This window comes from Streptomyces naganishii JCM 4654 (genome assembly GCF_014650575.1).
In the GTDB taxonomy this organism is placed as follows: domain Bacteria; phylum Actinomycetota; class Actinomycetes; order Streptomycetales; family Streptomycetaceae; genus Streptomyces; species Streptomyces naganishii.
This window is the reverse complement of the sequence record NZ_BMVF01000027.1, coordinates 1-82,154: the sequence shown is the minus strand read 5'-3', so window position 1 is coordinate 82,154 and position 82,154 is coordinate 1. Positions and strand designations below refer to the sequence as shown.

The following is an 82,154-nucleotide window of genomic DNA, read 5'->3' as shown; positions in this document are numbered from 1 at the left end:
AGTCATGCCGGACCCGGAGGCCAGCGGCCCTCTTGCAGGACCGCGAAGAAGATAACGGGGCGGGCCGCCGACGTGGGCGCCGGGGCACGCGCGAACGAGGCCCCGGTCGTTCACCTCCGCCGACCGGGACCTCTCGCGTGCTCGGACCAGGCCGGCGGCGACACTCCCCCGAGCTGCGCGCCGTACGCGCGTACCGACGAGCCGGATCCGATGAAATGATCACATCAGGTCGCGCCAACGGATCGCTAACATGTGCGGATCGGGCGGTCGTGACCGCGAGGAAGGGCAGTGGACGGCGTGAAGCGGTACGGGCTGCGGTTCGGACTGCTGGGGCCGCCCGTCCTGTACGAGCCGGCCGTACGGCCCATCGGCAGCCCCAAGTTGCGCGCGCTGCTCGCCGCGCTGCTGCTGGAGGCCGGGCACGTCGTCTCCGTCGAGGCGCTGAAGGACGCGCTGTGGGACGGCGCTCCGCCGGCCTCCGCGCACGCCTCGCTGCACAACCACGTGACCCGGCTGCGCCGGCTCCTCGACGACCCCGAGCGGCTGCGGGCCGTACCGCCCGGATATCTGCTGCGGGTCGAGCGGGGGGAGCTGGATCTGCACCTGTTCGAGGCCCGGCTGGCCGAGGCGCGCGCCGCGCACGCCGGCGCGGACTGGGCGCGGGTGGTGCGGGCGTGCGCGGAGGCGCTCGCGCTGTGGCGGGGCGCACCGCTCGGGGGCCTGCCCTCGGGAACGGGCCGGTACGCCGTCGTGCAGCGCCTGGAGGAGGGGCGGCTGCTGCTCCTGGAATGGCGCTACGACGCCGAGCTCGCCCTCGGGGGCGACCGGGCCGCCGGACTGGTACCGGAGCTCACCGCGCTGGCCGCCGAGCATCCGCTGCGCGAGGCGTACCACCGTCAGCTGATGCTCGCCCTGCACCGCACCGGCCGCCGCGCCGAGGCACTGGCCGTCCACCGCGACCTGCGCGCCCGCCTGGCCGACGAACTCGGCGTCGAACCGGGCCCGGCCGTCCGCGCGGCCCACTTGGAGGTGCTGCGGCTCGACGGCGGGCCGGACCCCGCGGGCGACTCCGTGAGCCCCGCGAGCGCGCCGGGCGGTTCCTGGCCGCCGGAGACCTCCGAGGCCTGCGGTTCTTCCGAGGCCTGCGGCTCCTCCGAAGTCTCTGACGCGCCTGAACCGGCCGAACGGCCCGATCCGGCCGATCCGCCCGGCGACTCCGGCCCGCAGCCACCCCGTCCCGCCCAACTCCCGCCGCCGCCCGCCCACTTCACCGGACGGAACGACGTACTGCCCGCCGTACGGCGCGCCTTGCTCACCTCGCCCGAGCCCGGGCCCGAGCCCGGGCCCGCGCCCGCGCCCGCGTTCCCACCCGCACCTACGCCCGAGCGCGGCCCGCGCCCCGCAGGCGACGGTGCCGAGCGCAGCCCCGTCGTCGTCCTCAGCGGCATGGCGGGCGTCGGCAAGAGCGCTCTCGCGCTGCAGGCGGCGCACGGGATGATGGAACGTTTTCCCGATGGCCAGCTCTACGTGAACCTGCACGGCGCCACCCCCGGCATGCCCCCGCTCACGCCCGCCCAGGCGCTGCGCGCACTGCTCCGCGACCTGGGCGCCGACCCGCGCCACATCCCGGAGCACCCGGACGCTGCCTCCGCGCTGCTGCGCTCCCTGTTCGCGCCCACGCGCACGCTCCTGGTGCTGGACGACGCCAAGAGCGCCGCCCAGGTGCGCCCGCTGCTTCCGGCCGGCGCGGGCTGCGCGGTGATCGTCACGAGCCGTTCGCCGCTGACCGCGCTGGACGGCGTCCACCGCTTCCCGCTCGCGCCGCTGTCCGGTGAGGACAGCGCGGCCCTGCTGCGGGCGGCCTCCGGGCGCACGGGCTTTGGGCCGGACGGTGGGGACGGCTCGGAGGGCCCGGATGGTCTGGACGCCGGTCACCCGCTCGTCGGACTCACCGGCGGGCTGCCGCTCGCCCTGCGCGTGGTGGCGGCCCGGCTGGCCGCGCGGCGGGCGCTCACGCCGGACGCGCTGGCCGGTCAACTGGCGGCCAAGGGAGGCAGGTTGCGCAACCTGGAGTACGACGACCTGAGCGTACGGCGGTCCCTGGCCGTCGCCCATGACGCGCTCGCCGCCTCCGAGCGCGAGGCCGACCGGGACGCGGCCCTCGCCCTGCGCCGCATCGGCGCGCTCGACCTGCCCGCCTACAGCGCCCCGCTGCTCGCCCGCCTCACCGGCACGGACGAGCACCGGGCCGAGGCCGCCCTCGACCGGCTGGTCGACGTGGCCCTCCTCGAGGAAACGGCGTACGGCCGCTACACCCCGCACGACCTCGTCCGCGACTACGCCCGTGAACTCGCGGACACCGAGAACGCCGAGAACAGCGACAACAGCGAGGACACCGAGAACGGCGAGGACAGTGAGACTCGTCCCGACGCAGCCGCCGACCCCGTCGAAACCGCGCTGCGGTGGTACGCCGCCGTCGCCGAGCGGCTGTTGACCGCGGTCATCGAGCCCGGACACGAGCGGGACGACCGGCGCCGGCCGACTCCCTCCCAGCCGGCCGGCCACAGCGCCGACCTGCTCGCCGTACCGCCCTTCGAGTCGTCCGAGGACGCCTTCGCCTGGGGGAACAGGGAGTTGGAGAACATCGTCGCCCTGACGGAGCGGTACGCGGACGCACCGGCCACCGGGTCCGGTCGCCGCAGGGCCGCGTACCTCTGCCTGCTCCTGCGCCTGTGCTTCCCCCACGCCCAGCGCGGCGGGCGGGTCGCCGAGATGGAGGTGCTCGGGCGGACCGGGCTCGAGCTGGCGCGGCGGCTCGGCGACGAGGCGGCCGAGGCGTACGCGCTGGGCGACCTCGCCGGGCTGCACTTCCTGACCGGACGGCACCGCGAGGCGCTCACCCTCAACGACCGCTCGCTGGCGATCTGGCAGCGCCTCGACGTGCCCTCGCGGATCCGGCGTGGGCTCAACAACCGCGGGCTGCTCCTCGAATGGCTCGGCCGGTACGAGGAGTCCGGCGAGGCGCTGCGCCAGAGCCTCGACTGCTCACGGCAGCTCAACGACCCCTACGGCGAGGCCGTCACCCACAGCCACCTCGGCAACCTCTACGAGCACACCGACCCGCGGGCCGCCATCGAGCAGCACCGGCTCTCGCTCGCCATCGGCGACGAGATCGGAGCCGTCATCGTGCAGCACACCGCGCACTGCAACATCGGCTACGCCCACCTCACCCTCGGCGAACCCGACGCGGCCGCGCGGCACTTCGAGGAGAGCCTGCGCATCCTCGGCGGCCACGGCGACTGGCACGGCGAGTCCCAGACCCGGCTCGGCCTGGTCCGCGCACTGCGCCTGCTGGGCCGTACCGAAGCCGCCCTCGGCGAGTGCGCCGAGCTGCTGCGCCGCGCCGACGCCCGCGCCGACCGCTACACCGGCGGCCTCGCCCGCCACCAGCACGGCCTCCTGCTGCGCGAGCGGGGCCGCACCGAGGAGGCGTACGCGCAGTGGCGTGCCGCGCTCGCGGCGCTGGAGGGGACGGACGAGCAGGCGGTGGCGGCCGAGCTGCGCGAACTGCTCGGACAGCGGCCCGTGCCCCCTCACTTGGCGTCCGCATAGCACTCCACCACCGCCGTCGTGAACGGGAACCGCACCGGCGTCTCTCCGAAGGTCAGCCGCCCCGCCGTCGCGGACGCCTCCCGGATCGCCTCGACGACCGCGTCGGCCTCCTCCTTCGGGCAGTGCACGATCACCTCGTCGTGCTGGAAGAAGACCGGCTCGGCGGCCATGTCCCGGCAACCGCGGCGCAGCGCGGCGAGCAGCAGCAGCGCCCAGTCGGCGGCGCTGCCCTGGACCACGAAGTTGCGCGCGAAGCGGCCGCGGGCGCGCGCGTTGCCGGACGCGTACCCAGGCAGCCAGCCGTGCTCGCCGCGGCCTTCCTCCCCCTCCTGGCCGTCCGGCGCCCTCGGGTCGTCCTGGGGGAGTCCCGCCTCCTGCGTGGCGTCCTCCGACGTCCCTGCCGCCGGCGGGCAGGTGCGGCCCAGCCAGGTCCGCACGAGCCGCCCCTCCTCGCCGGCCCGCGCCGCCTCGTCGACGTAGGCGACGGCCTTCGGGAAGCGGCGCCTGAGGGCGGCGAGGTTCTTCAGGCCGTCGCCGGAGGTCTGGCCGTAGACCGCGCCGAGCACGGCGAGCTTGGCCTGGGCGCGGTCACCGGAGAAGGCGCGGTCGGAGACGGACTGGTACAGGTCGCTGTCCTGGCCGGCCACTTCCATCAGGGCGGGGTCGCGGGAGATGGCCGCCAGCACCCGCGGCTCCATCTGGTCGGCGTCGGCGACGACCAGCCGCCAGCCCGGGTCGGCCACCACGGCCCGGCGGATCACCTTGGGGATCTGCAGCGCGCCCCCGCCGTTGGTCACCCAGCGGCCGGTGACCGTCCCGCCCGCGAGGAACTCCGGCCGGAACCTGCCCTCGCGCACCCAGTCCTGGAGCCAGGACCAACCGTGCGCGACCCAGACGCGGTACAGCTTCTTGTACTCCAGCAGGGGGGCCACGGCCGGGTGGTCGACGGACTCCAGCTCCCAGCGGCGGGTGGACCTCACCTTGATCCCGGCGCGCGCGAAAGCCTTGACGACCTCCGCGGGCAGGTCGGGCCGCACCCGGTGCCCGAAGGCCGCGGACACCTCGTCGGCCAGCTCGGCCAGGCGGCGGGGCTCGCCGCCGCCCGCGTACCGCTCGCCGAGGAGTTCGCCGAGCACCTCGCGGTGCACGTCCGCGCGCCAGGGCAGGCCCGCGCGGTTCATCTCGGTGGCCACCAGCATGCCCGCCGACTCGGCGGCCGTCAGCAGGCGCATGCGGTCCGGGTGGGCGGTCGCGGCGTGCCGTCGCTGCTGCTCGGCGTAGACCGCGAGCAGGTCGGTGAGGGGCAGGTGGACGCCCTGCGGTTCGAAGAGCGGGGACTGCGCGCCCGGTGCGGCGGAGCGCGGCGGCGGATCGGGCGGCACGGGTCCGCCGCGCAGCCGGGCGAGGGCGGCGGCGGCGGAGCGCGGTTCGCCGGAGCGCCCCTCGTGGCCGAGGAGGAGGGTCTCGGCGTCCTCGATGTCGTAGCACCGCTCCACTCGCACCCCCGCGGCGAGCAGGCGCGGGTAGACCTCGCGGGTGGAGCGCCACACCCATCGCGTGACGTCCGGTCTGCCGCGGACGGCCCCGGCGAGGTCGGCCTCCCGGAGCACCGGGCCGGCGGGCAGCCCGTCCGGGCCGAGGGGGGCGACCTCGGCGCCGCCGTCCTCGGCCGGCGCGAGAACCCACCGGTCGGTCATGTCCGCGAGTGTCGCAGCCGGGTCTGACAACGCGCTGTGACCTGCGGGTTCACTCCTCCTCCTGCTCCTCCTGGGCGTCGTTGCGCGCGCGGTCGTCGAGCAGCGTGGCCAGCGTGGCGGTGACGTACTCCTCCGTGCGGGCCTTGGTCAGACCGAGGCCGCTGAGCAGACCCTCGCCGTTCTCCAGCTCCAGCAGGGCGAGCAGGAGGTGCTCGGTGCCGATGTAGTTGTGGCCGAGGCGCAGGGCCTCGCGGAAGGTGAGTTCCAGGGCCTTCTTGGCTGCCGGTCCGTAGGGGACCAGATCGGGGGCGTCCGCCGACGCCGGCGGCAGGGCGGCGGTGGCGGCCTCGCGGACGGTGTCCAGGGTGACGCCCTGTTCCTCGATGGCCTTCGCGGCCATGGCCCCCGGCTCGGTGAGCAGGCCGAGGACGAGGTGCGCGGGCAGTCCCTCCGGGCTCCGGGCGGACTTGGCGGCCTCGTGGGCGGCCATGACGACCTTGCGGGCGCGCGGGGTGTAGCGGCTGAAGCCCTGGCTGGGGTCGAGGTCGGCGGACTCCTTGGGCACGAACCGCTTCTGCGCGGCCTGCCGGGTGACGCCCATGCTCCTGCCGATGTCGGTCCAGGAGGCGCCGGAGCGTCGTGCCTGGTCCACGAAGTGCCCGATGAGATGATCCGCCACCTCGCCGAGGTGCTCACCGGCGAGTACGGCGTCCTGGAGCTGTTCCAGCGGTTCCTGGTGGACCTTCTTGATGGCCGAGATGAGGTCGTCCAGACGGACGGTCGACCTGATGCTGGGATTCGTCATGTGTCAACCGTAGGTTGACACCCTCACGCCGTCAACCCGAAGTTGACAATTCGCGCGAGGTGACTGTCCACAGGGTGTGGACGGGGACGGAGTCCGCGCCGGGACTGTCGGACCCCCGTGGCACGATCGACGTGTGACCGCTCCCGCCACCGTTGACCGCGCCTTCCGCGCCGCCCTCTACGCCACGGCCGGCGACGCCCTGGACACCGGTGCCTCCCTGCTGGCCGCCGATCCCGCCGCCGACGCCGAACTCGCCCGGCGCGGCCGGGAGTTCGTCGCGTCGGCGTGGCAGCGCGGCTGGCAGCCGGCCGACGTCGTACGGATCGTGCGGCGGGAGCTGACCGGCGTGCACGTACGGCTGGTGGCGGAACTGGTGCGCGCGCAGGCCGGCCAGGACCGGGCGCGCGGCCCGCGCTGGGCCGCCCAGCTCGAGGAACTGCCCACCGGTCAGCCGCCCCGCGCGGACCGCTTCTCGCACGCCACGGCCGTACTGGAGCTGTACCGCCTGCTGCTGCGGCTGCCCACGGTCGAACCCCTCGACGAACCCCGAACCTCACCCGCGGGCGCGCAGGCCGACCGCGCCGGGTCCCGCATGCTCACCCGCATCCGCGCCCTGCTCGCCAAGGCGGAGGCGACCGGGTTCCCGGAGGAGGCGGAGGCGCTGAGCGCCAAGGCGCAGGAGCTGATGGCCCGGCACAGCGTCGACGAGGCGCTGCTCGCCGCCCGCGCCCCGGCGCCCGACGCGCCCGGCGCCTGCCGCATAGGCGTGGAGCCGCCGTACGAGCAGGCCAAGGCGGTGCTGCTGGACGCGGTCGCCACCGCCAACCACTGCCGTGCCGTGTGGAACGAACCGCTCGGCTTCTCCACCGTCGTCGGCTTCGAGGCCGACCTGCAGGCGGTCGAGCTGCTGCACACCTCGCTGCTCGTCCAGGCCACCACCGCGATGACCAAGGCGGAGGCGGCCCAGCGGGCGGGCGGGCGCAGGAGGACGAAGACCTTCCGGCAGTCCTTCCTCGCCGCCTACGCCCACCGCGTCGGCGCCCGTCTCGCGGCCGCCGCCGGGACGCAGGTCACCGAGGACCTGCTGCCGGTCCTGGCGAGCCGGGACGTGGCGGTGGCCGACCGGCTGGACCGGATGTTCCCGGAGACGACCACCACCCGCCTGCGGGGAGTGAGCGACGAGGCGGGCTGGACGGAGGGCGCGCGGGCGGCGGACCGCGCCGAGGTGAGATCGCGCCCGCGACTGGGCTGACCGGGCCGCAGAGCGTCCCGGCCGCCGAACGTTCCGGCCGGTGAGCGTCGCCGAGTGTCCCGGCCGCCGAGTGTCACGGCTGGCTCCGGTCGGGTGAAGGTCAGTCCCCGGCCTGCTGGAAGGCGGTCACCGAGGCGTTCGGGTCGGTGGCGTCCTTCTTGCCCTGGACGGGGCCGTACGACCACTTGAAGGTCTGGCCCTCGGCCGCGCCGGGCAGGCCGATCTTCAGCGACGTGGCCGCGAGGCTCTTCGGGTCGCCCTCCTTGCCCCGCACGTAGGTGAGGGTGAAGGAGGCGGTGTCGCCCTGGGCGAGGGTCAGCTTCTGCGGGGCGCCGGCCTGGTCGCGAGGCACGGTCGCCGAGGCGCTCTGCGCGGTCAGGGAGAGGGTGGGGAAGCCCTCCAGGGTGCACTTGGCGCCCTTGTTGGTGAGCGTGACCGGGACGTTGCCGGTGTCCCCGGCGGCGGGGGCGGCGTTGGCGGGCCCGACCTGGAGCCCGACCTCGCCGATACGGCAGGTGGTGCTGTCGGTGTTCTTGCTTCCGCTGCTCTTGCTCCCGCTGTTCTTGTTGCCGGTGTCGCTGCCGCCCGTGCCGCCGCCGCTGTCGCAGGCGGTGAGGAGGAGGGCGGCGGCCAGGACGGTGACGGTGATCGGAATCGCGCGCATGAGGTGGTTCCTTGGGTCGTGACGATGCTCAAGGATCATCACGTACGAGCGTGCGGCGCGGTTGCCCGCCCCGCCACCGGTCCCGGCTGACGTCAGGAGCCGAGGCTCGCCGTGGGCAGCCCCGAGGGTAGCGCCGGGCCGTCGGACCGGGTGTACGTCTCCTGGCCGAGACCACCCTCCCAGGTAACGCGCAGGGTGGTCTTGTTGACGGAGTCCACGGTGCCGGTCGTACGGGACTTGCAGTTGCGCAGGTGGACGACCTGCTTGCCGGCCTCCTCGCCCGCCGTCCCGGAGCACGTCGTGCCGTCGGTCGAGAAGAGCGCGGCCTGCTTGCCGGTGACCATCAGGACCACCGCCCGGCCGCCGCTGGTGGTGAGCCAGCTGCCCTCCGCCTTGCCGGCGTTGCCCGCGGTGCCGCCGGTGCCGCCCGCGTCGGCGGTGCCGCTGCTCGCGGTCGCGGCGGCGCTGCTCGTGGCCGGGGTGTGGTCCTTGGCGTCGGAGCCGCCGCTGTCGCACGCGGTCAGCGTGAGCACGGCGAGCAGGCCCGCCGCCGCCATCCGTGCCGCCGTCGCCCTCGCCCTCGTCGTCCTGGTCACTGCAAGCCCCCAAGCTGGAACCGGTCGGCCGCGCCGACGGCCGGTACGACCGCAGCAAGCTACCAGGCGCGGCCATGCAATGCGTAGGTGATTCCCTACTCTTGACGCGTAGGGAATCGCCTACGTATGGTCGGCGCATGAACATCACCCACGCGTCCTTCGTCACCCTCCCCGTCGCCGACCAGGACCGCGCGCTGCGCTTCTACCGGGACGTGCTCGGCTTCCGGGTCACCGCCGACCGCGAGATGCCCCAGGGCCGGTGGCTCCAGGTCGCGCCCGAGGGCGCGCAGACCGTCTTCACGCTCTCCGGGCCGGGCATGGGCGGTTTCGTGGCCGGTTCGGCGCGGGGGATCATGCTGGTGACGACCGACGTCGACGCCGACTCCGCGCGGCTCGCGGAGGCCGGCGTCTCCGTGCGGGGGCCGGACGACCTGCCCTGGGGACGGATGGCGGCCTTCGAGGACCCCGACGGCAACGGTCTGATGCTCCTGACCGAGAAGGAAGGCTTCTGACCGACCCCATGAACCCCACCGGCCCCGGCTCCGGCCCCGACCTCGCCCCCGCCGCCGCGCGGGCCCCCGCGCAATCGCCCGGCCCTGCGCCCGGCGCCCCGCCCGCCGCCGTGCCCGCGCCCGGCACGCGCGCCACCACCGGCACCGCGCCCGACGCCCGCGTGCCCCCCGCCCCCGCCGCCCCCCGCGCCGCCACCACCGGCGTTGCCCCCGTCCCCGGCGCCCCCCAAGCCCCCGCCGACGTCGGTGACCGTGTCTTCGCCGCGCTCGCCAACGTCACCCGTCGTGAAGTCCTGCGGCTGCTGCGGGAGGAGGGGCCGCAGCCGGTGCAGGCCCTCGCCGATCACTTCGCCATGCGCCGGCCCAGCCTCTCCGAGCACCTCAAGGTGCTCCGGGAGGCCGGCCTCGTCTCCGAGCGGCGCTCCGGCCGGCAGCGCATCTACCGCCTCGAGGCGGCCCCGCTCGCCGAGGTGCAGGACTGGCTCCACCCGTACGAGCGGTTCTGGCGCGGCCGGATGAAGGACCTCGGCGCCCTGCTCGACCGCATGCCCGACGATGGCCCGGCATGAGCGCCGCACCCCCGCCGCCCGGCGGCACCGGACCCGGTGACGAGGACCTCACCGCCATCCGCGTCGACCAGTTCTTCCCGCACCCGCCCGCCAAGGTCTGGCGTGCCCTCACCGAGCCGGGCCTGCTCGCCCGGTGGCAGATGCCCGGCGCCGAGGGCTTCCGCCTGGAGGTCGGCCACCGGTACCGGATGACCTCCGTCCCCCGGCCCAACGCTAACTTCTCGGGCGTGGTCGAGGTGGAGGTGCTCGGCTACGACGTCGAGCGGACGCTGTCCGTCCGCTGGACCGACGCCGATCCGGCCAGTGCCGTCCACTGGACCCTCACATGGACGCTGGAACAAGAAGGCCGCGGTACGCGTCTGTTCCTTTTGCACGAGGGATTCGATCCGGACGATCCGGCGCAGATGACGGCGCGGAGGATCATGGACGGGGGCTGGCGGGCGCATGTCCTGCGGGTGCTGGGGCAGACGCTCGAACGGGCTCGGTAAAGCGGACGTCAAGGCTGTAACCGCCGCACCACTCCCCGTGCACGTGCATCTGCTCATGCATCTGCACATGAACACAGCTATGATCCGGGTCAGTTGACCGATGCATCAATGGCCACACCGGCCAGTGCACCACCGGGGAGCGACCTGTGGACCACGACGTTGAGGGCGTGTACGGGCAGTACGACGTGCACAACGGCATGGCGGCCACGCAGCTGAGCGGGGTGGCCTGGCAGAAGAGCCGGCACAGCAACTCGCAGGGCTCCTGTGTGGAGTTCGCGCGGCTGCCCGGCGGGGAGGTGGCCGTGCGCAACTCGCGCTTCCCCGACGGTCCGGCGCTGGTCTACACGCGTGCGGAGATCGAGGCGATGCTGCTCGGCATCAAGGACGGCGAGTTCGACCACCTGATCGCGGGCTGAGCGGCATGGCCGGCCCGAGGAAGAGCCGACCGGCCCTCAACCGGTGACCACCGCACGCCAACGCGCGTAGAACCGCGGCGTCGTGAAACGCCGCGGTTCGTCAGCCGGCGGTCGGCAGCCGGAACAGCGCCCAGACCACCTTGCCGCCCACGCTGCCGGCCATCGGGTGCCAGCCCCAGCTGTCGCTGAAGGAGTCGACCAGGAACAGTCCGCGGCCCGACTCCGCCGAGAAGTCGTCGGTGTCCCGGGCGACGGGGCTGTCCTGGCTGGGATCGCGCACCGCGCACACCAGCCGCTCGGTCCACCGCATCAGGTGCAGCCGCACGGGCGGCACCTGCTCGTGGACCTGCGCGGCCGCGGGACAGGGCAGCGCGTGCCGCAGGGCGTTCGTGACCAGCTCGGAGACCACCAGGCAGACGTCGTCGAAGCGCTCGCCCAGCTCCCACTGGTCCAGTGTCCTGCGGGTGAAGCGCCTGGCCTCGCGCACGGCCTCGTAGCGGGCGGGCAGGGCGCAGGAGGCGGCGTTGCACACGGCCGCGGGGTCCAGCGGCGGAAGGCCCTGCCGTAACGGCTCGAGCATGGTCGATCCATTCGTCCCCATGCGAGGCACTCCCGGGAATTCGCGGTCGTTGCGATGCAGCGGTGGCGCGGGACCATGGTTTCGGATGCGCACAGCAGATGCAAGGGCAGATGCACGTGCACGCGACCGAATTGGACCCTCCCGTACCGCTTACTGGCCATTTTTTCCGCCATCTTCTCGACTGCCGCTTGCCTCCTTCTTGCTTCCTGCTGCGCGCTTTCTTCGCACTCTTTCCGTTTCCGTAATCGCGCGAGTACTGCTCGGAGTGATTTAGTGGCAGACTGCGGCGGTCTGAAGACGGCTGGGGAGGCTGGCGAACGTGAGCGCGGGAGAGCCCGGATCGGTGGTGCGGCGCATGCTGCTCGGCTCGCAACTCAGGCGGCTGCGGGAGACGCGCGGGATCACGCGTGAGGCGGCCGGGTACTCGATCCGGGCCTCGGAGTCGAAGATCAGCCGGATGGAGCTGGGCCGGGTGAGCTTCAAGACCCGAGATGTGGAAGACCTCTTGACCCTGTACGGCATCACGGACGAGGCGGAGCGCACCTCCTTGCTCTCCCTCGCCAAGGAGGCCAACGTCGCGGGCTGGTGGCACAGTTACTCCGACGTCCTGCCCAGCTGGTTCCCCACCTACGTGGGCCTGGAGGGCGCGGCGTCGCTGATCCGTGTCTACGAGGTGCAGTTCGTGCACGGGCTGCTGCAGACGGAGGCGTACGCCCGCGCGGTGGTCCGGCGCGGCATGCGGGGCGCGAGCGAGGCCGACGTGGAGCGGCGGGTGGCGCTGCGCCTGGAGCGGCAGAAGTACCTCGTCGCGGAGAACGCCCCGGAGCTGCACATCGTCCTGGACGAGGCGGCCCTGCGCCGGCCCTACGGCGACCGCGAGGTGATGCGCGGCCAGCTGCAGCACCTGATCGAGATCTCCGAGCGGCCCAACGTGCGGCTCCAGGTCATGCCGTTCAGCTTCGGCGGCCACGCCGGCGAGTCCGGCGCCTTCACGATCCTCAGCTTCCCCGAGTCCGACCTCTCGGACGTGGTCTACCTGGAGCAGCTGACCAGCGCGCTGTACCTCGACAAGCGCGAGGACGTCGCCCAGTACGAGAAGGCGCTCAAGGAACTCCAGAACGACAGCCCCGGCCCGGACGAGAGCCGTGACCTGCTGCGCGGGCTGCTCCAGCTGTCGTAGGGAAATCCCCAGAACGCCCCGGTGATCAGCCAACTGGCCTGCCGCACAAGTACGATGACGTGCGATCAGACCTGAACGATCAGAACGATCAGACCTTAACGATCGGACCGTGAAGAAGTGATCGCGAGTTGATCGGGCTCCGACTGCTTCGAACCGCCTCGGCAGCAGGGGATTTGAGGGATCACATGTCGTCCTACTTCACCGACCTGGCCCAGCAGTACATCGACGGCGAGTGGCGTCCGGGCACCGGCTCCTGGGACATCATCGACTTCAACCCGTACGACGACGAGAAGCTCGCCTCGATCACGATAGCCACGGCCGACGAGGTGGATCAGGCCTACCGCGCGGCCGCCCGCGCCCAGAAGGAATGGGCCGCCACCAATCCCTACACCCGCCGCGCGGTGTTCGAGAAGGCGCTGCGCCTGGTCGAGGAGCGCGAGCAGGAGATCACCGAGGTGATCATCGCCGAGCTCGGGGGCACCCGGCTGAAGGCGGCCTTCGAACTGCATCTGGCCAAGGAGTTCCTGCGCGAGGCGGTCCACCTCGCGCTGCGGCCCGAGGGCAGGATCATCCCGTCCCCGGTCGACGGCAAGGAGAACCGCGTCTACCGGGTCCCGGTGGGCGTGGTCGGCGTGATCAGCCCGTTCAACTTCCCCTTCCTGCTGTCCATCAAGTCGGTCGCCCCCGCCCTCGCCCTCGGCAACGGCGTGGTGCTCAAGCCGCACCAGAACACCCCGGTCACCGGCGGCTCCCTGGTGGCGAAGATCTTCGAGGACGCGGGGCTGCCGGGCGGTCTGCTCAACGTCGTGATCACGGACATCGCCGAGATCGGCGACGCCTTCCTCGAGCACCCGGTGCCCAAGGTCATCTCCTTCACCGGCTCCGACAAGGTCGGCCGGCACGTCGCCACCGTCTGCGCCTCCCACTTCAAGCGCGCGGTCCTCGAACTCGGCGGCAACAGCGCGCTCGTGGTCCTCGACGACGCCGACCTCGACTACGCGGTCGACGCGGCCGTCTTCAGCCGGTACGTCCACCAGGGCCAGGTCTGCATGGCCGCCAACCGCGTCCTGGTCGACCGCTCGGTCGCCGACGAGTTCACGGAGAAGTTCGTCGCCAAGGTGAAGTCGCTCAAGGTCGGCGACCCGCGCGACCCGGAGACGGTCATCGGCCCGGTGATCAACTCCACGCAGGCGAACGCCATTTCGAACGCGGTGGAGCAGGCGATCGCCGAGGGCGCCACCGCCCTGGTGCGCGGCGCCGCCCGCGACAACCTGGTCGCGCCGTCCGTCCTCACGGACCTCCCCGCCGACTCCGCCCTGCTGCGGCAGGAGGTCTTCGGCCCGGTCGCCTTCCTCGTCCCCTTCGACGGCGAGGAGGAGGCGGTCCGCATCGTCAACGACACCCCCTACGGCCTGTCCGGCGCCGTCCACACCGCGGACGTCGAGCGCGGTGTCGCCTTCGCCAAGCGCGTCGACACCGGGATGTTCCACGTCAACGACGGGACGGTGCACGACGAGCCGATCGTCCCCTTCGGCGGCGAGAAGCACTCCGGGCTCGGCCGGCTCAACGGCGACACGATGCTCGACGCCTTCACGACGGTGAAGTGGATCTCGGTGCAGCACGGCCGCAGCGGCTTCCCGTTCTAGTCCTCCCCCGGTTGCCGCCACTGTCTTCCACGGCTGTTTCCCGCCCCCCGGGCCCATGCGGACAGCATCTGACCGCATGGGCCCGTAGCGTCTTTCATGCCGGACAACAAGCCGGTGGGAGCACCGAGACGAAAGGCGGCCGGTCATGGTCACTCACGTGCGGGCGGAGGCCCAGGGCGACGAGCGCGGGGCGCTGCTGTCCTTCCTGGAGGAGCAGCGCGGCGGCATCCGCAGGTCGCTGCTGGGGCTGACGGAAGAGCAGGCCCGCCTGCGCCCGAGCGCGAGCGAGCTGTCCCTCGGCGGGCTGCTCAAGCACGTCGCCGAGGTCGAGCAGACCTGGATCGCCCGGGCGAAGCAGCAGCCGCCCGCGGTCAAGCGCACGCAGGCCAACTGGCACGAGTGCTTCCAGCTGCTCGACGGCGAGAGCGTCGCCCAGCAGCTGGCGTACTGGGAGAAGGTCGCCGCCGAGACGGAGGACCACGTCCGCTCCGTGCCCAGCCTCGACGACACCTTCCCCCTCCCGAACGACCCCTGGTTCCCGCCCGACGAGCGGGTCTCGATGCGCTGGCTGTGCCTGCACCTGATCCGCGAGACGGCCCGGCACGCCGGCCACGCCGACATCGTCCGCGAGTCGCTGGACGGGAAGACGGCCTTCGAACTGGTCGCCCTCGAGCAGCAGGCGGAACGGCCTTAGGGCCTCTCTTCCGGATCTTGCCACCGGTCGCGGTGGCTGGCACGCACATACGCGGCGTTGTCGCCGGTCGCCGATGCTCCGCGTCGACTCCCTCCTCCGCCTTGCAGCTGCACGCACCAGCCACCGCTCGGGCCTGCCGGAAGGCGAGGTGGCTCGGAGCCGGCCTGATCCGGAAGAAAGGCCCTAGTGGTGAAAGCCCGTCGCCGCGGCCTTGTCGCGGGTCAGCGGGTGCGGCTGGCGGCGCAGTTCCGGCAGGAGCCGGGCGAGGTCCTCCACGAACAGCTCCGCGAGGTCCGCCGAGAAGCCGTTGCGGCAGACCACGCGGAGCACGGACAGGTCCTCGCGGTTCGGCGGGAAGGTGTACGCGGGCACCAGCCAGCCGTGCTCGCGCAGCCGCCGTGAGACGTCGAAGACGTCGTACGAGGTGACCTCCGGCGCGGTGGTGAAGGCGAAGACGGGCAGCTCGTCGCCGCGGGTGAGCAGCTTGAAGTCGCCGAGCGCCTCGACGCGTCCGGCGAGGCCGGTGGCCACGTCCCGGGTGGACTGCTGGACCATCCGGTAGCCCTCGCGGCCCAGCCGCAGGAACGAGTAGTACTGCGCGACGACCTGGGCGCCGGGCCGGGAGAAGTTGAGCGCGAAGGTCGGCATGTCGCCGCCGAGGTAGTTGACGCGGAAGACCAGTTCCTCGGGTAGGGACTCCTTGTCCCGCCACAGCGCCCAGCCGACGCCCGGGTAGACCAGCCCGTACTTGTGCCCCGAGGTGTTGATCGAGGCCACGCGCGGGAGCCGGAAGTCCCACACCAGGTCCTCGTCCAGGAAGGGCGCGACCATGCCGCCGGACGCCCCGTCGACGTGCACCGGGACGTCCAGGCCGGTGCGCTCCTGGAGGGCGTCCAGGGCGGCGCACAGGTCGGCGATGGGCTCGTAGGAGCCGTCGAAGGTGGAGCCGAGGATGCCGACGACCCCGATGGTGTTCTCGTCGCACAGCTCGGCGGCGGCCTGCGGATCGAGGTGGAAGCGGTCTTTGTCCATGGGGACCTGGCGGGCCTCCACCTCCCAGAAGTTGCAGAACTTCTCCCAGCACACCTGGACGTTCACGCCCATGACGAGGTTCGGCCGGGCGTCCCGCGAGGGGTAGCGGTCGGCGTTGCGCTGGGCCCAGCGCCGCTTGAGCGCCATCCCGGCCAGCATGCACGCCTCGCTCGACCCGGTCGTGGAACAGCCCACGGCGGCCGAGGGGTCGGGCGCGTTCCACAGGTCGGCGAGCATGGCCACGCAGCGCCGCTCCAGCTCGGCGGTGCGCGGGTACTCGTCCTTGTCGATCATGTTCTTGTCGCGGCACTCGCCCATCAGGACCCCGGCCTGGGGCTCCATCCAGGTGGTGACGAACGTGGCCAGGTTCAGCCGCGAGTTGCCGTCCAGCATCAGCTCGTCGTGGACCAGCTGGTACGCGGTGGTGGGTGTCAGGGGCGAGTCCGCCAGGCGGTGCTTGGGCGGCGCCTCGGTCATCTCGGCGGCCGGATTGGCCTCGCCGTAGAAGGGGTTGACGGACAGGGGGCGCTCGTCGGGCTTCTCGTGACCTCGGTGGAGCGGCATACGGCGTTCTCCTCGGATCTCGGTGGGCGGTTCGGTAAGCGATTCGGTACGGACACGGGCACAGGGGGAAGCGGGCCGGTCACCGCAGCGCCGTCCCGTCCTCCTTCAGCTGCATCTGCGGCCGCCCGGTGACCAGCAGCCAGGCCGGCAGCGAGGCGACGCACAGCAGGGCCAGGATCGTCGGCGAGGCCACGAGTACCGCGGCAGTGAACAGGCTCACCCAGCCCTGCCGGGTGATGGCCAGGAGCATGCCCAGGACGCCCGCCGCCACGCCCACCGCCTCCGGCACCGAGGGCACCAGGGCGTGGGCGCCGAGCCCGAACGCGGCGCCGATGAAGACCGAGGGGAAGATCCGCCCGCCGCGGAAGCCGCAGGACGCGGCGACGAGCAGCGCGGCCAGCTTCACCACGGCCATCGTCATGAACTGGCCCGCCGTCCAGCCGTCAGGGTTGCCGGCCAGCTCCCCGACCTCCGACAGCCCCTTGAAGAGCGTCAGACGGCCGCCCAGGGCGCCCAGCAGCCCCAGTACGAGCCCGCCGAGCGGCAGCGCCGCCATCGGGTGCCCGAGCCGGGAGAAGGCGCGGTGGACGTAGGGGAAGGCTTCGACGGCGGCGAGGCCGAGCAGCGCGGCCAGGGAGGCGATGACCAGGGCGGCCAGCGTGTCGGACCAGCGGGGGCCGCCCATGGGCGGCAGGTGCAGGTCGAAGACGGGGTGGGTCAGCAGGTTCGTCGTCATCGCCCCGGCGGTTCCGGCGGCCAGCGGCGCGAAGACGTTGTCCCACAGTGCTCCCTTGGCCGGCCGCCCGGCCAGGGCCTCGGAGATGACCAGCGCCGCGGCCACCGGCGTGCCGAACAGGGCGCCGATCGTCGCCGCCTCCGCCAGCACCGGCCACAGGGGGCCGGGCAACCGGGGCAGCAGCCTGCGGCCCAGCCAGAAGGCGAGCGCCACGTTCACCATGATCACCGGGTTCTCGGGGCCCAGGCTCGGCCCGCCCGCGAGCATCAGCATGGCCGCCACCAGCAGCCCCGGGACCACCACCGGCGCGATCGGCGCCGCCGTCAGACCGAGCGTCGCCGGGTCGGGACCGGCGTGGCCCGGCGCCTTCCAGACCACGAGCCCCACCATCACGCCCGTGGCGGTGAGCATGATGAGCATCCAGGCCACGGAGTACGGCCCGATGCCCAGCGCGTCCGGCAGGTCGCCCCACAGCACCTCCTGGAGCCGCTCGGCCAGGCCCGTCACCAGCAGCAGGAGCAGGCTCGCGCCGATGCCGACGACGAGGGCGGGCAGGATCAGCGGCAGCAGGGCGCGGGCCGGGACCGCCGGGGTGGTGGGCGCCTGGTGCGCGGTGTCCTGGACCACGGGCACACCATAAACGGGCATCCCCGCCAAAACGGGCGCAACATCCGGGCGCGGGACGGGCTTGCACCTCACGCCACGTGAGGCGGCAGCGTGGAGGGCGCACGAAGGAAGGGAGCGGAAGTGGGCTACAGCGTGGGACAGGTCGCCGGTTTCGCCGGAGTGACGGTGCGCACCCTGCACCACTACGACGACATCGGCCTGCTCGTACCGGGCGGGCGCAGCCACGCGGGACACCGGCGCTACGGCGACGCCGACCTCGACCGGTTGCAGCAGATCCTGTTCTACCGCGAGCTCGGCTTCCCGCTCGAGGAGGTCGCGGCCCTGCTCGACGACCCGGACGCGGACCCGCGGGAGCACCTGCGCCGCCAGCACGAACTGCTGACCGCCCGGATCGAGAAGCTGCGCAGGATGGCCGAGGCCGTGGAGCACGCCATGGAGGCACGCAAGATGGGGATCGATCTCACGCCCGAGGAGAGGTTCGAGGTGTTCGGGGACTCCGACCCCGAGCAGTACGCCGACGAGGTCAGGGAGCGCTGGGGGAACACCGAGGCCTACCGCCAGTCCCAGCGCCGCACCGCCTCGTACACCAAGGAGGACTGGCAGCGGGTCAACGCCCGGCAGGACGACATCCACCGGCGCATGGCCGCACTCCTCGACTCCGGCGCCCCGGCCGGTTCCGAGGCGGCCATGGACGTGGCCGAGGAGCACCGCCGCTTCATCGCTGACAGCTACTACGACTGCGGGCACGAGATGCACACCTGCCTCGGCGAGATGTACGTCGCCGACGAGCGCTTCACGGCGACGTACGACGGCATCCGGCCGGGCCTCGCGGCCTACATGCGCGACGCGATCGTGGCGAACGCCGCGCGCCACACCTCCTGAGAGGCGCGCCCACCGGTCCCGGCGGAAGCCGGGGATCCGGTGGGCTACGGGGGAACCCGGGCCGTACATCCGACGTTGATACTTTGTGCGGCAGCACGGCCGTACGGCCGCCGCACCTCCCCACCCCTCAGGAGCCCGGAACCGTGATGACGCTCGCACTCGGCCCGAGCTGGCTGGATCCGAACAACCTCCTCGACAACTTCGGGATCTGGGGCCTGCTCCTCATCGTCTTCGCCGAGTCCGGCCTGCTCATCGGTTTCTTCCTGCCGGGCGACTCGCTGCTGTTCACCTGCGGTCTGCTGATCACGACCAAGCAGATGGACTTCCCGCTGTGGGGCGCGATCGCCCTCATCTGCCTCGCCGCCGTCCTGGGCGACCAGGCGGGCTACATGTTCGGCAGGAAGGTCGGACCCTCGCTGTTCAACCGCCCCGACTCCCGCCTGTTCAAGCAGGAGAACGTCACCAAGGCGCACGAGTTCTTCGAGAAGTACGGCCCCAAGTCCCTGGTCCTGGCCCGCTTCGTGCCCGTGGTGCGGACGTTCACGCCGATCATCGCGGGCGTCAGCGGCATGCGGTACCGCTCGTTCGCCGTCTTCAACGTCATCGGCGGCGTGCTGTGGGGCGCCGGTGTGACCCTGCTCGGCTCCTGGCTGGGCAAGCACGACTTCGTCAAGAACAACATCGAGGCGATCCTCATCCTGATCGTCCTCGTCTCCGTGGTCCCGATCGCCATCGAGTACCTGCGCGCCCGCTCCAAGTCGAAGAAGGGCGCCCAGGAGCCGCCCGTGGAGCAGGAGCCGCACTACGCGCACCAGTACGGGCAGCAGCAGGCCCAGCAGCCGTACGGGCAGGACCCGCGGCGGCCCGCGATGGACGACGCGACGACCCGCCTGCGCCGCATCGAGCCGTCCTACCCCTACGCCGGCGAGCAGCACGGCGAGCACGACCACGCGCAGGGCGGCGGCCAGTACGGCCACGACCAGTACTACGGCGGCGGCCAGTACCCCGAGCAGCAGTACGCGCCCGGGCAGCAGTACCCCGACCAGCAGCAGTACGCCCCCGGGCAGCAGTACCCGCAGCAGCAGTACCCGGCCGGGCAGCAGCACCCGCAGCAGCCCTACGGGAACCAGCAGGGCGAGTACGGCGGCCACGGGGAGTACGGCGACTACGACCGCGGCCAGGGCCGGCCCTAGAACCCGCGCGTCCGCTTGGCCGCGCGGCGTCCCGCCGCCGTGCCGCCGGGCAGCCTGAGGAACAGCCGGGAGATCTCCGAGCCCAGGTTCACGCCGATCGCGATGGCCATGGCGAGCGACACCGCCTTGGCCAGCGACACCAGCCCCTTGTCGATGTTGTTCTGCGCGATCGCGAGCAGCCCGAAGTACGTCGCCGAGCCCGGCAGCAGCGGCCCGATCGCCGCCGTGGTGTAGGGCAGCGCGGAGGCGAACCGGTAGCGCGACAGCAACTGTCCGAACAGCCCCACCAGGCCCGCCGCCACCGCCGTGGACGCCACCGGCGAGATGTGGCCGACGTAGTGCATCGCGCCGTAGACCACCCACGCCACCCCGCCGTTGAGCGTCACCAGCAGCACGGTGGAGCGCTCCTGCTGGAGCAGCACCGCGAAGGTCAGCGACAGCAGCATGGAGGCGACGATCTGCACCACCGGCCGCTCGTTGACGCCGAGGGCCGCGTCCGGGTTGAGCTGGGCGCCCAGCTTCACGCCGAAGTAGAGGACCAGCAGCACGCCGGTGACGATGCCGACGAAGAAGTACATGACCTCCAGCAGGCGCGCGGAGGCGGTGATGTAGAAGCCGGTCAGGCCGTCCTGCACACCCGCCACCAGCGCCCGCCCGGGCAGCAGCGCGAACAGCCCACCGGTGATGACCGCGGACGCGTTCACGTCCGCGTGCGCCACCGTGAGCGCGACGCCGAGCGCGGCCGGCGGCGTCGCGGCCACCGTGAACTGGTAGAACTCCGGCAGCCCGCGCCCCGCGCACAGCCACGCCAGCCGGTCGCCGAGCATCGCGCCGAGCGCGGCCGCCACGAACACCAGCAGATCGCCGCCGACGAGGATGGAGGCCGCGCCCGCGAGCAGCCCGGCGGCCCCGGTCAGCGCCCAGCCGGGGTAGGGGTGCCGGTTGCGGCGGATCTCCGCCAGGCGCCGGTAGGCCTCCTCCAGGGAGACGTGGGTCTCCGGGTCGCTCAGGTCGTCGACGAGCCGGAACACGGCCGCCAGACGCGTGTAGTCGGTGCCCCGGCGGCGCACCGTGCGGGAGGCCGTCACCGGGTCGTCCACCAGGGACGGCTGGTAGGAGACCGACAGCAGCGTGAAGGTGACGGTCGGCTCGCAGCGGTCCAGGCCGTAGGAGCGGCAGACGGCGAACATCGCCGCCTCCACGTCCTCGGCACCCTCACCGCCCGCGAGCAGCAGCTCGCCGATGCGCAGGCTCAGGTCGAGCACGCGCGGGACGGCGGGTCCGCCCTCCTCGGCCTTCTGCACCGGCTCGGGCGCGGGCCGCTCGGTCACCGGCATGCGCAGCATGGTGCGCATGCGGTCCTGCCAGGGGACGTCCTTGGTGAGGCTGACGGTGGGAATGCCGGTGGGCGGGGTGAACGCGGGCGGGGCCTGCCGTGCGCTGTAGGTGCTGGGCGGGCTGAACGCGGAGCCCTCGGGCTCGGCGGCCGGCGCCTCGGGGGCCGCGAGGCCGTCGGGAAGGGCGAACTCGGACGTGGTCTCCGACTCGCTGCCCGTCCTCGGCACGGCCAGCCCCTCGGGTACGGCGAACTCGGACGTCGTCGACGACTCCCCGTCCGCGGCCGGCGAGGGCGCCGGTGCGGGCGGCACCGGGATCACCTGGGTGACCTGTGTCACCGAGGCCCGCGAGGTCCCCTTGGGAGGCGTGAACGCGCTCCTCGCCTCGTCCGACTGCGGCTTGCGGTCCTCCGCATCCGTCACTGAGCAACGCTCCCTGAACGACACCTTCCGTAAGCCTCAGTATGCGCAGACGGACCGGTCCGCATGCGAACGGGCCGCGCCGCCCCCGTGGGGGAGCGGCGCGGCCCGTCGCGGCGGGCGCGGGGGTCAGTGACCGCCGTGCTCCTGGAAGCGCTTGACCGAACGCTCGATCTCCGCCTCGGCGTCGGCGCGGCCGACCCAGTTGGCGCCCTCGACCGACTTGCCGGGCTCCAGGTCCTTGTAGACCTCGAAGAAGTGCTGGATCTCCAGACGGTCGAACTCCGAGACGTGGTGGATGTCCCGCAGGTGCTCCACGCGCGGGTCGGACGCTGGCACGCACAGCAGCTTGTCGTCGCCGCCGGCCTCGTCCGTCATCCGGAACATGCCGATCGTGCGGCACTTGATGAGGCAGCCGGGGAAGGTCGGCTCGTCCAGGATGACCAGCGCGTCCAGCGGGTCGCCGTCCTCGCCGAGGGTGTTCTCGACGAAGCCGTAGTCGGCCGGGTAGCTGGTCGAAGTGAAGAGTCGACGGTCCAGGCGGATACGACCGGTCTCGTGGTCCACCTCGTACTTGTTCCGCGAACCCTTCGGGATCTCGATCGTGACGTCGAACTCCACCGGTGGCTCCTCCATGATCAGCACATAGTTCTGGTGGTTAAGTGTCCCTCACGCACGTGTGTGATCGCGAAAGGGGCTGGTGGTCGTGCCGGAGCTGAGGGCCTGGCGGGCCGCGAGACCGCGTCTGGCGCGCCTCGCGCGCACCGCGCGACCGCGCCTCCAGCGGGCCGTCGGGGCCGTGGAAGAGCGGGTCACGCAGGTCGTGCGGGCCGCCGCCGGCCGCGTTCCGCGGTCCGCGGGGTCGCGGAACACGCGGTTCACCGCCGTCGCCGCCACCGCCGGGCTGGCGCTGGCCGCCGGTGTGGTGACCGCCACCGGACCCTGGGACTCCTCCGGTCAGCGTACGGCCGAGCGGGACCGCGCGGCCGCCCTGGAGCACGCGGGTGGCACAGATCACGGCCGCCGGTCCGGTACGTCCCGTACATCCGGCACATCCGATACGTCCGCAGGTGGGCCGCGGCCCGCGCCCAGCGCCGTGCCGGTCCTCGTGGGGCTCGGCGAGGGCGGGAACCAGGTGAAGTCGGCGTCCGACGGGCACGCCCTGGCCGGCGTGCTCGGCCCGCTGCTCGCGGACCCCGCGCTCGGCGCCCGCCAGTCCGCCGCCGTCGTCGACGTCACCACCGGCGAACGCCTCTACGGCCGGGACGCCGACGACGCGCTCACCCCGGCCTCCACCACCAAGATCGCCACCGCCGTCGCCGCCCTGTCCGCCCTCGGCGCCGACCACCGCCTCACCACCCGCGCCGCCCTGGAGCCCGGCACCGGCGAAGTGATCCTGGTAGGCGGCGGCGACCCCACCCTCACCGCGCGCGAGGACGCCCACGGCTGGGCGAGCCTGCGCACCCTCGCCGACGCCACGGCCGCCGCCCTCGCCAAGCGGGGCCTGCACAAGGTGACGCTGTCCTACGACACCACCCTGTTCGACGGTCCCGCCCTGCACCCCATCGGCGTCAACGACAACCTCGCCCCGGTCAGCGCCCTCATGGCCGACGAGGCCCGCACCGACGGCTCGTCCGGCGGCCCGGCGCCCCGCGTGGGCGAACCGGCGGCCGACGCGGCCCGCGCCTTCGGCCGGCTGCTCTCCGCCCACGGCATCGGCGTCAGCGCCCCCGGCCCCTCCAAGGCGACCGGCCGCGCGGAGACCCTGGCGAGCGTCAGCTCGCCCCCGCTGTCCGACCTGGTGGAGCGCATGCTCACCAACAGCGACAACGACATCGCCGAGGCCCTTGCCCGGCAGACGGCCGCCGCGACCGGCGGCCGCGCCGACTTCGCCGGCGGCGCCGACGCGGTCGCCGCCCAGCTCAGGAAGCTCGGCCTGCCGCTGACCGGCGCGGCCTTCCACGACGGCAGCGGGCTGGACCGCGACGACCGGCTCACCGCCGGCCTGCTCACCGCCCTGCTCCTCAAGGCCGCCGACCCGGCCCACCCCGAACTCCGCCCGGTCCTCAGCGGCCTGCCCGTCGCGGGCTTCACCGGCACCCTCGCCGGCCGCTACACCTCCGACGGCGCGGCCGGCGTCGTACGGGCCAAGACGGGCACCCTGACCGGCGTCAACGCCCTGGCCGGCACGGCCGTCGACCGGGACGGCCACCTCCTGGCCTTCGCCTTCCTGGCCGAGGGCACCACGTCCCCGGACACGGCCCAGTCGGCCCTCGACCGGACGGCGACGGCCCTGGCTTCCTGCGGCTGCGGGTAGCGGACGGGACGCGCGCCCGGCGCCCGGCGCCCGCCGGCTCCGGGCGCGGGACGGGACGAGGGTCGCCACCGGGGCATCTCCACGGCCTGCCCCAAGCGGCGGCGCTCACGTACCGTTGACGCATGACGAGCATCGGTGGTGCTGCTTCTTCCGGGATGGTCGACTGGAACCTCGCGGTCGCGACCGCGACCCGGCTCGTACGGCCGGGCCCCGAGGTGAGCCGGGACGAGGCCCGGGCCGTCGTCGCGGAACTGCGCCGGCACGCCAAATCCTCCGAGGAACACGTCCGCGGTTTCACCCGTCTGGGTACCGAGGAGACCCACGACACCCCCGTCCTCGTCGTCGACCGGCCGGGCTGGGTGCGGGCGAACGTCGCCGGGTTCCGGGAGATCCTCAAGCCCCTGCTCGACAAGATGCACGAGCGGCGCAGCGGCACCACGGGCGGCGCGGTCCTCGGCGCCGTCGGCGGCAAGGTCACCGGCGTGGAACTCGGCATGCTGCTGTCCTTCCTCGCCTCCCGGGTCCTCGGCCAGTACGAGACCTTCGCCCCGCCCACCCTCGAGCTCCCGGCGGGCGCGAACGGCGCCGGCCGGCTGCTGCTCGTCGCCCCGAACATCGTCCACGTCGAGCGTGAACTCGACGTGCAGCCGCACGACTTCCGCCTGTGGGTGTGCCTGCACGAGGAGACCCACCGCACGCAGTTCACCGCCGTGCCCTGGCTGCGCGACCACCTCGAGGGCGAAATCCAGTCGTTCTTGGCGGAGACCGACGTCGACCCGATGGCCTTCCTGGAGCGCATCCGCGAGGCCGCCCAGTCGCTGGCCGGCGGGCGTCCGGAGGGCGAGGAGGACGACGGCGGCCACTCCCTGGTCGAACTGGTGCAGTCCCCGGCCCAGCGGGAGATCCTCGGCAGGCTCACCGCGGTGATGTCCCTCCTGGAGGGCCACGCCGACTTCGTCATGGACGGGGTGGGTCCCGACGTCGTGCCGACCGTGGCCGAGATCCGAGAGAAGTTCCAGCAGCGCCGCGCGAAGGGAGCCTCCCGCCTGGACATGGCCCTGCGCAAACTGCTCGGCCTGGACGCCAAGCTGCGCCAGTACCGCGACGGGGAGCGGTTCGTCCGCGCGGTCGTCGACCAGGTCGGCATGGACGGCTTCAACCGCGTGTGGACCTCGCCCAACACCCTGCCCACCAAGGCGGAGATCGCCAAACCGGCGGACTGGGTCGCACGGGTGCACCGCAAGGCCGATTCGTGAACGGCGTGACGACGTCGTGAACCGAATCCGGCCGACGGCAGGCGAACGCCCCTTCAATCACCCGTCCGAGGGACCGTGGGCAATGGGTAGGCGTGCAATGCTCGGGGAACGGCCCGTTTCTGTCACCATCGACACACTCTGAGTGACCGAACCTCGGGCTCACCCCCCGAACACTTCCGTGAAGGGAACCGGACATGGGTCCCCATCCTGCGGTCGCGGCGATACGCCTGGCGGTACGCCGCGTCCTCCACGACATCCTCGACGAGCACACCCGGCCGGCTGCCGTGCGCACGCCCCTGGGCGCCGCCGCCCGCGCGGGCGGCCCCGCACGCGCCGCCCAGCCCTCCCCGGCGCAGCGCATCACCCAGCTCCCGGGCCAGCCGCCGTACAGCCCCCAGCCGCCGTACAACCCCCAGCCGCCGAGCGGCACGTCGCCGCACCTTCCGCAGACGCCGCCCACGACGGGCCCCGCCGCGGCCGGCAGCCCCGCCGCCGGTGCCCCTGCCCCTGAGCCGGCCCCCCTGGACCGGGGTGCCCTCGGCCGGGACGCCCTCGACGCCCTGGAGGCCCTGGAGGCGCTCCGGGAGCCCACACGGGAGGCGCGGGGGCCGCAGGCGCGCCCCGCGGACCCGGAGGGCGCCACGGCCGCCGGCACCGACCCGCACGAGCGTCCGCCGACGCCGCTCGTGCTCGTGGCCTGCTCCGGCGGCGCCGACTCCATGGCGCTCGCCTCCGCGCTCGCCTTCGAGGCGCCCAAGCTGGGCATCCGCGCGGGCGCCGTCACCGTCGACCACGGCCTCCAGTCCGGCTCCGACCTGCGCGCCGACGAGGTCGCCCAGCGCCTGCGCGAACTGGGCCTCGACCCGGTCGAGGCCGTCGCCGTCACCGTGGGCCGCGACGGCGGTCCCGAAGCCGCCGCCCGCGACGCCCGCTACGCCGCCCTGGACGCCGCCGCCGAACGCCACGGCGCCGCCGCGATCCTCCTCGGCCACACCCGCGACGACCAGGCCGAGACCGTGCTGCTCGGCCTGGCCCGCGGCTCCGGCATCCGCTCCCTGTCGGGAATGGCCGCGGTCTCGGGGGCCGGCGGCCGCTACCGCCGCCCCTTCCTGCACCTCGACCGCCAGACCGCCCGCAAGGCCTGCATGGTCCAGTCCCTGCCGGTCTGGGACGACCCGCACAACGCCGACCCCGCCTACACCCGCTCCCGGCTGCGCCACGAGGGCCTGCCCGCCCTGGAGAAGGCCCTCGGCAAGGGCGTCGTGGAGGCCCTGGCCCGCACCGCCCAGCTCTCCCGTGACGACGCCGACGCGCTGGACGCCTGGGCCGGCCAGGCCGCCGCCTCCGTACGCGACGCCGCCGGAGGCCTGGAGTGCGCCAAGCTGAGCGGACTGCCGCCCGCCGTGCGCCGCCGCGTGCTGCGCCGCGCCGCCATCGACGCCGGCGCCCCGGCCGGCTCGCTCTTCGCCCGCCACATCGAGGAAGTGGACCGGCTGGTCACCGGCTGGCACGGCCAGGGAGCCATCAACCTCCCGGGCAGAGTCGTCGCACAGCGGCAGGGTGGCAGACTGGTGATTCGGCAAGGCTGAATCCGGACCCTCCCACCGGCCCGCTGGAGCGGGCCGCGGAGCGCGCCGGACCGGCCGGTGGGACGACCGAAAGTGATGCGGTGGACGCGAAAGACATGGGTGCCGACCTCAAGCAGGTGCTCATCACCAAGGAAGAGATCGACGCCAAGCTCGCGGAGCTGGCCGCGAAGATCGACGCGGAGTACGCGGGCAAGGACCTGCTCATCGTCGGCGTCCTCAAGGGCGCGGTGATGGTCATGGCCGACCTCGCCCGGGCGCTGTCCACCCCGCTGACCATGGACTGGATGGCCGTGTCCTCCTACGGCGCGGGCACCCAGTCCTCCGGCGTGGTGCGGATCCTCAAGGACCTCGACACCGACATCAAGGGCCGGCACGTCCTCATCGTCGAGGACATCATCGACTCCGGCCTGACCCTGTCCTGGCTGATCTCCAACCTCGGCTCCCGCGAGCCCGCCTCCCTGAAGGTGTGCACGCTGCTGCGCAAGCCGGAGGCCGCGAAGGTCGCCATCGACGTCGAGTGGGTCGGCTTCGACATCCCCAACGAGTTCGTCGTCGGCTACGGCCTTGACTACGCCGAGAAGTACCGCAACCTGCCGTTCGTCGGTACGCTCGCGCCCCACGTCTACGGCGGCTGAACCCCGCGGGGGCCCGGCCCGTACGTGATCGGGAACCCCCGGGGCCCCGGAGCCGTTGGAGCATGCAGACGGGGACGCCGGCTCTTCCGTGCGGCTTCGAGCCACAATGCTGGGGTACCGTCAGAAGAACTGTCTTATCAAACTCACTATGGCAGGAGGGACGGGGCGGCACCGCTCCGTATGGATGGACGTGAAGCGATACTTCCGTGGGCCGGTCATGTGGATCGTGCTGGCCGTCCTTGCCGTGGTCGTGTTGATGCAGGTCGTCGGCTCGTCCGGCGGCTACAAGACGGTGGACACAGGCCAGGTCGTCGCAGCGATCAATGACAACAGGGTCCAGTCGGCCAAGCTGACCACGGGCGACGAGCAGACCATCAAGGTCGAGCTCAAGGACGGCCAGAAGGTCGACGGCAGCTCCAAGATCCAGGCGAGCTACATCGGCGACCAGGGCGTGACCATCGCCGGCACGCTGCAGACCAAGTACCAGGACAAGCAGATCCCGGACGGCTACACGGTCTCGCCGTCCAAGCAGAACCCCTTCGTCGGCGTGCTGCTCTCCCTGCTCCCCTTCGTCCTCATCGTGGTCGTCTTCCTGTTCCTGATGAACCAGATGCAGGGCGGCGGCTCCCGGGTCATGAACTTCGGCAAGTCCAAGGCCAAGCTCATCACCAAGGACACCCCGAAGACGACCTTCTCCGACGTCGCCGGCGCCGACGAGGCCGTCGAGGAGCTCCAGGAGATCAAGGAGTTCCTCCAGGAGCCGGCCAAGTTCCAGGCCGTCGGCGCCAAGATCCCCAAGGGCGTGCTGCTCTACGGCCCGCCCGGCACCGGCAAGACCCTGCTCGCCCGCGCGGTGGCGGGCGAGGCCGGCGTGCCGTTCTACTCGATCTCCGGTTCCGACTTCGTCGAGATGTTCGTCGGCGTCGGCGCCTCCCGGGTCCGCGACCTGTTCGAGCAGGCCAAGGCGAACGCCCCGGCGATCGTCTTCGTCGACGAGATCGACGCGGTCGGCCGCCACCGCGGCGCCGGCCTCGGCGGCGGTCACGACGAGCGCGAGCAGACGCTGAACCAGCTGCTCGTCGAGATGGACGGCTTCGACGTCAAGGGCGGCGTGATCCTCATCGCCGCCACCAACCGGCCCGACATCCTCGACCCGGCCCTCCTGCGCCCGGGCCGCTTCGACCGCCAGATCGCGGTCGACCGCCCCGACATGCAGGGCCGTCTGGAGATCCTCAAGGTCCACCAGAAGGGCAAGCCGGTCGCGCCCGACGTCGACCTGTCCGCCGTCGCCCGCCGCACCCCCGGCTTCACCGGCGCCGATCTGTCCAACGTCCTGAACGAGGCCGCGCTGCTCACGGCCCGCAGCGACAAGAAGCTGATCGACAACAAGATGCTGGACGAGGCGATCGACCGCGTGGTCGCGGGCCCGCAGAAGCGGACCCGGATCATGTCGGACAAGGAGAAGAAGATCACCGCGTACCACGAGGGCGGCCACGCCCTGGTCGCGGCGGCCTCGCCGAACTCCGACCCGGTCCACAAGATCACGATCCTGTCCAGAGGCCGGGCCCTCGGCTACACCATGGTCCTGCCGGACGAGGACAAGTACTCCACCACGCGCAACGAGATGCTGGACCAGCTCGCTTACATGCTGGGCGGCCGCGCGGCCGAGGAGCTCGTCTTCCACGACCCGACCACGGGCGCGGCGAACGACATCGAGAAGGCCACCTCCACGGCCCGCGCGATGGTCACGCAGTACGGCATGACCGAGCGGCTCGGCGCCATCAAGTTCGGCGGCGACAACACCGAGCCGTTCCTCGGACGTGAGATGGCTCACCAGCGCGACTACTCCGAGGAGGTCGCCGCGCTGGTGGACGAGGAAGTCAAGAAGCTCATCGAGAACGCGCACAACGAGGCCTGGGAGATCCTGGTCGAGAACCGCGACGTGCTCGACAACCTCGTCCTCGCGCTGCTGGAGAAGGAGACCCTCGGCAAGGAGGAGATCGCCGAGATCTTCGCCCCGATCGTCAAGCGCCCGCCCCGGCCCGCCTGGACCGGCTCCTCCCGCCGCACCCCGTCCACCCGGCCGCCGGTGCTCTCCCCGAAGGAGCTGGCCCTGACCAACGGGGCCAACGGCGCCACGGCCGCGATCAGCACCGTCAAGTCCACGGCCACCGAGCCCGCCCCGGCGACGGAGCAGGCCCCGGAGGACCGCCCGGACAACTGACACCGGCCCCACCGGACCCCCGCGGGCCCCGGAATGGATGCCGCGCCCCCCTGGTTCTAGCCTGGGGTGCGCGGCATTTCGCATGTCCGCCGCTGATACACACAGGAACGAGGCTTCACATGACCGACCCCGTGACGCTGGACGGCGAGGGCACCATCGGTGAGTTCGACGAGAAGCGCGCCGAGAACGCCGTACGCGAACTGCTGATCGCGGTCGGCGAGGACCCGGACCGCGAGGGCCTGCGCGACACCCCGTCGCGGGTGGCGCGGGCGTACAAGGAGCTTCTGGCGGGGCTTCGGCAGGAGCCCGAGGACGTCCTGACCACGACGTTCGACCTGGGGCACGACGAGATGGTCCTGGTGAAGGACATCGAGATCGTTTCCCTCTGTGAGCATCACCTCCTGCCCTTCCACGGTGTGGCACATGTCGGGTACATCCCCGCCGAGACCGGAAAGATCACCGGCCTGTCCAAGCTGGCGCGCCTGGTGGAGGTCTTCGCCCGTCGTCCCCAGGTGCAGGAGCGGCTCACCACACAGATCGCGGACTCCCTCATGCGGATCCTCGAAGCCCGTGGCGCCATCGTCGTCGTCGAGGCCGAGCACATGTGCATGTCCGTGCGCGGTATCCGGAAGCCGGGGGCCAAGACCACGACCTCCGCGGTGCGGGGCCAGTTGCGGGACGCGACGACCCGTGCCGAGGCGATGAGCCTGATACTGGCACGTTGACCTGATGGCCGGTCGCGCCCGGTACGGTCTCCGATCCGCGGATACCGACAGTGACCGGAGAACTCCGCCCCGGGCCGGGGCCTAGGGCCTCTCTTCCGGATCTTGCCGCCGGTCGCGGGGTCTGACACGCACTCCCCCAAGCTCTTCGAGCAGGGGGGACCCCCAGCGGCGTTGTCGTCACTCGCCGACTCCCCCAAGCTCTTGACGAGCAAGGGGGGACCCCCATCGCGTCGACTCCCTCCTCCGCCTTGCAGCTGCACGCACCAGACCCCGCTCGAGTCGGCCAGGAGGTGAGGTGACTCGGGGCCGGCCTGATCCGGAAGAAAGACCCTAGGCGACCGGTTCTGCGCCGGGGTGGTTCTGGTCCTCGTCGTCGGGGAGTTTGCAGACTCGTTCGAGGAAGACGGCGGCCGCTATGACGGCGATGCCCGCGAGGACGGAGAGGCCGGCGTAGATGGCCTGGTCGCGGCGTGCGGGGATGTCGAGGAGTTCCAGCAGGAACACGCCCGTGCCGCCGTACATCCCGGCGACGAGCGCGGCCACCAGGGCGCTGGCCTGGCCGAAGACGACCGCTCGGGCGGCCATCAGGGGGTCGACGCCCTTGGCGCCGGGACGGCGCTCGCGCTGGGCCCGCAGCCGCGCGCGCAGCGAAAGGGCCGTGGCCGCGAGGACCGCGGCGATCAGGGCCAGGACGATGGGGGCGGCCAGGGGGACGCTGGGGAGTGTCCCCACCGAGTTCCACAGGCGGGCGCCCGCCCAGGACAGCACTCCGGCGACGACGAACACGCCGGCCAGCACCCTGATGCGCAGCTCTTTCACGGTGTCCCTTCAGCTCCCCCGGACCGGGCCGACTCTCGTCTAGACCTTAACGACTACTCGGGCAGCCGGAGTTCCAGATCCCCGCGCGGGGCGACACCTTCGCGGGTGACGGCGGTCAGAAGGTCGGCCACGGGGCCGCGGCCGGGCAACTGGGCACCCGGGTCCACGTCGTGCCACGGCGCGAGGACGAAGGCGCGTTCGTGGGCGCGGGGATGAGGGAGCGTCAGGCGCGGGTCGTCGGACACCACCTCGGCGTACGCGACGATGTCGACGTCGAGGGTGCGCGGCCCCCAGCGCTCGTCGCGGACCCGCTGGTAGGCCTCCTCGATGGCGTGCGCCCGCTCCAGGAGCGAGGACGGCGGCAGGGTCGTCTTCAGGACCACCACCGCGTTGAAGTACGACGGCTGGGAGCCGGGCTCGACGCCCCAGGGCTCCGTCTCGTAGACAGGGGAGACCGCTTTGACGCGGACGCCGGGGGTGTCCTCCAGCGCGTCGACGGCGCCCTGGAGGGTCTCCAGGCGGTTGCCCAGGTTGGAGCCGATCGAGACGACGGCCCGCTTGGGGTTCTGCAGGGTGGTGTCGGCGGCGTCGACCTGCTCGACGACGGACGCGGGCACCGGCTGGACGGTCGGGTCGCTGTGACCCACGGTGGTCGGTCGGGTCATACTCGGCTCCGGGTGATGGTGACGGTCACGTCGTCGAAGGGGACGGTGATGGGCGCGTCGGGCTTGTGCACGCAGACCTCGACCTCCCGCACCCCCTCGTGCTTCAGACAGGTCTGGGCGATGCGCTCGGCGAGCGTCTCGATGAGGTTCACCGGCTCCCCCTCCACCACGGCAACGACCTCCTCGGCCACGATGCCGTAGTGCACGGTCTTCGTGAGGTCGTCGTCGGCGGCGGCCGGCCGGGTGTCCAGGCCCAGGACGAGGTCCACGAGGAAGGTCTGACCCTCCTCGCGCTCCTTGGGGAACACACCGTGGTGCCCACGGGCCCTCAGGCCGCGCAGCGCGACACGATCCACGCGAATCACTCCTGCAATCGTCGGCGGCGGCCGGTTCCCACCGCGTGCGGGCGGTGCACCGGCCTTTGACGAATCTACCTGCGGGCACTGACAGGGCCGGGCCCCGGCGGCGGCTCCGCGCGGCGGGGCGGGAGGTTTCATTCCGCGTTTCCCCTGGAGAACCCGGCTGCTCACGGCCCGGTGGCCGCGGCCGCGCGGGTCTTCGTGATTCCGGCCACGTCCGGCGCCGGCGCCCGCCCGTGCACCGGCGTTCACCTTGCGACTACCCGCTTACCCGGGTGTGTCCTCGTCCTCGTCACCGTCGTTCTCGGCCAGGACGGGGGAGGCGTGGTGCGACCAGAGCTTCCAGCCGAGGGGTGTGCGCCGGAACACGTTGGTGGCGACCACGAGCTGTCCCACGAGCGGGCCGAGTTCGCCGCCGCCGTCGGGGGCGGGGCCGCCGCTGAGGATGTTCTCGGTGCAGGTCACCAGGGCGGTGTCGCCGGTGACGGAGACGTGCACGTCGGTGAGGAAGAACTGGATGTAGTCGGTGTTGGCCATGATCAGCGCGTAGGAGCGGAGCACCTCGCCGCGGCCGGTGAGGACGGGCCAGCCCGGGTGCACGCAGGAGATGACCCCGGTGTCGGCCGGGTCGTGGTACTCCTCGTCGACGCCCAGGTCGGACGGGGTGAGCCAGAGCGAGGTCAGCTCCTCGAAGTCGCCCCGCTCCATCGCCTCGTAGAAGGCGGTGTTGGCCGCCTCGACCTGCTCGACGTCGGTGTGCGGGGCGCTCACCGGGCTCCCTCGGCGCGCGTGCCGCCCTGCGCGGCACCGGCTCCGGGGACACCGGCCTCCGGTGCACCGACTCCGGGAGTGCGGGCCTCGGCGGCGCGCGCTCCGGGCGTACCGGTCTCGGGCGTGCCGGTCTCGGGCGTACGAGATCCGGGCGTGCGGGCCGCCTCCACGGCGCGTGCGACGCGTACCGCGTCCGCCGTCGCGCGGACCTCGTGCACGCGTACCGCCCACGCGCCGGCGTACGCCGCGAGCGCGGAGACCGCGGCCGTGGCGGCGTCGCGCTCCCGCGCGGGCGGCGGGGCTCCCTCGGGGCCGGCCAGGATCCGGCCGAGGAACCGCTTGCGGGAGGCGGCGACGAGGACGGGGTGGCCGAGACCCAGCAGGCGGTCGAGACGGGCCAGGAGCGCCAGGTCGTGTCCGGCCTCCTTGGAGAAGCCCAGGCCGGGGTCGACCACGATGCGGTCGGCGGCGACGCCGCCCTCCAGGACGGCCTCCACGCGCGCGTGCAGCTCGTCGACGACCTCGGTGACCACGTCGTCGTAGTGCCCCTGGACGTTGCCGCCCTCCAGGAAGCCGCGCCAGTGCATGACGACGAAGGGGGCGCCGGTCCGCGCCACCATGGGGATCATGTGAGGGTCGGCGAGGCCGCCGCTGACGTCGTTGACGAGGGCGGCACCGGCCGCGAGGGCCTGTTCGGCGACGCGGGCGCGCATGGTGTCCACGGAGATCGTGACGCCCTCGGAGGCCAGGCCGCGCACCACCGGCACGACGCGCCGCAGTTCCTCGGCCTCGTCGACGCGGGTCGCGCCGGGGCGGGTGGACTCGCCGCCCACGTCGACCAGGTCGGCGCCCTCGGCCACCAGGTCGAGGCCGTGCTTGACGGCCGCTGTGGTGTCGAACCAGCGGCCGCCGTCGGAGAAGGAGTCGGGCGTCACGTTGACGACCCCCATGACCGCGCAGCGGTCCCACACCGGAAGCCCCGCCACACGCCCACGCCCGCTGTCATCACTCATACATTCAGCGTAGGCCCCACCCGTGACCCCGCCGCCCCACAGCCCTGCCCCCGCCTCGGGGCGGCCGCAGGGCCGGGACCAGCCCCCCGCCCCGGGGTGGCCGTAGGGTCGAGGAGGAAGTGACACGCCATGGAGGGGCCCGGGCGGGGACCCTGGGGTGGAGGGGGAGGGCCCGCCCGGGCTGTTCGCGGGGTCAGGCCGCGCGGACGTCGCGCTCCGCGACCGTGTGGGCGCACGGGCGCTGGGCGGCCGCGCGGCGGCGGCGCAGGAAGCGGGGCAGCGGCAGCGCCAGGTTGACGAAGCCCTCGGCCTGCATCGCGGCGAAGCCGATGCGGGGCAGGTCGGAGGAGGCGCGGTAGACGACGAACCGCGGCTCCCAGCGCGGCTGGAACTTGGCGTTGAACTTGTACAGCGACTCGATCTGGAACCAGCGGGAGAGGAACACCAGCAGCCCGCGCCAGGCCCGCAGCACCGGCCCGGCGCCGATCTTCTCGCCGCGGGCGAGGGCCGAGCGGAACATCGCGAAGTTCAGCGAGATCCGCTTGATGCCGAGCTTCTGGGCCGCCTGGAGCGTGGCGACGATCAGCAGTTCGTTCATGCCGGGGTCGGCCGAGCGGTCGCGCCGCATCAGTTCCAGGGAGGCGCCGTCCGTGCCCCACGGCACGAAGTGGATGATCGCCTTGAGGTCGCCGTAGGGACCCGGCTCCTCGTCCTGCTTGTGCGCGGTGGCGATCAGGCAGTCCCCGTCGGAGGGGTCGCCGATGCGGCCGAGCGCCATGGAGAACCCGCGCTCGGTGTCGGTGCCGCGCCAGTCCTCGGCGGCCAGCCGGATGCGCTCCAGCTCGGCCTCCCCGAGGTCACGGATGCGCCGCACCCGGGTTTCGTAGCCGGCCCGCTCGATGCGCTTGACCATCTGACGGACGTTGCGCATCGCGCGTCCGGCCAACGAGAAATCCGCGACGTCGACCACCGCCTCGTCGCCCAGTTCCAGGGCGTCCAGGCCGGTCTCCCGGGTCCACACCTCGCCGCCCGTCTCCGAGCAGCCCATGACGGCGGGCGTCCAGGAGTGGGCCCTGGCCTCGTCCATGAACCGCTCGATGGCGCCCGGCCACGCCTCGACGTCGCCGATCGGGTCGCCGCTGGCGAGCATCACACCGGAGACGACGCGGTACGTCACCGCCGCCTTGCCGCTGGGGGAGAAGACGACCGCCTTGTCGCGGCGCAGCGCGAAGTGGCCGAGGGAGTCACGGGCGCCGTGCTTGGCCAGCAGGGCGCGCAGCTTGTCCTCGTCCTCCTCGGTGAGCCGGGCGGCCGGGTGCTCGGGGCGGAACGCGAGGTAGACCGTGGTGACCGCGGTGAGCCAGCCGAGCGCGCCGAGGGAGAACGCCACCGTCCAGGAGGTGTTGCCCTGGTAGGCGAGCGGCCCTTCGAAGCCGAACAGGCCGTAGACGACGTGGGTCAGCCGGTCCGCGAGGCTCGGGTTGCCCACCATGCGGTGCCCGTGGACGCTGACGATGACCAGGCCGAGCGCGAGCGAACCGGCACTCATCAGCACGAAGTTGGCCAGCGCCCGCCACCGGCTGCGCGGGTCGGGCAGCGCCATGAACTGGTCGCGGTGGATCAGCAGCGGCGCGAGCAGCGCGAGCGAGATGAGCACGCCGATGACCGAGTGCCGGTAGACGAACTCCGCCGCCGCGCCGGCCGGCAGCAGTGCCACGGCCGCGCGCCAGGCCCGGCGCTTGCGCCGCTTCAGGCCGTGCGCCAGCAGCAGCAACAGCACGCCGGCGCTGAGCGAGAGCGCCGCGGCGAACGGGCCGAACGAGCCCGGCAGCACTTCCGCGATGGCGTGCATACGGCTGTGCCGGAAGCGTGGGAAGACGCCCGCGGCGATGTCCAGGAGGCCCACGAGGGTGCAGGCCCAGCCGACCAGTACGGGGACGGCCTCGGGGCGCGGGCCGCGGAGTATCCGCCGCACCCGGCTTGATCGGCCCGGAACCCCGCCCGACATTTCCCCATCTATCCTGACAGACATCGCATCCCGTAGTTCTGCGAGAGACCTTGAATCCGGTGCCGACCCGGGCATCCGGCGACATTGCGCCCTCTAGGACGGTGTCTCGGGGAGAGAGGTTCACTCTCCACCGAAAAGTCGGGTCAAAGGCCAGTCAAAGGCCGGGGCAAGTCCTCGCAATGATGCGGTGGACGGCCCGGCAGGGAAGGTCAGGCAGGAAAGAGCCCATGGGTCTCACGAGTAAAAAAGTGCTCGCGCTGGCGGTGCTGTTCGCCGTGCTGCTGTTCGTCGCCACGGTGTGGTTCTGGCCGCGCCTGGCGCGCCGCAACTGGCGGGCCGTCAGCGGCCGTGTCGCCATCCTGCTGGCCACCCAGGCAGCGATCTTCGCCTGCGTGGGCCTCGCCGCCAACCAGGCCTTCGGCTTCTACGCCAGCTGGGCCGACCTCTTCGGCCAGGAGACCGACCAGGGGGTCGTCATCGACAACTCCGCCCACGGCGGTGCCAGCGGCCCGCTCCAAGTGGTCGGCACCGAGCGGATACAGATGTCCAACGGCTCGCGGCCGCAGATCGCCGGCCAGGTGCAGAAGGTGGACATCCTGGGCCGTACGACCCACATCGCCACCCCGGCGTACGTCTATCTGCCGCCGGAGTACTTCCAGCCGCAGTACCGCACGCGCACCTTCCCGGCCGCCGTCGTCCTCACCGGCTACCCGGGCACCGCGCACGCGCTGGTCAGCAAGCTGCAGTACCCGAAGACCGCGATGGACCTCGCCAGGCAGGGGCGGATGCAGCCGATGATCCTGGTCATGCTGCGTCCGACGCTGGCGCCGCCGCGCGACACCGAGTGCGTGGACATCCCCGGCGGCCCGCAGACGGAGACCTTCCTCGCCAAGGACCTGACGCAGGCCGTGCAGGCGCACTACCGGGTGGGCAGAGGCCCCGGCCACTGGGGCATCGTCGGTGACTCCACGGGCGGTTACTGCGCGCTGAAGCTCGCCATCCACCACCCCGAGACGTACGCCGCCGGCGCGGGCCTGTCCGCCTACTACAAGGCGCCCATCGACGCGACCACGGGCGACTTGTTCCACGGGAACAAGAATCTGCAGAACCGTGCCGACCTGCTGTGGAGCATCAAGCACCTGCCCGCGCCCGACACTTCGCTGCTCCTCACCAGCAGCAAGGTCGGCGAGGGCAACTACAAGGCCACGCTCAAGCTGATCGACGCGGTGAAGGCGACGAACAAGACCCGGGTCTCCTCGATCATCCTCGCCAGCGGCGGCCACAACTTCAACACCTGGCGGCGGGAGATCCCCCCGACGCTCCAGTGGATCAGCGGGCGCCTCACGGACCGCTGAAACGCCGCCCGAAAAAGAGTCCCGACCGTGGCCGTCTTTTTGCGGGGCGGCCCTCCACGATTCCCCTACTCGCGGTAAGTTTCTGGCCATGCCACGTGGACGTCATCGCCATTCACCTCCCTTGCACAGGCTGTTGCCTCCCTCGGCGATCGCCGGCGTCTCCGTCGTGTGCGCCCTCGGCCCGTGGGTGTTCTCGGCGCCGGTGGTGCTGCGCTCCCTCGCGGCGGCCGCCGCGGCCACGGCCGTCGCCGGCGCGGTCGTCATGCGCCGCTGGGACGCACAGGCGGGCAGGCAGGTCGCCGACCTCACGCGCGCGCGTGCGAGCGACGAGTGGCGCTTCGAGGAACGGGTCGCCGAGCTGGAGACCGACCTCGAGGAGTCGCGCGAGCTGCGCGGCCGCCTGGAGCAGAAGCTGCGCGCCAAGCGGGCCGAGCTCGCCGGCCTGCGCAACGAACACGCGGCGCTGCTGCGGCGGTACGCCACCGCCGAGACCGAGCGGGCGAGCGCCCTCGAGGGCCGCCGCCTGCTGGAGATAGAGGCCGGCTCCGACGACGTACGGGCCCTGCCCGCCGCGCCGGAGGACCGGGCCGACCGGACCCCGGCCGACGCCACCGCCGACACCGGCGCCAGCTCCGGCGTGGGCCCCGGTTCCGGCGCCGACGCCGGTGAGGGCGTACCGGAGGAGAGGGCGGATGTGACTCCCTCCGTGTTCTCCCCGGAGGGCTCCCGGCTGTTCCTGCGTGCCGACGCCGCGCTGCTGCGGCTCGCGGCGGGCACGGGGGACGGCGAGGCGACGCGGGGGGACGGGGCGCGGACGGCCCGGCCGGAGACCGCCGCGAAGGCGGAGACCTCCGGGAAGGCCGAGGCCGAGGCAGAGGCGGGGGCCGCCGGGAACACCGGGGACACCGGCGGGGCGGATACGGCCGCGGAGGCCGACGGGTCCGGGAACGACGAGGCCGCCGGCGATGCCGGGGTGACCGGGAAGGCTGGTGCCGCCGGGAAGACGGAGGCCGCCGGGAAGACGGAGGCTGCCGCCGAGACGGGCGGGGCTGCCGAGGCGGAGGGCGCCGCAAGGACGGTCTCCGTGCCGAAGCAGGGCCGCGAGCCCGGCCGCGAGCCCGGTCGTGAGGCCGAACCCACTGCCCAGCAGGTCGGCGAATCCGCCGCCGGGACGGACAGCGGCCCCGCCGCCGCGTCTCCCACGCGGGAGGACGAACCGCAGGGGCAGCCCGAGGCGGCCGACGCGCACGAGCCCGCGGCCGCCGCCTCCACGACCGAGCCGGCCGCACGCGCCGCGCAACCGGGAGCCCAGGCCGAGCCCGCCGCCGTCACCACGGGCAAGCCCGTGCGGCAGCCCTCCGGGCACTTCACCGTTCCGACCGCCGTCGCCGTCGTGCCGGCCGCACCCGCGCGGCGCCCGGTCGTCGAGGGTGGTTTCGACTTCTTCGGCACGCAGAAGGGGGCGCCGTCCACGGCCCTGGACGCGGTCCAGAACGAGGACCTCGCCGACGTGGTCGGCCAGGAGGCGCTCGCCCTGCACAAGGCCGAGTCGGAGTCGCAGTACAAGCCGGCCGACGCCGGCGCGTCGGTCGTGGGCCAGGTCATCGACCTCACCGCTCACGACGAGACGGAGCAGATCGACCTCCAGGGCCTGCGGACCGCGGCCTCCTAGCCGTCCTGGTCCGGACCGGCCGCGGACGGGCCACGGGCCATCCACCGGTCCGGGCGGGCGGCCCCGCGGCCCGTCCGCGACCGGTCGGCCTGCGCGGCGAGCAGCCACGCCGCCTCCCCGGCGTCCCGCAGCCGCGCCGTGACCGTCCTGTTGGCGCCCGTGTCCACATGGACGTCGGCGACGCCCCACAGGCGTCGCCACGGCCCCTGAGTGAGGCGCACGCTCTGCACCTTGGCGTGCGGCGCCAGCGCGAGCCGACGCCGCAGCAGCCCGTGCCGGGCGGCGAACACGGTCTCGGTCACGGTGAATCCGTACGCCCGCCAGCGCACCGGCGCGCACCACCCCGCGCGGCGCGGCGGCCGGAGCAGGGCGGCCGCGTCCGGCACCGCCGCCTCCGGCAGCACCCGGGCGATGACCGACTCGGCGACCTCGCGCGGGGCGACCGGCAGCAGCAGGGAGTTCGACGAGCCGGCCACGTCCAGCCCGACCCGCACCCAGCCGCGCCGCCGCCACAGCAGCGGCTCGGTGATCCGTACGGTCTGCACCCGGCCCGGCGGCACCGTCTCGTGCGTGCGGTCCAGCAGGCCCCGGTCGATGCGCAGCCCGTCCGGCGACTCGCTCAGCGTCCAGTCGTACGCCCCCGCGAAGCGGCCCGCGCTGCCGGTGACGGCGCCGCCGACCAGCGGTACGGCCACCGCGAGCGTCGTCCACAGGCTGTGGGTGGCCAGCCACACCAGCGGCGGCACCACGAGGGCGGAGGCGAGCGAGCCCCAGGTCGCGCCGACCAGCAGCAGCGAGACGGCGATGTCCCGCGCGGGTACCCGCACGAGCACCCGCGCGGGTGCCTCACCGACCTCGTGCGCGGTCCGCGGGGCGAACCCGGCGGCGCGGGCGAGCAGTTCGGCGCGCAGCGCCCTGGCGTGGTCCTCGCCGAGGAAGGCCAGCTCGTCCTTCTTCGCCGTCCCTATGACGTCCAGCTTGAGTTTCGCCACGCCCGCGATCCGGGCGAGCAGCGGCCGGGTCACGTCGACGGCCTGGATGCGCTCCAGCCGGATGTGCGCGGTGCGGCGGAACAACAGGCCGGTGCGGATGCGCAGTTCGGTGTCGGTCACGGCGTAGTGCGTGAACCACCAGGACAGGAAGCCGTAGAGGGCGGCGGCCGGGACGACGATCGCGAGGGCGAGCAGCAGGGCGGTCGTGGTCAGGCGCGACAGCTGCCGCTGCGCCTGGTCCGGGTCGTGCGCGGCCCATCCCGCCAGCAGGGCGACCGGCGCCCAGGCCCGCCGCAGGGGCGTCACGGGGTGCAGCCGCCGCTCGGTCACCGACGGCCGCCGCTCGGTCACCGGCGGCCCGCCCGGTATCGCCCGCTCGCCGTCCGGGACTCTTTCGTCCTGTGTGGGCCGTCCGTCCGCCGCCGTCACAGTCCCGCCGATCGGGCCTCGCCGAGCTCGGTGAGCCGGTCGCGCAGGCGTTCCGCCTCGGCCGGGTCGAGGCCGGGGATGGTCGCGTCGGTGGTGGCGGCGGCCGTGTGCAGCTGCACGGTGGCCAGCCCGAAGTGCCGTTCGACGGGCCCGGAGGTGACCTCGACCAGCTGCATCCGCCCGTACGGCACGACGGTCTCCTCACGCCAGAGCACACCCCGGCTGATCAGCAGGTCGTCGGCGCGCTCGGCGTACCGCCAGGAGCGCCAGTTGCGGCCCAGCAGCACCCAGCCCCACGCCATCAGCGCCAGCGCCAGGGCCGACCAGGCCGCGCCTGCCACCAGCCCGGGCACGAGCCCGGCGACCAGTGCGAGCAGGCCCAGCCACACCACCAGCAGCAGCCGTCGCATGCGCAGCAGGCCGGGCGGCAGCGCGTTCCACACGGGCTCGACCCCCGCCTCGCCCCCCGCCGCCCTTCCGTCTTCAGGGCTCCCCGTCTCCATGGGGCAAGCGTACGTAGGCGAGACTGTGTCCATGACTCCTACGACGGAGACCATGGTCGGGATCGGCGGCGCCGCGGACAGCACCGACATGGTGCTCAACATCGGGCCGCAGCACCCGTCCACGCACGGCGTGCTGCGGCTGAAGCTGGTGCTGGACGGCGAGCGCATCACGCGCGCGGAGCCGGTGATCGGCTATATGCACCGCGGCGCGGAGAAGCTGTTCGAGGCGCGTGACTACCGGCAGATCATCATGCTGGCCAACCGCCACGACTGGCTGTCGGCCTTCTCCAACGAACTGGGCGTGGTCCTCGCGGTGGAGCGGATGCTCGGCATGGAGGTGCCCGAGCGCGCGGTGTGGACGCGCACGCTGCTCGCCGAGCTGAACCGGGTGCTCAATCACCTGATGTTCCTCGGCTCGTATCCGCTGGAGCTGGGCGGCATCACGCCGGTCTTCTACGCGTTCCGGGAGCGGGAGGTGCTCCAGAACGTGATGGAGGAGGTCTCCGGCGGCCGGATGCACTACATGTTCAACCGGGTCGGCGGCCTCAAGGAGGACCTGCCGGCCGGGTGGGCCACGCGCGCGCGTGCCGCCGTGGCCGCCGTGCGCTCGCGGATGGACGTCTTCGACGACCTGGTGCTCGGCAACGAGATCTTCCGGGGGCGCACGCGGGGCGTGGGCGCCCTGAGCGCGCGGGACGTGCACTCCTACGGCGTGAGCGGGCCGATCGCGCGCGCCTCGGGCGTCGACTTCGACCTGCGCCGGGACGAGCCGTACCTCGCGTACGGGGAACTGGCGGACGTGCTGGAGGTGGTCACCCGGCAGGAGGGGGACTGCCTCGCCCGTTTCGAGTGCCTGCTGGCGCAGACCCACAACGCCCTGGAGCTGGCCGACGCGTGCCTGGACCGGCTGGCCGAGCTGCCGCCGGGGCCGATCAACCAGCGGCTGCCCAAGGTGCTCAAGGCGCCCGAGGGGCACACCTACGCGTGGACCGAGAACCCCCTCGGCATCAACGGCTACTACCTGGTCAGCAAGGGCGAGAAGACGCCGTACCGGCTGAAGCTGCGCTCGGCCTCGTACAACAACATCCAGGCGCTGACCGAGCTGCTGCCGGGGACGCTGGTGGCGGACATGGTGGCCATCCTGGGGTCAATGTTCTTCGTGGTCGGGGACATCGACAAATAGCGCCGCGAACAGGGCCTCCGCGTCCGTCTCCGGGAGCCCGGCGGCCTGCAGCAGCCAGCCGAACCCACCGAGCCCCTCGGGCGCGGTGAGCTCACCCGCCTCCCCGGCGAGCGCGAGGGCCCGCACGTATTCCGCGGGGCGAGTGGAAGCGAGCGCGAGCGACGGCCTTGCGCCGCTGACCCCGAGCCCGCGCAGAGCCTCGCGCTGAGTAACCAGCCGAGCCCCGGGCACCGAGTACACGGCGCCCGCACCCGCCGCACCTGCGCCCGCGCCCACCGGCCCCACGTCCGCGCCCGCTGAGCCTGCGCCCGCGGCGGCTACGCCCGCCGGGCCCTTGCCCGCCCCTGCCGAGCCGGCGCTTGCCGCGCCTGCGCCTGCCGGGCCCGTGGCGGCTGTGCCTGCCGGGCCTGTGGCCGCGCTCGCTGGGGCTGTGCCCGTCAGGTCCGTGGCCGCCGAGCCCGCGCTCGCCTTGCCTGGAACCGCTGAGTCCGTGCCTATGGCTGCGGTGCCCCCGGCTGCTGAGCCCGCGCCCGCGGGGGCTACGCCCGCCGGGCCCTTGCCCGCCCCTGCCGAGCCGGCGCTTGCCGCGCCTGCGCCAGCCGTGCCCGTGGCCGTGGCTCCCGGGCCTGTGGCCGCGCTCGCTGGGCCTGTGCCCACCGAGGCCGGGTCCGGGCCCGTGCCTGCGCCTGCCGGGCCCGTGACCGCGCCTGCCGGGCCTGTGGCCGCGCTCGCTGGGCCTGTGCCCACCGAGGCCGAGTCCGTGGCCGTGGCTCCCGGCCCTGCCCCCGCCGTGCCCGAGCCCGAGTCCGTGCCCGCCGGCCCCGTGCTCCCCGCAGCCGTCGCGCACGCGTCCAGTGCGACGTGGGCCGTGATGTCGCAGGTGCCGTCCGGGACGGGGGCTGTTTCGCGGCCGTTCCGGAAGCCGGTCAGGGTGCCGAAGGGCGGGCGGGTCGGCGTGGTGTGGGCGTAGTCGACGGCGACCGCAAGGCCGCGCTCGACGTGGGACACGGCGTCCGCCCAGGCGGTGTCCCTGGTGAGGCCGATCTCGGCGCGCAGGCCGGGCTCGGCCGCGAGTGGCCACCAGCGGGCCAGCCAGCGCTCCTCGGCGCCGGTCAGCGGCTCCCCGAGCCGTTCGGCGCCGTCCCGCCGTACCAGGACCCGGCGCGCGACCCCTTCGGAGTCGACCTCGGCGACCTCCAGCGGCACGTTGTCCAGCCACTCGTTGGCGAACAGCAGCCCCGTGATCCCGCGCGGGGGCACGGCCCGCCACTCGATGCGCCGGTCGAGCCCCTCGGGCCGCGCGGCGATCTCGACGGCGTGCACGCGCGCGCGTGCCGCCACACCGGCCGGCAGCGCGGCGAGGACTCCGGCAGCCAGCTCACCCCTGCCCGCCGCCATGTCGACGAAGTCGAGCACCGCCGGGCGCCCCAGCGCCTCGTCGACCCGGCACAGCAGCCGCGCCACGGCCCGCGCGAACAGCGGCGAGGCGTGCACGGACGTACGGAAGTGCCCGGCCGGTCCCTCGGGCCGGCGGTAGAAGCCGTCCGGCCCGTACAGCGCCTCCTCGGCCGCCGCCCGCCAGCCGCGCCAGTCCTCCGCCCGCGGGGGGCCCACTGTGTCGTCCGCCACCCCGCCAGCCTAGGCGCACAGGTGATCACGGCATCCACCTTGGGGAGTAGGAGCACGGAGCGCGGATCGATCCTCCGGTTGACCCCTGCACCTATCACGCATACCTACTCTGGGTTACGTGCAGCGCCTCTATGACTTCCTCCGCAGGCACCCGATGTGGGTCGACGGCTCCTGGGCCCTCGTCCTGCTCGGGCTCTCCAGCGTGAGCGCGACAAGCGTCAACGGGGCGCCCGGCCACCACGGATCCCTGGGCGCGGCCCTGGCCGTGTCCGTCGTCCTGTGCGTCGTGGTCACACTGCGCCGCCGTATGCCCGAGAAGATGCTGCTGCTCACGGCGGCGACCGGCGTGGCGCAGCTGGTGCTGGACGTCGAGACCATGGTCGCCGACTTCGCCATGCTGGTGATCATCTACACCGTCGCCGCGGTCGGCGCCCGCTGGGCCTCACGGTTCGCGCTGATGGGTGGCCTGTGCGCGGCGGCCCTCGCGCAGATCCGCTGGCCCCAGCAGCACACGAACGTCCTCGGCCAGGTCGCGCTAGCCGTCTTCCAGACCGTGCCGTTCGCGCTGGCCTGGGTCCTCGGCGACTCCATGCGCACCCGCCGCGCCTACTTCGCGCAGCTGGAGGAGCGGGCCGCACGGCTGGAGAAGGAGCGCGAGGCGCAGGCCAAGGTGGCCGTCGCCGCCGAACGGGCCCGCATCGCGCGCGAGCTGCACGACGTGGTCGCGCACAACGTGTCGGTGATGGTCGTGCAGGCCGACGGCGCCGCCTACGTCCTCGACGCCGCCCCCGACCAGGCCAAGAAGGCCCTGGAGACCATCTCCTCCACCGGCCGCCAGGCCCTGGCCGAGATGCGCCGGCTGCTCGGCGTGCTGCGCACCGGCGAGCACCAGGAGAGCGGCGAGTACGTGCCGCAGCCCGACGTGGAGCAGATCGAGGACCTGGTCGAGCAGTGCCGTGGCTCCGGGCTGCCCGTCGACTTCCGCGTCGAGGGCACCCCGCGCCCGCTGCCCAGCGGCGTCGAGCTCACCGCGTACCGCATCGTGCAGGAGGCGCTCACCAACACCCGCAAGCACGGCGGTCCGAACGCGGGCGCGAGCGTGCGCCTGGTCTACTTCGACGACGGCCTCGGGCTGCTCGTCGAGGACGACGGCAAGGGCGCCCCGCACGAGCTGTACGAGGAGGGCGGCGCCGACGGCCGGGGCCACGGCCTGATCGGCATGCGGGAGCGCGTCGGCATGGTCGGCGGCACCCTGGACGCGGGCCCGCGCCCCGGAGGAGGCTTCCGCATCAGCGCCCTGCTGCCGCTCAAACCGGCGCACTGACGCCCCCGCCGCCCCGCGCGCACCTGTTCAACCGTCCGCCTGCCCCCCGAGACCCCCCGGCGCCCCCGCGCCCACCCGCGACCCCCGCCCCGCCCCGACGAACGGAAGAGAAGCCCGATGACGATCCGCGTGATGCTCGTCGACGACCAGGTGCTGCTGCGCACCGGATTCCGGATGGTGCTCGCCGCCCAGCCGGACATGGAGGTCGTCGCCGAGGCGGGCGACGGCGTCGAGGCCCTCCAGGTGCTGCGCGCGACGGCGGTCGACGTGGTGCTGATGGATGTGCGCATGCCGAAGCTGGACGGCGTCGAGGCCACCCGCCGCATCTGCGCGCAGCCCGACCCGCCGAAGGTGCTGATCCTGACCACCTTCGACCTCGACGAGTACGCCTTCTCGGGGCTGAAGGCGGGCGCGTCCGGGTTCATGCTCAAGGACGTGCCACCCGGCGACCTGCTGGCCGCGATCCGCGCCGTCCACAGCGGTGACGCGGTCGTCGCGCCGTCCACCACGCGCCGGCTGCTGGACCGGTTCGCGCCCATGCTGCCCACCGGCGGGGGCGAGCCCCGGCACAAGGAGCTGCAGCGGCTCACCGAGCGCGAGCGTGAGGTGATGGTGCTCGTCGCGCAGGGCCTGTCGAACGGCGAGATCGCCGCCCGGCTGGTGCTGTCCGAGGCGACCGTGAAGACGCACGTGGGCCGCATCCTGACCAAGCTGGGGCTCAGGGACCGGGTGCAGGTCGTCGTGCTCGCCTACGAGACGGGACTCGTCCGCGCCGGCGGTCACGGCTGACCGGGTCCGCCGTCCACCCGGCTGACCGCGGGCCGCGGCCCTCGGTAGGGTCTCCCGCATGCTCCTGTGGATCAACGGCCCCTTCGGGGGCGGCAAGACACAGACCGCACACGAGATCCAGCGCCGCCTGCCGGGCAGCGTCATCTGCGATCCCGAGCACGCCGGCTTCGGCCTGCGTCGCATGCTGCCGCCCGAACTGCGCGGAGACTTCCAGGATTTGGCGTCCTGGCGGCAGGGCGTGGTCGAGGTCCTCGGCCTGGCCCTCGCCAAGCACGAGGGCGTGGTGATCGCCCCGATGACGGTCACCGAACCGGACGCCTTCGCCGAGACCGTCGGCAGGCTGCGCGAACTGGGCCACGACGTACGGCACTTCACGCTCCTCGCTGAGCGCGAGACCGTGCTGAGGCGGCTGCGGGAGCGTGGCTTCGGTCACCTCCTTCAGTACGTCACCGGGAAGACGGGCGAGAACGCCGGCCTCCGCCGGGAGAGCTGGGCCGTACGGCAGCTCGACCACTGCCTGGAGCGGCTGCGCGAGCCCGAGTTCGCCGAACACCTGTGGACGGACCACACGACCGTGCCGAAGACCGCTGACCGGATCGCCGTACTGGCCGGTCTGACGCTCAGGCCCAACACCGAGGGCCCGCTGCGGACCCGGCTCAGGCAGGCGGGGGTCGGCGTCCGGCACATCCGCTTCGACTGACCGTCGCCCCCGTCGCCCCGCTGCCCCGCCGCCCGCGCGGGGCCCTAGCGCAGGATGCCCTCCAGGAAGTCGCTGCCCAGCCGGGCCACCACCGCCACGTCCAGCTGGTGGTACACGTACCGCCCCCGGCGCCGGGTGATGATCAGGCCCGCCTTCTTGAGCACCCCCAGGTGCCGGGATATCTCGGGCGCGGTCATGCCGTGCGCCTGGGTCAGCTCGCCTGTGGTGAACGCGGTGCGGGCCAGGCTGCGGCACAGGCGCATCCTGACCGGGTGGGACAGGGCGGCCATCCGCAGGGTCAGCTGTTCCACCGAGGGCGGCGCGGCGAGCTCGGGCGAGCCGACCGGGTAGTGCAGCACCGGCTGCCAGCCGTAGCGGTGCAGCACCATCAGGTGGGGCCAGCCCAAGCTGGTGGGCACGAGCAGCAGGCCGCCGCCGGCGGTGGCCGTGCGGCCCTCGCCGAGCTTGTCGACCGTGACGCGCTCGGCGGACTCGTCCAGCGTCACCGCCGTGGACACCGCGGCCAGCGCCTCGGCCAGACCCCGGCGCCGCAGCAGCTCCGTCTTGTGCCGGGCGTCCGCCGCGAGCTGGTGGCGCAGCCGGGACCAGGTCTCGGCGAAGAACGCCTCGTCGCAGTCCTGGAGGAACTGCCGCAGCCAGGTCCGGATCCGCGGCGGGTCGGCCAGCAGCCGCTCGCTGAAACGCACTTGCTGCGGCCCGCGCGCGGCCGCCAGCTCCAGGGCGCGGCGGCGCAGCGCGGCGTCGGTGAGCGGGCCGGGTCCCGGCACGCTGTAGGGCAGGGCGCAGGTGAACTCCAGGGCCGCGTCCACGAACTGCTCGTCGGACAGCTTGTCGAGCAGGTCCAGCTCCCCCGCGAGGTCCCCGCCGGGCAGGGCGCTGCCGCCGGGGATGCCCGCGTACGGCAGGAAGAGGTCGGAGAAGGTCGTGCGCCACAGGAAGTCGGCCTCGCACATGCGGTCCGCGAGATGCGGGTCGAGCCGGGCGGTCACGCCCGTCACCCAGGCCTGGAGGCCCGGGTGGTGTCCCGGCTCGGACAGCGCGTGCAGCGCCATGCCGAGCTCGGCCAGGGGCGAGGGCACCACGGCCACCCTCTCCGGCCGCAGCCCCGCGATGTCGATGCGTACGCTCATGCCCCCCATGGTGCCCGGCCGCACTGACAATCAGGGCCGGCCGGGCCACCCGCCGGGCGTCTGCGCCTAGTTCGCCCCGTTTGCCCCTTTCATCTCTTCCGTCAGGCGGGCGGTGAACCCGGCGACCGCCTCCCGTACGTCGTCGGCCGTCCACTCCAGGCCCGCGGCCCGTACGGAGACCTCGGTGAGGGCGATCCCCGGACCCCGGGCGTCCCAGCCGTCCGGGAAGAGCATCGTCCCGGTCTCCTCGGCGGTGCGGATCGCGGCCCGGGCGAGGACGTCCGCGTCGTACGGCAGCCAGAGCTGGAACTCGTGGGTGTGCGGCTCGGCGGGATGGACCCGCGCCCACGGCAGTCCGGCCTCCGCGAACCCCTCGCGCAGCGCGGCGGCGACCACGCGCGCGTGCCGCACGTACGAGGGCAGCCGGGGCAGTTCGCGCTCGAGGCCGGCCAGCGCCGACAGCGCGGTGGGGAACTGCTGGAACGCCGTGCCGCCGTACCGGTGCCGCCAGGCCCTGGCCTCCTCCACCAGCTCCCTCGGACCGGCCAGCGCCGCTCCGCCGTAGCCGTCGAGGGACTTGTAGAACGACACGTAGACGCTGTCGGCAAGGTCCGCGATCTCGGCGAGGGTGCGGCCGAAGTGGACCGTGGACTCCCACAGGCGCGCGCCGTCGAAGTGCACCACCGCCTCGCGCTCGCGCGCCGCCTCCACCACCTCGGTGAGCTCCTCCCAGGAGGGCAGCAGGAACCCGGCGTCGCGCAGCGGCAGTTCGAGCATCAGGGTGCCGAAGGGCTCGTCGAGTCCGCGCACCTCCGCGGCCGTCGGCGGCCGGGGCTCGCCGGTCACCCGCACCGGCCGCAGGCCGCTCACCTGGCTGAGCGCGTGCCTCTCGTGCACCTCGGGGTGGGCCAGGGCGTGCAGGGCGACGGCCGGGTCGCCGGTGCGGCCCGCCCAGCAGCGCAGGGCCACCTGCTGGGCCATCGTCCCGGTCGGGAAGAAGGCGGCCGCCTCCTTGCCGAGCAGCCCGGCCGTCCTCTCCTCCAGGGCCTCGACCACGCCGTCGCCGTACATGTCCGACGGCTGGTCCAAGTTGTACAGCTCCGGCGCCCGCTCCAGCAGCGCCAGCCGCTCGCGGAGCGTGCCCAGGAAACCGGGGCGCGCGAGCACGCGCTCCGCGCTCCGGTGCGCGCTCATGCGCCGCTGCCTGAGCCGCTTGCGCCGCTCGTCCTCGGATTCAGGCTCTTCCGTGTCGCTCATGCCCTGGATCATCGCGCGGGCCGCCGCCTGCTGACACCCGGATTTCGGAGTGGCCGGGCCGCTCCACCGCGGCGTGGCGTAACCCACAGCCTGTGGACGACCGGACGTCGCCGCGAGCGATAGCGTTAACATGACGAGAAATCGTCCGGTACCCGGAGCGGACTGGAACGGGAAGGCCACTGTCGCGTGACTACAAGCCAACAGCCAGATCCCAGGGACCGTCCCGCGCGGCTCACCGTCGGCGTCGTCGGCGCCGGCCGGGTGGGCCCCGCGCTCGCCGCGTCCCTGCGGCTCGCCGGGCACCGGCCGGTGGCCGTCTCCGGGGTCTCCGACGCCTCCCGCAGGCGCGCCGACCTGATGCTCCCCGACGTCCCCCTGGTGCCGCCAGCCGAGGTCCTCCAGCGGGCCGACCTGGTGCTCCTGACCGTCCCCGACGACACCCTGCCCGGGCTGGTCACCGGCCTCGCCGAGACGGGGGCCGTCCGCCCCGGCCAGCTGCTCGCGCACACCTCCGGGCGGTACGGCGCGAAGGTCCTCGACCCCGCCCTGCGCGCGGGCGCGCTGCCCCTGGCCCTGCACCCTGCGATGACCTTCACGGGCACGCCCGTGGACGTGCAGCGGCTGGCCGGCTGCTCCTTCGGCGTCACCGCGCCCGAGGAGCTGCGGCTGGCCGCCGAGGCCCTGGTCGTCGAGATGGGCGGCGAGCCGGAGTGGATCGCCGAGGACATGCGCCCGCTGTACCACGCGGCGCTCGCGCTGGGCGCCAACCACCTGGTGACCCTGGTCGCCCAGTCCATGGAGCTGCTGCGCGAGGCCGGCGTCGAGGCCCCCGACCGGATGCTCGGCCCGCTGCTCGGCGCCGCCCTGGACAACGCCCTGCGCTCCGGTGACGCGGCCCTGACCGGCCCGGTCGCGCGCGGGGACGCGGGCACGGTCGCCGCCCACGTCAGCGAGTTGCGCCGGCACGCCCCGCAGACCGTGGCCGGCTACCTGGCGATGGCCCGCGCCACCGCCGACCGCGCCCTCGCCCACGGCCTGCTCAAGCCCGAACTGGCCGAGGACCTGCTGGGCGTCCTCGCCGACGCCACCGGCCCGGCCGGCGCCCCCGGCACGACGCACGGCGGCGACGGCAGCGACGGCCCGGACCAAGGCCCTGACGACCACGGCCGCGACGACCGTGGCGACGACGGCCTCGGCGACGGCGGCGAGGGAGGGAACCGATGACCCGCGCGGAACACTCGGACAACCGCACGGCACTCACGCGCGCCGGACACCCGGCGACCACGCGCGCCGGACACGCCACCGGCACGCGCGCCGGACACCCGGCCCCTGCGCGCGCCGGACACCGGACCGGGCACCCGGCGCACCGGACCGTGCCGGGCCACGCACAGCAGGGCCGCCGGACGACCCCGGAGCCCGGGAACGGAGACGCCCGATGACCACAGCCCTGCTGCGCACAGCCGGCGAACTGCACGCACGCGCGCGTACCGGCCGCCGTGCCGTCGTGATGACCATGGGCGCTCTGCACGAGGGCCACGCCACCCTGATCCGCGCCGCGCGGGGGATCGCGGGCGACGACGGCGAGGTCGTCGTCACCGTCTTCGTCAACCCCCTCCAGTTCGGCGCCGGCGAGGACCTCGACCGCTACCCGCGCACCCTGGAGGCCGACCTCAAGGTCGCCGAACAGGCGGGCGCCGACGTCGTGTTCGCACCCTCCGTCGAGGAGGTGTACCCCGGCGGCGAGCCCCAGGTGCGCATCAGCGCCGGCCCCATGGGCGAGCGTCTGGAGGGCGCCTCGCGGCCCGGCCACTTCGACGGGATGCTCACCGTCGTCGCCAAGCTGCTGCACCTCACCCGCCCCGACGCCGCCCTGTACGGCCAGAAGGACGCCCAACAGCTCGCCCTGATCCGCCGCATGGTGCGCGACCTCAACTTCGGCGTGGAGATCGTCGCGGTGCCCACCGTGCGCGAGGCCGACGGACTGGCCCTGTCCAGCCGCAACCGCTACCTGTCCGCGTCCGAGCGGCACACCGCCCTCGCCCTGTCCCAGGCCCTGTTCGCGGGCCGGGACCGGCACGCGGCACAGGAGGCGCTGCGCGCCCGGGCCCGCGAGGTGCCCTCCACGCGCGCGCGTGCCGAGGCGCTCAGCGCGCTCGGCGAGTCGCGCGCGGCCGCCGACGCCGCCGCCGTCGCCAAGGCGTCCCCCGGCGCGGCCGACGCCGTCCGCGCTGCCGCACGGCTGGTCCTGGACGAGGCCGCCCGCTCCACGCCGCCCCTCGAACTCGACTACCTCGCCCTCGTCGACCCGTCCGACTTCACCGACATCGACGACGACTTCACCGGTGAGGCCGTCCTCGCCGTCGCCGCCCGGGTCGGCTCGACCCGGCTGATCGACAACCTCCCCCTCACCTTCGGAAACCTCGGAGCCGCCTCGTGACCAGCACAGGCACCAGCACAGGCATACGACTGCACGCGCCCGCGCCCGGGTGGTCCATCTCCGCGGACGTCGTGGTCGTCGGCTCCGGCGTGGCCGGGCTGACCGCGGCCCTGCGCTGCGAGGCGGCCGGCCTGACGACGGTCGTCGTGACCAAGGCACGCCTGGACGACGGCTCCACGCGCTGGGCCCAGGGCGGCATCGCCGCGGCCCTCGGCGAGGGCGACACCCCCGAGCAGCACCTGGACGACACCCTGGTCGCGGGGGCGGGCCTGTGCGACGAGGAGGCCGTGCGCCTGCTGGTCACCGAGGGCCCCGACGCCGTGCGGCGGCTGATCTCCACCGGCGCGCACTTCGACACCGACGACGAGGGCGGCATCCAGCTCACCCGCGAGGGCGGTCACCACCGCCGCCGTATCGCCCACGCGGGCGGCGACGCGACCGGCGCGGAAGTCTCCCGCGCGCTCGTCGACGCGGTACGCGCGCGTGGACTGCGCACCATCGAGAACGCGCTCGTGCTCGACCTGCTCACCGACGCCACCGGCCGCACCGCGGGCGTGACCCTGCACGTGATGGGCGAGGGCCAGCACGACGGCGTCGGCGCCGTGCACGCGCCCGCCGTGGTCCTGGCCACCGGCGGCATGGGCCAGGTGTTCTCCGCGACCACCAACCCGTCCGTGTCCACGGGCGACGGCGTGGCGCTGGCCCTGCGCGCGGGCGCTGAGGTCTCCGACCTGGAGTTCGTGCAGTTCCACCCGACCGTGCTCTTCCTCGGCCCGGACGCCGAGGGCCAGCAGCCCCTGGTCTCCGAGGCCGTGCGTGGCGAGGGCGCCCACCTGGTCGACGCCGACGGCGTGCGCTTCATGGTCGGGCAGCACGAACTGGCCGAGCTGGCGCCCCGGGACATCGTCGCCAAGGGCATCACGCGCCGCATGCAGGAGCAGGACGTCGAGCACATGTTCCTCGACGCCCGGCACTTCGGCGCCGACATGTGGGAGCACCGCTTCCCGACCATCCTGGCCGCCTGCCGCGCCCACGGCATCGACCCGGTCACCGAGCCCGTCCCGATCGCCCCCGCCGCCCACTACGCCTCCGGGGGCGTCCGCACCGACTCCCTGGGCCGCACCACCGTGCCCGGCCTGTACGCGTGCGGCGAGGTCGCCTGCACCGGGGTGCACGGCGCCAACCGCCTCGCGTCCAACTCCCTCCTGGAGGGCCTGGTCTACGCCGAGCGCATCGCCGCCGACATCGCGCGCGAGCGCACGGAGAACGGCCTGCACGCGCGCGTGCCCGAGCCCGTGCCCTGCTCCGAGAAGCCGGCCCACCCCCTGCTCGCCCCCGAGACGCGGTTCGCCATCCAGCGGATCATGACCGAGGGCGCGGGCGTGCTGCGCTCCGCCGCGTCCCTCGCCCAGGCCGCCGACCGGCTCGAGCAGCTCCACGCCGAGGCCCGCGGGGCGCTCGAAGAGAACGGAAAGACCGCCGAACCCGGCGTCGACACCTGGGAGGCGACCAACCTCCTGTGCGTGGCCCGCGTCCTGGTCGCCGCCGCCCGGCTGCGCGAGGAGACCCGCGGCTGCCACTGGCGCGAGGACCGTCCCGAGCGCGACGACACCGGCTGGCGCCGCCACATCGTCGTACGGCTGAACCCGGACCGGACGCCCGCCGTGCACACCACGGACACGGCAGACTTCCCCCCGACCCGCCCCGAGGCCCCCGCGCCCCGCCGCCCCCAGGAGCAGTGACACAAGTGAGCACCGAAGACCTTCCCCTCGCCTCGAACGGCGGCTGCTGCGGCGGCGGAGGCTGCGCCTGCGGCGCGGACGCCGACGAGGAGTACATGGAGTGCGGGCTCGACCCCGCCCTCGCCCAGCTCCTGGCCGACGCCCACCTCGACCCCGTGGAGGTCGAGGACATCGCCAACGTCGCCATCCAGGAGGACCTCGACCACGGCGTGGACGTGACGACGGTCGCCACCATCCCCGAGACCGCCGTCGCCACCGGCGACTTCACCGCCCGCGAGGCGGGCGTGGTGGCCGGTCTGCGGGTCGCCGAGGCGGTGCTCTCGGTGGTCTGCACCGACGAGTTCGAGGTGGAGCGCCACGTCGACGACGGCGACCGCGTGCACGCCGGGCAGAAGCTGCTGTCGGTCACCACGCGCACGCGTGACCTGCTGACCGCCGAGCGCAGCGCGCTGAACCTGCTGTGCCGGCTGTCCGGCATCGCGACCGCCACGCGCGCGTGGGCGGACGCCCTGGAGGGCACCAAGGCGCGGGTCCGCGACACCCGCAAGACCACGCCCGGTCTGCGGTCGCTGGAGAAGTTCGCCGTCCGCTGCGGCGGGGGCGTCAACCACCGCATGTCCCTGTCGGACGCGGCCCTGGTCAAGGACAACCACGTGGTGGCCGCGGGCGGCGTGGCGGCGGCCTTCAAGGCCGTACGGGAGGCGTTCCCCGAGGTCCCGATCGAGGTCGAGGTCGACACCCTGCACCAGCTGCGCGAGGTCGTGGACGCGGGCGCGGACCTGATCCTGCTGGACAACTTCACGCCCGGCGAGTGCGAGGAGGCGGTCTCCATCGTCGACGGCCGGGCGCTGCTGGAGGCGTCGGGCCGGCTGACCCTGGACAACGCCCGCGCCTACGCGGAGACCGGCGTGGACTACCTCGCCGTAGGGGCCCTGACCCACTCCTCGCCGATCCTGGACATCGGCCTGGACCTGCGCGAGGCGGAGTAACGGCCATGCTCCTGACGATCGACGTCGGCAACACGCAAACCGTGCTCGGCCTGTTCGACGGGGAGGACATCGTCGAGCACTGGCGCATCTCCACCGACCCCCGCCGCACCGCCGACGAGCTGGCCGTGCTCCTCCAGGGTCTGATGGGCATGCACCCGCTGCTCGGCGACGAGCTCGGCGACGGGATCGACGGCATCGCCATCTGCGCCACCGTGCCCTCGGTGCTGCACGAGCTGCGCGAGGTGACCCGGCGCTACTACGGCGACGTGCCCGCCGTCCTCGTCGAGCCCGGCGTGAAGACCGGTGTGCCGATCCTCTTCGACAACCCCAAGGAGGTCGGCGCCGACCGCATCGTCAACGCGGTGGCGGCCAACGAGCTGTACGGGGGCCCGGCGATCGTCGTCGACTTCGGCACCGCGACGACCTTCGACGCGGTCTCCGCGCGCGGGGAGTACGTCGGCGGGGTCATCGCGCCCGGCATCGAGATCTCCGTGGAGGCGCTGGGCGTCAAGGCGGCGATGCTGCGCAAGATCGAGGTGGCCCGGCCGCGCAGCGTGATCGGCAAGAACACGGTCGAGGCCATGCAGGCGGGCATCGTCTACGGGTTCGCCGGCCAGGTCGACGGCGTGGTGAGCCGCATCGCCCGCGAACTCGCCGACGACCCGGACGACGTGACGGTGATCGCCACCGGCGGCCTGGCCCCGATGGTGCTCGGCGAGTCCTCCGCGATCGACGAACACGAGCCCTGGCTGACCCTGATCGGCCTCCGCCTGGTCTACGAACGCAACATCGCCCGCACGTAAGCCCCGCGGACCACGGACCGCGGCCACGACGCGCCGCCCCCCGGCGGGCGGCGCGACCGGAAGACACCGGCCACCCCGCGCGGCGCGGCGCGCGCCACGCCCGTGAGGCGCTGCCCGCTACGCGGGCGGGGGTGGTGGGCGTGCCGCCCGTGGGGGGCGCGGGCCGCTCGCGGCAGGCGTCGGCTGTACCCGGCGTGAGGTGTCGCGGCAGCACGCCCGCGCGGGACGGCGCGTGTCACGCCCGTGAGGTGTCGCCTGTCCCGTGCGGGGCTCCTCCCGCCCCGCGTGCCAGGCGGCACTCGGCGCGCGCCCGAGGTGTCGGTGGGTGTCACTCGGGTGACACATCGCGCCTTATGTCGAATTTGTCTGATTAGCGCGTATGGTCGGGCCATGCCTACGCCATACGGAACCCGCGGCGGCATGGTGTTCGGCTCGGAGGAGCTGTGTGTGCTCCGCCGCGCCCTCGCCCTCGCCGTTCGACCCCGTCCCGTCCGCGCCGAGGACCTTCGGGACTGTCTCCGGCTCGCCGAGTCGCTCGACGAGGCGATGCGCGAGGGCGCCCGGCTTCGCGCGTTCCTGCTGGTCGACCTCGCCCGCTATCGCGACGCCCTTCCCGGCGCGGCCGTCGGCTACCTCACGGCCCTCGCCGAGGCCGTGGCCTCGGGCCACCGGCCCACGCGGGCCGACCTGTCGGCCCTGCGCACCCTGCGGGACCGCCCGGCGGCAGCCGCCCTGCTCGACCGCTACGAGCCGGCACAGGCAGACGCACCCGCCGCACCCACCGTGCCCGCCTCCCGCAGCCCGCTGCGCGGGCTCCAGGCGCTCCCCGGCGGCCTGCCGGGCGCCCGGTGCGCGGAGGGCGGCGACCCGGGCCAGAAGCCCGCGAAGAAGCCCGCGCCGAAACCCGGCGCACGCCCGGCCCCCGCCCAGCCGGGCCGCGGACCCGCTCCCGAGACCCCGCGGCCGGCCCGCCGCCCGATCCCCACGCCCGGCGAGGTCTTCCCGCGGCGCAAGCCCTCCCCGTCCCCGGACGGCGCCCGGCAGCGACTCGCCGTGTAGTGGTCCGGGCCACCCCGCCCCTGTTTGTCCCGCCGCCCTGGCTACTCTGGAGTCATGGACTACGTCTCCGCACTCGTCCCGCCGGTCGTGATGGCCGTGTTCTTCGTCGCTCTCGTCAGGGTGATCGTGAAGACCCAGGGCGGGGCTGCCAAGGCCAAGGAGGACGCGGCCGTCGACGCCGCCCTCGCACGGGCGCAGAGCGGCCCCAAGACCTCCGGTGGCCCCGCGTCCACCGACGCCTGACCGGTCGTACGACTCGTACCGACAGCGCGGCACGGCCCCAGCCGTGCCGCGCTGTCGTGCGCCCGTTTTGTACGTGTCTGCACTATTGTGCTGAGAGTGCCTCGCCCATTGGGAGAACTCGAAGACGCGGTCATGACGCGGGTGTGGAAGTGGAACCGCCCGGTGACCGTTCGGGAAGTCCTGGAAGACCTTCAGCGGGAACGGTCCATCGCGTACACCACGGTGATGACCGTCTTGGACAATCTCCATCACAAGGGCTGGGTGCGCCGCGAAGCCGAGGGCCGGGCCTATCGATATGAGGCGGTCTCCACTCGCGCCGCCTACGCCGCCGCGCTGATGAACGACGCCTGGTCCCAGAGCGACAACGCCGCCGCCGCTCTCGTAGCCTTCTTCGGGATGATGAGCGACGAACAGCGGCAGGCTCTGCGCGATGCCGTTCGCATCGTGGAAGGAACCGCCGGGGGCATCACCGCGCCACCCCCGGAAGGCGCCCCCGAAGTCCCGGATACCGCGGAAGCCTCCGAAACCCTCGGCGAGAACCCCGGCTCGGCACAGGACGGCCGCGGGCGATAGCGTCCGCTCATGTCCGCTGAGCGCCCCGAAGTCACCGCAAAAGCCATCACCGTCCGGCGGGCCCGGACCAGCGATGTCCCGGCCGTGCGCCGACTGCTGGACACCTACGTGCGCGAGCGCATCCTGCTCGACAAAGCGACCGTGACGCTTTACGAGGACATCCAGGAGTTCTGGGTCGCCGAACGGGACGACAACGCGGAGGTCGTCGGCTGCGGCGCACTGCACGTGATGTGGGAAGACCTCGCCGAAGTGCGCACTCTCGCGGTCAAGCCCGGCCTGAAGGGCGCCGGCGTGGGCCACCGGGTGCTGGAGAAGTTGCTGCAGACCGCGCGGTGGCTCGGTGTTCGCCGGGTTTTCTGCCTGACCTTCGAAGTCGACTTCTTCGGCAAGCACGGCTTCGTCGAGATCGGTGAGACGCCTGTCGACACCGATGTCTACGCCGAGCTGCTGCGTTCCTATGACGAGGGTGTCGCGGAGTTCCTGGGTCTCGAACGAGTGAAACCGAACACCTTGGGCAACAGCCGGATGCTTCTGCATCTGTGATCGTCATCGTCATTGCCCGCGTTCCCTATGTCCGAAACGCGCATGTTTCCGGTCGGGGTGGACGGTCGGCCTCTCCCCAGGGGTTTGTGTTTTTCCCGCAAAAGCGGTTTGCTTTCCGACGTACTGCAGTACTGCATATAACAAGGGACGGCGAAACGGCGGACGCCGACCACCCCGGCCCTCACGTTATCGATGAAAGGAAATCCGGTGGCACAGAAGGTTCAGGTCCTTCTTGTCGACGACCTCGACGGCGGCGAGGCGGACGAGACCGTGACGTTCGCGCTGGACGGCAAGACGTACGAGATCGATCTCACCACCGCCAATGCGGACAAGCTCCGTGGCCTTCTCGAGCCGTACGTCAAGAGTGGCCGTCGTACCGGTGGCCGCGCTTCCGGCGGCCGAGGAAAGGCGTCGCGCGCTTCTTCCGGCGGCAGCCAGGACACCGCGCAGATCCGCGCGTGGGCGAAAGAGAACGGTTACGAGGTCAACGACCGCGGCCGTGTCCCCGCGTCCATCCGCGAGGCCTACGAGAAGGCCAACGGCTGACGCTCACCGGGCCGAAGGCCCTGGGGGAAGGCGGGCGGCCGCGCACACGCGCGCCGCAGCCGGATTCGGTGGCAGTGCGCCGCCGCCGTGTCCACGATTCGTACGAGATCGGGGGTGTCCGCGGGGCACCCCAGCGCCGACAGCGTCGGCAGCGAGGCCTCGACCTCGCACCCCGGCTCGGGGGGCCGCAGCCACACGGCGGCCCCCTGTGAACCGCGCGCGCCTTCCGTGACCCCGCGCGCCCCGTCGCGCTCCGTGCGGGGCGGCAGCGGCGCCTCCGTCAGCGCGCCCGCGCCCAGCGCGACCAGGTCCAGGTCCAGCGCGCCCCACTCCAGCCACTCCAGCAGCCCCGGCAGCTCGTCCGCGCTGCCCGCGGCCACCAGCAGCCGCATCCGGTCGGCCTGGACGGCCACCGGGGATCCGGGCCCCAGATGGCGCAGCGCCGCCCGTCCCGCCTCCAGCGGCACGTCCAGCACGTCGAAGCGGCGGCCCACGACAAGTCGTACCGGTGTGCCGGGCACCGTCGCCCAGCCCAGTTCGTTCTCGTACCAGTGCCGCCCGCCGTCGTCCGGGACGCCCGGGACGTCCGCGTCCCTGGGGCCGAGGGGCAGACGGGGGAGCGGGACGGGAAGAGGAAGCGTGGGAAGGCTGCCGGCCATGTCTGGTGCAACAGCCCCGGGGGCCAAGTGGTTACGCATAGTGTGTTCGTGCGTGCGCGCTGTGTCGAACAGGGGGGCGTGCGGAAGCGGGAGGGAGCGCGAAGTTGTTCGCCCATAGCGGAGGGAACGGGGGCGCGCGGCATGGAGTGTCAGTCGGCCCGGGTAAGACATCCCTAGTGGGAGGGGGCGACACGCAGACCGTGCCCGGGCAAAGGAGTCTCACGTTCGCCATCGGCGTACTGGCGACTGGGGTAACTGCCTGGCCTGCGGGAACATCGTCTCGCACCATCGGGTTGGAGCAGATGTCGGCGTTCGGGGTCAGGAGGCCATCGACGGTGTCGGCAGTTGGAATGAGCGGTCCCCGCTTGCGGGACTAAGCTGCGGAAGGACAGGGAGGGGAAGTTCCCCCCACTGCCTGACCGCTCTGAGGAGCGATTAACGATGTTCGAGAGGTTCACCGACCGCGCGCGGCGGGTTGTCGTCCTGGCTCAGGAAGAAGCCCGGATGCTCAACCACAACTACATCGGCACCGAGCACATCCTCCTGGGCCTGATCCACGAGGGTGAGGGTGTCGCCGCCAAGGCCCTTGAGAGCCTCGGGATTTCGCTCGAGGCGGTCCGCCAGCAGGTGGAGGAGATCATCGGCCAGGGCCAGCAGGCGCCCTCGGGCCACATCCCCTTCACTCCCCGTGCCAAGAAGGTCCTGGAGCTGTCGCTCCGCGAGGCCCTTCAGCTGGGCCACAACTACATCGGCACGGAGCACATCCTGCTCGGCCTGATCCGTGAGGGCGAGGGCGTCGCCACCCAGGTCCTGGTCAAGCTGGGCGCTGATCTGAACCGGGTGCGGCAGCAGGTCATCCAGCTGCTCTCCGGTTACCAGGGCAAGGAGACCGCCACCGCCGGCGGCCCTGCCGAGGGCACCCCCTCGACGTCCCTGGTCCTCGACCAGTTCGGCCGGAACCTCACCCAGGCCGCTCGTGAGTCCAAGCTCGACCCGGTCATCGGGCGCGAGAAGGAGATCGAGCGGGTCATGCAGGTGCTCTCCCGCCGTACCAAGAACAACCCGGTGCTGATCGGTGAGCCCGGCGTCGGCAAGACCGCCGTCGTCGAGGGCCTCGCCCAGGCCATCGTCAAGGGCGAGGTGCCCGAGACCCTCAAGGACAAGCACCTCTACACCCTGGACCTCGGCGCCCTGGTCGCCGGCTCCCGCTACCGCGGTGACTTCGAGGAGCGCCTGAAGAAGGTGCTCAAGGAGATCCGCACCCGCGGCGACATCATCCTGTTCATCGACGAGCTGCACACGCTGGTCGGTGCGGGCGCCGCCGAGGGCGCCATCGACGCGGCGAGCATCCTCAAGCCGATGCTGGCCCGCGGTGAGCTCCAGACCATCGGTGCGACCACGCTGGACGAGTACCGCAAGCACCTGGAGAAGGACGCGGCCCTCGAGCGCCGCTTCCAGCCCATCCAGGTCGCCGAGCCGTCCCTGCCGCACACGATCGAGATCCTCAAGGGCCTGCGCGACCGGTACGAGGCGCACCACCGCGTCTCCATCACCGACGAGGCGCTGGTCCAGGCCGCCACCCTGGCCGACCGGTACATCTCGGACCGCTTCCTGCCGGACAAGGCGATCGACCTGATCGACGAGGCCGGCTCCCGGATGCGCATCCGCCGGATGACCGCGCCGCCGGACCTGCGCGAGTTCGACGAGAAGATCGCCGCCGTGCGCCGGGACAAGGAGTCCGCGATCGACTCGCAGGACTTCGAGAAGGCCGCCTCCCTGCGCGACAAGGAGAAGCAGCTCCTGGCCGCCAAGGCCAAGCGGGAGAAGGAGTGGAAGGCCGGCGACATGGACGTCGTCGCGGAGGTCGACGGCGAGCTGATCGCCGAGGTCCTCGCCACGGCCACCGGCATCCCGGTCTTCAAGCTGACCGAGGAGGAGTCCAGCCGCCTGCTCCGCATGGAGGAGGAGCTGCACAAGCGGGTCATCGGCCAGGACGACGCCGTCAAGGCGCTGTCCAAGGCGATCCGCCGCACCCGCGCGGGTCTGAAGGACCCCAAGCGTCCCGGTGGCTCGTTCATCTTCGCCGGCCCGTCCGGCGTCGGTAAGACCGAGCTGTCCAAGGCGCTCGCGGAGTTCCTCTTCGGCGACGAGGACGCGCTGATCTCCCTCGACATGTCGGAGTTCAGCGAGAAGCACACGGTCTCCCGCCTCTTCGGTTCGCCCCCCGGCTACGTGGGCTACGAGGAGGGCGGTCAGCTGACGGAGAAGGTGCGCCGCAAGCCGTTCTCGGTCGTCCTGTTCGACGAGGTCGAGAAGGCCCACCCGGACATCTTCAACTCGCTGCTGCAGATCCTGGAGGACGGTCGCCTGACCGACTCCCAGGGCCGGGTCGTGGACTTCAAGAACACCGTCATCATCATGACGACCAACCTCGGCACCCGGGACATCTCCAAGGGTTTCAACCTGGGCTTCGCGGCCACGGGTGACACGAAGACCAACTACGAGCGCATGAAGAACAAGGTGTCGGACGAGCTCAAGCAGCACTTCCGCCCCGAGTTCCTCAACCGCGTCGACGACGTGGTGGTCTTCCCGCAGCTCACGCAGGCGGACATCCTGCGGATCGTCGACCTGATGATCGGCAAGGTGGACGAGCGCCTGAAGGACCGGGACATGGGCATCGAGCTCTCCCAGTCCTCCAAGGAACTGCTGGCCAAGAAGGGCTACGACCCGGTCCTGGGCGCCCGGCCGCTGCGCCGGACGATCCAGCGCGAGATCGAGGACTCGCTCTCCGAGAAGATCCTCTTCGGCGAGCTGCGTCCCGGTCACATCGTGGTCGTGGACACCGAGGGCGAGGGCGACACCCAGACCTTCACCTTCCGCGGTGAGGAGAAGTCGGCCCTGCCCGACGTCCCGCCGATCGAGCAGGCGGCCGGCGGAGCCGGTCCGAACCTGAGCAAGGACGCGTAAGGCGCCGAGCGAAGGGGGCTGCCCCGGGACCCAGGTCCCGGGGCAGCCCCCTTCGTGCTGTCCGGAGGGTTGAGGGCCCTCAGGAGAGCTGACCGTTGTAGTCGGGCAGCTTGAAGGTCTTCTCCGCGTGGCCGCCCGAGAGGTCGGTGGCGCTGTTGCCGATGTTCGCGATGATCGTGTAGCCCTTGGCCTCGATGGCGGCGCGCTTGGCGGTCTTGTAGTCGGCGACGTTCCTGAACAGGTCGAAAAGCCCGCGGACGTAGAGACCGTCCACGTGGTAGCCGTCGTGCTTCAGGTTGTACTCCGTCGGCTCCTCGATGATGCCGGGGCGGGCCGTGACGAAGAACAGCGCGACGCCGTGGTCCTGGGCGTACTGGGCGACGCGCAGCACGGGCTTGTTGGCGGGCTGCGGGTAGCTGAAGCCGAAGTCGGTCTCCAGGGTCGTGTTGTCGATGTCGAACACGATGGCCCGCTTCTCGCCCGCCCCGCCGTCGGCGATCCGCTGCTGGAGATAGGGCAGGGCCTGGTCCATCACGGCCTGGCAGTCCTTCTGCCAGGTGCCGTAGTCGACCTTCCCGGACGCCGTCGCGGCCGCGTCCGTCGTGGTGGCCGCCGTGTCCGTGGACGCGGCCTGCGCGCCCACCGGCACGGTCAGTGCCGTGGCGGCGAGCGTGGCGACGGCGGTCAGGCCGATGCGGCGCGTCCAGGTGCCTGTGGTCATGGGTGGGGGGTTCCTCTCGCGTTCGTGACGCTGCGGATTTGTTGTGAGCATGCTGGACGGGCGGGGTGACGGGAAGGGGGCCGGATGGTTACTTGTCGGTAACTGTGCTGAGACGCGGGCCACATGAGGTCCGTCACATGCACAAGGGCCGCCACCCCGCTTCCCGGTGACATGGCGCACAGGCGTTTCGTCCCCTACTACGCCGATTAGTGCCGGACAGGGGTAGAAAAAGCGGACATATGACCCGGGAGAATGAGCCCTCATGGGGTCTCTACAGGGGATTTGTCCTAAATGAGCGGTACGTCAAGAGACGTAGAACACTGTCCAGTGGTACGGCTTTGCGTAGTAGTGGGGGTGTTTGAGCGGCGCCGTCCGGCGGGGTTACCAAGGTGGGGCCCCGCCCGGTGAAGGCAGAAACGTCCGGGTGGTTCTCATGTCCCCCACCCCCAGAGGTTTCGATGTTCCAGCGCGCCACGTCCCGTTCCGCCCGTACGACCAAGCTCCGTACCCGCGCCGCCGTCCTGGCCGCCGGCCTGGGGGTCTCGGTCGCCATGGGTGCGGGAGTAGCGTCCGCCGCCGAGACCGCGGCGGCTCCCACCGCCGCCGTCGCCAAGTCGGCGGCCGCCTGGGTTGACCCGGTGCAGCACTACACCCTGACCGCCAGCTTCGACCAGGGCGGCAGCCACTGGATGCACAAGCACAGCGGCCAGGACTTCGCCGTTCCGGTGGGCACCGAGGTCGTCGCGGCCCACGGCGGCACCGTCGTCAAGGCCGGTCCCAACGGCGGCGGTGACGGCCCGGCGTACGGCAACGCCATCGTGATCAAGCACGGCGACGGCACGTACTCGCAGTACGCGCACCTCTCCCGGATCGACGTGAAGGTCGGCCAGGTCGTCGCCACCGGTCAGCACATAGCCCTGTCCGGCAACACCGGCAACACCACCGGCCCGCACCTGCACTTCGAGATCCGCACCACCCCGAACTACGGCTCCGCCGTGAACCCGGTCGCCTTCCTGCACGCCCACGGCGTGAAGGTCTGAGCGAGGCCTGACGCCCCGCGGCCACCCCGCGACGCAGGCGACGGACCGCCGCCCCGCTGACGAACCAGCGGGGCGGCGGTCCGTCGTCGTAGGGCGGCACGGCCGGCCGGGCGGCAGGGCGGTGGGGCGGTGGGGCCGCCTCGGGCGCCAGGAGCGCCTCGGGCGCCAGGAGCGCCTCGGGCGGCGGGGCCGCCTCGGGCGCCAGGAGCGCCTCGGGCGGCGGGAGCGCCTCAGGCGGTACGGCTGCCCTGGTGGGCCTGGGTCACCAGGTCGATGGCGACCTCGAGGACGGCCTTGCGCTTGTCCTCGGGGTCGCCCTCGAGGTCGCGCATCACGAACATCCCGGCGTGCAGCGTGAACAGGGCGCTGATGCAGCGGACCTGGTCGGTCAGGCTCGCGTCCGGGTCGATGATGATGTCCCGCAGACCGGCCATGCGGTCCTTGAAGGCGTCCCCGATGCGCAGCTCGCGCACCGTCGCCTGGTTCTCCTGCATGAAGCGGAACAGGGGCGCCGCGCCGGCGAGAGCCTGGCCGTAGCGGCGGACGATCTCCTGCTTGGTCTCAAGCGTGTGCGGCTGACGGCGGCCCCACTCGATCAGTTCCTCGATCGGCTGCGTCAGGTCCTCGAAGAGGCTGACGATGATCTCTTCCTTGGTCTTGAAGTGGTAGTAGAGCGCCGCTTTCGTGACGTCCAGCCGCTCGGCGATCTCCCGCAGGGAGGTCTTCTCGTAGCCCTGCTCGGCGAAGAGTTCGAGCGCGACGTCCTGGATGCGCTGGCGGGTGTTTCCGCGGCGCTGCTGCTTGGTGCCGTCCATGGTGCCGCCCATCCTCGTACTCCTCGCGCTCGGAGAAAACTTACCTGCCGACAGGCCAGTGGAAACTTACTTGACGCCCGGCTAGTAAACGCTCTACCTTCCAGAGTGTAGTCAACTTGCCGGTCGGCAAGTAAGTAGGAAAGCAGTTGGGGGAGTGGGAGCGATGGCGGACACAGAGACGACCGGGACGGACCCAGTGCCGGCCGGCAAACAACCGAGGAGCGTGCGGGTCGTCCTGCTCGCTCTCATGATCGCGATGATGCTCGCGATGCTCGACAACATGATCGTGGGCACCGCGATGCCGACCATCGTCGGTGAACTCGGCGGCCTCCAGCACCTGTCCTGGGTGGTGACCGCGTACACCCTCGCGACCGCCGCGGCCACCCCGCTGTGGGGCAAGCTCGGCGACATGTACGGGCGCAAGGGCGCCTTCATGACCTCGATCGTGATCTTCCTGGCCGGCTCCGCGCTGAGCGGCATGGCGCAGAACATGGGCGAGCTGATCGGCTTCCGCGCCGTCCAGGGCCTCGGGGCCGGCGGTCTGATGGTCGGCGTGATGGCCATCATCGGCGACCTGATCCCGCCCCGGGAGCGCGGCAAGTACCAGGGCATGATCGCCGGCGTCATGGCGCTCGCGATGATCGGCGGCCCGCTGGTCGGCGGCACCATCACCGACAACTGGGGCTGGCGCTGGGCCTTCTACATCAACCTGCCGCTCGGCGTGGTGGCTCTCGCCGCGATCAGCGCCGTACTGCACCTGCCGAAGAAGCGGGCGCAGGCGCGGGTCGACTACCTGGGCGCGGCGCTGCTCACCCTCGGCATCAGCGCCATCGTGCTCGTCACCACCTGGGGCGGCTCGGAGTACGCCTGGACGTCCGCGCGGATCATGGAGCTGATCGCGATCGGCGTGGCCGCGCTGGTCGGGTTCCTGTTCTGGCAGACCAAGGCCGCCGAGCCGGTCGTGCCGCTGCACATCTTCCGCAGCCGCAACTTCAGCCTGATGTCGCTGATCGGCTTCATCACCGGCTTCGTGATGTTCGGCGCGGTGCTCTTCCTGCCGCTGTACCAGCAGTCGGTGCAGGGCGCCTCGGCGACCAACTCCGGCCTGCTGCTCCTGCCGATGCTCGGCGCGATGATGGTCGTCTCGCTGGTCGCGGGCCGGGTCACCACCAACAGCGGCCGCTACAAGATCTTCCCGATCGTCGGCGGCGTACTGATGATCGCCGGGTTGTACCTGCTGTCCCTGATGGACACCGGCACCACCCGTCTCACCTCCGGCCTCTACATGGCGGTGCTCGGCGCGGGCATGGGCTGCCTGATGCAGATCACCATGCTGGTCGCGCAGAACAGCGTGGAGATGAAGGACATGGGCGTGGCCTCCTCGACCACCACCCTGTCCCGCACGCTCGGCTCGTCCTTCGGCGTGGCGATCATGGGCGCGCTGTTCAACAACCGTGTCTCGCACGTCATGGCGGAGCGGGCCGGCTCGGTCGGCTCCAAGATCACCGAGAAGTCCGCGCAGCTGGACGCCAAGAGCCTGCAGAAGCTGCCGGCGGTGGCGCGCGAGGCCTACCAGCACGCGGTGTCCGCCGGTACCCACTCGGCGTTCCTGCTGGGCTCGGTGGTCGCGGTGGTCGCGCTGGTCGCGGCCCTCTTCGTCAAGGAGGTGCCGCTCAAGGGCACCGGCCCGTCCGCCGCCAAGCCCACCGACGGCGACGGCGCGAGCGAGGCCGTAGCCCACGCGGAAGTGGCGGAGGCCGTCTGACGCCAGGCCTCCGCACGGTCGGTGCCAGCCTGGCCGACCTAGGGGCCGACCCGCCCGCTGGCCGATCACCGGCGGCCGAGCTGCTGAAGACCCCCGGAGTGTCTCCGCTCCGGGGGTCTTCGCTGTGCGGGGGGCTGTCAGAGCCCCGTGTCACCATCGGGGCATGGACAAGATGCGGCAGTTGCGGCTGGCGAAGGACGCCATGGACCGGGACTGGGCGGATCCGGGGCTGGACCTGGAAACGGTGGCGGCGCACGCCGGATACTCGCGCTACCACTTCATCCGCGCCTTCAGCGAGGCCTACGGCGAGACACCCGGCCAGTACCTGACCCACCGCCGCATCGAGCGCGCCGAGGAGATGCTGCGCACCGCGAACCTGTCGGTGACCGAGATCTGCCACCTGGTCGGCTTCAGCAGCGTGGGCACGTTCTCGGCCCGGTTCAAGGCCCGCACCGGCCTCACCCCGAGGGAGTACCGCACGCGGCACGTCGGCCGAGGCGCCGCGCTCATACCCGGGTGCTACGCCATGCTCTGGGCCGGCGGTTTCCGCCCCGGCGCCGAGCCGCCGCCACAGCGCAATTCCGGAGAAGCGCGCTGATCCCCGCCCTGCCTACGGTGGCAGCGCAACGACACCCAGGGCCCGTCCGCACGGGCCCGCGCACCCCCGGGAGACGCCGTGATCAAGGGGCTCGCCATCACCACCGTCTGGGTCCTCGACCAGGACCGGGCCAAGGAGTTCTACACCGACAAGCTCGGCCTGGAGGTCCGCACCGACATGACCATGGGGGAGGGCGGGATGCGCTGGCTCACGGTCGGCGCCCCCGGCCAGCCCGACGTGGAGCTGACGCTCATGGTGCCGGGGCCGCCCGCCATGGACCCGGAGTCGGCCGAGATGATGAGGAAGCTCGTCGCCAAGGGCGCGCTCGGCGCCGGCGTGCTGGCCACCGACGACATCCACGGTGACTACAAGCGGCTCAAGGACCGCGGTGTGGAGTTCCTCCAGGAGCCGCAGGAGCGGCCCTACGGCACCGAGGCCCTCTTCCGCGACGACTCCGGCAACTGGTTCTCCTTCACCCAGCGGCGTGAGGGCGGTCTGGACACGGACAAGGACTGGGCGAGCTGACCCCGCCGCAGGCTCACTGTCCCGGCAGCGTCGGATAGCTGCCGGTGTTCGTCGGCGCGTGCTCCGGCAGCCAGAGGACGGCCACCGCGCCCTCGGCCGGGATGTTGTCCGGGGCGCCCGCCGGGCGCACGTTGCGGAAGGTCAGGCGGGCGCCCAGCACCCGCGCCTGACCGGCCGCGATGGTCAGGCCCAGCCCGTGGCCGTGCCCGGCGCGGTCCGCGCTGCCGGTGCGGAACCGGCTGGGCCCCTCGGCGAGGAGGTTGGCGGGGAAGCCCGGGCCGTGGTCGCGCACCCGGATGACCCGCCCCTCGACGGTCACCTCGATCGGCGGCTTGCCGTGCCGGGCGGCGTTGGCGAGCAGGTTGAACAGCACCCGCTCGAGGCGCCGGGGGTCGGTGGTGACCATGGACTCGTGCACCACCCGCACCTCGACGTCCGGGTCCTTGGCCGCCACCCGCCGCGCGACGAACTCGCCGAGCATCACGTCCTGGAGCTCGGCCCGCTCCGAGGCGCCGTCCAGCCGCGCCACCTCCAGCACGTCCTCCACGAGCGTGCGCATGGCCTTCGCCCGGTCCAGGACCAGCTCCGTGGGGCGGCCGGGCGGCAGCAGCTCGGCGGCCGTGAGCAGGCCGGTCACCGGGGTGCGCAGCTCGTGCGCGATGTCCGCGGTCACCCGCCGCTCCGCCTCCAGGCGCTGCTGGAGCGCGTCCGCCATCGCGTCGACCGCGCGCGCCAGGTCGTCGGTCTCGTCGCGTACGACGCCCCCGATGGCCTCCCGCACCCGTACGTCGGTCTCGCCCTTGGCGACCTGGTTCGCGGCGGCCGCGGCCTTGCGCAGCCGGCGCGAGAGCTGACCCCCTATGAGCACGCCCAGCGCGCTGCCGCCGAGGACGACCGCGATGGAACCGATCACCAGCGCCTGGTCGAGGTCGTTCAGGATGTTGATGCTGCGGTCGGTGAAGTGGGTGTGGATGGACAGCACATGTCCGTCCTTGAGCGGTACGGCCGCCCAGATGTCGGGGCTGCCGTGGTGGTCGGTGACGAAGGTGGCCCGCCGTCCCTCGCCCACCTTCTCCCGCAGCGCGTGCGGCAGCATCGGGTCGTCGATCTTGGCGTCGGCGAAGTTGGGCCGCCGGCCGGGACGCTCGTAGATGCTCTGGGCGAGCACGAGCCGCTGGTCGGCGAAGTCCCGCGAGTTGTCCAGCATCGACACCCGGGCGGCGTTGTGCACCACCAGGCTCAGCGCGACCGCCACCAGCGCGCCGACCAGTGCGATGGCCGCGCTGAGCTTCCATCTGAGCCCCGTGCGGATGTCCGCGTGTTCCAGGCGCCCCGTGAGCAGGCGCCGCGTGTTCCCCCGCATCGTCCGCCCGCCTAGGCCTTCAGCTTGTAACCGAAGCCGCGGACCGTCTCGATGCGGTCCTGGCCGATCTTGGTGCGCAGCCGCTGCACATGGACGTCGACGACGCGGGTGTCACCGCCCCAGCCGTAGTCCCACACCCGCTCCAGGAGCTTGTCGCGGGAGAGCACCGTGCCCGGCGCGGAGGAGAACTCCAGCAGCAGCCGCATCTCGGTGGGGGTGAGCGCGACCGGCTGCCCGGCCCGGCGCACCTCCATGCCCTCGGTGTCGACCTCCAGGTCGCCGAAGGTCAGCACCCCGCCGTCCACGTCCGCGGCGTCCGGCTCGGAGCGGTCGCCGCCGGCGTGCCCGAAGCGGCGCAGCACCGCGCGGATCCGGGCGACCAGCACCGCGCCGTCGAACGGCTTGGTCACGTAGTCGTCGGCGCCCGCCTCGAGACCGAGGACGACGTCGATGGAGTCGGCGCGCGCGGACAGCATGATCACGGGCACGGTCGACTCGTCACGGATGCGCCGGCACAGGCTGACTCCGTCGAGGCCGGGGACCATGACGTCCAGCAGCGCGATGTCGGGCCGCCTGGCCCGGAACGCCTCCAGGCCCGACAGGCCGTCGGGCATGGCCGTGACCGCGAAACCGTCCCGCTCCAGGGCGAGCTGTGTGGCCTCGCGGATGACGTCGTCGTCCTCGACGAACAGGACGTGGGTCTGCTCTGCCATCCCGGTGCTCTCAGTCCTCGTGTCGCTTCTTCGTGGTCCGGTTGCCGTGACGCGCCGTGCCGCGCCCCGTGGCGCGTCCCGGTGGCACGCGGCGACCGGTGGACGCCCGGCCGCGCGGCGCGCTCACTGTGTGGACGCCGCGGCGGCCGATCGCGTTCACTTCCGACCGGTTCACCAAAGGATCGGACCGGTAGGCCCGATCGGTTCACGCCACGGCAATTCTCTCTCGCGGCCGGCCGTGGTCAGTTGTCCGGGACCGGCGAGGGGCCGCCGCCGACGGCCTTGCTGTACTCGTTGCGCGTGCTGTACTCCTTGGTGAACCGCGTGCCGGACCAGTGGTACGTGATCACGTCCTCGCCGGACGGATTCGACACCGGGTCGCCCTTCTCGTAGACCTGCTTGGTCACCACGAGGTCGCCGCGGTCGATCTCCGCGTAGACGGGGGGCTCCTCGTTGCGGAACACGTTCTGGTAGCCGCCCGCCTGCGCCTGGTACACATAGGCGCCCACGCCCACCGCGTCGCCGCAGGTCAGCACGTTGACCACTATGTCGTCGACCGGGCCGCCGGTGAGGTGGCCGTAGGAGACGTCGACGGGGTACTCGTCGGCGGCGCAGGGCTTGAGGCCACGCTTGACCGAGGCCGAGACCTTCGGGTCGTCCTTGACCAGCCGCACCGCGTCCACCCGCTCCGGGGTGTCCGAGGGGCTGGGGGAGGCCGTCGTCGCGGCGCCCGCCACCGAGCTCGCGTGGGCCGGCCCCTCGTCACGGGCGCCGGTGCCGCCGGTCCCGCAGGCGGACACCAAAAGGGCGAGGGCGGCGAGCACGGCCACCGCCGTGATCGCCGCCTGGAAGGTGTCCTGGGCCCGGATGGGCCCGGGGCCGGTCAGGCCGCGCAACGCTCCCGCTCCTCACGCTCCAGCGCGCGTGCGTCCAGATCGCGGGCCTCCAGCTCCTCGCGGAGCCGGGCGAGCGCCCGGTGCAGCGTGCTCTTGACCGTGCCCGCGGACATGCCGAGGGCCGCGGCCGTCTCCTCCGTGGACATCTGCTCCCAGTGTCGCAGGACGACGACGCTTCGCTGCTTGGGGGCGAGAACCTTCATGATGTCCATGAGAAGCGCCCGGTCGGCGTGCTGCTCGGTGGAGTCCTCGACCGAGGCGTCCGGGAGCTGCTCGGTGGGCACCTCCTCCAGCTTGCGCGCACGCCACCACTCGGTGCGCGTGTTGATCATGACGCGGCGCAGATAGGCGTCCGCGAGCCGCTTGTCGGCAATGCCCTCCCAGCGGCCGTACGTCCGTACCAGCGCCGTCTGGAGCAGGTCCTGGGCGTCGACCGGGTCCGGCACCAGCCGGCGCGCGCTGCGCAGCAGCGCGTCCTGCCGGGTGCGCACGTACTCTTCGAACTCGAGCACCTCGCCCTGCGCCATGTTCAACCGCCTCCGATCCCCGTTTGCCGACCCGGCTTCCGCCGGTACTCAAGCTTTGGTCGCGGGCGGGCTGTGGTCGGCAGCCGCCCGGTGCCTGTCGGGCACGCAAATGAAGGTACGGAGGGGTTGTCACGGCGTTGTCCGAGGCAGCCTTCGGCTAGCCCTCGGCTGTGCGTCGGTTGTGTAACGGAAGTAGGTTCGGGGTAAGGGGGCTCTCCGATTGGTCCGTTTTTGTGGTGATTTGGGTCACAGGAAGACGCGTGCGTCCGTGACACAGGCGCCCGTGACGCGACTTGAAGCTGTGTCCCCTCTGTGAAGTGAGGCCGTGTCAGGTGAGCGGCAGCCGGTACAGCCCGCCCGGCAGTGGCTCCACCAGACCGTCCGCGACCAAACCGTCCAGGGCCCGGGCCCGCTGGACCGGCTCGTGCCACACCCGGTCGAGCAGCGCCTGCGGCACCGGCGTGTGGGCATCCCGCAGCACCGCCAGCAGCTTGCCGCGCACCTGCCGGTCCGTACCGGCGTACGTCTGTCCGCGGCGCGGCGGCCCCTCGTGCTCCGGCTTGCCCGCGAGCCGCCAGGCGCAGTGCGCGGCGATCGGGCAGCGCGCGCACGACTCGTTCTTGGCCGTGCACACCAGCGCGCCGAGCTCCATGGAGGCGGCGGCCCAGCGGGCCGCGGTCCGGTCGTCCTCGGGCAGCAGGGTGCGGGCGAGCCGGCGTTCGGCGGCCGTGGTGGCGTTGGGCGGGTAGCGCACTCCGGTGACCGCGCGGGCGAGGACCCGGCGCACATTGGTGTCGAGGACGGCGTGCCGCTGGCCGTAGGCGAAGGAGGCGACCGCGGCGGCGGTGTACTCGCCGATGCCCGGCAGGGCGAGCAGTTGGGCGTGCTCGGCCGGTACGTCCCCGCCGTGCCGTTCCGTTATGGCGACCGCGGCGCCGTGCAGGCGCAGGGCGCGGCGGGGGTAGCCGAGCCGGCCCCAGGCGCGGACCGCCTCGCCCGGCGCCTCCTTGGCGAGGTCGGCGGGGCGGGGCCAGCGGCTGAGCCACTGCTCGTAGACCGGCAGTACCCGGCTGACGGGGGTCTGCTGCAGCATGAACTCGCTGACCATCACCCCCCAGGCGCCCGCTTCGGGACGCCGCCAGGGCAGGTCGCGGGCGTTGTCGTCGAACCAGCCGATGACCTGGGTGTGCAGGGTCTCGCCGAGCGGGCCGGGGGCCGGGGCCGTGGTGGTGGGGTCGCTGTGTGGGGGCAGTGTGGGCGCAGTCATGGCACCTCCGATCCTGCCACGCGGGGGTCGGCCGCCGTGGGAGGCCGGGGGGTACGGCGCGGGCGGCCCAACGGGCAAGAGGGTGACGCAGCGTGACCGCGCGGTCGCGGCAGGCGTAAAAGGGGTCGCCCGTACGGAGGTTGCCGGAATGATGATCCGGAAAAGTTGTGCTCGTCGCGGCGGGTGGGGCGGGGGAAGCGGGGGATCTCTCGTACAGTTTGGGCCGTGGGATCTCTGCGCAAACCCGTCGGGCCGCTACCCCCCTCCATCTACTGGCGCCGGAGGGTCGTACTGCTGTCCGTGGTCGCCCTGTTGACGCTGCTGATCGCCTGGATCCTCACCTCCGGCGGCGGGGGTCACCACGACAACGGCGGCGGTTCCGACGGCAAGAATCCCACCCCCTCCACGATCACCCCGGGACCCTCCCAGTCCGGCCCCGCGATCAGTCAACACCCCGGCGGGCGCGACGAGTCCAGCGGCGGCGACGGGTCCGGCACGGGGTCGGGCTCCGGGTCCGGTGACGGTTCGGGGTCCGGCTCGGGCGGCTCCGCCGGTACGGGCGGGGACGGTTCGGGCTCGGGCTCCGGCTCCGGAGGCGGGATCGTGGTCACGGGCGACGGGGCCAAGGGCGGCGGCGGTACGGTCGCGACCCTGCCCGCCGACACCACGCTGCCCAACTGCACCTCCGGAGCGGTCAAGTTGACGCTGCGCAGCGTGCGCAACTCCTACTCGCCCGGCCAGTCGCCGGAGTTCGAGGTGACCGCGAAGAACACCTCCGGCAGTGACTGCAAGATCGACCTCGGCCCGAAGTCCGCGGTGGTGACGGTCACCCAGGCCGGCAGCAGCGACGACTACTGGTCGTCGGCCGACTGCCCGAAGGGCGCCGGGAGCCTGCTGTACCGGGTGCCGGCGGGCAGCGGCATCACCTACACCCTGCGGTGGGACCGCAGGCCCAGCGCCCCGCAGTGCGCGACGCCTCCGGCCGGATCGGCGGGAGCAGGCACGTATCTGGTGCAGGCACAGGTGCCGGGATACGGGAAGTTGCAGACGTCGTTCGTGCTGTCGGCGGACTGACGGCCTGAAGCGGTCGGTACGGGCCGGCCCGCGCCGGAGGCGTTCGGGCGGGCGGCGCTCGTCAGGCGCAGCCCGTGCCGGGGCGCGCGGGCGGGCGTCGCTCGGCGGACGCAGCCCGTGCCGGGGGCGGGCCGGCGGCGCTCGTCAGACGTAGCGCTCCAGGATCGACGACTCGGCCAGCCGCGACAGTCCCTCGCGCACGCTGCGCGCCCGCGCCTCGCCGACGCCGTCCACCGTCTGGAGGTCGTCCACACTGGCGGCCAGCAGCTTCTGGAGCCCGCCGAAGTGATCGACCAGGCGGTCGATGATGGCGCCGGGCAGCCGCGGCACCTTGGCGAGCAGCCGGAAACCGCGCGGCGAGACCGCCGAGTCGAGGGTCTCGGGCGAGCCGGTGTAGCCCAGGGCGCGGGCCACCGTGGACATCTCCAGCAGCTCGGCGTGGCTGAGCGCGTCCAGCTCGGCGAGGGCCTCGTCGACGGTGCGCGAGCGCTTGGCGGTGGGCTCGGGCACGTAGTCCCGCACGACCAGTTCGCGCTCGGGCTCGACACCCGCGATCAACTCGTCCAGCTGGAGGGCGAGAAGACGGCCGTCGGTGCCCAGCTCCACCACGTACTCGGCGATTTCGGTGGCGATGCGGCGGACCATCTCCAGGCGTTGCGCGACCGCCGAGACGTCCCTGACCGTCACCAGGTCCTCGATCTCCAGCGCCGACAGGGTGCCCGCGACCTCGTCCAGGCGCAGCTTGTAGCGCTCGAGGGTGGCCAGGGCCTGGTTGGCGCGGGAGAGGATCGCCGCGGAGTCCTCCAGGACCCGGCGCTGGCCGTCGACGTAGAGCGCGATGAGCCGCATGGACTGCGAGACGGAGACCACCGGGAAGCCGACCTGCTTGCTGACGCGGTCCGCGGTGCGGTGCCGGGTGCCGGTCTCCTCGGTCGGGATCGTCGGGTCCGGGACCAGCTGCACGCCCGCCCGCAGGATCTTCGACAGGTCCGAGGAGAGCACGATGCCGCCGTCCAGCTTGCACAGCTCGCGCAGCCGGGTCGCGGTGAACTCGACGTCCAGCACGAACCCGCCCGTGCACATCGCCTCGACGGTCTTGTCGGAGCCGAGCACGATGAGCCCACCGGTGTTGCCGCGGAGCACCCGCTCGAGTCCGTCCCGCAGGCCCGTGCCGGGAGCCACGGCGCTCAGTGAGGCGCGCATCAGGCCATCGGCACCGGAACTCCCGCCGGACTTTCCGGGAGCTGCCGCCCGGTCGTTGGCTGCCACTGCACTCCTCCGGTCGCAGGTTCTTCCGGCCTCCCGTTTCGCACACTCGGTTCGTACGGACGGGCGAGACCAGGGCAAAGTCTACCGGCGGTCCTCCTGCTCCCGCGGGGCCTCTCGGCGACGGCCGCGCGGCAGCACCCGCAGCGCGTCCCCTATGTCGGCCACTTCCAGAACCTTCATGCCCGGCGGGACCTTGCCCGGATCGCCCGGGACGAGCGCGTGCGTGAAGCCCAGGCGGTGCGCCTCGGAGAGCCTGCGCTGCACGCCCGTGACCCGTCTGACCTCGCCCGCGAGGCCCACCTCGCCGATCGCGACGAGGTTCTTGGGCAGCGGGGTGTCGCTCGCGGCCGACGCCAGCGCGAGGGCGACGGCGAGGTCGGCGGCCGGCTCGGACAGCTTCACGCCGCCGACCGTCGCCGAGTAGATGTCCCGCTTGCCGAGCGCGCTGATCCGGCCGCGCTGCTCCAGCACGGCCAGCATCATCGACACGCGGGAGGTCTCCAGGCCCGACGTGGTGCGCCGGGGGGAGGGGATCTGGGAGTCGACCGTGAGCGCCTGCACCTCCGCGACGAGCGGGCGGCGGCCCTCCAGGGTGACGGTCAGGCAGGTGCCGGGCACCGGCTCGTCGCGCCGGGTCAGGAACAGGCCGCTGGGGTCGGCCAGGCCCGTGATGCCCTCGTCGTGCAGCTCGAAGCAGCCGACCTCGTCCGTCGCGCCGTAGCGGTTCTTGACGCCGCGGACCAGGCGCAGGCGCGCGTGCCGGTCGCCCTCGAAGTGGAGCACGACGTCCACCAGGTGCTCCAGCAGGCGCGGGCCGGCGATCGCGCCGTCCTTGGTGACATGGCCCACCAGCAGGGTGGACATCCCGCGCTCCTTGGAGGCGCGGATCAGCGCGCCCGCCACCTCGCGCACCTGCGCCATGCCGCCGGGGGCGCCGTCGATCTCCGGCGAGGCCACCGTCTGCACCGAGTCGAGGATCAGCAGGGAGGGCTTGACCGCGTCCAAGTGGCCGAGGACGGCGGCCAGATCGGTCTCGGCGGCCAGATACAGGTGGTCGTCGATGGCGCCGATGCGGTCGGCGCGCAGCCGCACCTGGCTCGCGGACTCCTCGCCTGTCACGTACAGCGTGCGGTGCTCGTCGCTCGCCGCCTTGGCGGCCACGTCCAGCAGCAGCGTGGACTTGCCGACGCCGGGCTCGCCGGCGAGCAGCACGACCGCGCCGGGGACGAGTCCGCCGCCGAGCACGCGGTCCAGCTCGGCGACGCCGGTGGAGCGGGCGGTCGCCTGGCGGCCGTCGACCTGGCCGATGGGCACGGCGGAGCTGGTGACGCGGCCCGGCGTCGTCGTACGGACTGCGGGCGCGCCGTACTCCTCGACCGTGCCCCAGGCCTGGCACTCGGGGCAGCGGCCGAGCCACTTGGCCGTCTGCCAGCCGCACTCCGTGCAGCGGTAGGACGGGCGGTCCCTGGTGGTCTTCGTACGCGTGGCCATGGACGAAACCGTAGCCGCCGCCACTGACAACGCGGGCCCCGGCCGTGCGGCGCGGCCCGTGTGCCTGCCCGTCCCCGTATGAGGGATCGTTTCACCCGTACGAATTAAATGTGGTGAGGGGGCGGGAGCGGGCGATCCCGGGCCGCCTACGGTCGCACGGGTGATGAGCAGCAGTCCGGAGACCTCGATCCGCATGACCGGCGCACACCGGGCGCACCGCGAGGCGCGCGACCGCGCTGCCGCGCGCACCTTGGCGCAGCGCCCGCCCGCGCGCTACGAGCCGTACCTCGACGGCCTGTTCACCTACTGCCTGTCGGTGCTGTGCGACCACGACTCGGCCACCGCCGCCCTCGGGGACGCGCTGGCGTTCGCCGAGCGGCGCGGGCAGCGGGTTCCCGTGGCCGCGGGGGAGCGGCGGGCCTGGCTGTACGCGCTGGCCCGCTGGGCGTGCCTGCGCAGGCTGGCCGAGTCCAGACACAGACGCCAGGGCACGCACGCCTCCGGCCGCGGAGGCGGCGGGCGTGAGCGGGCGGTGCCGCCCGCCGGCTCCCAGGCCGACGGGGACGCGCAGCAGGAGCGGCAGCGCGAACTGGCCCTGCTGGCCTGGCCGGAGGCCGCCGGCACCAGCCCCGAGCAGCGCGAGGCGCTCGAACTCGCCGTACGCCACCACCTCGCCGCCCACGAGGTCGCCGCCGTCCTCGGCCTGGGCCTTGCCGCCACCCGCGAACTCCTCGCCTCCGCCGCCTGCGAGGTGGAGCGCACCCGCGCGGCGCTCGCGGTCGTGGAGAGCGGCGCCTGCCCGAGTGTGGCGCGGCTCACCGGGGACGGCGGGCTCGTGCTCAGCACGGCGCTGCGGCGCGAGCTGGTCCGGCACGTCGACGACTGCCCGCGCTGCCGCCGCGGCGCAGAGCGCGCGATGCCCGGCCGGTGGCCCGGCGCCACGGTCACGCCCGCCGAGCTGCCCGTCCTGCCGGCGCCCCGGGCCGCCCTGCACGTCGCCATGGTCCACCATCCACCCGCGCGGGGCGCCGTCCCGCGCTTCGACCGGCGCGGCTACCCCATGGACCCCAAGGACCGCGCGGCCCGCAGGGACCGGCTGCGCGCGCGTGCCGTCACGACGACCGTCGTCGCCACCGTCGTCGCCGCGCCCGTGCTCGCCCTGTGGGCGGCCTACCGGGGCGCCCCGACCGGCGAGGGGCAGGGCGGCGGCCCCACCGCCACCGCGCACGAGGCGCGCGACCCGGCGGTGCTGGGCGGCGAGGAGGCGGGCGGCGGCTACGAGAACGCGGGCAACGCCCGTACCGGCCCGGACGTCTCCGTGGAGGTCGTCAGCGTCGCGGGCGCCGGGCACAAGAGCGGGGACCTGACGGTGACCGCGGCGAACTCCGGCGACACCACCCTGATCACCCTGACCGCGTCCGGCTCCGGGCCCGTCCACTGGTCGGCCTCCACCGGGGCGTCCTGGCTCTCTCCGAGCCGCTCCTCGGGAACACTCGCGCCGGGCGAGTCGGTGACGGTCAAGGTGTACGTCGACCCGCTGCGCGAGCCGTCCGGCCACTGGACCGCGCGCGTGGCGATCGCCCCGGCCGGGGCCGTGGTGACCATCGACGGCCACGGCACGGCGCCGAGCCCGTCCCGCCCACCGGGCCGGCCGTCCCCCAGCGACCCGCCGGCCACACAGGGCCCCACGCCCACCGCGCCCCCGACCGGCTCCCCGGGCTCACCGACCCCGCAGCCCTCGGCACCCCCGACGACCTCGTCGCCAAGCGCCCCGCCGCCCTCGGGACCGCCGCCGTCCGGTCCGCCCCCGTCGGCCCCGGAGAGCTCCGCATCCCCGCAGCCCGGCACACCGGCACCGTCGAACAGCTAGACCGCCACCGGTCAGTCGGACAGCTGGGCCGCCACCGGAACCGTCGGAGAGCTGGGCCGCCACCGGAACCGTCGGACAGCTGGGCCGCCACCGGTCAGACGGCGTCCGCCGGCCCACCGGGGCTCGCGGGCCCGGCGGGGTCCGCGGGCCGGGCGGGGTCCGCGGGCCGGGCGGGGTCCGCCGGGTGCGGTGCCACCAGGGGCAGCTGGGAGGCCAGACGTTGCTCGCACAGCTCGACCAGGCGGTCGTAGCCCGCCTTGCCCATCAGCTCGGTCAGTTCCGCGCGGTAGGAGACGTACACCGGGTCGCCCGCGCCGTGGGCCGAGGTGGCCGAGGTGCACCACCAGTGCAGGTCGTGGCCGCCCGGGCCCCAGCCCCGGCGGTCGTACTCACCGATCGACACCTGGAGCACGCGCGTGTCGTCGGGGCGGTCGATCCACTCGAAGGTCCGCCGCACCGGCAGCTGCCAGCACACGTCCGGCTTGGTCTCCAGCGGCTCGCGGCCCTCGCGCAGCGCCAGGATGTGCAGCGAGCAGCCCATGCCCCCGGAGAAACCGGGCCGGTTCTGGAAGATGCACGAGCCCTGGAAGGGGCGGGTCTGCCGGGAGCCCTCCTCGTCCTCGGACACCCAGCCGTTGCGCGTGCCCTCGGCGTGGTTCTGCCAGACGTCCGGCGTGAGCCTCGCCACGTACCCGGCGACCCGCTTCTCGTCGTCCTCGTCGGAGAAGTGCGCGCCCAGCGTGCAGCACCCGTCGTCCGCGCGGCCCGCCTGGATGCCCTGGCAGCCGCTTCCGAAGATGCAGTTCCAGCGGGAGGTCAGCCATGTCAGATCACAGCGGAAGACCTGTTCGTCGTCCGCCGGATCCGGGAACTCCACCCACGCGCGCGCGAAGTCGAGTCCCTTCTCGTCGGACCGCACGTCCTGCTTCCCCCGCTGTTCCGGCTTCCTTGGTTTCCCCGCCTTCTCCGGCTTTCCCTGCTTCCCCGCCTTCGCCGGGTCCGCAGCCGACGATTTATCGGTCTTCGCCTTTTTCGTCTTTGGCACCCGTCCAGGGTAAGTCGCCCGGCGTCCCGCGCGGGACCCTCCCGGCGCGGACGTCAAGGGCACCGGTCCGGGCATCGGGGGCTGAGGGCGGCCCAGGTGGCAGTAGCGTTCCGTACATGAGACTCGGTGTCCTCGACGTGGGTTCGAACACGGTCCACCTGCTGGTGGTCGACGCCCACCCCGGCGCGCGCCCGCTGCCCGCGCACTCGCACAAGGCGGAACTGCGCCTGGCCCAACTCCTCGACGCGGACGGCGCGATCGGTCCCGACGGCGTGGACAGCCTGGTCTCGGTGATCAAGGACGCGATGCAGGCCGCCGAGGACAAGGGTGTCGAGGACCTGCTGCCGTTCGCCACCTCCGCCGTGCGGGAGGCGGGCAACGCCGACGACGTCCTCGCGCGCGTGCGCACCGAGACCGGGGTCGAGCTGCAGGTGCTCAGCGGCGAGGAGGAGGCCCGCCTGACCTTCCTCGCCGCCCGCCGCTGGTTCGGCTGGTCGGCGGGGAAACTGTTGGTCCTGGACATCGGCGGCGGCTCCCTGGAGATCGCGTACGGCATCGACGAGGACCCGGACGCGGCCGTGTCCCTGCCGCTCGGCGCGGGCCGGCTCACCGCGGGCCGGCTGCCCGGCGACCCGCCGGACCCGGAGGACGTCAGGGCGCTGCGCCGCCATGTGCGCACGGAGATCGCGCGGACCGTCGGCGAGTTCAGCCGCTTCGGCGCCCCCGACCACGTGGTGGGCACCTCCAAGACCTTCCGCCAGCTGGCCCGCATAGCCGGCGCGGCCCGCTCCGCGGAGGGGCTGTACGTCCAGCGCGAGCTCAAGCGCGAGTCCCTGGAGGGCTGGGTGCCGAGGCTGGCCGCCATGACGGCCGACGAGCGCTCCGAGCTGCCCGGCGTCTCCGACGGCCGCGCGGGCCAGCTGGTCGCGGGCGCCCTGGTCGCCGAGGGGGCGATGGACCTGTTCGGCGTGGAGCGCCTGGAGATCTGCCCCTGGGCCCTGCGCGAGGGCGTGATCCTGCGCCACCTCGACCACATGGACGGTTCCGCCCCCGGCCCCGCCCCCCGGCGCGAGCCGCTGAACGGACCGGCCGCCGAACATGGCGAAGACCACAACGGCCAATAGGCGGCCCGCACTCCCCGGACGCACCCCGTAACCTGTCCCCCATGGCAGAGCCAGTCGTGCGCATCCCGGATGCGAAGGTCGCCCTGTCGACGGCCTCTGTGTACCCGGAGTCGACGGCGACGGCCTTCGAGATCGCCGCGCGCCTCGGGTACGACGGTGTCGAGGTCATGGTCTGGACCGACCCGGTCAGCCAGGACATCGACGCGCTGCGCAGACTCAGCGACTACCACCAGATCCCGATCCTCGCCGTTCACGCCCCCTGCCTGCTGATCACCCAGCGGGTGTGGTCGACCGACCCCTGGGTCAAGCTCCAGCGCGCCAGGGCCGCCGCCGAGAAGCTCGGCGCGAGCACGGTCGTGGTCCACCCGCCCTTCCGCTGGCAGCGGCAGTACGCCCGCGACTTCGTCGCCGGCGTCTGGCGGATGGCGAACGAGACGGACGTGCGGTTCGCGGTGGAGAACATGTACCCCTGGCGCTACCGCGACCGCGAGATGCTCGCGTACGCCCCCGACTGGGACGTCACGAAGGACGACTACCGCCACTTCACGATCGATCTCAGCCACGCGGCGACCGCCCGCACCGACGCCCTGGAGATGGCCGACCGCATGGGCGACCGCCTCGGGCACGTGCACCTCGCGGACGGCAAGGGCTCCGCCAAGGACGAGCACCTGGTGCCCGGCCGCGGCGCACAGCCCTGCGGACAGCTGCTGGAACGTCTCGCCGGCTCCGGATTCGACGGCCACGTCGTCATCGAGGTCAACACCCGGCGCGCCATGTCCGGCGCCGAGCGCGAGGCCGACCTCGCCGAGGCCCTGGCCTTCACCCGGCTGCACCTGGCGTCCTCGGTGCGGGTGCCCCGGCGATGAGCGGCACCACCGTGCCCCGCCGCCGCGGCCGGCCCCGCCGCGAGGAGACCGCCGACACCCGCGACCACATCCTGACCGCGGCCCGCGAGGAGTTCTCCGAGCGCGGCTACGACCGGGCCTCCGTGCGCGGCATCGCCAAGGCGGCCGGCGTCGACCCGGCCCTCGTCCACCACTACTTCGGCACCAAGGAGCAGGTCTTCGCGGCGGCCATCGAGGTGGCCTTCGCGCCCGCGCTGGACGCCCCGGAGGCGCTCGCCGACGCCCCCCTGGACGCCGTGGGCGAACGCCTGGCCCGCTTCATCTTCGGCGTCTGGGAGAACCCGGCCACCCGCACACCCCTGCTGGCGATCGTCCGCTCGGCCCTGAACAACGACACCGCGGCCGCCGTCTTCCGCCGCTTGGTCGCCTCCCAGCTGCTGCGCCGCATCGCCGGCCGCTTCGACCGGCCGGACGCGGAACTGCGCGCCGAGCTCGCGGCCGCACAGCTGGTGGGCTGCGCGATCCTGCGGTACGTGATCAAGGTGGAGCCGCTGGCGTCGGCGGACGTCGAGCAGATCATCGCCAGGGTCGCCCCGGTGGTGCAGGGGCATCTGACGGGACCGTGAGGTGCGCCCCCCGAGGGCCACGCGCAAGGGCAAGCCCCGTTATCTTCTTCGCGGTCCTGCAAGAGGGCCGCTGGCCTCCGGGCCCGGCATGACTGTTGCCCCCTGTCGATGGGATGACCTGGGGGGTGGTGTCACCGGGTCCGAGGGGTGCCGTCACAGACGCTGATCAGAGGTCCGGCCACCGTCCGGCCGGGCGCAATGCCCGGCCGCTTGCGGGCGGCAGGTCTGCATAACGTGGATGCGCGAGAACGGCTCCCGACCTTGAGGCCGGCACGCGTCGACACATGTGGGGGCACGGTGATCAGCATCGACGGGGTGGGCGTCTTCCTGGGCCTGGACGTCGGCAAGCAGACGCATCACGGCCACGGTCTGACCCCGGCCGGGAAGACGGTCTTCGACAAGCCGCTGCCGAACAGCGAACCGAAGCTGCGGGCCGTTTTCGACAAGCTCACGGCCAAGTTCGGCACGGTTCTGGTGGTCGTGGACCAGCCCGCGTCCATCGGCGCCCTGCCCCTGACGGTGGCCCGGGACGCGGGCTGCCAGGTCGCCTACCTGCCCGGACTGGCGATGCGGCGGATCGCCGATCTCTACCCCGGCGAGGCCAAGACCGATGCCAAGGACGCGGCCGTCATCGCGGACGCCGCCCGCATCATGCCCCACACCCTGCGCACCCTCGACCTGACCGACGAGGTCACCGCCGAGCTGACCATGCTGGTCGGCTTCGACCAGGACCTCGCCGGCGAGGCCAACCGCACCTCCAACCGCATCCGCGGCCTGCTCACCCAGTTCCACCCCAGCCTCGAGCGCGTCCTGGGCCCGCGCCTGGACCACCAGGCGGTGACCTGGCTCCTCGAGCGTCACGGATCCCCGCAGGCCCTGCGCAAGGCAGGCCGCCGCAAGCTGGTCGAGGTTGTCCGGCCCAGAGCCCCGCGCATGGCCGAACGACTGGTCGACGACATCTTCACCGCACTCGACGAGCAGACGGTCATCGTTCCGGGCACCAACACCCTCGACGTGATCGTCCCGTCGCTGGCGAAGTCGCTGGCCGCCGTCCACGAACAACGCCGGGCCCTGGAAGCCCGGATCGAGGCACTGCTGGAGGCCCACCCTAATGGGCAGTGATGCGGGGCACCGCCAGGCCCACCCTGGCCC

The 82,154-nt window shown here is 72.8% G+C and carries 72 protein-coding genes and 4 pseudogenes; 44 read left to right on the top strand and 32 right to left on the bottom strand.

The genetic code is table 11. The annotated features are described in order from the left end of the window. The first annotated feature begins 297 nt into the window (after nt 1–297). Entirely contained in the window at nt 298–3,612 is a 3,315-nt protein-coding gene (locus tag IE217_RS32110; protein WP_190181484.1) for an AfsR/SARP family transcriptional regulator, read from the top strand. Here IE217_RS32110 and IE217_RS32105 read toward each other — a convergent pair. Both IE217_RS32105 and IE217_RS32100 read right to left on the bottom strand, forming a co-directional pair. After that, nucleotides 3,594–5,309, bottom strand: a complete 1,716-nt coding sequence (locus IE217_RS32105) for a bifunctional 3'-5' exonuclease/DNA polymerase (protein WP_190181476.1) — start codon at nt 5,307–5,309, stop codon at nt 3,594–3,596. The genes IE217_RS32110 and IE217_RS32105 overlap by 19 nt on opposite strands. A 49-nt stretch (nt 5,310–5,358) precedes the next feature. Further along, nucleotides 5,359–6,114 carry a Clp protease N-terminal domain-containing protein gene (locus tag IE217_RS32100; protein WP_190181475.1) on the bottom strand — a complete coding sequence of 252 codons (756 nt, stop codon included), beginning with the start codon at nt 6,112–6,114 and terminating at the stop codon, nt 5,359–5,361. Between the two features lie 133 nt (nt 6,115–6,247). Here IE217_RS32100 and IE217_RS32095 point away from each other — a divergent pair, with 133 nt between their 5' ends. Continuing rightward, nucleotides 6,248–7,366: a DUF2786 domain-containing protein gene (locus IE217_RS32095; RefSeq protein ID WP_190181474.1), complete on the top strand. Its 1,119-nt coding sequence runs from the start codon at nt 6,248–6,250 to the stop codon at nt 7,364–7,366. Between the two features lie 100 nt (nt 7,367–7,466). Here the strand turns inward: IE217_RS32095 and IE217_RS32090 are convergent, their stop codons facing one another. Next, entirely contained in the window at nt 7,467–8,030 is a 564-nt protein-coding gene (locus tag IE217_RS32090; RefSeq protein ID WP_190181473.1) for a DUF4232 domain-containing protein, read from the bottom strand. Nucleotides 8,031–8,122: 92 nt separating this feature from the next. Beyond that, nucleotides 8,123–8,626: a hypothetical protein gene (locus IE217_RS32085; RefSeq protein WP_229865773.1), complete on the bottom strand. Its 504-nt coding sequence runs from the start codon at nt 8,624–8,626 to the stop codon at nt 8,123–8,125. A 137-nt stretch (nt 8,627–8,763) separates the two neighbouring features. On the opposite strand from IE217_RS32085, the gene IE217_RS32080 reads away from it, so the two are divergent. The 4 genes from IE217_RS32080 (at nt 8,764) to IE217_RS32065 (ending at nt 10,611) form a co-directional block, all read left to right on the top strand. Further along, nucleotides 8,764–9,138 carry a VOC family protein gene (locus IE217_RS32080; protein ID WP_190181472.1) on the top strand — a complete coding sequence of 125 codons (375 nt, stop codon included), beginning with the start codon at nt 8,764–8,766 and terminating at the stop codon, nt 9,136–9,138. A 161-nt stretch (nt 9,139–9,299) separates the two neighbouring features. Then, on the top strand, nt 9,300–9,707 hold the full coding sequence (locus tag IE217_RS32075; protein WP_190181482.1) for an ArsR/SmtB family transcription factor: 408 nt from the start codon (nt 9,300–9,302) through the stop codon (nt 9,705–9,707). Beyond that, complete coding sequence (locus IE217_RS32070; RefSeq protein WP_190181471.1) at nt 9,704–10,195, top strand: SRPBCC family protein; 492 nt, start codon at nt 9,704–9,706, stop codon at nt 10,193–10,195. Before IE217_RS32075 ends, IE217_RS32070 begins: the two co-directional genes overlap by 4 nt. Before the next feature lie 146 nt (nt 10,196–10,341). Continuing rightward, on the top strand, nt 10,342–10,611 hold the full coding sequence (locus IE217_RS32065; RefSeq protein WP_190181470.1) for a DUF397 domain-containing protein: 270 nt from the start codon (nt 10,342–10,344) through the stop codon (nt 10,609–10,611). A gap of 100 nt (nt 10,612–10,711) precedes the next feature. On the opposite strand, the gene IE217_RS32060 is transcribed toward IE217_RS32065, so the two are convergent. Continuing rightward, nucleotides 10,712–11,191 carry an ATP-binding protein gene (locus tag IE217_RS32060; RefSeq protein ID WP_229865770.1) on the bottom strand — a complete coding sequence of 160 codons (480 nt, stop codon included), beginning with the start codon at nt 11,189–11,191 and terminating at the stop codon, nt 10,712–10,714. 343 nt (nt 11,192–11,534) lie between these two features. Here IE217_RS32060 and IE217_RS32055 point away from each other — a divergent pair, with 343 nt between their 5' ends. The 3 genes from IE217_RS32055 to IE217_RS32045 all read left to right on the top strand — a co-directional run bounded on the left by IE217_RS32055 (nt 11,535) and on the right by IE217_RS32045 (nt 14,711). Further along, nucleotides 11,535–12,371 carry a Sco1979 family transcriptional regulator gene (locus IE217_RS32055; RefSeq protein WP_506004913.1) on the top strand — a complete coding sequence of 279 codons (837 nt, stop codon included), beginning with the start codon at nt 11,535–11,537 and terminating at the stop codon, nt 12,369–12,371. A 185-nt stretch (nt 12,372–12,556) separates the two neighbouring features. Next, nucleotides 12,557–14,017 (top strand): aldehyde dehydrogenase family protein, encoded by a 1,461-nt coding sequence (locus tag IE217_RS32050; protein WP_190181468.1) that lies wholly within the window; start codon nt 12,557–12,559, stop codon nt 14,015–14,017. Nucleotides 14,018–14,162: 145 nt separating this feature from the next. Continuing rightward, nucleotides 14,163–14,711 (top strand): DinB family protein, encoded by a 549-nt coding sequence (locus tag IE217_RS32045; RefSeq protein ID WP_190181467.1) that lies wholly within the window; start codon nt 14,163–14,165, stop codon nt 14,709–14,711. Between the two features lie 183 nt (nt 14,712–14,894). Here IE217_RS32045 and gad read toward each other — a convergent pair whose 3' ends face one another. Beyond that, the gene (gene gad / locus IE217_RS32040; RefSeq protein WP_190181466.1) at nt 14,895–16,307 is read right to left on the bottom strand and encodes a glutamate decarboxylase; all 1,413 of its coding nucleotides are present in this window, start codon (nt 16,305–16,307) and stop codon (nt 14,895–14,897) included. Between the two features lie 79 nt (nt 16,308–16,386). Continuing rightward, nucleotides 16,387–17,670 carry an ion channel protein gene (locus IE217_RS32035; RefSeq protein WP_190181465.1) on the bottom strand — a complete coding sequence of 428 codons (1,284 nt, stop codon included), beginning with the start codon at nt 17,668–17,670 and terminating at the stop codon, nt 16,387–16,389. Between the two features lie 120 nt (nt 17,671–17,790). On the opposite strand from IE217_RS32035, the gene IE217_RS32030 reads away from it, so the two are divergent. Beyond that, entirely contained in the window at nt 17,791–18,552 is a 762-nt protein-coding gene (locus tag IE217_RS32030) for a MerR family transcriptional regulator (RefSeq protein ID WP_190181464.1), read from the top strand. Between the two features lie 143 nt (nt 18,553–18,695). Beyond that, nucleotides 18,696–19,745 carry a DedA family protein gene (locus IE217_RS32025; protein ID WP_190181463.1) on the top strand — a complete coding sequence of 350 codons (1,050 nt, stop codon included), beginning with the start codon at nt 18,696–18,698 and terminating at the stop codon, nt 19,743–19,745. Here the strand turns inward: IE217_RS32025 and IE217_RS32020 are convergent. Then, complete coding sequence (locus IE217_RS32020) at nt 19,742–21,505, bottom strand: threonine/serine exporter family protein (RefSeq protein ID WP_190181462.1); 1,764 nt, start codon at nt 21,503–21,505, stop codon at nt 19,742–19,744. The genes IE217_RS32025 and IE217_RS32020 overlap by 4 nt on opposite strands. Before the next feature lie 126 nt (nt 21,506–21,631). Continuing rightward, nucleotides 21,632–22,123 (bottom strand): inorganic diphosphatase, encoded by a 492-nt coding sequence (locus IE217_RS32015; RefSeq protein ID WP_190181481.1) that lies wholly within the window; start codon nt 22,121–22,123, stop codon nt 21,632–21,634. A 202-nt stretch (nt 22,124–22,325) separates the two neighbouring features. Here IE217_RS32015 and dacB point away from each other — a divergent pair, with 202 nt between their 5' ends. The 6 genes from dacB to folE all read left to right on the top strand — a co-directional run bounded on the left by dacB (nt 22,326) and on the right by folE (nt 30,248). After that, nucleotides 22,326–23,819, top strand: coding sequence for a D-alanyl-D-alanine carboxypeptidase/D-alanyl-D-alanine endopeptidase (dacB, locus tag IE217_RS32010; protein ID WP_373298177.1), 1,494 nt, complete (start codon nt 22,326–22,328; stop codon nt 23,817–23,819). A 122-nt stretch (nt 23,820–23,941) separates the two neighbouring features. Next, nucleotides 23,942–25,075, top strand: a complete 1,134-nt coding sequence (locus IE217_RS32005; protein ID WP_190181460.1) for an Rv3626c family coenzyme F420 biosynthesis-associated protein — start codon at nt 23,942–23,944, stop codon at nt 25,073–25,075. 569 nt (nt 25,076–25,644) lie between these two features. Continuing rightward, nucleotides 25,645–26,664: a tRNA lysidine(34) synthetase TilS gene (tilS, locus tag IE217_RS32000; RefSeq protein WP_373298176.1), complete on the top strand. Its 1,020-nt coding sequence runs from the start codon at nt 25,645–25,647 to the stop codon at nt 26,662–26,664. A gap of 95 nt (nt 26,665–26,759) precedes the next feature. Further along, complete coding sequence (hpt, locus tag IE217_RS31995; RefSeq protein WP_190181480.1) at nt 26,760–27,299, top strand: hypoxanthine phosphoribosyltransferase; 540 nt, start codon at nt 26,760–26,762, stop codon at nt 27,297–27,299. Nucleotides 27,300–27,483: 184 nt separating this feature from the next. After that, nucleotides 27,484–29,523, top strand: a complete 2,040-nt coding sequence (ftsH, locus tag IE217_RS31990) for an ATP-dependent zinc metalloprotease FtsH (protein WP_189709273.1) — start codon at nt 27,484–27,486, stop codon at nt 29,521–29,523. Between the two features lie 119 nt (nt 29,524–29,642). Beyond that, nucleotides 29,643–30,248 (top strand): GTP cyclohydrolase I FolE, encoded by a 606-nt coding sequence (folE, locus tag IE217_RS31985; RefSeq protein WP_190181459.1) that lies wholly within the window; start codon nt 29,643–29,645, stop codon nt 30,246–30,248. A 330-nt stretch (nt 30,249–30,578) separates the two neighbouring features. Here folE and IE217_RS31980 read toward each other — a convergent pair whose 3' ends face one another. The 6 genes from IE217_RS31980 to IE217_RS31955 all read right to left on the bottom strand — a co-directional run bounded on the left by IE217_RS31980 (nt 30,579) and on the right by IE217_RS31955 (nt 35,883). Beyond that, the gene (locus IE217_RS31980) at nt 30,579–31,067 is read right to left on the bottom strand and encodes a DUF3180 domain-containing protein (RefSeq protein WP_190181458.1); all 489 of its coding nucleotides are present in this window, start codon (nt 31,065–31,067) and stop codon (nt 30,579–30,581) included. Between the two features lie 53 nt (nt 31,068–31,120). Continuing rightward, complete coding sequence (gene folK, locus IE217_RS31975) at nt 31,121–31,732, bottom strand: 2-amino-4-hydroxy-6-hydroxymethyldihydropteridine diphosphokinase (RefSeq protein WP_190181457.1); 612 nt, start codon at nt 31,730–31,732, stop codon at nt 31,121–31,123. After that, nucleotides 31,729–32,088, bottom strand: a complete 360-nt coding sequence (folB, locus tag IE217_RS31970; RefSeq protein ID WP_189709265.1) for a dihydroneopterin aldolase — start codon at nt 32,086–32,088, stop codon at nt 31,729–31,731. Before folB ends, folK begins: the two co-directional genes overlap by 4 nt. A 270-nt stretch (nt 32,089–32,358) precedes the next feature. After that, nucleotides 32,359–32,862, bottom strand: coding sequence for a nuclear transport factor 2 family protein (locus IE217_RS31965; protein ID WP_190181456.1), 504 nt, complete (start codon nt 32,860–32,862; stop codon nt 32,359–32,361). Further along, nucleotides 32,859–33,875, bottom strand: a complete 1,017-nt coding sequence (gene folP, locus IE217_RS31960; RefSeq protein WP_229865767.1) for a dihydropteroate synthase — start codon at nt 33,873–33,875, stop codon at nt 32,859–32,861. The genes IE217_RS31965 and folP overlap by 4 nt, the downstream gene beginning before the upstream one ends. Before the next feature lie 193 nt (nt 33,876–34,068). Then, nucleotides 34,069–35,883, bottom strand: a complete 1,815-nt coding sequence (locus tag IE217_RS31955) for a phosphatidylglycerol lysyltransferase domain-containing protein (RefSeq protein WP_190181455.1) — start codon at nt 35,881–35,883, stop codon at nt 34,069–34,071. Between the two features lie 227 nt (nt 35,884–36,110). Between IE217_RS31955 and IE217_RS31950 the strand changes: the two genes are divergently transcribed. Both IE217_RS31950 and IE217_RS31945 read left to right on the top strand, forming a co-directional pair. Beyond that, a complete protein-coding gene (locus tag IE217_RS31950) occupies nt 36,111–37,238 on the top strand; it encodes an alpha/beta hydrolase (protein WP_190181454.1) in 1,128 nt (375 codons plus the stop codon). Nucleotides 37,239–37,326: 88 nt separating this feature from the next. Beyond that, nucleotides 37,327–38,910 (top strand): putative sodium/potassium/calcium exchanger, encoded by a 1,584-nt coding sequence (locus tag IE217_RS31945; protein WP_190181453.1) that lies wholly within the window; start codon nt 37,327–37,329, stop codon nt 38,908–38,910. Here the strand turns inward: IE217_RS31945 and IE217_RS31940 are convergent. Continuing rightward, on the bottom strand, nt 38,907–40,253 hold the full coding sequence (locus IE217_RS31940) for a PH domain-containing protein (RefSeq protein ID WP_229865764.1): 1,347 nt from the start codon (nt 40,251–40,253) through the stop codon (nt 38,907–38,909). The genes IE217_RS31945 and IE217_RS31940 overlap by 4 nt on opposite strands. A 74-nt stretch (nt 40,254–40,327) precedes the next feature. Continuing rightward, nucleotides 40,328–40,834: a PH domain-containing protein gene (locus tag IE217_RS31935; protein WP_190181452.1), complete on the bottom strand. Its 507-nt coding sequence runs from the start codon at nt 40,832–40,834 to the stop codon at nt 40,328–40,330. A gap of 31 nt (nt 40,835–40,865) precedes the next feature. On the opposite strand from IE217_RS31935, the gene IE217_RS31930 reads away from it, so the two are divergent. Beyond that, complete coding sequence (locus tag IE217_RS31930) at nt 40,866–42,017, top strand: NADH-quinone oxidoreductase subunit D (protein WP_190181451.1); 1,152 nt, start codon at nt 40,866–40,868, stop codon at nt 42,015–42,017. Here IE217_RS31930 and IE217_RS35560 read toward each other — a convergent pair. Both IE217_RS35560 and IE217_RS31920 read right to left on the bottom strand, forming a co-directional pair. Beyond that, nucleotides 41,982–42,251, bottom strand: a pseudogene (locus IE217_RS35560) (SAM-dependent methyltransferase); the annotation flags it as partial. The gene IE217_RS31930 and the pseudogene IE217_RS35560 sit on opposite strands and share 36 nt — an antisense overlap. Before the next feature lie 599 nt (nt 42,252–42,850). Next, nucleotides 42,851–43,646: pseudogene (locus tag IE217_RS31920) on the bottom strand (SAM-dependent methyltransferase); the annotation flags it as partial. A 118-nt stretch (nt 43,647–43,764) separates the two neighbouring features. On the opposite strand from IE217_RS31920, the gene IE217_RS31915 reads away from it, so the two are divergent. The 3 genes from IE217_RS31915 to IE217_RS31905 all read left to right on the top strand — a co-directional run bounded on the left by IE217_RS31915 (nt 43,765) and on the right by IE217_RS31905 (nt 46,459). After that, complete coding sequence (locus IE217_RS31915) at nt 43,765–44,970, top strand: sensor histidine kinase (protein ID WP_190181450.1); 1,206 nt, start codon at nt 43,765–43,767, stop codon at nt 44,968–44,970. Between the two features lie 117 nt (nt 44,971–45,087). After that, nucleotides 45,088–45,759, top strand: a complete 672-nt coding sequence (locus IE217_RS31910) for a response regulator (protein WP_190181449.1) — start codon at nt 45,088–45,090, stop codon at nt 45,757–45,759. A 58-nt stretch (nt 45,760–45,817) separates the two neighbouring features. Beyond that, on the top strand, nt 45,818–46,459 hold the full coding sequence (locus tag IE217_RS31905) for an AAA family ATPase (RefSeq protein WP_190181448.1): 642 nt from the start codon (nt 45,818–45,820) through the stop codon (nt 46,457–46,459). Nucleotides 46,460–46,503: 44 nt separating this feature from the next. On the opposite strand, the gene IE217_RS31900 is transcribed toward IE217_RS31905, so the two are convergent. Further along, nucleotides 46,504–47,610, bottom strand: coding sequence for a DUF5937 family protein (locus IE217_RS31900; protein WP_190181447.1), 1,107 nt, complete (start codon nt 47,608–47,610; stop codon nt 46,504–46,506). Between the two features lie 66 nt (nt 47,611–47,676). After that, nucleotides 47,677–48,867 carry a threonine aldolase family protein gene (locus IE217_RS31895; RefSeq protein ID WP_229865762.1) on the bottom strand — a complete coding sequence of 397 codons (1,191 nt, stop codon included), beginning with the start codon at nt 48,865–48,867 and terminating at the stop codon, nt 47,677–47,679. 186 nt (nt 48,868–49,053) lie between these two features. On the opposite strand from IE217_RS31895, the gene IE217_RS31890 reads away from it, so the two are divergent. From IE217_RS31890 to IE217_RS31845, 10 genes are all read left to right on the top strand, one after another. Next, nucleotides 49,054–50,091 (top strand): Rossmann-like and DUF2520 domain-containing protein, encoded by a 1,038-nt coding sequence (locus tag IE217_RS31890; RefSeq protein ID WP_190181445.1) that lies wholly within the window; start codon nt 49,054–49,056, stop codon nt 50,089–50,091. 211 nt (nt 50,092–50,302) lie between these two features. Beyond that, the gene (panC, locus tag IE217_RS31885) at nt 50,303–51,304 is read left to right on the top strand and encodes a pantoate--beta-alanine ligase (protein ID WP_190181444.1); all 1,002 of its coding nucleotides are present in this window, start codon (nt 50,303–50,305) and stop codon (nt 51,302–51,304) included. Further along, a complete protein-coding gene (locus IE217_RS31880) occupies nt 51,301–53,046 on the top strand; it encodes an L-aspartate oxidase (RefSeq protein WP_190181443.1) in 1,746 nt (581 codons plus the stop codon). Before panC ends, IE217_RS31880 begins: the two co-directional genes overlap by 4 nt. A gap of 5 nt (nt 53,047–53,051) precedes the next feature. Beyond that, nucleotides 53,052–54,035: a carboxylating nicotinate-nucleotide diphosphorylase gene (gene nadC / locus IE217_RS31875; protein ID WP_190181442.1), complete on the top strand. Its 984-nt coding sequence runs from the start codon at nt 53,052–53,054 to the stop codon at nt 54,033–54,035. Nucleotides 54,036–54,040: 5 nt separating this feature from the next. Beyond that, entirely contained in the window at nt 54,041–54,838 is a 798-nt protein-coding gene (locus IE217_RS31870) for a type III pantothenate kinase (protein ID WP_190181441.1), read from the top strand. Between the two features lie 390 nt (nt 54,839–55,228). After that, nucleotides 55,229–55,897: a hypothetical protein gene (locus IE217_RS31865; protein ID WP_229865761.1), complete on the top strand. Its 669-nt coding sequence runs from the start codon at nt 55,229–55,231 to the stop codon at nt 55,895–55,897. Nucleotides 55,898–55,951: 54 nt separating this feature from the next. Continuing rightward, complete coding sequence (locus IE217_RS31860) at nt 55,952–56,140, top strand: hypothetical protein (RefSeq protein ID WP_190181440.1); 189 nt, start codon at nt 55,952–55,954, stop codon at nt 56,138–56,140. A gap of 132 nt (nt 56,141–56,272) precedes the next feature. Next, nucleotides 56,273–56,713 carry a BlaI/MecI/CopY family transcriptional regulator gene (locus IE217_RS31855; protein ID WP_229865775.1) on the top strand — a complete coding sequence of 147 codons (441 nt, stop codon included), beginning with the start codon at nt 56,273–56,275 and terminating at the stop codon, nt 56,711–56,713. 9 nt (nt 56,714–56,722) lie between these two features. Beyond that, a complete protein-coding gene (locus tag IE217_RS31850) occupies nt 56,723–57,256 on the top strand; it encodes an amino-acid N-acetyltransferase (RefSeq protein ID WP_190181438.1) in 534 nt (177 codons plus the stop codon). 207 nt (nt 57,257–57,463) lie between these two features. Next, entirely contained in the window at nt 57,464–57,802 is a 339-nt protein-coding gene (locus IE217_RS31845) for a histone-like nucleoid-structuring protein Lsr2 (protein ID WP_190181437.1), read from the top strand. On the opposite strand, the gene IE217_RS31840 is transcribed toward IE217_RS31845, so the two are convergent. After that, nucleotides 57,781–58,461 carry an SCO3374 family protein gene (locus tag IE217_RS31840; protein ID WP_190181436.1) on the bottom strand — a complete coding sequence of 227 codons (681 nt, stop codon included), beginning with the start codon at nt 58,459–58,461 and terminating at the stop codon, nt 57,781–57,783. The genes IE217_RS31845 and IE217_RS31840 overlap by 22 nt on opposite strands. Before the next feature lie 441 nt (nt 58,462–58,902). Here IE217_RS31840 and IE217_RS31835 point away from each other — a divergent pair, with 441 nt between their 5' ends. Then, nucleotides 58,903–61,428, top strand: coding sequence for an ATP-dependent Clp protease ATP-binding subunit (locus tag IE217_RS31835; RefSeq protein ID WP_190181435.1), 2,526 nt, complete (start codon nt 58,903–58,905; stop codon nt 61,426–61,428). Nucleotides 61,429–61,507: 79 nt separating this feature from the next. On the opposite strand, the gene IE217_RS31830 is transcribed toward IE217_RS31835, so the two are convergent. Further along, a complete protein-coding gene (locus IE217_RS31830; protein WP_190181434.1) occupies nt 61,508–62,149 on the bottom strand; it encodes an HAD family acid phosphatase in 642 nt (213 codons plus the stop codon). Nucleotides 62,150–62,607: 458 nt separating this feature from the next. Here IE217_RS31830 and IE217_RS31825 point away from each other — a divergent pair, with 458 nt between their 5' ends. Then, the gene (locus IE217_RS31825; protein WP_190181433.1) at nt 62,608–63,189 is read left to right on the top strand and encodes a M23 family metallopeptidase; all 582 of its coding nucleotides are present in this window, start codon (nt 62,608–62,610) and stop codon (nt 63,187–63,189) included. A gap of 230 nt (nt 63,190–63,419) precedes the next feature. On the opposite strand, the gene IE217_RS31820 is transcribed toward IE217_RS31825, so the two are convergent. After that, nucleotides 63,420–64,016, bottom strand: a complete 597-nt coding sequence (locus IE217_RS31820) for a TetR/AcrR family transcriptional regulator (RefSeq protein WP_190181432.1) — start codon at nt 64,014–64,016, stop codon at nt 63,420–63,422. A gap of 151 nt (nt 64,017–64,167) precedes the next feature. Between IE217_RS31820 and IE217_RS31815 the strand changes: the two genes are divergently transcribed. The 3 genes from IE217_RS31815 (at nt 64,168) to IE217_RS31805 (ending at nt 66,892) form a co-directional block, all read left to right on the top strand. Beyond that, complete coding sequence (locus IE217_RS31815) at nt 64,168–65,769, top strand: MDR family MFS transporter (RefSeq protein WP_190181431.1); 1,602 nt, start codon at nt 64,168–64,170, stop codon at nt 65,767–65,769. Between the two features lie 163 nt (nt 65,770–65,932). After that, entirely contained in the window at nt 65,933–66,367 is a 435-nt protein-coding gene (locus tag IE217_RS31810) for a helix-turn-helix transcriptional regulator (RefSeq protein ID WP_229865759.1), read from the top strand. A 78-nt stretch (nt 66,368–66,445) separates the two neighbouring features. Further along, complete coding sequence (locus IE217_RS31805) at nt 66,446–66,892, top strand: VOC family protein (RefSeq protein ID WP_190181430.1); 447 nt, start codon at nt 66,446–66,448, stop codon at nt 66,890–66,892. Nucleotides 66,893–66,905: 13 nt separating this feature from the next. Here IE217_RS31805 and cseC read toward each other — a convergent pair whose 3' ends face one another. From cseC to IE217_RS31780, 5 genes are all read right to left on the bottom strand, one after another. Then, entirely contained in the window at nt 66,906–68,255 is a 1,350-nt protein-coding gene (gene cseC, locus IE217_RS31800) for a two-component system sensor histidine kinase CseC (RefSeq protein WP_190181429.1), read from the bottom strand. Nucleotides 68,256–68,266: 11 nt separating this feature from the next. Next, on the bottom strand, nt 68,267–68,968 hold the full coding sequence (cseB, locus tag IE217_RS31795; protein WP_190181428.1) for a two-component system response regulator CseB: 702 nt from the start codon (nt 68,966–68,968) through the stop codon (nt 68,267–68,269). A gap of 242 nt (nt 68,969–69,210) precedes the next feature. Next, nucleotides 69,211–69,864 (bottom strand): hypothetical protein, encoded by a 654-nt coding sequence (locus IE217_RS31790; RefSeq protein ID WP_190181427.1) that lies wholly within the window; start codon nt 69,862–69,864, stop codon nt 69,211–69,213. Then, on the bottom strand, nt 69,852–70,391 hold the full coding sequence (locus IE217_RS31785; protein ID WP_030177423.1) for a SigE family RNA polymerase sigma factor: 540 nt from the start codon (nt 70,389–70,391) through the stop codon (nt 69,852–69,854). Before IE217_RS31785 ends, IE217_RS31790 begins: the two co-directional genes overlap by 13 nt. Nucleotides 70,392–70,719: 328 nt before the next feature. Further along, nucleotides 70,720–71,658: an HhH-GPD family protein gene (locus IE217_RS31780; protein WP_190181426.1), complete on the bottom strand. Its 939-nt coding sequence runs from the start codon at nt 71,656–71,658 to the stop codon at nt 70,720–70,722. Nucleotides 71,659–71,883: 225 nt separating this feature from the next. Between IE217_RS31780 and IE217_RS31775 the strand changes: the two genes are divergently transcribed. After that, nucleotides 71,884–72,732, top strand: coding sequence for a hypothetical protein (locus tag IE217_RS31775; protein ID WP_190181425.1), 849 nt, complete (start codon nt 71,884–71,886; stop codon nt 72,730–72,732). Nucleotides 72,733–72,876: 144 nt separating this feature from the next. On the opposite strand, the gene disA is transcribed toward IE217_RS31775, so the two are convergent. Then, nucleotides 72,877–74,001, bottom strand: coding sequence for a DNA integrity scanning diadenylate cyclase DisA (disA, locus tag IE217_RS31770; RefSeq protein ID WP_190181424.1), 1,125 nt, complete (start codon nt 73,999–74,001; stop codon nt 72,877–72,879). An 81-nt stretch (nt 74,002–74,082) separates the two neighbouring features. Continuing rightward, nucleotides 74,083–75,492 (bottom strand): DNA repair protein RadA, encoded by a 1,410-nt coding sequence (radA, locus tag IE217_RS31765; RefSeq protein ID WP_190181423.1) that lies wholly within the window; start codon nt 75,490–75,492, stop codon nt 74,083–74,085. Nucleotides 75,493–75,652: 160 nt separating this feature from the next. On the opposite strand from radA, the gene IE217_RS31760 reads away from it, so the two are divergent. Continuing rightward, nucleotides 75,653–77,362: a BACON domain-containing protein gene (locus IE217_RS31760; protein ID WP_190181422.1), complete on the top strand. Its 1,710-nt coding sequence runs from the start codon at nt 75,653–75,655 to the stop codon at nt 77,360–77,362. Between the two features lie 94 nt (nt 77,363–77,456). Here the strand turns inward: IE217_RS31760 and IE217_RS31755 are convergent, their stop codons facing one another. Next, entirely contained in the window at nt 77,457–78,281 is an 825-nt protein-coding gene (locus IE217_RS31755; RefSeq protein WP_373298174.1) for a DUF3109 family protein, read from the bottom strand. Nucleotides 78,282–78,523: 242 nt separating this feature from the next. On the opposite strand from IE217_RS31755, the pseudogene IE217_RS31750 reads away from it, so the two are divergent. The 4 genes and pseudogenes from IE217_RS31750 to IE217_RS31735 all read left to right on the top strand — a co-directional run. After that, nucleotides 78,524–79,444 (top strand): annotated as a pseudogene (locus tag IE217_RS31750) (Ppx/GppA family phosphatase); the annotation flags it as partial. A 128-nt stretch (nt 79,445–79,572) separates the two neighbouring features. Beyond that, entirely contained in the window at nt 79,573–80,397 is an 825-nt protein-coding gene (locus IE217_RS31745) for a sugar phosphate isomerase/epimerase family protein (RefSeq protein ID WP_190181420.1), read from the top strand. Beyond that, nucleotides 80,394–81,002, top strand: coding sequence for a TetR/AcrR family transcriptional regulator (locus tag IE217_RS31740; RefSeq protein ID WP_190181419.1), 609 nt, complete (start codon nt 80,394–80,396; stop codon nt 81,000–81,002). The genes IE217_RS31745 and IE217_RS31740 overlap by 4 nt, the downstream gene beginning before the upstream one ends. Nucleotides 81,003–81,299: 297 nt before the next feature. Then, nucleotides 81,300–82,112, top strand: a pseudogene (locus tag IE217_RS31735) (IS110 family transposase); the annotation flags it as partial. Nucleotides 82,113–82,154 lie beyond the last annotated feature (42 nt).

Bases quoted from the DNA above. Each gene is read 5' to 3' on its own strand.
- IE217_RS31840 (WP_190181436.1), bottom strand. From the start codon at position 58,461: ATGGCCGGCAGCCTTCCCACGCTTCCTCTTCCCGTCCCGCTCCCCCGT.
- IE217_RS32100 (WP_190181475.1), bottom strand. From the start codon at position 6,114: ATGACGAATCCCAGCATCAGGTCGACCGTCCGTCTGGACGACCTCATC.
- IE217_RS32070 (WP_190181471.1), top strand. From the start codon at position 9,704: ATGAGCGCCGCACCCCCGCCGCCCGGCGGCACCGGACCCGGTGACGAG.
- IE217_RS31820 (WP_190181432.1), bottom strand. From the start codon at position 64,016: ATGGGCGGCACCATGGACGGCACCAAGCAGCAGCGCCGCGGAAACACC.
- IE217_RS31935 (WP_190181452.1), bottom strand. From the start codon at position 40,834: ATGGAGACGGGGAGCCCTGAAGACGGAAGGGCGGCGGGGGGCGAGGCG.
- IE217_RS31830 (WP_190181434.1), bottom strand. From the start codon at position 62,149: ATGACCACAGGCACCTGGACGCGCCGCATCGGCCTGACCGCCGTCGCC.
- IE217_RS31825 (WP_190181433.1), top strand. From the start codon at position 62,608: ATGTTCCAGCGCGCCACGTCCCGTTCCGCCCGTACGACCAAGCTCCGT.
- IE217_RS31865 (WP_229865761.1), top strand. From the start codon at position 55,229: ATGCCTACGCCATACGGAACCCGCGGCGGCATGGTGTTCGGCTCGGAG.
- IE217_RS31860 (WP_190181440.1), top strand. From the start codon at position 55,952: ATGGACTACGTCTCCGCACTCGTCCCGCCGGTCGTGATGGCCGTGTTC.
- ftsH (WP_189709273.1), top strand. From the start codon at position 27,484: ATGGACGTGAAGCGATACTTCCGTGGGCCGGTCATGTGGATCGTGCTG.
- IE217_RS31945 (WP_190181453.1), top strand. From the start codon at position 37,327: ATGCCACGTGGACGTCATCGCCATTCACCTCCCTTGCACAGGCTGTTG.
- folK (WP_190181457.1), bottom strand. From the start codon at position 31,732: ATGACCCGACCGACCACCGTGGGTCACAGCGACCCGACCGTCCAGCCG.
- IE217_RS32045 (WP_190181467.1), top strand. From the start codon at position 14,163: ATGGTCACTCACGTGCGGGCGGAGGCCCAGGGCGACGAGCGCGGGGCG.
- IE217_RS31780 (WP_190181426.1), bottom strand. From the start codon at position 71,658: ATGACTGCGCCCACACTGCCCCCACACAGCGACCCCACCACCACGGCC.
- IE217_RS31850 (WP_190181438.1), top strand. From the start codon at position 56,723: ATGTCCGCTGAGCGCCCCGAAGTCACCGCAAAAGCCATCACCGTCCGG.
- IE217_RS31955 (WP_190181455.1), bottom strand. From the start codon at position 35,883: ATGTCGGGCGGGGTTCCGGGCCGATCAAGCCGGGTGCGGCGGATACTC.
- folP (WP_229865767.1), bottom strand. From the start codon at position 33,875: ATGAGTGATGACAGCGGGCGTGGGCGTGTGGCGGGGCTTCCGGTGTGG.
- IE217_RS31745 (WP_190181420.1), top strand. From the start codon at position 79,573: ATGGCAGAGCCAGTCGTGCGCATCCCGGATGCGAAGGTCGCCCTGTCG.
- IE217_RS31905 (WP_190181448.1), top strand. From the start codon at position 45,818: ATGCTCCTGTGGATCAACGGCCCCTTCGGGGGCGGCAAGACACAGACC.
- IE217_RS31785 (WP_030177423.1), bottom strand. From the start codon at position 70,391: ATGGCGCAGGGCGAGGTGCTCGAGTTCGAAGAGTACGTGCGCACCCGG.
- IE217_RS31910 (WP_190181449.1), top strand. From the start codon at position 45,088: ATGACGATCCGCGTGATGCTCGTCGACGACCAGGTGCTGCTGCGCACC.
- IE217_RS31810 (WP_229865759.1), top strand. From the start codon at position 65,933: ATGGACAAGATGCGGCAGTTGCGGCTGGCGAAGGACGCCATGGACCGG.
- IE217_RS32080 (WP_190181472.1), top strand. From the start codon at position 8,764: ATGAACATCACCCACGCGTCCTTCGTCACCCTCCCCGTCGCCGACCAG.
- IE217_RS31895 (WP_229865762.1), bottom strand. From the start codon at position 48,867: ATGAGCGACACGGAAGAGCCTGAATCCGAGGACGAGCGGCGCAAGCGG.
- IE217_RS31950 (WP_190181454.1), top strand. From the start codon at position 36,111: ATGGGTCTCACGAGTAAAAAAGTGCTCGCGCTGGCGGTGCTGTTCGCC.
- IE217_RS31870 (WP_190181441.1), top strand. From the start codon at position 54,041: ATGCTCCTGACGATCGACGTCGGCAACACGCAAACCGTGCTCGGCCTG.
- hpt (WP_190181480.1), top strand. From the start codon at position 26,760: ATGGGTGCCGACCTCAAGCAGGTGCTCATCACCAAGGAAGAGATCGAC.
- IE217_RS31900 (WP_190181447.1), bottom strand. From the start codon at position 47,610: ATGAGCGTACGCATCGACATCGCGGGGCTGCGGCCGGAGAGGGTGGCC.
- IE217_RS32060 (WP_229865770.1), bottom strand. From the start codon at position 11,191: ATGCTCGAGCCGTTACGGCAGGGCCTTCCGCCGCTGGACCCCGCGGCC.
- IE217_RS31815 (WP_190181431.1), top strand. From the start codon at position 64,168: ATGGCGGACACAGAGACGACCGGGACGGACCCAGTGCCGGCCGGCAAA.
- IE217_RS32050 (WP_190181468.1), top strand. From the start codon at position 12,557: ATGTCGTCCTACTTCACCGACCTGGCCCAGCAGTACATCGACGGCGAG.
- cseC (WP_190181429.1), bottom strand. From the start codon at position 68,255: ATGCGGGGGAACACGCGGCGCCTGCTCACGGGGCGCCTGGAACACGCG.
- IE217_RS31930 (WP_190181451.1), top strand. From the start codon at position 40,866: ATGACTCCTACGACGGAGACCATGGTCGGGATCGGCGGCGCCGCGGAC.
- folE (WP_190181459.1), top strand. From the start codon at position 29,643: ATGACCGACCCCGTGACGCTGGACGGCGAGGGCACCATCGGTGAGTTC.
- panC (WP_190181444.1), top strand. From the start codon at position 50,303: ATGACCACAGCCCTGCTGCGCACAGCCGGCGAACTGCACGCACGCGCG.
- IE217_RS31855 (WP_229865775.1), top strand. From the start codon at position 56,273: ATGACGCGGGTGTGGAAGTGGAACCGCCCGGTGACCGTTCGGGAAGTC.
- cseB (WP_190181428.1), bottom strand. From the start codon at position 68,968: ATGGCAGAGCAGACCCACGTCCTGTTCGTCGAGGACGACGACGTCATC.
- IE217_RS31740 (WP_190181419.1), top strand. From the start codon at position 80,394: ATGAGCGGCACCACCGTGCCCCGCCGCCGCGGCCGGCCCCGCCGCGAG.
- IE217_RS32090 (WP_190181473.1), bottom strand. From the start codon at position 8,030: ATGCGCGCGATTCCGATCACCGTCACCGTCCTGGCCGCCGCCCTCCTC.
- IE217_RS32105 (WP_190181476.1), bottom strand. From the start codon at position 5,309: ATGACCGACCGGTGGGTTCTCGCGCCGGCCGAGGACGGCGGCGCCGAG.
- radA (WP_190181423.1), bottom strand. From the start codon at position 75,492: ATGGCCACGCGTACGAAGACCACCAGGGACCGCCCGTCCTACCGCTGC.
- IE217_RS31835 (WP_190181435.1), top strand. From the start codon at position 58,903: ATGTTCGAGAGGTTCACCGACCGCGCGCGGCGGGTTGTCGTCCTGGCT.
- gad (WP_190181466.1), bottom strand. From the start codon at position 16,307: ATGCCGCTCCACCGAGGTCACGAGAAGCCCGACGAGCGCCCCCTGTCC.
- IE217_RS32005 (WP_190181460.1), top strand. From the start codon at position 23,942: ATGACGAGCATCGGTGGTGCTGCTTCTTCCGGGATGGTCGACTGGAAC.